Annotated in this window: 107 protein-coding genes, 1 other RNA gene and 2 pseudogenes (2 of these 110 running past the window's edge); 41 read left to right on the top strand and 69 right to left on the bottom strand. The window is 62.8% G+C overall.

Annotated elements, in window-relative coordinates; translation table 11 throughout:
• Positions 1-2,018, top strand: the 3' portion of a protein-coding gene (locus tag ACQ4WO_RS19600; protein WP_436482871.1) for a TonB-dependent receptor domain-containing protein. The gene continues 52 nt to the left of window position 1, outside the view; 2,018 of the gene's 2,070 nt are visible here — the last part of the coding sequence; the start codon falls outside the window, past its left edge; it ends in the stop codon at positions 2,016-2,018.
• Here ACQ4WO_RS19600 and ACQ4WO_RS19595 read toward each other — a convergent pair.
• The 10 genes from ACQ4WO_RS19595 to ACQ4WO_RS19550 form a co-directional block, all read right to left on the bottom strand.
• Positions 2,015-2,512: a glycine zipper family protein gene (locus tag ACQ4WO_RS19595; protein WP_436482869.1), complete on the bottom strand. Its 498-nt coding sequence runs from the start codon at positions 2,510-2,512 to the stop codon at positions 2,015-2,017. The two genes, ACQ4WO_RS19600 and ACQ4WO_RS19595, sit on opposite strands and share 4 nt — an antisense overlap.
• Positions 2,513-2,526: 14 nt before the next feature.
• The gene (locus ACQ4WO_RS19590) at positions 2,527-2,958 is read right to left on the bottom strand and encodes a hypothetical protein (protein ID WP_436482868.1); all 432 of its coding nucleotides are present in this window, start codon (positions 2,956-2,958) and stop codon (positions 2,527-2,529) included.
• A 183-nt stretch (positions 2,959-3,141) separates the two neighbouring features.
• Positions 3,142-5,265, bottom strand: a complete 2,124-nt coding sequence (locus ACQ4WO_RS19585; protein WP_436482867.1) for a sodium-translocating pyrophosphatase — start codon at positions 5,263-5,265, stop codon at positions 3,142-3,144.
• A 179-nt stretch (positions 5,266-5,444) separates the two neighbouring features.
• Positions 5,445-6,101, bottom strand: a complete 657-nt coding sequence (gene adk / locus ACQ4WO_RS19580) for an adenylate kinase (protein WP_034751729.1) — start codon at positions 6,099-6,101, stop codon at positions 5,445-5,447.
• 244 nt (positions 6,102-6,345) lie between these two features.
• On the bottom strand, positions 6,346-7,101 hold the full coding sequence (gene kdsB / locus ACQ4WO_RS19575) for a 3-deoxy-manno-octulosonate cytidylyltransferase (protein ID WP_436482866.1): 756 nt from the start codon (positions 7,099-7,101) through the stop codon (positions 6,346-6,348).
• A gap of 2 nt (positions 7,102-7,103) precedes the next feature.
• Positions 7,104-7,280 carry a Trm112 family protein gene (locus ACQ4WO_RS19570; RefSeq protein WP_010395789.1) on the bottom strand — a complete coding sequence of 59 codons (177 nt, stop codon included), beginning with the start codon at positions 7,278-7,280 and terminating at the stop codon, positions 7,104-7,106.
• Positions 7,261-8,316 carry a tetraacyldisaccharide 4'-kinase gene (gene lpxK, locus ACQ4WO_RS19565; protein ID WP_436482864.1) on the bottom strand — a complete coding sequence of 352 codons (1,056 nt, stop codon included), beginning with the start codon at positions 8,314-8,316 and terminating at the stop codon, positions 7,261-7,263. Before lpxK ends, ACQ4WO_RS19570 begins: the two co-directional genes overlap by 20 nt.
• A gap of 128 nt (positions 8,317-8,444) precedes the next feature.
• Positions 8,445-8,885: an ExbD/TolR family protein gene (locus tag ACQ4WO_RS19560; protein WP_436482862.1), complete on the bottom strand. Its 441-nt coding sequence runs from the start codon at positions 8,883-8,885 to the stop codon at positions 8,445-8,447.
• On the bottom strand, positions 8,882-9,487 hold the full coding sequence (locus ACQ4WO_RS19555) for a MotA/TolQ/ExbB proton channel family protein (RefSeq protein ID WP_070224614.1): 606 nt from the start codon (positions 9,485-9,487) through the stop codon (positions 8,882-8,884). Before ACQ4WO_RS19555 ends, ACQ4WO_RS19560 begins: the two co-directional genes overlap by 4 nt.
• A gap of 317 nt (positions 9,488-9,804) precedes the next feature.
• Positions 9,805-10,479, bottom strand: coding sequence for a hypothetical protein (locus ACQ4WO_RS19550; protein WP_436482861.1), 675 nt, complete (start codon positions 10,477-10,479; stop codon positions 9,805-9,807).
• A 334-nt stretch (positions 10,480-10,813) separates the two neighbouring features.
• On the opposite strand from ACQ4WO_RS19550, the gene xseA reads away from it, so the two are divergent.
• Complete coding sequence (gene xseA / locus ACQ4WO_RS19545) at positions 10,814-12,175, top strand: exodeoxyribonuclease VII large subunit (protein WP_436482860.1); 1,362 nt, start codon at positions 10,814-10,816, stop codon at positions 12,173-12,175.
• Positions 12,176-12,256: 81 nt separating this feature from the next.
• Here xseA and ACQ4WO_RS19540 read toward each other — a convergent pair whose 3' ends face one another.
• The 6 genes from ACQ4WO_RS19540 to ACQ4WO_RS19515 all read right to left on the bottom strand — a co-directional run bounded on the left by ACQ4WO_RS19540 (position 12,257) and on the right by ACQ4WO_RS19515 (position 20,362).
• Complete coding sequence (locus ACQ4WO_RS19540; protein WP_436482859.1) at positions 12,257-14,707, bottom strand: TonB-dependent receptor; 2,451 nt, start codon at positions 14,705-14,707, stop codon at positions 12,257-12,259.
• A gap of 107 nt (positions 14,708-14,814) precedes the next feature.
• The gene (locus ACQ4WO_RS19535) at positions 14,815-15,855 is read right to left on the bottom strand and encodes an ABC transporter ATP-binding protein (RefSeq protein ID WP_436482858.1); all 1,041 of its coding nucleotides are present in this window, start codon (positions 15,853-15,855) and stop codon (positions 14,815-14,817) included.
• 1 nt (position 15,856) lies between these two features.
• Positions 15,857-17,224 (bottom strand): GH1 family beta-glucosidase, encoded by a 1,368-nt coding sequence (locus ACQ4WO_RS19530; protein ID WP_436482857.1) that lies wholly within the window; start codon positions 17,222-17,224, stop codon positions 15,857-15,859.
• A gap of 27 nt (positions 17,225-17,251) precedes the next feature.
• On the bottom strand, positions 17,252-18,070 hold the full coding sequence (locus ACQ4WO_RS19525) for a carbohydrate ABC transporter permease (protein ID WP_034751746.1): 819 nt from the start codon (positions 18,068-18,070) through the stop codon (positions 17,252-17,254).
• Positions 18,067-19,065: a carbohydrate ABC transporter permease gene (locus ACQ4WO_RS19520; RefSeq protein WP_436482856.1), complete on the bottom strand. Its 999-nt coding sequence runs from the start codon at positions 19,063-19,065 to the stop codon at positions 18,067-18,069. Before ACQ4WO_RS19520 ends, ACQ4WO_RS19525 begins: the two co-directional genes overlap by 4 nt.
• A gap of 7 nt (positions 19,066-19,072) precedes the next feature.
• Positions 19,073-20,362 carry an extracellular solute-binding protein gene (locus tag ACQ4WO_RS19515; protein ID WP_436482855.1) on the bottom strand — a complete coding sequence of 430 codons (1,290 nt, stop codon included), beginning with the start codon at positions 20,360-20,362 and terminating at the stop codon, positions 19,073-19,075.
• Between the two features lie 391 nt (positions 20,363-20,753).
• On the opposite strand from ACQ4WO_RS19515, the gene ACQ4WO_RS19510 reads away from it, so the two are divergent.
• The 4 genes from ACQ4WO_RS19510 (at position 20,754) to kdoO (ending at position 26,677) form a co-directional block, all read left to right on the top strand.
• Positions 20,754-21,773, top strand: coding sequence for a LacI family DNA-binding transcriptional regulator (locus ACQ4WO_RS19510; protein ID WP_128140218.1), 1,020 nt, complete (start codon positions 20,754-20,756; stop codon positions 21,771-21,773).
• 212 nt (positions 21,774-21,985) lie between these two features.
• On the top strand, positions 21,986-22,564 hold the full coding sequence (locus tag ACQ4WO_RS19505) for a superoxide dismutase (RefSeq protein WP_034751750.1): 579 nt from the start codon (positions 21,986-21,988) through the stop codon (positions 22,562-22,564).
• 129 nt (positions 22,565-22,693) lie between these two features.
• Entirely contained in the window at positions 22,694-25,666 is a 2,973-nt protein-coding gene (locus tag ACQ4WO_RS19500; RefSeq protein WP_436482853.1) for a sensor histidine kinase, read from the top strand.
• A gap of 135 nt (positions 25,667-25,801) precedes the next feature.
• On the top strand, positions 25,802-26,677 hold the full coding sequence (gene kdoO, locus ACQ4WO_RS19495; RefSeq protein WP_436482852.1) for a Kdo hydroxylase KdoO: 876 nt from the start codon (positions 25,802-25,804) through the stop codon (positions 26,675-26,677).
• Positions 26,678-26,684: 7 nt separating this feature from the next.
• Here the strand turns inward: kdoO and ACQ4WO_RS19490 are convergent, their stop codons facing one another.
• Positions 26,685-28,283 carry a CYTH and CHAD domain-containing protein gene (locus ACQ4WO_RS19490; RefSeq protein ID WP_436482851.1) on the bottom strand — a complete coding sequence of 533 codons (1,599 nt, stop codon included), beginning with the start codon at positions 28,281-28,283 and terminating at the stop codon, positions 26,685-26,687.
• A 121-nt stretch (positions 28,284-28,404) separates the two neighbouring features.
• Between ACQ4WO_RS19490 and mgrA the strand changes: the two genes are divergently transcribed.
• Together mgrA and ACQ4WO_RS19480 are read left to right on the top strand one after the other, a co-directional pair.
• On the top strand, positions 28,405-29,445 hold the full coding sequence (gene mgrA / locus ACQ4WO_RS19485) for an L-glyceraldehyde 3-phosphate reductase (protein ID WP_436482850.1): 1,041 nt from the start codon (positions 28,405-28,407) through the stop codon (positions 29,443-29,445).
• Positions 29,446-29,522: 77 nt separating this feature from the next.
• Complete coding sequence (locus ACQ4WO_RS19480; RefSeq protein ID WP_436482849.1) at positions 29,523-30,008, top strand: hypothetical protein; 486 nt, start codon at positions 29,523-29,525, stop codon at positions 30,006-30,008.
• On the opposite strand, the gene ACQ4WO_RS19475 is transcribed toward ACQ4WO_RS19480, so the two are convergent.
• The 3 genes from ACQ4WO_RS19475 to ACQ4WO_RS19465 all read right to left on the bottom strand — a co-directional run bounded on the left by ACQ4WO_RS19475 (position 29,993) and on the right by ACQ4WO_RS19465 (position 31,319).
• On the bottom strand, positions 29,993-30,469 hold the full coding sequence (locus tag ACQ4WO_RS19475; protein WP_436482848.1) for a DUF2244 domain-containing protein: 477 nt from the start codon (positions 30,467-30,469) through the stop codon (positions 29,993-29,995). The two genes, ACQ4WO_RS19480 and ACQ4WO_RS19475, sit on opposite strands and share 16 nt — an antisense overlap.
• An 87-nt stretch (positions 30,470-30,556) precedes the next feature.
• Positions 30,557-30,874: a hypothetical protein gene (locus ACQ4WO_RS19470; protein WP_034782067.1), complete on the bottom strand. Its 318-nt coding sequence runs from the start codon at positions 30,872-30,874 to the stop codon at positions 30,557-30,559.
• 115 nt (positions 30,875-30,989) lie between these two features.
• Complete coding sequence (locus ACQ4WO_RS19465; RefSeq protein ID WP_436482847.1) at positions 30,990-31,319, bottom strand: hypothetical protein; 330 nt, start codon at positions 31,317-31,319, stop codon at positions 30,990-30,992.
• 285 nt (positions 31,320-31,604) lie between these two features.
• On the opposite strand from ACQ4WO_RS19465, the gene ACQ4WO_RS19460 reads away from it, so the two are divergent.
• The 7 genes from ACQ4WO_RS19460 to ACQ4WO_RS19430 all read left to right on the top strand — a co-directional run bounded on the left by ACQ4WO_RS19460 (position 31,605) and on the right by ACQ4WO_RS19430 (position 38,226).
• Positions 31,605-31,922: a DUF4148 domain-containing protein gene (locus ACQ4WO_RS19460; RefSeq protein WP_230515429.1), complete on the top strand. Its 318-nt coding sequence runs from the start codon at positions 31,605-31,607 to the stop codon at positions 31,920-31,922.
• A 118-nt stretch (positions 31,923-32,040) separates the two neighbouring features.
• Complete coding sequence (locus ACQ4WO_RS19455) at positions 32,041-33,453, top strand: efflux transporter outer membrane subunit (RefSeq protein WP_436482846.1); 1,413 nt, start codon at positions 32,041-32,043, stop codon at positions 33,451-33,453.
• 73 nt (positions 33,454-33,526) lie between these two features.
• The gene (locus ACQ4WO_RS19450) at positions 33,527-34,033 is read left to right on the top strand and encodes a MarR family winged helix-turn-helix transcriptional regulator (protein ID WP_034751839.1); all 507 of its coding nucleotides are present in this window, start codon (positions 33,527-33,529) and stop codon (positions 34,031-34,033) included.
• A 10-nt stretch (positions 34,034-34,043) separates the two neighbouring features.
• A complete protein-coding gene (locus ACQ4WO_RS19445) occupies positions 34,044-36,188 on the top strand; it encodes an FUSC family protein (protein ID WP_436482845.1) in 2,145 nt (714 codons plus the stop codon).
• Positions 36,178-36,378, top strand: coding sequence for a DUF1656 domain-containing protein (locus ACQ4WO_RS19440; RefSeq protein ID WP_034751763.1), 201 nt, complete (start codon positions 36,178-36,180; stop codon positions 36,376-36,378). Before ACQ4WO_RS19445 ends, ACQ4WO_RS19440 begins: the two co-directional genes overlap by 11 nt.
• 37 nt (positions 36,379-36,415) lie before the next feature.
• On the top strand, positions 36,416-37,312 hold the full coding sequence (locus ACQ4WO_RS19435; protein ID WP_436482844.1) for an efflux RND transporter periplasmic adaptor subunit: 897 nt from the start codon (positions 36,416-36,418) through the stop codon (positions 37,310-37,312).
• Positions 37,309-38,226: a LysR family transcriptional regulator gene (locus ACQ4WO_RS19430; protein ID WP_436482843.1), complete on the top strand. Its 918-nt coding sequence runs from the start codon at positions 37,309-37,311 to the stop codon at positions 38,224-38,226. The genes ACQ4WO_RS19435 and ACQ4WO_RS19430 overlap by 4 nt, the downstream gene beginning before the upstream one ends.
• A gap of 10 nt (positions 38,227-38,236) precedes the next feature.
• On the opposite strand, the gene ACQ4WO_RS19425 is transcribed toward ACQ4WO_RS19430, so the two are convergent.
• From ACQ4WO_RS19425 to ACQ4WO_RS19405, 5 genes are all read right to left on the bottom strand, one after another.
• Entirely contained in the window at positions 38,237-38,785 is a 549-nt protein-coding gene (locus ACQ4WO_RS19425; protein ID WP_436482842.1) for an ester cyclase, read from the bottom strand.
• A 126-nt stretch (positions 38,786-38,911) separates the two neighbouring features.
• Entirely contained in the window at positions 38,912-39,658 is a 747-nt protein-coding gene (locus ACQ4WO_RS19420) for an SDR family oxidoreductase (protein WP_436482840.1), read from the bottom strand.
• Positions 39,659-39,739: 81 nt separating this feature from the next.
• Positions 39,740-39,964, bottom strand: coding sequence for a hypothetical protein (locus tag ACQ4WO_RS19415; RefSeq protein WP_436482838.1), 225 nt, complete (start codon positions 39,962-39,964; stop codon positions 39,740-39,742).
• A gap of 12 nt (positions 39,965-39,976) precedes the next feature.
• The gene (locus tag ACQ4WO_RS19410; RefSeq protein ID WP_034751770.1) at positions 39,977-40,648 is read right to left on the bottom strand and encodes a thiol:disulfide interchange protein DsbA/DsbL; all 672 of its coding nucleotides are present in this window, start codon (positions 40,646-40,648) and stop codon (positions 39,977-39,979) included.
• Between the two features lie 146 nt (positions 40,649-40,794).
• Complete coding sequence (locus ACQ4WO_RS19405) at positions 40,795-42,330, bottom strand: TonB-dependent receptor domain-containing protein (protein ID WP_436482836.1); 1,536 nt, start codon at positions 42,328-42,330, stop codon at positions 40,795-40,797.
• A gap of 221 nt (positions 42,331-42,551) precedes the next feature.
• Here ACQ4WO_RS19405 and ACQ4WO_RS19400 point away from each other — a divergent pair, with 221 nt between their 5' ends.
• On the top strand, positions 42,552-44,804 hold the full coding sequence (locus ACQ4WO_RS19400) for a M1 family metallopeptidase (protein WP_436482835.1): 2,253 nt from the start codon (positions 42,552-42,554) through the stop codon (positions 44,802-44,804).
• Positions 44,801-45,685: a hypothetical protein gene (locus ACQ4WO_RS19395; RefSeq protein ID WP_436482833.1), complete on the top strand. Its 885-nt coding sequence runs from the start codon at positions 44,801-44,803 to the stop codon at positions 45,683-45,685. Before ACQ4WO_RS19400 ends, ACQ4WO_RS19395 begins: the two co-directional genes overlap by 4 nt.
• Here the strand turns inward: ACQ4WO_RS19395 and ACQ4WO_RS19390 are convergent, their stop codons facing one another.
• Positions 45,686-46,576, bottom strand: a complete 891-nt coding sequence (locus ACQ4WO_RS19390; RefSeq protein WP_436482832.1) for a LysR family transcriptional regulator — start codon at positions 46,574-46,576, stop codon at positions 45,686-45,688.
• A gap of 112 nt (positions 46,577-46,688) precedes the next feature.
• On the opposite strand from ACQ4WO_RS19390, the gene ACQ4WO_RS19385 reads away from it, so the two are divergent.
• Entirely contained in the window at positions 46,689-47,507 is an 819-nt protein-coding gene (locus ACQ4WO_RS19385; protein WP_230515441.1) for a DODA-type extradiol aromatic ring-opening family dioxygenase, read from the top strand.
• Positions 47,508-47,645: 138 nt separating this feature from the next.
• On the opposite strand, the gene ylqF is transcribed toward ACQ4WO_RS19385, so the two are convergent.
• The gene (gene ylqF, locus ACQ4WO_RS19380) at positions 47,646-48,593 is read right to left on the bottom strand and encodes a ribosome biogenesis GTPase YlqF (RefSeq protein ID WP_071650173.1); all 948 of its coding nucleotides are present in this window, start codon (positions 48,591-48,593) and stop codon (positions 47,646-47,648) included.
• A gap of 201 nt (positions 48,594-48,794) precedes the next feature.
• On the opposite strand from ylqF, the gene ACQ4WO_RS19375 reads away from it, so the two are divergent.
• A complete protein-coding gene (locus tag ACQ4WO_RS19375; protein WP_436482831.1) occupies positions 48,795-49,580 on the top strand; it encodes a hypothetical protein in 786 nt (261 codons plus the stop codon).
• Positions 49,581-49,742: 162 nt separating this feature from the next.
• Positions 49,743-50,069, top strand: a complete 327-nt coding sequence (locus ACQ4WO_RS19370) for a hypothetical protein (RefSeq protein WP_436482830.1) — start codon at positions 49,743-49,745, stop codon at positions 50,067-50,069.
• A gap of 12 nt (positions 50,070-50,081) precedes the next feature.
• On the opposite strand, the gene ACQ4WO_RS19365 is transcribed toward ACQ4WO_RS19370, so the two are convergent.
• A complete protein-coding gene (locus tag ACQ4WO_RS19365) occupies positions 50,082-51,008 on the bottom strand; it encodes a histone deacetylase family protein (protein ID WP_070303957.1) in 927 nt (308 codons plus the stop codon).
• A gap of 211 nt (positions 51,009-51,219) precedes the next feature.
• Here ACQ4WO_RS19365 and ACQ4WO_RS19360 point away from each other — a divergent pair, with 211 nt between their 5' ends.
• From ACQ4WO_RS19360 to ACQ4WO_RS19340, 5 genes are all read left to right on the top strand, one after another.
• On the top strand, positions 51,220-52,128 hold the full coding sequence (locus ACQ4WO_RS19360; protein WP_436482829.1) for an AAA family ATPase: 909 nt from the start codon (positions 51,220-51,222) through the stop codon (positions 52,126-52,128).
• Positions 52,129-52,133: 5 nt separating this feature from the next.
• Positions 52,134-53,111, top strand: coding sequence for a DUF58 domain-containing protein (locus ACQ4WO_RS19355; RefSeq protein WP_436482828.1), 978 nt, complete (start codon positions 52,134-52,136; stop codon positions 53,109-53,111).
• Positions 53,108-55,129, top strand: coding sequence for a transglutaminase TgpA family protein (locus tag ACQ4WO_RS19350; protein ID WP_436482827.1), 2,022 nt, complete (start codon positions 53,108-53,110; stop codon positions 55,127-55,129). Before ACQ4WO_RS19355 ends, ACQ4WO_RS19350 begins: the two co-directional genes overlap by 4 nt.
• Positions 55,120-56,283 (top strand): lytic murein transglycosylase B, encoded by a 1,164-nt coding sequence (gene mltB, locus ACQ4WO_RS19345; RefSeq protein ID WP_411268319.1) that lies wholly within the window; start codon positions 55,120-55,122, stop codon positions 56,281-56,283. Before ACQ4WO_RS19350 ends, mltB begins: the two co-directional genes overlap by 10 nt.
• A gap of 438 nt (positions 56,284-56,721) precedes the next feature.
• Positions 56,722-57,054 carry a hypothetical protein gene (locus tag ACQ4WO_RS19340; protein ID WP_034751784.1) on the top strand — a complete coding sequence of 111 codons (333 nt, stop codon included), beginning with the start codon at positions 56,722-56,724 and terminating at the stop codon, positions 57,052-57,054.
• Between the two features lie 88 nt (positions 57,055-57,142).
• On the opposite strand, the gene cysM is transcribed toward ACQ4WO_RS19340, so the two are convergent.
• Positions 57,143-58,045, bottom strand: a complete 903-nt coding sequence (gene cysM, locus ACQ4WO_RS19335) for a cysteine synthase CysM (RefSeq protein WP_128140242.1) — start codon at positions 58,043-58,045, stop codon at positions 57,143-57,145.
• Positions 58,046-58,297: 252 nt separating this feature from the next.
• Between cysM and ACQ4WO_RS19330 the strand changes: the two genes are divergently transcribed.
• Positions 58,298-60,055, top strand: coding sequence for an FAD-dependent oxidoreductase (locus ACQ4WO_RS19330; RefSeq protein ID WP_436482826.1), 1,758 nt, complete (start codon positions 58,298-58,300; stop codon positions 60,053-60,055).
• On the opposite strand, the gene ACQ4WO_RS19325 is transcribed toward ACQ4WO_RS19330, so the two are convergent.
• On the bottom strand, positions 60,052-61,386 hold the full coding sequence (locus tag ACQ4WO_RS19325) for a M20/M25/M40 family metallo-hydrolase (protein ID WP_436482825.1): 1,335 nt from the start codon (positions 61,384-61,386) through the stop codon (positions 60,052-60,054). The two genes, ACQ4WO_RS19330 and ACQ4WO_RS19325, sit on opposite strands and share 4 nt — an antisense overlap.
• A gap of 221 nt (positions 61,387-61,607) precedes the next feature.
• Between ACQ4WO_RS19325 and ACQ4WO_RS19320 the strand changes: the two genes are divergently transcribed.
• A complete protein-coding gene (locus tag ACQ4WO_RS19320) occupies positions 61,608-63,173 on the top strand; it encodes a phospholipase D family protein (protein WP_436482824.1) in 1,566 nt (521 codons plus the stop codon).
• Between the two features lie 94 nt (positions 63,174-63,267).
• Here the strand turns inward: ACQ4WO_RS19320 and ACQ4WO_RS19315 are convergent, their stop codons facing one another.
• The 15 genes from ACQ4WO_RS19315 to gyrA form a co-directional block, all read right to left on the bottom strand.
• Positions 63,268-63,972 (bottom strand): ComEA family DNA-binding protein, encoded by a 705-nt coding sequence (locus ACQ4WO_RS19315; protein WP_436482822.1) that lies wholly within the window; start codon positions 63,970-63,972, stop codon positions 63,268-63,270.
• 166 nt (positions 63,973-64,138) lie between these two features.
• Complete coding sequence (gene rfaE1, locus ACQ4WO_RS19310; protein WP_436482821.1) at positions 64,139-65,092, bottom strand: D-glycero-beta-D-manno-heptose-7-phosphate kinase; 954 nt, start codon at positions 65,090-65,092, stop codon at positions 64,139-64,141.
• Positions 65,089-66,456 (bottom strand): UDP-glucose dehydrogenase family protein, encoded by a 1,368-nt coding sequence (locus ACQ4WO_RS19305; RefSeq protein ID WP_436482820.1) that lies wholly within the window; start codon positions 66,454-66,456, stop codon positions 65,089-65,091. Before ACQ4WO_RS19305 ends, rfaE1 begins: the two co-directional genes overlap by 4 nt.
• A 79-nt stretch (positions 66,457-66,535) precedes the next feature.
• Positions 66,536-67,711: a lipopolysaccharide assembly protein LapB gene (gene lapB, locus ACQ4WO_RS19300; protein ID WP_128140247.1), complete on the bottom strand. Its 1,176-nt coding sequence runs from the start codon at positions 67,709-67,711 to the stop codon at positions 66,536-66,538.
• A 46-nt stretch (positions 67,712-67,757) separates the two neighbouring features.
• Positions 67,758-68,060 carry a LapA family protein gene (locus tag ACQ4WO_RS19295; RefSeq protein WP_034751796.1) on the bottom strand — a complete coding sequence of 101 codons (303 nt, stop codon included), beginning with the start codon at positions 68,058-68,060 and terminating at the stop codon, positions 67,758-67,760.
• A gap of 242 nt (positions 68,061-68,302) precedes the next feature.
• On the bottom strand, positions 68,303-68,608 hold the full coding sequence (locus ACQ4WO_RS19290) for an integration host factor subunit beta (RefSeq protein WP_008446215.1): 306 nt from the start codon (positions 68,606-68,608) through the stop codon (positions 68,303-68,305).
• 17 nt (positions 68,609-68,625) lie between these two features.
• A complete protein-coding gene (gene rpsA / locus ACQ4WO_RS19285; RefSeq protein ID WP_071650172.1) occupies positions 68,626-70,338 on the bottom strand; it encodes a 30S ribosomal protein S1 in 1,713 nt (570 codons plus the stop codon).
• A gap of 118 nt (positions 70,339-70,456) precedes the next feature.
• A complete protein-coding gene (cmk, locus tag ACQ4WO_RS19280; RefSeq protein WP_046682679.1) occupies positions 70,457-71,125 on the bottom strand; it encodes a (d)CMP kinase in 669 nt (222 codons plus the stop codon).
• A 15-nt stretch (positions 71,126-71,140) separates the two neighbouring features.
• Positions 71,141-72,496, bottom strand: coding sequence for a 3-phosphoshikimate 1-carboxyvinyltransferase (gene aroA / locus ACQ4WO_RS19275; RefSeq protein WP_034751802.1), 1,356 nt, complete (start codon positions 72,494-72,496; stop codon positions 71,141-71,143).
• Between the two features lie 18 nt (positions 72,497-72,514).
• Complete coding sequence (locus ACQ4WO_RS19270) at positions 72,515-73,423, bottom strand: prephenate dehydrogenase (RefSeq protein WP_436482819.1); 909 nt, start codon at positions 73,421-73,423, stop codon at positions 72,515-72,517.
• A 4-nt stretch (positions 73,424-73,427) separates the two neighbouring features.
• Positions 73,428-74,534 carry a histidinol-phosphate transaminase gene (gene hisC, locus ACQ4WO_RS19265; RefSeq protein WP_436482818.1) on the bottom strand — a complete coding sequence of 369 codons (1,107 nt, stop codon included), beginning with the start codon at positions 74,532-74,534 and terminating at the stop codon, positions 73,428-73,430.
• A 143-nt stretch (positions 74,535-74,677) separates the two neighbouring features.
• A complete protein-coding gene (pheA, locus tag ACQ4WO_RS19260) occupies positions 74,678-75,748 on the bottom strand; it encodes a prephenate dehydratase (RefSeq protein WP_436482955.1) in 1,071 nt (356 codons plus the stop codon).
• 179 nt (positions 75,749-75,927) lie between these two features.
• The gene (gene serC / locus ACQ4WO_RS19255) at positions 75,928-77,034 is read right to left on the bottom strand and encodes a 3-phosphoserine/phosphohydroxythreonine transaminase (protein WP_436482817.1); all 1,107 of its coding nucleotides are present in this window, start codon (positions 77,032-77,034) and stop codon (positions 75,928-75,930) included.
• Between the two features lie 24 nt (positions 77,035-77,058).
• The gene (locus ACQ4WO_RS19250; RefSeq protein WP_331777441.1) at positions 77,059-77,643 is read right to left on the bottom strand and encodes a DUF2059 domain-containing protein; all 585 of its coding nucleotides are present in this window, start codon (positions 77,641-77,643) and stop codon (positions 77,059-77,061) included.
• A gap of 161 nt (positions 77,644-77,804) precedes the next feature.
• Entirely contained in the window at positions 77,805-80,483 is a 2,679-nt protein-coding gene (gene gyrA / locus ACQ4WO_RS19245) for a DNA gyrase subunit A (protein ID WP_436482816.1), read from the bottom strand.
• A gap of 138 nt (positions 80,484-80,621) precedes the next feature.
• On the opposite strand from gyrA, the gene ACQ4WO_RS19240 reads away from it, so the two are divergent.
• The 5 genes from ACQ4WO_RS19240 (at position 80,622) to ssrA (ending at position 84,118) form a co-directional block, all read left to right on the top strand.
• A complete protein-coding gene (locus ACQ4WO_RS19240; protein ID WP_436482815.1) occupies positions 80,622-80,975 on the top strand; it encodes a hypothetical protein in 354 nt (117 codons plus the stop codon).
• 164 nt (positions 80,976-81,139) lie between these two features.
• Positions 81,140-81,850, top strand: a complete 711-nt coding sequence (gene ompA / locus ACQ4WO_RS19235) for an outer membrane protein OmpA (RefSeq protein ID WP_035825645.1) — start codon at positions 81,140-81,142, stop codon at positions 81,848-81,850.
• Between the two features lie 127 nt (positions 81,851-81,977).
• On the top strand, positions 81,978-82,673 hold the full coding sequence (gene ubiG, locus ACQ4WO_RS19230; RefSeq protein WP_436482814.1) for a bifunctional 2-polyprenyl-6-hydroxyphenol methylase/3-demethylubiquinol 3-O-methyltransferase UbiG: 696 nt from the start codon (positions 81,978-81,980) through the stop codon (positions 82,671-82,673).
• Between the two features lie 68 nt (positions 82,674-82,741).
• A complete protein-coding gene (locus tag ACQ4WO_RS19225; RefSeq protein WP_436482813.1) occupies positions 82,742-83,446 on the top strand; it encodes an HAD family hydrolase in 705 nt (234 codons plus the stop codon).
• A gap of 311 nt (positions 83,447-83,757) precedes the next feature.
• Positions 83,758-84,118, top strand: a transfer-messenger RNA (tmRNA) gene (ssrA, locus tag ACQ4WO_RS19220).
• 424 nt (positions 84,119-84,542) lie between these two features.
• On the opposite strand, the gene ACQ4WO_RS19215 is transcribed toward ssrA, so the two are convergent.
• The 3 genes and pseudogenes from ACQ4WO_RS19215 to ACQ4WO_RS19205 form a co-directional block, all read right to left on the bottom strand.
• Entirely contained in the window at positions 84,543-86,147 is a 1,605-nt protein-coding gene (locus ACQ4WO_RS19215) for a sensor domain-containing diguanylate cyclase (RefSeq protein WP_436482812.1), read from the bottom strand.
• A 544-nt stretch (positions 86,148-86,691) separates the two neighbouring features.
• On the bottom strand, positions 86,692-86,907 hold the full coding sequence (locus ACQ4WO_RS19210; protein ID WP_436482811.1) for a hypothetical protein: 216 nt from the start codon (positions 86,905-86,907) through the stop codon (positions 86,692-86,694).
• A pseudogene (locus ACQ4WO_RS19205) lies at positions 86,904-87,791 on the bottom strand (phage portal protein); the annotation flags it as partial. The pseudogene ACQ4WO_RS19205 and the gene ACQ4WO_RS19210, both read right to left, overlap by 4 nt.
• Before the next feature lie 233 nt (positions 87,792-88,024).
• On the opposite strand from ACQ4WO_RS19205, the gene ACQ4WO_RS19200 reads away from it, so the two are divergent.
• On the top strand, positions 88,025-89,092 hold the full coding sequence (locus ACQ4WO_RS19200; protein WP_436482810.1) for a helix-turn-helix domain-containing protein: 1,068 nt from the start codon (positions 88,025-88,027) through the stop codon (positions 89,090-89,092).
• Complete coding sequence (locus ACQ4WO_RS19195; RefSeq protein ID WP_495542771.1) at positions 89,089-89,577, top strand: PIN domain-containing protein; 489 nt, start codon at positions 89,089-89,091, stop codon at positions 89,575-89,577. Before ACQ4WO_RS19200 ends, ACQ4WO_RS19195 begins: the two co-directional genes overlap by 4 nt.
• Before the next feature lie 511 nt (positions 89,578-90,088).
• Here ACQ4WO_RS19195 and ACQ4WO_RS19190 read toward each other — a convergent pair.
• From ACQ4WO_RS19190 to ACQ4WO_RS19170, 5 genes and pseudogenes are all read right to left on the bottom strand, one after another.
• Complete coding sequence (locus ACQ4WO_RS19190) at positions 90,089-90,922, bottom strand: NmrA family NAD(P)-binding protein (protein ID WP_436482808.1); 834 nt, start codon at positions 90,920-90,922, stop codon at positions 90,089-90,091.
• Positions 90,915-91,505 (bottom strand): TetR/AcrR family transcriptional regulator, encoded by a 591-nt coding sequence (locus tag ACQ4WO_RS19185; protein WP_436482806.1) that lies wholly within the window; start codon positions 91,503-91,505, stop codon positions 90,915-90,917. The genes ACQ4WO_RS19190 and ACQ4WO_RS19185 overlap by 8 nt, the downstream gene beginning before the upstream one ends.
• A 1-nt stretch (position 91,506) precedes the next feature.
• A complete protein-coding gene (locus ACQ4WO_RS19180; protein ID WP_436482805.1) occupies positions 91,507-91,896 on the bottom strand; it encodes a DMT family transporter in 390 nt (129 codons plus the stop codon).
• Between the two features lie 444 nt (positions 91,897-92,340).
• On the bottom strand, positions 92,341-92,556 hold the full coding sequence (locus tag ACQ4WO_RS19175; RefSeq protein WP_436482804.1) for a hypothetical protein: 216 nt from the start codon (positions 92,554-92,556) through the stop codon (positions 92,341-92,343).
• Between the two features lie 42 nt (positions 92,557-92,598).
• Positions 92,599-92,940, bottom strand: a pseudogene (locus ACQ4WO_RS19170) (phage portal protein); the annotation flags it as partial.
• Between ACQ4WO_RS19170 and ACQ4WO_RS19165 the strand changes: the two are divergent.
• Positions 92,902-93,627 (top strand): hypothetical protein, encoded by a 726-nt coding sequence (locus ACQ4WO_RS19165; protein ID WP_436482803.1) that lies wholly within the window; start codon positions 92,902-92,904, stop codon positions 93,625-93,627. The pseudogene ACQ4WO_RS19170 and the gene ACQ4WO_RS19165 sit on opposite strands and share 39 nt — an antisense overlap.
• Positions 93,624-94,043, top strand: coding sequence for a hypothetical protein (locus tag ACQ4WO_RS19160; RefSeq protein ID WP_436482802.1), 420 nt, complete (start codon positions 93,624-93,626; stop codon positions 94,041-94,043). The genes ACQ4WO_RS19165 and ACQ4WO_RS19160 overlap by 4 nt, the downstream gene beginning before the upstream one ends.
• Positions 94,044-94,085: 42 nt before the next feature.
• On the opposite strand, the gene ACQ4WO_RS19155 is transcribed toward ACQ4WO_RS19160, so the two are convergent.
• On the bottom strand, positions 94,086-94,535 hold the full coding sequence (locus ACQ4WO_RS19155; protein ID WP_436482801.1) for a GTP pyrophosphokinase: 450 nt from the start codon (positions 94,533-94,535) through the stop codon (positions 94,086-94,088).
• Positions 94,536-94,548: 13 nt separating this feature from the next.
• Positions 94,549-95,388: a hypothetical protein gene (locus ACQ4WO_RS19150; protein ID WP_436482800.1), complete on the bottom strand. Its 840-nt coding sequence runs from the start codon at positions 95,386-95,388 to the stop codon at positions 94,549-94,551.
• Positions 95,389-95,709: 321 nt separating this feature from the next.
• Between ACQ4WO_RS19150 and ACQ4WO_RS19145 the strand changes: the two genes are divergently transcribed.
• Positions 95,710-96,867 (top strand): sensor histidine kinase, encoded by a 1,158-nt coding sequence (locus ACQ4WO_RS19145; protein WP_436482799.1) that lies wholly within the window; start codon positions 95,710-95,712, stop codon positions 96,865-96,867.
• A 48-nt stretch (positions 96,868-96,915) separates the two neighbouring features.
• Here ACQ4WO_RS19145 and ACQ4WO_RS19140 read toward each other — a convergent pair whose 3' ends face one another.
• The 5 genes from ACQ4WO_RS19140 to ACQ4WO_RS19120 form a co-directional block, all read right to left on the bottom strand.
• On the bottom strand, positions 96,916-97,158 hold the full coding sequence (locus ACQ4WO_RS19140) for a hypothetical protein (RefSeq protein ID WP_436482798.1): 243 nt from the start codon (positions 97,156-97,158) through the stop codon (positions 96,916-96,918).
• 110 nt (positions 97,159-97,268) lie between these two features.
• Complete coding sequence (locus tag ACQ4WO_RS19135) at positions 97,269-98,714, bottom strand: ATPase domain-containing protein (protein ID WP_436482797.1); 1,446 nt, start codon at positions 98,712-98,714, stop codon at positions 97,269-97,271.
• Entirely contained in the window at positions 98,711-99,127 is a 417-nt protein-coding gene (locus ACQ4WO_RS19130) for a hypothetical protein (RefSeq protein WP_436482796.1), read from the bottom strand. The genes ACQ4WO_RS19135 and ACQ4WO_RS19130 overlap by 4 nt, the downstream gene beginning before the upstream one ends.
• 72 nt (positions 99,128-99,199) lie before the next feature.
• Positions 99,200-100,492 carry a hybrid sensor histidine kinase/response regulator gene (locus ACQ4WO_RS19125; protein WP_436482795.1) on the bottom strand — a complete coding sequence of 431 codons (1,293 nt, stop codon included), beginning with the start codon at positions 100,490-100,492 and terminating at the stop codon, positions 99,200-99,202.
• Between the two features lie 245 nt (positions 100,493-100,737).
• The gene (locus ACQ4WO_RS19120; protein ID WP_282406083.1) at positions 100,738-100,974 is read right to left on the bottom strand and encodes a hypothetical protein; all 237 of its coding nucleotides are present in this window, start codon (positions 100,972-100,974) and stop codon (positions 100,738-100,740) included.
• Between the two features lie 252 nt (positions 100,975-101,226).
• Between ACQ4WO_RS19120 and ACQ4WO_RS19115 the strand changes: the two genes are divergently transcribed.
• The 3 genes from ACQ4WO_RS19115 (at position 101,227) to ACQ4WO_RS19105 (ending at position 103,289) form a co-directional block, all read left to right on the top strand.
• Complete coding sequence (locus ACQ4WO_RS19115; protein WP_436482794.1) at positions 101,227-101,976, top strand: hypothetical protein; 750 nt, start codon at positions 101,227-101,229, stop codon at positions 101,974-101,976.
• Between the two features lie 5 nt (positions 101,977-101,981).
• Positions 101,982-102,224 (top strand): Imm32 family immunity protein, encoded by a 243-nt coding sequence (locus ACQ4WO_RS19110; RefSeq protein ID WP_436482793.1) that lies wholly within the window; start codon positions 101,982-101,984, stop codon positions 102,222-102,224.
• A 102-nt stretch (positions 102,225-102,326) separates the two neighbouring features.
• Positions 102,327-103,289, top strand: coding sequence for an SMP-30/gluconolactonase/LRE family protein (locus ACQ4WO_RS19105; protein ID WP_436482792.1), 963 nt, complete (start codon positions 102,327-102,329; stop codon positions 103,287-103,289).
• Positions 103,290-103,377: 88 nt separating this feature from the next.
• Here the strand turns inward: ACQ4WO_RS19105 and ACQ4WO_RS19100 are convergent, their stop codons facing one another.
• On the bottom strand, positions 103,378-104,445 hold the full coding sequence (locus tag ACQ4WO_RS19100; RefSeq protein WP_436482791.1) for an SDR family oxidoreductase: 1,068 nt from the start codon (positions 104,443-104,445) through the stop codon (positions 103,378-103,380).
• Between the two features lie 98 nt (positions 104,446-104,543).
• On the opposite strand from ACQ4WO_RS19100, the gene ACQ4WO_RS19095 reads away from it, so the two are divergent.
• A complete protein-coding gene (locus ACQ4WO_RS19095; protein WP_436482790.1) occupies positions 104,544-105,443 on the top strand; it encodes a LysR substrate-binding domain-containing protein in 900 nt (299 codons plus the stop codon).
• Positions 105,444-105,458: 15 nt separating this feature from the next.
• Here the strand turns inward: ACQ4WO_RS19095 and ACQ4WO_RS19090 are convergent, their stop codons facing one another.
• The 8 genes from ACQ4WO_RS19090 to ACQ4WO_RS19055 all read right to left on the bottom strand — a co-directional run.
• Positions 105,459-106,394: an ABC transporter substrate-binding protein gene (locus ACQ4WO_RS19090; protein ID WP_436482954.1), complete on the bottom strand. Its 936-nt coding sequence runs from the start codon at positions 106,392-106,394 to the stop codon at positions 105,459-105,461.
• A gap of 77 nt (positions 106,395-106,471) precedes the next feature.
• The gene (locus ACQ4WO_RS19085; protein WP_034759656.1) at positions 106,472-107,446 is read right to left on the bottom strand and encodes an ABC transporter permease; all 975 of its coding nucleotides are present in this window, start codon (positions 107,444-107,446) and stop codon (positions 106,472-106,474) included.
• A 20-nt stretch (positions 107,447-107,466) separates the two neighbouring features.
• A complete protein-coding gene (locus tag ACQ4WO_RS19080; RefSeq protein ID WP_436482789.1) occupies positions 107,467-109,005 on the bottom strand; it encodes a sugar ABC transporter ATP-binding protein in 1,539 nt (512 codons plus the stop codon).
• 54 nt (positions 109,006-109,059) lie between these two features.
• Positions 109,060-109,926: a fumarylacetoacetate hydrolase family protein gene (locus ACQ4WO_RS19075; RefSeq protein WP_436482787.1), complete on the bottom strand. Its 867-nt coding sequence runs from the start codon at positions 109,924-109,926 to the stop codon at positions 109,060-109,062.
• 21 nt (positions 109,927-109,947) lie between these two features.
• The gene (locus tag ACQ4WO_RS19070) at positions 109,948-110,703 is read right to left on the bottom strand and encodes an SDR family oxidoreductase (RefSeq protein WP_046685268.1); all 756 of its coding nucleotides are present in this window, start codon (positions 110,701-110,703) and stop codon (positions 109,948-109,950) included.
• A 76-nt stretch (positions 110,704-110,779) separates the two neighbouring features.
• Entirely contained in the window at positions 110,780-111,109 is a 330-nt protein-coding gene (locus ACQ4WO_RS19065) for an L-rhamnose mutarotase (protein ID WP_436482786.1), read from the bottom strand.
• Between the two features lie 100 nt (positions 111,110-111,209).
• Complete coding sequence (locus ACQ4WO_RS19060) at positions 111,210-112,040, bottom strand: amidohydrolase family protein (RefSeq protein ID WP_436482785.1); 831 nt, start codon at positions 112,038-112,040, stop codon at positions 111,210-111,212.
• Positions 112,037-112,468, bottom strand: the end of a protein-coding gene (locus tag ACQ4WO_RS19055) for an aldo/keto reductase (RefSeq protein ID WP_436482784.1). It continues 588 nt past the right edge of the window; 432 of the gene's 1,020 nt are visible here — the last part of the coding sequence; its start codon lies beyond the right edge, outside the window — the gene reads right to left on this strand; it ends in the stop codon at positions 112,037-112,039. Before ACQ4WO_RS19055 ends, ACQ4WO_RS19060 begins: the two co-directional genes overlap by 4 nt.

The following is a 112,468-nucleotide window of genomic DNA, read 5'->3' as shown; positions in this document are numbered from 1 at the left end:
CCGCCCGCCCCCGCCATTGCGCCACCCTGCTCCTGCCCTGCCTGCTGTCCTTGGCCGTCAGCAGCGCCTGGGCCGAAGGCAATGTGGCCGCCGATCCCACCATGAACACGGTGGTCGTCACCGCGTCGGGCACGGCCATCGACATCAAGGATGCGCCGGCCAGCATCAGCGTCATCACGCGCGAGGAAATCGAGCGCCAGCCCGTGTACGACCTCAACACCCTGCTGCGCCGCATCCCCGGCGTGACGGGCGGCACCAGCCCGGTAGGCGAAGAATCGAAGATCAAGCTGCGCGGCCTGCCCGACAAATACACGCTGATCCTCGTCGACGGCAAGCGCGTGGGCAGCTCGGCCGACACGGCTTACCGTCCCGACCTGGGCCGCCAGGACTTGAACTGGATCTCGCCCGACATGATCGAGCGCATCGAAGTGGTGCGCGGCCCCATGTCCTCGCTGTACGGCTCGGACGCCATGGGCGGCGTGATCAACATCATCACGCGCAAGGTGCCGGGCAAGTGGAACGGTTCGGCCACGGCCAACTACACGCAGCCGCAGGACAGCGGCCGCGGCACGGCGCACCAGCTGGGCGTGAACCTGGCCGGCCCGCTGTCGGACACGGTCGGCATGCGCCTGGGCGTGGGCCAGACGCGCCAGAATCCCGATGAAAAAGCCATCGGCAAATCGGGCGGCATCGGCGGCGAACGCAACCAGACTGTCACGGGCCAGCTGAGCTGGGCGCTGGACAAAAAGCAGAACCTGACGCTGGACGCCAGCTACGGCAAGCAGCAATCGACGGATTCGACCACGCTCGACGCCGACGGCTACCCGCTGTTCGGCGCCTGGGGCGCGAGCAAGCTGATACGCAAGAGCGTCAGCATCGGCTATGAAGGCCGCTGGGACTTCGGCAAGGCCATGGTCAACCTGTACCACAACGATTTCGACAACGAAGTCGTCGGCACGGTGGCGAAATCCAAGGACAGCACGCTCGACGCCAGCCTGGAAAAACGCGTCGGCTGGGGCGGCATCGAGCAGATGCTGGTGATGGGCGGCCAGTGGAAGCACCAGGAACTGACGAACACGGACACCATCGGCACCATCCCTACCGACTATCTGGGCAACCCCGTGAGCGGCGCCACCCTGTCCGGCACCACGTCGGCCCTGTTTGCGGAAGACCAGCTGTTCCTGCGCGACAACCTGACGGCCACGGCCGGCCTGCGCCTCGACCACCACAGCAAGTTCGGCAACCATTACAGCCCGCGCCTGTACCTGGTGTACCACCCTGCCCCCGCCTGGACCATCAAGGGCGGCGTGTCGCAAGGCTTCCGCGCCCCGAGCCTGAAGGAAAACTCGCCGGCGGCGGCCACGCAGTCGGGCGGACGCGGTTGCGGCAGCCTGAAACCGCTGGGCTACATCACGGGCGGCTGCTACATGGCCGGCAATGCGGACTTGAAGCCGGAAACGAGCACGGCCGGCGAGATCGGCGTGGCGTGGGAACAGAATGGCTGGGACGTGGGCGTGACGTACTTCCACACGGATTTCAAGAACAAGATCGACTACGCGCCGCTGGGCTTTTACCAGAAGCAGTGGTGGACCAAGATGACGAATATCCAGAAAGCGCGCACCAGCGGCGTGGAAGCGACGGCCACCATCCCGCTGACGAAAAACCTGAACTGGCGTAACAACGTCACCTACATGGCGGAAGCGAAAAACCTGACGACGGGCGCCAACCTGCTGTCGACGCCAAAACTGTCGTGGTACTCGGCGCTGGGCTGGCAAGTCAACGACCAGCTGTTCGGCGAAGTATCGGCCCAGTACACAGGCAAGGAACTCGATGCGGGCCAGGCGGCCAACAAGGCCTACACCATCGTCGACACGGTCGTGTCGTACAAGGTCACGCCACAATGGACCGTGCGCGGCGGCGTGGAAAACCTGTTCAAGAAAGGCCCGCTGGCCGATGGACTGGTCGACTATTATGTGCCGGGACGGCGCATGTTCGTCGGTTTGACGTCGCGCTTCTAATAGCGGGGCGGCGGCGTACCGGGCGGCGGCGTGGCGGCGTTGGCCGGCACGCCGCTCAGCATCTGCCCGGCCACGGGCACCTTGTGGCCGCTCGCATACATGCATTGCTGGTAGGCATAGTCATAGCGGCGTTGCATGCCATACGCCGAACTGTCGGCCGCGCCCGTGCCAGCCAGCGCGCCAAAGACCAGCCCAGTACCGGCACCCACGCCGGCGCCATGGCCGCCATCGATGGCGGCGCCAGCCACCGCACCGAGCAAAGTGCCCAGGGCCGCACTGCGCACGCCGCTGTCGGCCACGGCCTGCTGCGCCGAACTGCCGCCCAGCTGCGCCTGCGCATATCCGCGGCAATGGGTGTCATCGCCCTGGAATTGCGCGAAACTCTTGCCCGTGCCGGGCAACACCATGGCCGACGGCCCTTGCGGCATCACCGTGCATGCCGCCAGCACAAGGGGCGCCAGCACGCCCCCCACTGCGCCTGTTTTTCCATTCATGTCGCACCTCGCCTTCAGCGCACGCTGCCCGGCGCCACAGCGCGCCACGGCAGCGTGCAACTTGTCACGTAGGGATAATAACCTTGCGGCTGACGGCAGTAGTACCACATCGGCGCCGTCGGCACCCCTCCCTGCTCGACATACACGGGCGGCGCGACGGGCAGCGGCTGCACCACGACCGTGCGTCCGTACGGATGGCGGTACCACGGGTCGCCGTACCACCCAGGCCCATAGCCCCAGCTCGAGCCCAGCCACACACCGACATGCGAACGGCCATGGAAATGCCTGTGCCCGTGATGGCCGTGATGGCCGTGATGACCATGAAAGCCGTGTCCACCGTGCCGGCCATGCCTGCCCGGATCGGCCCAGGCGCTGCCGGCCAGCGCCAGCCCCACCGCCACGGCCAGCCCCCGCATCAGCCAGCGCCGTTTGTTTTGCTTGTCCATGATGCCTCCTGCCTCCTGCCTTCTGCTGCCTGAAGTGACTCCCTCATTATTGGCAGGTGGCTGGCGCAGGCAAGGCGCTGTAACATTTGCTCACTTTTGATACGCGCGAGATATGGAAATCAGGAAATTTTGACATGCCGACGTAAAAACAGCCCCTGAGAACGGGGCTGTTTGACGTGGGGTTTATTGCGCCGGCAAGCTTTGCACCGGTGTGGCCGGCGCCAGGATGGGCGGCACGGGTGCGTGGATGGGTGCCGGCGCCTTGACCGCCAGCCAGCCCGTGGCCGGCAGCAGCGGCACCAGCAGCAGGGCCACGATATTGATGATCTTGATCAAGGGGTTCACTGCCGGACCGGCCGTGTCCTTGTACGGGTCGCCCACCGTGTCGCCCGTGACGGCCGCCTTGTGCGCGTCCGAACCCTTGCCGCCGAAGTGGCCATCCTCGATGTACTTCTTCGCATTGTCCCAGGCGCCGCCGCCCGTGGTCATCGAAATGGCCACGAACAGGCCCGTCACGATCGTCCCCATCAAGAGGCCGCCCAGCGCCGCTGGCCCCAGCAGCATGCCCACGACGATGGGCACGACCACGGGCAGCAAGGAGGGCACGATCATTTCGCGGATGGCCGACGCCGTCAGCATGTCGACGGCCTTGTCGTATTCGGGCCGCGCCGTGCCTTCCATGATGCCCTTGATGTCGCGGAACTGCCGGCGCACCTCCACCACCACGGCGCCGGCCGCGCGGCCCACGGCTTCCATCGCCATGGCGCCGAACAGATACGGTATCAGGCCGCCGATGAAGAGGCCGACGATGACCATGGGGTTCGACAAGTCAAACGTGATGTGCTGGCCCACGGATTCGAGCGCATGCGTGTAGTCGGCAAACAGCACCAGCGCGGCCAGGCCGGCCGAACCGATGGCATAGCCCTTGGTGACGGCCTTGGTCGTATTGCCGACGGCATCCAGAGGATCGGTGATGGCGCGCACGGAGTCGGGCAGGCCCGACATTTCCGCGATGCCGCCCGCGTTATCGGTGATGGGACCATACGCGTCGAGCGCGACGATGATGCCGGCCATCGACAGCATCGACGTGGCCGCAATGGCGATGCCGTACAGGCCCGCCAGTTGATACGAGACGAGGATGGCGATGCAGACGGCCAGCACCGGATACGCGGTGGACTTCATCGATACGCCCAGGCCGGCGATGATGTTGGTGCCGTGGCCCGTCGTCGACGCTTCGGCGATGTGGCGCACGGGCTTGAAGTCCGTGCCCGTGTAGTACTCGGTGATGTACACCATCAGGCCAGTAAGCACGATGCCGACGACGGTGGCGCCCAGCATCTTGTAGCGCATGGCGTCGTCGGGCCACAGCAGCCACGTGACGACGGCAAAGCCGACCAGGGACAGGCCGGCCGCCCACCACAAGCCCGTGTACAGGGCCGACATGATCTTCGCACCCGGCTTGGTCTTGACCATCGAGCAGCCGACGATGGAAGCGAGGATGGAAACGGCGCCCAGCAGCAGCGGGTAGATGATGGCCGTGCTGCTCGCCTCGGCCATCAGCAAGGCGCCCAGCAGCATGGTGGCGATCAGGGTCACGACATAGGTTTCGAACAGGTCGGCCGCCATGCCGGCGCAGTCGCCCACGTTGTCGCCCACGTTGTCGGCGATGACGGCAGGGTTGCGCGGATCGTCTTCGGGTATGCCCGCCTCGACCTTGCCCACCAGGTCCGCGCCCACGTCGGCGCCTTTGGTGAAGATGCCGCCGCCCAGCCGCGCGAAGATGGAAATGAGCGAGGCGCCGAAAGCCAGGCCGATCAAAGGCTTGATCAGGTCATGCTGGGTCAGGCCGGGCGCGCCCGTCGTCACCAGCAGCCAGTAGAACAGGGTCACGCCCAGCAAGCCCAGTCCCACGACCAGCATGCCCGTGATCGCCCCTCCCTTGAAAGCCACGTTCAGCGCCTGGTTGATGCCATGCGTGGCCGCCTGCGCCGTGCGCACATTGGCCCGCACCGAGACATTCATGCCGATGAAGCCGCAGGCGCCCGACAGCACGGCGCCGATCAGGAAGCCCAGCGCCGTGTGCAGGCCGAGCAGCAGATAGATGGCGATCAGGAGCACCACGCCGACGATGGCGATGGTGCGGTACTGGCGCGCCAGATAGGCGGCCGCGCCCTGCTGGATGGCCAGCGCGATTTCCTGCATGCGCGCGTTGCCCGGATCCTGCCTCAGAATCCAGCTACGCGACACCAAACCGTAAATGACTGCGACCACGCCGCAGGCTACCGCAAACCACAAACTGGCTGCCATATCGTCCCCTTCTGTTTTTATCCGACGTCATTGCCAACAGCTGCAGACCGCACCGGGTAGGCACGCGCAGCCAGGAAAACACGACCTGCAAAAAAACTGAACCACGAAAACGATACGGCGCCCGCCTGAAGCGCGGGCACAAAAAAAGCGGACACTGAGGTCCGCTTTTCAAACACTGCTTATTCCGCCAGGGCGGCAAATGCGCTGTCGCGGATTTGCTCGACCGGACCGACGCCGGCGATGCGGCGGTATTTCGGCGCGCCTGGCAGGCCGGACTTGGCCCAGTCATTGTAGTAGTTGAGCAAAACCTTGGTCTGGTTGTGGTACACATCCAGACGCTTCTTGACGGTTTCCGCCTTGTCGTCGTCGCGCTGGATCAGGGGCTCGCCCGTGATGTCGTCGACGCCGTCGACTTTTGGCGGATTGAATTTGACGTGGTACACGCGGCCCGAACCCGGGTGGCTGCGGCGGCCATCCATGCGCTCGATGATCGAAGCGTCAGGCACGTCGATTTCCAGCACGTAGTCGACATTGATGCCGGCATCTTTCATGGCGTCCGCTTGCGCGATGGTGCGCGGGAAGCCGTCGAACAGATAGCCATTGGCGCAATCGGCTTCCTGCAGGCGGTTCTTGACCAGGCCGATCATGATGTCGTCCGACACGAGGCCGCCCGCATCCATGACTTTTTTCGCTGCCAGGCCCAGTTCAGTGCCTTCCTTGATCGCCGCGCGCAGCATGTCGCCCGTGGAGATTTGTGGAATATTGTATTTTTCTTTGATGAAGTTAGCTTGGGTGCCCTTGCCGGCACCGGGTGCTCCTAAAAGTATCAGACGCATTGAAAAGTTCCTAAAAAACAGATTTTGGATGGTGGTATGTGTAATTATTTTTAGATGGTGTTGCCAAGGCTATCTTTCCGTACGAAACTTACCACAAAAAATCCCCGGAACGCCAGTTTGCTATCGAATTGCTATGCCCTGATTGATCAAAGCCAGCAATTCGCGCGGCAGACGTTTCAAAATGTGGTTTTTACTGCAGGCGCACAAAACTTTATTTGCACGCCTGCCGTTTTACGGGTAGCGCTTACAGGGCACCGTAGTGGGCTTGCACCCTGGCAAGATCTTCCGGCGTGTCGACACCGGCGGCCGGGGCCGAGTCCGTGACATGCACGGCGATGGCAACGCCATGCCACAGCACGCGCAACTGCTCCAGCGCCTCGATCGCTTCCAGCGGCGACGCGGACAATTGCGGATATTCTTGCAAGAATGCATTGCTGTATGCATACAGGCCGATATGGCGCAGCGGCACATAGCCGGCCGGCAGGCGGTCTTTCGACTGCGCGAAGCCGTCGCGGTGCCACGGAATCGTCGCGCGCGAGAAATACAAGGCGCGGCCATTCTTGTCCAGCACGACCTTGACCACGTTCGGGTTGAACGCATCGGCCACATCGTGCAACGGATGGGCGCACGTGGCCATGGGGACGGCGGCGCTGATCTGCGCCGCGCAGGCGGCCAGCAGGGCCGGATCGATCAGCGGTTCGTCGCCCTGCAGGTTGACGACGACGGCATCCGGCGGCAGCTCGAGCGTGCGCGCCACTTCGGCGATGCGGTCCGTGCCCGACGGATGGTCGCTGCGCGTCATGCACACTTCCACGCCATGCGCGGCGCAGGCGGCGCGAATGGATTCATGGTCGGTGGCGACGATGACGCGCGCGGCGCCCGACAGGGCTGCCTGCTCGGCCACGCGCACCACCATGGGCTTGCCGCCCAGGTCAGCCAGCGGCTTGCCCGGCAGGCGCGTCGAGGCCAGGCGGGCCGGGATGATGACGATGAACGCCATCGTTATTCCACTGCGTCTTGCAGGGTGCGCGCTTCGTCCGCCCACATGATGGGGATGCCATCGCGGATCGGATAGGCCAGGCGGTCGGCGCGGCAAATCAGTTCCTGCGCCTTCTTATCGTGTTCAAGCGGACCCTTGCAAACAGGGCAGACCAGGATATCAAGCAGTCGAGCGTCCACGACATTTCTCCACAATTTGTTGGGCCAGCGCGCTATCGATGCGCGCACTGACGGGGACGACCCACAGTCTCGGGTCATCTTTGAGATATTCAATTTGCGCACATTTTACTGCATCCTTCTCGGTGATCAAGATCACATCCGTGTCGAGCGCCGCAAATGGCTGGTCGAGGAAGTCGTGATGGTCGGGCAAGGGCAGTTCCATGAAGTCCAATCCGGCGCCGCGCAGCATGGCAAAGAAACGCTGGGGGTTGCCGATGCCGGCCGCCGCCACGATGCGCCGGCCGCTGGCCGCCAGGGTTGCAAGCGCCACGCTTTCGCCGCGGTTCACCATGCGTTCGGCCACGCCGCCGGCCAGCAGCATCTGTACCACCAGTCCGCCCTGCGGCGCGACCCTGGCCACCAGTGCCGGCGCCAGCTCGGGCACATTGATCACCGTCACGTCGCGCCGGCGGCGTGGCGATTCGCGCAAAGGCCCCGCTGGCAGCAGCCAGCCGTTGCCCGCGCCGCGGCCGTCGAACAGCACGATTTCCACGTCGCGCTGCAAGGCGTAATGCTGCAAGCCGTCGTCCGTGACCAGCACGTCGACGTCCGGGTGCGCGGCCAGCAGCGCCCTGCCCGCTTGCGCGCGGTCGCGTCCCACCATCACGGGGCAGCCGCCGCGCTGGAAGATCAGCAGCGGCTCGTCGCCCACCTGCTGCGGCGTGGAAGCAGCGCTGACGGCGCGCGGCGAACGGTCGGCGCTGCCATGGCCGCGCGAAATGACGCCCGGACGCATGCCCGCGTCGCGCAAGGCTTGCACCAGCCAGATCGTCAGCGGCGTCTTGCCCGTGCCGCCGATAAAAATATTGCCGACGACGATAACGGGCACGGACAGGCGCGCGGATGTCAGGAGGTTTGCCCGGTACAGGCCTCGCCGCACGGCGCTCAGGGCGCCGAACAGCAGGGAGACGGGCCACAGCGCGCACGCCAGCGGGCCGCGGCGCAGCCAGGCGCGGGTCAATGTGGTTTCAAGCTTGGCGGGGGAGGATGTGGGCATGGAGGAAGACGTAAAAATGGTGTAGGTCGGATTAGCTGCGCCACCAGGCGCAGCTAATCCGACATGCTCGGCGGCGGCTTTGTCGGCTTACGCCGTTCCGGCTAAGCCGGCCTACGGGTCTGCTTAGCTTACTTGCCACCCGCCTGCGCCGCGAACGTCAGCTTTTCATAGCCGGCCAGGCGGGCCGCTTCCATGACGTGGATGACCATCTGGTGCATGGCGAACTGGTCGGCGTTAACCACGACCACGGGCGTCTGCGCGGGCGCCTTGCCGCCGTTGGCCGCCTTCGCCGCGTTCTGCAGGGCGTCGGCCAGGCCGGCCACGTCGCGGAACGAGATCGGCTCGCGGTTGACCGTGTAGTTGCCCTTGGCGTCGATGGTGACGTCGATCTGCTGCGGCTGCTCTTTCGCCTGCTCGGCGTCGGCCGTCGGCAAGGTGATCTGCAGCTCCGTAAACTTGCTGTAGGTGGTGCTGACCATGAGGAAGATCAGGATCACCAGCAGCACGTCGATGAACGGGATGAGGTTGATTTCGGGGTCTTCACGCCCCTTGCCTTTGCGGAAGTTCATTTGCGGCCGCTGTGGACGATGTCGACGAACTTGACCGCTTGCTGCTCCATGTCAATGACGAAGCTGTCGACGAGGGCGCGGAAGTGGCGGTAGAAGACGAGGGTCGGCATGGCGATGGCCAGGCCGAAACCCGTGTTATACAGGGCTACCGAAATGCCGTGAGCCAGCTGGGCCGGATTCGAGCCGCTGGCGTTTTGCGAGCCGAAGATTTCGATCATGCCCACCACCGTGCCGAACAGGCCCATCAGCGGCGCCAGGGTGGCGATGGTACCCAGGGTCGTCAGGAAACGTTCCAGCGTGTGGGCCACGCCGCTGCCCGCCTCTTCGATCGATTCCTTCATCACCTCGCGCGGCGCGTCGACATTGCGCAGGGCGGCGGCCAGCACGACGCCCAGCGGCGAATTGTCTTCCAGCTTGGCCACCGTGTCCGGCGTGATCTTGCCGCTGCGATACACCTGCACCACTTCATCGAACAGCTTGCGGGGCAGGATCTTGGCGCGGCGCAAATACAGCAGGCGCTCGATGATCAGGGCCAGGGCGACGATGGAAGCGATCAACAACAGCCAGATGGGCCAGCCAGCGGCTTGAAATATAGCGAGCAAAAGAAACTCCTGGTAAAGGGAAGGCGATGGAGCGCCCGAACAACCTGTATTGTACCGAGCGCAAAAAACCGATTGTACGTGCGCAGGAATGGCGCAATGTAGCGCGTTGCCGCGCCGGCGGCAAGTGGCGCCTGCATGCACTTGTCCCCACCGCGCAGTGAGCACCTGCCGCTGCGGCCCAGTTTTGCACACTTTGTGTGGATAAGATTGTGAGCAAGCATGAAGTCCAGGATACAAGTCATTGATTTACATGGGAATTATCGTACTGCGCAAAATACAGGCATAGCAGATTATCGACAGTAGTCAATGTCAATAAGTTAATACTTAAAAAGTTCTGCACATTTACTGTGGACAAGATTGTGCGCAAAGCGGAGGAATGCAATCAAGTCATTGATTTTAAAGGAGATTAAATCAATGCGCAAAAAAGTGGCAGCAGGCGCGCAATCGGCGCCAGACAGGCCGTCAAAGTTCTGCACACAATCTGTGGACAAGATTGTGCGCAAGCGTACGGATACACGCCAAGTACATTGATTTATATCGTTTTTATTGCCATGCATAAAAATGTGGCATTGGCTGAAAAGCGTGTTTTTCACGACCCGATTCCACGTCAAAACGGCAGTTTTCCACCGCCAGTGCAGTTCCACACATAAAGTGTGGATAAGATTGTGAGCAAGCCGATTGACTCCATGCAAGAGCATTGATTCTAAAGGGATTTTTTTCTCTGCTGAAAAATAAGGCAGCAATTCGGCATGATCACACGGAGGAAAACCCGGACAAACCACGAAACGGTTTATGCAGTTTTGCACACATTCTGTGGATAAGATTGTGAGCAAGGCGTACGGTGCGATGCTATACCCTTGATTTATATGGCTATTTTTATTCTGCGCAAAATTAAGGCAAGCCATGCCATAGGCCTTCCAGTGGATAAATCCGGTGCCGCACCAGAGTTCTGCACATTTTTTGTGGATAAGATTGTGCGCAAGGCCATGCATGGCATACTAAGCGCTTGATTCATAGGCACTTTATTTCTGTGCGCAAAAATGTAGCAAGACACTTTTATCGCTCGATCAGGGCCAGCCCGGTCCTGTTTGTCCAAGGCAAAAAGTTCCGCACACTTTCTGTGGATAACTTTGTGCGTAAGTGGCAGGGGCTACACTGATGTGCTTGATATTAAAGGATTTTTTCCCTGTGCACGCAAATCAGGCATACGGGAATTCGTCATGAAATCAATTACTTAGAAATAGAACTTGTTGTTTTGCGTGATATATGACATAAGCATGACCTCGCCGATAATATGTGGACAGTTCCCTTCCCGCTCCCAGCTTTATGATGACCGACAACCCGACTGACAGCGGCTTTGCCGCCCCACCCGTGCTGACCGTCAGCGCCCTGAACCAGGCCGTCGCGCGCCTGCTCGAGCGCTCGTTCCCCCTGACCTGGATCGCCGGCGAGATTTCCAACTTCACGCGCGCCGCTTCCGGCCACTGGTACTTCACTTTGAAGGACGATGGCGCCCAGGTCCGCGCCGTGATGTTCCGCGGCCGCGCCCAGTATGCGGGCTTCACGCCGCGCGAAGGCGACAAGGTCGAAGTGCGCGCGCTCGTCACCCTGTACGGTGCGCGCGGCGATTACCAGATCAACGTGGAAGCCATCCGCCGCGCCGGCGTGGGCGCACTGTACGAAGCATTCCAGCGCCTGAAGGAAAAGCTGGCCGCACAAGGCCTGTTCGACCAGGAACGCAAGCGCGCCCTCCCCATGTTCGCGCGCAGCATCGGCATCGTCACCAGCCCGCAGGCGGCCGCCCTGCGCGACGTGCTGATCGCGCTCAAGCGCCGCGCGCCGCACGTCAACATCATCCTCTACCCGACACCCGTGCAGGGACAGCAGGCGCCGGAAAAAATCGCGCACGCCATCCGCACGGCATCGACAAGGGCCGAGTGCGACGTGCTGCTCGTGTGCCGTGGCGGCGGCAGCATCGAGGATCTGTGGTCGTTCAACGATGAAGCCGTGGCCCATGCGATTGCCGACTGTGCCATGCCCGTCATCAGCGGCGTGGGACACGAGACGGATTTCACCATCGCCGACTTCGCGGCCGACCTGCGCGCGGCCACGCCGACGGCGGCGGCCGAACTGGCGGCCACGCCGCGCGCCGACTGGATGGCTTCCCTGCGCGCCGATGCGGCCGACCTGCGCCGCGCCATGCGCCGCAGCCTCGACGACGCGGCGCAAACCCTGGACCGCCACAGCCGCCGCCTGCTCAACCCGAAGGCGCAGCTGCAGCAGCAGCGCTTGCAGCTGCTGGCCCTGTCGACGGCCATGACGCATGCGGCGCGCGCGCCCGTGAACCAGTCGCAATACGCGCTCGAACGCCTGCGCTCGCGCTGGGCCAACCTGCGGCCCGACGTCACGGCATCGCGCACGCGGCTGGTGGAAGCCCAACGCCGCAGCGGCGCGGCCATGGCGCAGCAGCTGGGCCAGCGGCGCCACCGCCTCGACGGCCTGGCGGCGCAGCTGGAACTGCTGAATCCCCAGCGCACCCTGGAGCGCGGCTACGCGATACTGCGCGATGAAAAAGGCGCCATCGTGCGCTCGCCGGCGCAGCTGCAGGCGCGCCGGAACATCAACGTGCGCCTGGCCGAAGGCAGCGCGCAGGTCGGCATCGCCAGCGTGCAGGCGACGTTAGAATAAAAAAGGCCGGGGAAGAACCCCGGCCCAACACCTTCCCTACTGAGTGGACTGCTACCGCAACTGCTCTTTCACCCTACCTGATCAAAACTTCATCGACACGCGCGCGCCAAACGTGCGCGGCGCGTTGTAGAAGGCGCCGTAGATCTGCTGCGTAGGCTGGCAAGGCATGCCCACGTCCGTGCAGATTTCGTTGACGTCGAGCTTGACCGCCTTGTCGGTGGCGTTCTGCACGAACGCTTCCACCGTGTAGGCCTTGTTCGCCGGCTGGAAGCGCAGACTCAGGTCCAGGGTCGTGTAGGCTTCCTGGCGCTTGACGCCGGCGTGGCCCGGCACGTCGCCGTTGAACGCGCCCGCCCCCACGTACGACATGGTTTCATAGTGCACCGAAGCGCGCGGCGTGATCTGGCCGCCGGCAACATTGAAATCATGCTCGTACTGCACGGTCGTGGAAAACTTCGGCGCATGCTTCATGGTGCTGCCGCCCACGTTCACCAATGGCGCCGTCGAACCGCAAGACTGACCATTCGCGCGCGCCGCATCGACGTCGCAGGACATGAAGTCGTCGTACACGGCTTTGAGCCAGGTGGCGTTGCCCGTCAGGCGGTCGACTTTCGTTGGCCGCCACACCCACTCCGCTTCCAGGCCCTTGACGGTGGCGCCGGCCGCGTTGAAGTTGGCCAGCACGCTGTTGACCACCTGCGATTCGAGCTTGTCCTTGTACTTCATCAGGAAAGCATCGAGGTTCAGGGTCAGTTCGCGGTTCAGCAAGTCCGACTTGAAGCCGATTTCATAGCTGGTCAGCTTTTCAGGCTTGGTGGTGGCGCCGCCGTCGCCGATGGCCGGCGAATGGAAGCCCGTCGTCACGGAACCGAACAGCAAAATATCCGGGCGCAGCTTGTACTCGATGCGGCCCAGCCAGGTGGCCTGGCCGTATTTCAGGTCGGCCGTATTGTCGCCTGGCGCACTGCCGCAGGTGGCCGCCGTGATGGCGCCGCCCGGGCCGATATTGTGCGTGTTGGCCAGGCCCGTGCCCGGCGTGACGAGCTGGCGCAACTGGTCGGCAGTGAGGACCGTGGTGCCCAGCGGGGTGTTGGCGGGCCAGTTCGGGCATGCCCAGTTCTTGCCGCCGACGTCGAATTTATGGTCTTTCGTGTAGCGCGCGCCGGCTGTCAGCTTGATCTGGTCCGTCACTTGCTGGCTGACCTGGCCGAACACGGCTTTCGATTTGAGCTGGCGGTCGCCCTGGATGAAGGACATCGACGACGCATACTGGCCCACGGTCGGCTGCACGAAGATCACGGCGCCGTTGGCGATATCCTGCTGCACGGCCGCCTGCGAAATCTGGCTGCGGTCGATATCGAAGCGCACCTTGTTCTTTTCATTGAACAGGAACAGGCCGGCCACCCACTGGAACGGCGCGTCGTCGTCCGAGCGCGCCTGCAGCTCGTGCGAATAGCTGTCGAACTGCGCCCAGTCCGTGCGGTTTTCCGACTTGAAGCCGGGGAACAGGCCCGCATCGGAATCGTTGCTGTTCTGGCGCTTGTAGCGGCTCCAGCTGCCCAGGTACGTGAAGTCCAGCGCGTCCGTCGGCTTGTAATTGAGCTTGCCCTTGTAGGTCAAAATCGACTGGTCCAGGGTGCCCGGCGTGTCGATCAGAGCCGAGCGCAGCTTCTCGCCCCGTTTCGGTTCGGCCGCCAGGTAGACGTTGCCGGCGCCCTGGTCGAGGAAGTAATCGGCGATGAAGGTGCCGCGCAGCTGCGGCGTGAACTTCCACAGCAAGGAGGCGCGCACGCCCATCTGGTCGCCGGCGCCATACTTGGCCGTGCCCGGCATGACGTTCGAGCCGCGGCGGAAGTCCACCGTGCCGTCGTGGCTATCCTTGATGGCGGCGATGCGCAGCGCCACGTCGTCGGAAAACGGGATATTGATCATGCCCTGCGTCTGCAGGTGGCGCTTGTCGCCCACGGTGATGCCGGCCGAGCCCATGAACTTGGCCGTGCTAGGCGCGGCCGACACGAGGTTGACGGCACCGGCCGTGGAATTGCGGCCGTTCAGGGTGCCCTGCGGTCCGCGAGCCACCTCGACGTGCGACAGGTCATACATCAGCGCCGTGGCGCCCTGCGGACGCGGCGAATACACGCCATCGACATAAAATGCGACGGCAGGGTCGCCCAGCTCCGTGTGGTTGGCCGAACCGACGCCGCGCATGTAGACGTGCACGCCACCCGAGTCGCCATGCTGTTCGACGACGAGGCTCGGCACCATGGTGGCCAGCGATGCCAGATCCTTGACCTGGTTGTTTTGCAGGGTGTCCTGATTGAAGGCGGTGACGGCCAGCGGCGTCTCCTGCACGAAGGTATTGCGGCGCGTGGCCGTGACGACGATGCGGTCCATCTGTTCGGCGGCCGGTTTTGCTGCGTCCGTGGCTTGAGTGTCCTGTGCCAGCGCGGCGCCGCTGCCCAGCAAGATGAACTGGGCGAATGTCGCATGCGCCAGGCTGAGGGCGATGGTATTGCGTTTGAGCTGTTGCATTGTTGTTGTCTCCTGTACCGCTGGTTGATTGATGATCACATAGCTCTTTGGCTATTGCTGCACATTTTTTGGGTGTCAATCTGAAGTCATGTCGCCTCCGTGCGGGGTCAATGGGTAGCCACGGCACGCCCGGCCGTGTCGAATAGAAAGGCATGGCCCTCTTCCGGTGCAAAGCCGATGGCGCTGCCCTGCGCCAGACTGTGGCGCGCCTCGCCGTGCAGCTTGATGGCCACCGCGTGCGGGCTGCCGTCCAGCATCGCGTGAATGATCTGCGCGTCGCCCAACTGCTCGATCAGGGTGACCGTGGCGCCGTAGCCCTCGTGGCGCGGCACCAGGCGCAGGTGTTCCGGGCGTATGCCGACCAGCATGCCCGCCTCGCCGCCAAGCTGGCTGGCCAGCGCGGGGACGGCGGCGCACGGCAAGAAGTTCATGCGCAGCGCACCGATGAAGCCGGCCACGAACTGGCTGGCCGGATGGCGGTACAGGTCCAGCGGTGCACCCACCTGCTCCAGGTGGCCGCCGTGGAAGACGGCGACCCGGTCACCGAGGGTCATGGCTTCGACCTGGTCGTGCGTCACGTAGATCATCGTCGTGCCCAGTTCCTGGTGCAGCTTGGCCAGCTCGATGCGCGTCTGCACGCGCAAGGACGCGTCGAGATTGGACAGCGGCTCGTCAAACAAAAACACCTTGGGCTGGCGCACGATCGAGCGGCCGATGGCCACGCGCTGGCGCTCGCCGCCCGACAAGGCCTTGGGCTTGCGGTCGAGCAGGTGCGTGATCTGCAAAATCTCGGCCACCTTGCCCACGGCCGCGCGCACTTCCGCTTCCGGCTTGCCCGCCAGTTTCAAGGCAAAGCCCATGTTGTCGCGCGCCGTCATGTGCGGGTACAGCGCGTAGCTCTGGAAGACCATGGCGATGCCCCGCTCGGCCGGCGCCACGTCGTTGGCCAGCAGGTCGCCGATGCGCAGCTGGCCCGCGCTGATATCTTCCAGTCCCGCGATCATGCGCAACAGGGTCGACTTGCCGCAGCCGGACGGGCCGACGAAGACCATGAATTCGCCGTCATGGATATCGAGATCCAGGCCCTTGACGATTTCCGGGCCGTCGCCGTAGGTCTTGCGGATGCCGCGCAGGGAAATGGCGGCCATGTCAGTGTTCCTCGACCAACGCTGCGGCGTGGGACGCGCGCTGCGCGGCGATGAAATCGCGGTACCACAGGGCGCTGTCCTTGAAGCTGCGCTGCTGCGTGGCGTAATCGACGTACACCATGCCGAAGCGCTTGGCATAGCCCGAGTTCCACTCGAAGTTATCCATCAGGCTCCAGTAGAAATAGCCGCGCACGTCGATGCCCTGCGCGATCACGGCGCGCAAGGCGTCCAGATGCAGCTGTACGTACTCGATGCGCGGCGCGTCGTGGATCTTGCCGTCGACGGGCTTGTCTGCCACGGCCATGCCGTTTTCCGTGATGTAGACGGGCGGCAATCGGTATTCGCGGTGCAGGCCGACCAGCAGTTCCGTCAAGCCTTGCGGATAGGTTTCCCAGCCCATGTCGTTGACACCGAGCTTGCATTCGGGCTTGCGCGGCGGCGTCTCGGCGCTCATGAAAGCGCGCGTGTAATAGTTCACGCCGAGAAAATCGATGGGCTGCTTGATATCCATGAAATCGTTTTCAAAGATGGATAAAGCAGAAGCGTCGACGTGTTTCAGGGCCAAAGCCGGGTAGCGGCCCTTGAAGATCGCGTCCATATACCACTGCACCGAGCGCGCATATTCGAGTTCGGCCAGCTCGCGGTCCTGGGCGCTGTCGGTGGCCGGCGTGGCCGTCCATTGATTGAGCACGATGCCCAGTTTCGCGGGCGGATTGACGGCGCGCATCGCCTGCATGGCCAGGCCGTGCGACAGCAGCAGATGGTGCGACACTTGCACGGCGGCGGCCGGGTCGGCCATGCCGGGGGCGAACTGGCCCGTGCCGTGGCCCAGCACGGCCGTGCACCACGGTTCGTTATGGGTGGCGATGCTGGCGACCTTGTGGCCGAAGCGGCGCGCCACTTCGGCAGCGTAGGCGGCGAAGTGATAGCAGGTGGCGCGATTGAGCCAGCCGCCCTCGTCCTGCAAGGCTTGCGGCAAGTCCCAGTGATACAGGGTCAGGTGCGCGTCGAGCCCCTTGGCGGCCAGGGCGTCGAGCAGGCGTCCATAAAAATCGAAGCCGGCCTCGTTCCAGGCGCCGGAACCCGTGGGCTGGACGCGCGACCAGGACATGGAAAAGCGGTAGGCGTTCACACCCAGGCTGGCGATCAGCTCCACGTCATCAAAGTAGCGGTGATAGTGGTCGCAGGCCACGTCGCCATTGCTGCCGTCGATGATCTTGCCATCCGTATGGCTGAAGGTATCCCAGATGGATGGGCCGCGGCCGTCGATGGCGGCGGCGCCCTCGATCTGGTAGGCGCTGGTGGCCACGCCCCAGGTGAAGGTGGCGGGAAAGTTGGTGTCAATATCGTCGTTATGCATGGTGGTCATGTCAGTGTGAGTGGATGAAAAAAAGTGCTAGCCTTTGACGGCGCCCTGGGTCAGTCCTTCAATTAAACGCTTCGAGGCGACAAAAAACATCAGCAGCAGCGGCAGCACGGCAATCGCGGCGCCCGTCATCAGCGCGCCCCATTCCGTGTTGTTCGGCGCCTGCATGCTGCGCAGGGCCAGCGGGATCGTGTAGTTCTCGACCGAGCGCATGACGACCAGCGGCGTGATGAAATTGTTCCACGAGTTGATGAAGGTGATCAGGCCCAGGGTGCCCATGGCGGGGCCGATCAGCGGCAGCACGACGCGCCAGTAGATGGCGAATTCGCCGCAGCCGTCGATGCGCGCCGCCTCGATCAGATCCTTCGGGATCGCCGTGCCGATGTACTGGCGCATCAGGAAAATCCCCAGCGCGCCGGCCGCTCCCGGCACGTACAGGGCGCGCGGCTGGTCCAGCCATCCGAGGAAATCCATCAGCATGAAGGTCGGAATCATGTTCATGAAAGACGGGATGATCATCGACGCCATCACCAGGGTAAACAAGGGCCGCTTGAAGCGGAACTCGTACATGGCGAAGGCATAGCCGCCCAGCGAGCAAAAGAACAAGGTCAGCGCCGTCGTCATCAGGGCCACGTACAGGCTGATGCCGATATTGCGCCAGAACGGCAGGCGCTCCTGCAGCAACTCCAGGTTGTTGAGCAGGGCAGTGCCGAACCAGCGCGGCGGCGGCAGGCTGTAGATCTCGGCGCTCGTGTGCGTGGCGAAGACGAACATGAAGTAAAACGGCGCGACCATGATCAGGGCGCCGATGGCCACCATGGCGTAGGCCGTCCAGCGGGTGGTTTTCATCGGACCTCCTTGCGCTCATTGCGTTCATTGCGGCTGAAAATGCGGTTATTGACCCAGGTGGTGCTGGCGATGATCAAAAACAGCAGCCAGGAAATGGCCGACGCCGTGCCGAAGTCGCCCGAGGAAAATGCCGTCTTGTAGACGAAGATGGCCGTCGTCATCACGGACTGGCTCACGCCGCTCGATTCGGCCACCAGCACGAACGGTTCCTCGAACAGCTGCAGGTTGCCCATGATGGTGAGTGTCACGGCCAGATAGATCATCGGGCGCAGCTGCGGCAAGGTGATGTACCAGAATTGCTGGCGTTTCGACGCGCCGTCGATGGTGGCCGCCTCATACAGATCCTTGGGGATCACCTGCAGCGCGGACAGATACAGCACCAGGTTCCAGCCCAGATAGCGCCAGAAAATCACGAAGGCGACGGCCGGCTTGATGAACAGCGAGCTGCCCAGCCAGTCGATCGATTCCGCCGGAAACAGACCGCCGACGAGCGGCAGGCTGGCGCACCATTGGATCAGCACATTGATCTGGCCATAGTCGCGCGAGAACAGGGTATTGAAGACCATGGCGATGGCCACGCTGGACGTGATGAACGGTAAAAAGTAAATGCCGATCACCAGGTTGCGCGAGCGCTTGAAGCTGTTGTGGATGAAGGCTGCCAGCGGAATGGCCACCAGGTGCTGCGGCACGCCCGAGGCCAGCGCCAGCCAGACGGTATTGCCCAGCGAGCGCAAGAACCACGGGTCGCTCAAGGCATACTTGTAGTTGTCCAGGCCCACCCACTGCATGGCTTCCACGCCGCTGGCCGCTTCCCACTGGTTGAACGACAGATAGATGGAAAACAGCAGCGGAAACAGGCTGAAGACGGCGAACAGGATGAAGAAGGGGCTGATGAAAATATACGGCGCCCACTTCTTCATGTTGAAGCGTTTCCTGGCGGGCCTCACTGCAGCTGCAGCGGGCGCGCCATCGGTACAAGGCATGGAGGTAGTCATGCTGCTCCTAGCGCCGCGCGCGGTGGGTGATCAGGGCCTTGGCGTCGGCCAGGGCCGTCTTGATATCCTTGTTTTGCGCCAGCACGCTTTCCAGTTCCATGTTGACGATGTCGCGCGCCACGGCGTCGAACTTGTCGACGCGGATGACGGGGATTTTCGCCGCCGTGTCGCGCGCCAGCAGGCGCGTCTTCTGGCCGCCGAAATACGGCTGCGGTTCGTCCATCATCGGGTCCGCATACGCGGCCTTGAGGGCCGGGAAGGCGCCGATCTCTTTGAGCGAGTGCAGCTGGATATCCTTGTTGACGGTCATGAACTTGATGAACTCCCAGGCCTGGGTTTTATTCGCCGCCTTTTTCGGAATGCCGTAGAAGGAGCCGCCGTAGGACGCCAGCGCGCCGGCCGGCAGGTTCGCCGCGCGCCACTGGCCTTTGGAATCGGGCGCCAGCCACTTGGCCAGGTGGCCGCTGAGCCACGAACCCATCATCTGGCTGGCCACCTTGTCGCGTTTGAAGCCTTCGGCCCACTCGCCCGTCCAGGCCACGGTGCGCGCATCGATGCCGGCGACCCGCGCCGCCTTGGCCAGTTCGAAGGCTTTGACGAAACGGGGCGAGTCGACCAGCACCTGGCCCTTGTCGCCAAAATAGATGCCTTCGCCATCTTTCAAATTGGCGCGGATGACGATGTCGGCCAGGTCGCTGGCACCGGCCAGCAGATAGGTGCCGGTGGCGGCCTTGAGCTTCTTGCCGGCGGCGATATACGATTCCCACGATTGCGTCAGATCGGTTTCCTTGATGCCCGCCTTGTCCATCAAGTCCTTGCGGTAGAACAGCGTGCCCGGTCCCAGGTCGGCCGGCATAGCGCCCAGGGTGCCGCGCGAACTGGTCGCCTGCACGAAGGTGAACGGCACGAACTGGGCGCGGTACCGCCCTGCCCCGTATGGCGGCTGCAGCAAGTCTTCCATGCCCTTCGATTCGGCGAAGCTGCCGACATAGCGGAAATCGATGGCCATCACGTCGGGCAGACGCGCGCCGGCCGCCAGCGCCGTCGTCATCGAGTTATGGTGGTCGTCGATCTGCAGGCTGACCAGCTTGACCTTCACTTGCGGATACAGTTTTTCCCACAGGGGCAAGGCCGTTTTCACGGCGCGGTCCAGGTCGGGGAACGAGGCGACGGTAATCGTGGCCGGGGCCAGCGCCGGCAGGGCGGCGGCCGGCGGGACGGCTGCGGGCGCGGCGGCCACACTGGCGGCCAGGGTCAGCGCTGCCAAAGGGGCGACGCCAAGAATGCTTGACTTCATTATTTCATCTCCGTTTATTGAGCGTCTTCTATCTTGAAAACGTTTTCACAACATGTGTCCATTTAACACCGCAAAGAAAATCAAGTCAACCGAAAAAGTTGTCATTTTTATTGAGGGCGGTGTGGCGAGATGCACGCCATGACGCGCGTTCTCCTATGAAAGAGGCGAAAATACAGGTTGCCGGGCTTGCTGTTGTTTTTTGTGAAAACGTTTTCAAGCGTAGGTCGGATTAGCGCTACGCGCGTAATCCGACGTGCACAGCCAACAATATGTCGGGTTACGCCCGCAGGGCTAACCCGACCTACGGGCCCTGTGGGCATTTATGGTAATCTTTCGATGAAAAGGTTTTCAGAGCACTGAGAACCAGTCATCTTGATACCCAGGAATCACCTTGAACGATAGCGCCCGCCTTGCTCCCCCTTCCACCCTGCTCGACGTGGCCCGCCAGGCCGGCGTGTCGCCCAGCACCGTTTCGCGCATCCTCAACGGCACGGCCAGGGTCTCCGACGACAAGCGCGATGCCGTGCTGGCGGCCATCGCGCACATGAAATTCGCGCCGAACCAGATGGCGCAGGGGCTGAAGAAGGGCCGCTCGATGACCATCGGCATCGTGGTGCAGGATATTTCCAGCCCCTTCTTCGACGAAAGCCTGCGCGGCGTGGACGACGGCTTGAAGGACACGGGCTACGCGTCCGTCATCGTCAGCGGGCACTGGAATGCGCAGGAAGAGGCTGACCGCATCCGCTTGCTGCTGGCGAGGAAGGTCGACGGCATCATCCTGCTGTCGGGGCGCATCTCGGACGAGAGCGTGCTCGATTTCTCGCAGCAGCGGCCCATCGTTTCGACGGGCCGCCTGCTGGCCACGAAAAGCGCCATCGGCTTCAAGCTCGACAACGAATACGGCGCCTACCTGGCCGTGCGCCACCTGGTGGAGCTGGGCCACCGCCGCATCGCCTTCGTGGCCGGCCCCGCCAACAACACGGATGCGGCCGAGCGCCTGACGGGCTACCAGCGCGCGCTGCGCGAAGCGGACATCGCCATCGACCCGAAGCTGATGGTGGAAGGTGATTTCCATGAGGCAAGCGGGATGCTGGCCATGAACCATCTGTTCGATACCCAGCAGCAATTCAGCGCCGTCTTCGCCGCCAATGACCTGTCCGCCTACGGCGTGCGCCTGTGCCTGTACCGCAAGGGCATCCGCGTGCCCGACGATATCTCGCTCGTCGGCTTCGATGACTTGCCCGGCTCGTCCTACACGACGCCGCCGCTGACGACCATCCACCAGCCCCTGTACGACATCGGCCGCATCGCCACGGAAGCGCTGCTGGGACTGATCAATGGCGAAGCCGTGCAGGCGGCCATTCCACCGCTGGAACTGATCGTCAGGGAAACCACCCGGCGCATCCGTTGAGGCTTGCGGCTGGGAACTTTTCTGCCCGATTCGGGCTGAACGAGAATCACTACGTCACCGGCATCCGCAACTCTTGCCGGAATCTGCAGCAATGGCGCATCCGCTTTACAATAGTGGCTCGTTCAGCAAGAATGCCTGCTTCAAGCAAGCTTGGCTCAACCCTCCGGCCACAGGCTGGAAGACTCCGAACACTCACCATAAAGGGACATCACATGGAACATACTCTGCCACCACTGCCATATGAAATGGACGCTCTGGCGCCGCATATTTCGAAAGAAACCTTGGAATACCACTATGCCAAGCATCACCAGGCGTATGTCACCAATTTGAACAACCTGATCAAGGGTACCGAGTTCGAGAACCTGTCGCTGGAAGAGATCATCAAGAAATCGTCGGGCGGCATCTTCAACAATGCAGCCCAGGTATGGAACCACACCTTCTACTGGAACGGCATGAAGCCGGCCGGCGGCGGCGCGCCTGCGGGTGCCGTGGCTGACGCGATCAACGCCAAATGGTCGTCGTTCGACAAGTTCAAGGAAGAATTCACCAAGTCGTGCGTGGGCAACTTCGGTTCGGGCTGGACCTGGCTGGTGCAAAAAGCCGACGGTTCCGTCGACATCGTCAACACCTCGAACGCCGGCTGCCCTTTGACCACCGGCGACAAGCCGCTGCTGACCTGCGACGTCTGGGAACACGCCTACTACATCGACTACCGCAACCTGCGCGCCAAGTACGTGGAAACGTTCTGGGGCCTGGTCAACTGGGACTTCGTTGCCAAGAACTTCGCGTAAGCGCGGAACCTTGTCAACGTAGGGCGAAAAGAAGCCTGCGCCACCCCGCGCAGGCTTTTTTTTGCCTGCTGAAAGGCACGGCGCTGCGCTACAATCACTGCCCCGCCACCGCTATCTCCCTCTGCCACGATGTCCGCTCGCCTGCTGCGCCGCCTGTTGATCCTGCCTCTGCTGGCGTGCCGCCTGCACGCGTGCGCGGCCGCCCCATCGCCCCTGCTGTCCGACTATACCCACAATGCCTGGGGCGCCCTGCAAGGCGCGCCCGTCGATGTGCTGAAATTCGCCCAGGGCAAGGATGGCTGGCTGTGGATCGCCACGGCCACCGGCTTGTACCGCTACGACGGCGTGCGCTTCGACAGGGTCGACAGCGTGTACGGCCACCGCCTGCCGTCGAGCAATGTGCTGGGCCTGGCCACGCCGGCGGACGGCGCCGTGTGGGTCGGCTACCGCCTCGGCGGCGTCAGCGTCTTTCGCAAGAATGGCACACGCACCTACCGCGAGGCGGACGGCTTGCCGCCGGGCGCCGTGTTCCATATCGAGGTAGCACCCGACGGCGCCATCTGGGTCGGCACGCGCGATGGCGCGGCACGCCTGGCGCCGGGCGCCGACCGTTTCGTTGCGCAAGCGGCCAACGTGGGACTGCCCGACAAACGCGTCTACCAGATCCTGTTCGCGCGCGATGGCACGCAGTGGATGGGCACCATGCATGGCGCCTATTTCCGCAGGCCGGGCGAGACACGCTTTTCCCATGCCTGGCCGCGCACCATCCTCACCGGCATGGATGAAGCGCCCGATGGCGCCATCTGGGCCGTCGATGCGCAAAGCAATTACTACCGCGTGCGCACCAGCGCGCCGCGCGGCGATGCGCCCATCCGGCCCGACGCCAGGGGCAACAGCATCCGCTTCGACCGCGCCGGCACCATGTGGCTGATGCAGCCCGACGGCATCGAACGCAAGTTCGACCCTTCCGGCCCCAGCCTGCCGGCCCAGCGCCTGACGCGCCAGAACGGCATCAGCGGCCCATTGCCGCAAACCTCGTTCCAGGACCGCGAAGGCAATCTGTGGTTCGGCACCTCGACGGGCCTGGACCGGCTGCGGCCGAACCGCCTGAAAACCCTGGCCGTTGCCGTGCCCTTCGACCATCCCGGCATGCTGCCGGGGCCCGATGGCGACGTGTGGATCGGCGACTACGTCAGCGACGTGCGCAGCTTTACGGCCGACGGGATGAAAAAAGTGATCTTGAAGGGGGCGCTGGCGGCCAGCCACTGGGCGCCCGACGGCACGCTGTGGCTGGGCAACGAGCAGGCACTCCACCATCGCGCGGGCAACGGCGCCATGACGCGCGTGGCGACGCCCGTGCAGGGACTCGATCCGCAGGCGCTGCAGCAAGACCGCTCGGGCGCCCTGTGGGCCTCGTTTTCCGGCGGCGGCCTGTTTCGCCTGAACGAAGGAAAATGGAGTGCGAACGGGGGCCTCTCGGGCTTGCCGACGGTGCTGACGACGGCCATGGCGATGGATGGCGCCGGCACCGTCTGGCTGGGTCATGCCGACAATACCATCAGCCTGGTGGCCGACGGCCAGCGCGCGGGCGCCGTCAGGCGGCTCGGCGCCGCCGAGGGCCTGCAAGTGGGCACCGTGCTGCAGCTGTACCGCGATGGCGACGCGATGTGGGCCGGCGGCGAAAACGGCGTGGCCCTGTACCGCGCCGGCCGCTTCCACACCTTGCGCGGCGCGCGCGGCGCGGCGTTTCGCGGCGTGTCGGGCATCGTGCGCCTGCCGGACGGCGACCTGTGGCTGCATGGCGCGGACGGCATCGACCATATCGGCGCCGCCAGCCTGGCCGCGTGGATGCGCGATGGCAGCGCCGTCACCTCGGAGCGCTTCGACGCGCTCGACGGCTTGCAGGGCCATGCCTCGCAGCTGCGCCCCGTGCCATCGCTGATCCATGCGCCCGATGGCAAGCTGTGGTTCTCCACCTCGGCCACCATCGGCATGCTCGACCCGCTGCATATCCGCCGCAACGCCCTGGCGCCGCCCGTGCAGATCCACAGCTTGCTGGCCAATGGCGTGCGTTACGCGCTGGACGATGGCAAGCCGCAGCACCTGCCGCAAGGCAGCAAGACCCTGCAGATCGGCTTCACGGCCCTGAGCCTGTCGATGCCGGAACGCGTGCGCCTGCGCTACAAGCTGGCGGGCGTGGACGCCGGCTGGCAAGAAGCGGTCGGACGCCGCGAAGCCTACTACACCAACCTCGCGCCCGGCAGCTACCGCTTCGAGGTCACGGCCGCCAACGAAGACGGCGTGTGGAACACGCAAGGGACAGGGCTAGCCATCGTCATCGCACCCGCCTTCGTGCAAACGCCGTGGTTCATCGTGCTGCTGGCGCTGGGCGCCGCGCTGCTGCTGTATGGCGGCTATGTGCTGCGCATCCGCCACCTGACGCGCAACATGCAGGAGCGGCTGCAGGAACGCTTGCAGGAACGCCTGGCCGAACGCTCGCGCATCGCCCGTTCGCTGCACGACACCCTGCTGCAAAGCGTGCAGGGCCTGATCCTGTCGTTCCATGCGCATGCGGACATGCTGCCCAAGGGCACGCGCGAACGGGCGCGCCTCGACGGTACCCTCAACCTGGCCGACCAGCTGCTGATCGAAGGCCGCGACCAGATCATGGACTTGCGCGCCTCGGCCGAACCGGACGAACTGCGCCTCGCGCTGCAGCAATTCGGCAAGGGCCTGGCCGAGCACCGCGCGCACGCGTTCACCGTGCATGTGAGCGGCACCTGCCGGCGCCTGCAGCCGCGCGTGCATGACGAAATCTATGCGATCGCGCGCGAAGCGCTGTTCAATGCCTCGCGTTATGCCGAGGCGGCCAACATCGTGCTGGAACTCGACTATGCGGAGCAGGCATTCACCCTGCGCGTGCGCGACGACGGCTGCGGCCTCGATGACGCCGTGGCGCAAACGGGCCAGCGGCCCGGCCACTGGGGCCTGGTCGGCATGCGCGAGCGTGCCGCCGGCATCGCGGCCAGCCTGCGCATCGACAGCCGGCCCGGCGCCGGCACGCAGATCGAAGTGAGCGTGCCGGGCCGCCTCGCTTACTGAGGGCGCGCTGGCCGCCGGGCTTGTTCTATGTGAACCGCGATCGCGCCGCACCGTGAACTGGATCTGCGCCAGCGCAAACGGGAGCGGACGGCAAGCGCCCATACTGGCCGCTCCGATGTTTTCCCCGTTTGTGCCATGAACAAACTCATCGATATTTCCCTGGACCGGTGGGACGCCTGCGGCAGCGCCGCGCAGCAGGTGGCGGCGCAGCAGGCACTTGAAGATGGGCAGGTGCTGCTGCTGCCCGCGCTGGGCTTTCCCCTGCGGCAGGAAGAGCATGCGCTGCTGAACGGTGCCGTGGGTAGCGCCGGCAGCGCCAAGAACATCAGCTGGGAACCGGCGCGCGGCGTGCGCGGCCATGGCGACGCCTACGATGCGACCCTGCTGGCCGCGCTGATGCAGCGCTATGCGCGGCACACGCAGCGCCTGCTGGCCGGCTTGCTGCCTGCCTATTCGGCCCACCTGCAGCAAGGCAAGGGCAGCTTTCGCCCCGTGGAAATTGCCGGCAGGGTGACCTCATGGCGCAAGGACGATACGCGCCTGCATGTCGACAGCTTTCCCTCCTCGCCCACGCAGGGCCGGCGCATCCTGCGCGTGTTCACCAACATCCACCCGCGCGACGCACCCCGCGTGTGGAAACTGGGCGCGCCATTCGAGCAGGTGGCGCAGCATTTCCTGCCCATCGCGAAACGTCCGCAACCGGTGCTGGCGGCCCTGCTGCAATGGCTGCGCGTCACCAAGTCGCGGCGCACGGCCTACGACCACTACATGCTGCAGCTGCACGACGCCATGAAGGCAGACCTCGGCTACCAGGCGCAGGTGGAACAGCACACGCATGCGTTCGCGCCGGGCCAGACGTGGATCGTCTTCAGCGACACGGTATCGCACGCTGTCCTGCGGGGACAGCATGCGCTGGAGCAAACCTGGCTGCTGCCCGTGCGCGCCATGGCGGCCCCGCACAAGTCGCCGCTGGCCATCCTCGAGCGCCAGTTGCAACGTCCGCTGGCCTAGCCGGGGCTCAGGCCGGCAAGCGGACCGCCTTGAAGCGCCGCCAGGCCTTGTGCATGCGGCCATCGCTGCCCTGCGCCTGCGCGCGCGCCGCCAGATAGCCGCGCACGAAGGCCGCGTGCAGCCGCAACCGGTCCTGGGCAGACGGGTCAGCCTGGTCGGCCTGGCCAGCCTGAACTTCGGGCAATTCCTGCAGCAGCCGGTCGGCCACCTGCACATCGTTGAGCCAGCCCAGTTCATCCTGCAAGGCCGACAGCCGCCCCACGTACGGTTTCACGGCCCTGCCCGCAAACAGCGAGGCAAAAAATTCCGTCGCATAGCGCGTCTTCTTGGCCGCGATGCGCACCCGGTGGCGCTGCTGCGGCGTGGCATGCAGCAAACACTTGCCACGCTTTATCAGGCGGCGCTGGTCCTTGCGCAGGGTGGCGCGGGCAAACGGCGAAACGCGCGCATCCAGGCGCCGCAACTGGCGCACGGAACAACTGTCGCGCCAGGCGCGCGCCTGCAGCCAGCGCTGCAAGCCCAGCATGCAGGCCGTGTAGCGCGCCGAGGTGACGGCCTGGGCCGCTTGTTCGTGCTTGAGGCGCGCCTGCGCGTGGGCCGCCTCCGCCAGCGCCGCCGCATCCGTGGCCGCCACACCGTCCAGCTGTGCCAGGGTATTGTCAGCCAACACATCCCAGTCGCGCGCCTCGCCCAGCGCGCCGCCCAGCCACTCGAGTTCGCCCTTCAAGGCATCGGGCAGCGCCAGCAGGGACTTGAACATGCCCAGCGCCGAGCGCAAACGGCGCAGGCCCACGCGCATCTGGTGCACGCTTTCCACGTCTTCGCCCCCCGCCACGCCATCCTGGTTGCCGCTCACTTGTTCGAGGCAATTGCTGCAGATAGCGATGAAGGCTTGCTGCACCGTCATGCCGTCATCGAGCCACAAAGGCTGCGCCTTGACGGCTTGCAAGGGATGCGATGCGGCCAGCCGGTAACCGCGCTCCGCCTTGCTCATGTGGCCCAGCTGCAGCGGCACCTCCTGCAGCAGGGCCAGCGCCACGTCGAACAGGCTGGCGGCTTGCCCCTGCTTCAATTCCAGTTCGATCTCGCTGACAGGCACGCTGTATACAGCACCATCAGCACCATCGGCGCCATCCGCACCGCGTTCAATGACACCCTGGTCCAGCACGCATTCGATCTCGTCGCCCTGCGGCGTGCGCAGCTGCCATACGGTGCGCTCCATGCGCGTGGTAAACACGGGCTGCAAGGTATCGCGGATGGCGTCCTGGCGCAACAGCGCGCGGATGGGCTGCTTGCGGCCGATGGCCGCATCGAGCGCGGCCAGATCCGGTTGCGGCCCCGGCACCTCGCCTTCCCATTCCTGGCGGCTGTGCAAACCGCCGCTCACGCTACCGCCCGCCTTCAGGGTTTGCACCCAGCGCCCGTCCACCTGGCGCACGCGCAAGCCCGCCTGGTGGCGGCACAGCTGCAAATCGGGCGTATCGACATAGATATCGTGCATCCGCAGCAGTTGCGGCTCACCTTGCGTGGATTGCGCCAGCAGCGGGTGCGCGCGCAAACGCGGTACATCTTGCTGCGCCAGCAACAATTTCAATTCGATTTCCATGACCGCTCCTTGCGAGACTCCTGATCGCCCATTGTAAGGCGCGTGCGGCCGCGCGTACGGCGCACGCACACGGACCTTGATTTTGCGCGAAAATAAGCGCTTCATTCAACCAGGAGATGCCATGACCTACCACGCCGCCGAGAACCGCTACGACAGCATGCAATACCGCACCTGCGGGCGCAGCGGGCTGAAACTGCCGCTGCTGTCGCTGGGACTGTGGCACAACTTTGGCGACAGCAACAATCTGGCATCGCAGCGCGACATGCTGCGCACCGCGTTCGACCTGGGCATCACGCATTTCGACCTGGCCAATAACTACGGCCCGCCGTATGGCAGCGCGGAAAGCAATTTCGGCAAGCTGCTGCGCGACGATTTTCTGCCCTACCGCGATGAGCTGATCATTTCCACCAAGGCGGGCTGGGACATGTGGCCGGGGCCGTACGGCCAGGGCGGCGGATCGCGCAAATATGTGCTGGCCAGCCTGGACCAGAGCTTGCGTCGCCTGGGCCTCGACTATGTCGACATCTTTTACTCGCACCGCTACGACGCCGACACGCCGCTGGAAGAAACCATGGGCGCGCTGGCCACCGCCGTGCAGCAGGGCAAGGCGCTGTACGTGGGCTTGTCGTCGTATTCGCCGCAAAAAACGGCCGAGGCGGCCGCCCTGCTGAAGGAATGGAAAGTGCCGTGCCTGATCCACCAGCCCGCCTACAACATGCTCAACCGCTGGATCGAGGAAGACGGCTTGCTCGACACCCTGCAGCAGGAAGGCATCGGTTGCATCACGTTCACGGCGCTGGCGCAAGGGCTGCTCAGCGACAAGTACCTCGATGGCGTGCCGCAGGATGCGCGCGTCAACCGGCCCGGCGGCGGCTCGCTGCTGCAACAGCACCTGAGCGCGGAAAACCTGGCCCGCGTGCGCGCCCTGAACCAGATCGCCGCGCAGCGGGGGCAAACCCTGGCGCAGATGGCGCTGGCCTGGGTGTTGCGCGATCCCCGCGTCACCTCGACCCTGATCGGCGCGAGCAGCAGCGCGCAAATCCGCGAAAACGTGGCCGCGCTGCAGCAACTGTCGTTCACGGCCGACGAGCTGGCCGCCATCGACGTGCAGGCGCGCGAAGGCCATATCAATTTGTGGGAAGGTCCGTCGCGGGCCACCTGATCACCCGTCCTGCGCTTGTGGCGGCGGCAGCGGGCAGGTAAACTGCCGCCGCCGTCCCCCATCCACTACAAGGTTCCATGCACGCCATCACCGCCATCACCGCTTGCCTGCTGCTGTCCTGCGCGGCCAACGTCCACGCGGCCAATTATTGCGACTCGCCGCAATGGTCTATCGTGCACAACAAGAGCTACGACGAGGTGATGAAGATCGCCACGAAGCGCGACAAGATCCGCGACGCCGAATGCAGTTTTACCGACGTGATCCTGAGAATCCAGAACGAGGAAGCGGGCATCGGGCGCTATCCGGGCATCCTGCTCATCGCCGACGCGCAGGATGAACGCTTCGTCGTCACCAGCCGCGTCGGCGCCTACACCATCTTCAGCTACCGCTATAACGACAAGCACCTGCTGCAGTTTGCCATGAAGGATCACAGCTGGGCGGAAGGAGAAGAGTTCCAGGCCGGCGCCTACAAGATCACGGGCGTGAAGGAATTCAAGACCATCACGGGCTTCCCCACCACCTTGCTGGTAGTACAGTCATTCCAGTTTTACGGGCCCAAATAGGGCGGCAGCAACGCGCCCAGTTCCTGCGCCACTTGCCGGCGCCGTTCGGGCGTGGCGAAGACACCCACCGCCACGTGCCGGGTAACATCACAGATATCGTTGATGTGTATCAATTGGCGCGGCCATTGCGGCACGGCGATGCGCGTGCGCCACGGGGAAAAGTGGTGGCGCCGGCAATGCCCGCCGCTGACCTGTTCGATGATCAGCTCGCCGTCGCGCAGGACGATATGTTCATAGTCGCGCGCATGGCGCAGGTAATGCAGCAGGGCGGCGGCCACCAGGATCAATTCGGCGAAGGAAAAAACGGGAATGTACCAGAGGCCGCGCAGCGCAAAGGCGGCAGCAATGACGAGGGAAAACAGGCATAGCAAGCCATAGGCGCGCAGCAACTGGCGCGCCGTCAAGGCACTGTGGCGCGCCAGCAGCCATTGCGGCTGCTCGCGCGAGTGATCGCGTGGCATGGCGCCTCCCGCACTATCGCTCCATCACCGCAGCGGTCCTCGCCGCCGCCAGGTTCAGCCAGATCGTTCAGCCAGCTTGCGCCAGGGTCAGGCGCCCATCCGCACCAGCGCATGGCCCACGTGCTGCCACCAGTGATCGCGCGACTTGACCTGTTTCAGGCAAGACGTGTCGATTTCCGTAGGAAACACGTGATCCTGGCACGCCTTCGTTTCCAGTGCATAGCGCTGATTTTCCGCCGCCGCCAGGGCCACGACGAGCCAGAACGCCAGCGCCAGCAAGACCACCAGCAAACTCCAGGCCAAGTGGTTGGTATTACTTTTTTCGCCAAAAAACTCGCGTGGCCGCGTCTCGCGGTACATCGACATCAAGTCTTTTTCTTTCTCTTCCGACATCTGCGTTTGCATCCTCTGACATCCTATCCTGTACCGGCCGGCTGGCCATGGCGGCGCGCACGCCGCCTTGCCTCCATTTTACGCTGATGGCGCCACAGCGGCGACAATTTGCGGCCTGCCGCTGGCATCAGGGGCGCGGCGCTGGCGCCCGGGGAGCGCCGGACTCGGCATCGCCCTCCTCTGCAGGCCGCACGGGCGCCAGGCTTTCCACATGGTCGACGTCGATGTCGCCGCCATCGGGCGCCGTATTGCGCGGCTCCACGCCGGCCCGCTCGCCCGTGCCGGCAGCATCGCTGTCGCTATCGAGCTCTTCCGGGTCCTGGCCCGGCACGCCCTGCATGTCGCTGCCGCTGTCGGAACTGTCGCTGGGGCCCAGCGCCCCCTTGCCATGGCCGCTGCCCAGGACGCGGTCGGGGATGACGGGCAAATTGTCCGGATCGAGTGAACTGCTGCTCATGGCGGCCTCCCGTTAACAAAAAAACCAGCTTACTCCCCTGGCCCGGCCAGCGGCGCACGCCTGCACGGCATTTCCCAGTGGAAAATGCGGCGGCGCACAATTATTTTCATAAATTACTTCACAAATGTAATATTCATTGCTATAGTTAATTCAAGTAAGCATCTTCTCATCCAGAAACTGCTTCATCGTCGGCACGGCGCCCACCGGCGCCATGCCGACGAACCGACCGGTACGTGGCGATCCGGCCCATCCACCCAGCCATCACGCACATTTTGGAGTCTTATCATGCAAGCCAAATCCCTCATCGCAGCATTGTTTGCCATCACCGCCGCCACCTCGGCTTTCGCCCAAAGCGCCGCGCCTGCCGCCACGGGCCAGCAATTGTCGCGCGAACAAGTCACGGCCGAATACATCCGTGCCCGCAACGCCGGCGAAATCGCCACCAGCGAAGTCGACTACCCGAAAACGCCGGCCACCGCCGCCAGCCAGGTGACGCGCGAGCAAGTCATGGCCGAGTTCTACGCCGCCCGCAAAGCCGGCCTGATCCCGCAAACGGAAGCGGACTTTGACGTCGCGCAAACGGCAAAACACGTCGTGCAATAAGAAACCAGTCAGCCGGTTTCAGTAACAACTCAGTTGCGGCGCAGCACCCGGGCCACTCCCGGCGCTCACCGCGGCGAGCTGTCAGCATCGCCCCAACACCACCTTCCGGAGTTCCTGCATGTCCCTGCACCGCCGTTTGCTTGCCTCCAGCCTGATCCTTGCCTTGAGCGCGTGCGCCGACATGGGCCATATCGCGCCGCAATCGGCCATGCTCGACGCCAACAAGCTGCAAGCGAGCCAGGCCATGGATGCCGCCGCCAGCGCAGCGATCGCCTGGCCCCGCACGCAATGGTGGCAAGACTTGCACGACCCCCAATTGAACCGTTTGATGGACCAGGCCCTGGCCGACAGCCCCACCCTGCGCGGCGCCCAGGCGCGCGTGCGCCAGGCCGAGGCGCTGGCCGGCGCGTTTGAGGACAAGACCCGCCCGCAGGCGGACGCAAATGTTTCCATCAACCGCGAACTGTATTCGCAGCACGGCAGCACGCCGGCGCCGCTGGCCGGCAATTACGCATGGCGCAACCAGGCCACCGTCACGGCTTCATACGACCTGGACCTGTGGGGCCGCAACCGCGCCGCCCTGTCCGCCGCTCTGGGCGACGTGCAGATGGCCTCGGCCGAATCGCAGATGGCCCGCCTGGCACTGGAAACGGCGCTGGTGCGCACCTACATCCAGCTGTCGTATGAATTCCAGCTGCAGGACGTGATCGAACGCAGCCTTGCGCAGCGCGCCCGCATCCTCGACATCACGCGCCAGCGCAAGGCGGCCGGCATCGGCACGGATATCGACGTGGCGCAGATCGAAACCACCTTGCCGGCCGGACGCCGCCAGCTGGAACAGTCGGCCGAATCGCTGGCGCTGCTGCGCAACCAGCTGGCGGCCCTGGCGGGCAAGGGCCCGGCAGCGGGCGCGGCGTTCACGCGTCCCGTGCTGCGCCTGGACCAGCCGCTGGCCATTCCCGCCGCCCTGCCCGCCGACCTGATCGGCCGCCGTCCCGACATCGCCGCCCAGCGCTGGCGGGTGGAAGCGGCGGCGCAGCGCATCGACGCGGCCAAGGCCGAGTTCTACCCGAACGTCAACCTGGTGGCGTTTGCCGGCTTCCAGGCCTTCGGCTTCAGTCATTTTCTTGACGCCAACTCGCAGATCCGCGGCGCTTCGCCCGCGCTGAGCCTGCCCATCTTTGCCGGCGCGCGTCTGCGCGCCCAGCTGGGCAGCCAGACAGCCGTGTACGACGGTGCCGTCGAGCAGTACAACGCCACCGTCATCAACGCCATGTCGGACGTGGCCAACGCCGTCACCAAGGCGCAATCGCTGGCCAGACAACACGAACTGACCGCGCAGGCGCTGGCTACGGCGCAGCGCGCACGCGACCTGGCGGAAAAGGCGTACAAGGCGGGCATGAGCGACGCCATCGCCATGCTCAACACGCAAGTGGCGCTGCTGGCGGAAGAACAGCAGCAGGCGCAAAATGGGGCGCGCGAGCTCGATCTGTACGTTTCCTTGATGAATGCACTGGGAGGCGGCATATAAGCTTGCAATCCTGGCATTGCCCTAGCCCAACAAGATACAATCGGAACTTTATTCACACATGAAGGAATATGACATGACCGCTTTTGACGCCACCGCCAAGCGGCTGCAAAACATCCGCACGCGCATGCCAGGCTTCCCCATGGAACTGATGCGCCTGTTGCGCATGACGTACCACATTCAAAAAGGCATGAAGGACCTGACCAACGCCGCGCTGAAAAAGCACGACCTGGTCGATGCCAGCTACATGGTGCTGGCCGTGCTGTACGGCACGGACGACGAAACGTCGAACGCCTGCACCCTGGGCATGGCCTGCCATGAAAAACCGGCCAACCTGACGCGCGTATGCAACGACCTGGAAACACGCGGCCTGATCCACCGCGGCACGCGCCCCGGCGACCGCCGCTCCGTGATGATCTCGCTGACCGACAAGGGCCGCGCGCTGATCGAAACGGCGCTGCCCGACGTGTACCAGGAAACCTCGGCCCTGTACGAAGGGTTCACGGAAGAAGAGCTGCAAGTGCTCGACAAGCTGTACATGCGCCAGCTGCGCAACCTGAACAATCTCAACAACCAGAACTGATAGCCTATCGATGACGCCAGCCACAGCAACAACACCTATAGACGGCCCCCTGACCCGGGCGGCCCGCTGGCTGGCGCTGGCGCTGCAGGACTGGCGCGCGACGGAAGGCGAACGCTGGATCTACGTCGGCAAGACCCTCATCGCCGCATTCTGCGCCCTGTGGCTGGCCTACCGCCTGGGCCTCGATTCGCCGAGCACGGCAATGACCACCACCATCATCCTGGCCCTGCCCAGCAGTGGCATGGTGCTGGAAAAAAGCTTTTACCGCCTGTGCGGCACCCTGCTCGGCTGCACGGCCGCGCTGACCCTGATCGGCCTGTTCCCGCAGCAGCCCGTACTGCTGTTCGCCGGCCTGGCCCTGTGGGTGGGTCTGTGCACGAGCGGCTCGGCCCTGCACCGCAATGCCCAGTCGTATGTGTATGTGCTGGCCGGCTACACGGCTTGCATGATCGTGCTGCCCGCCATCGAGCAACCGATGCAGGTCTTTTCGCTGGCCGTCACGCGCGTGGCTGAAGTGAGCCTGGGCATCATCTGCTCGGCCGCCGTCTCCAGCGTGCTGCTGCCGCGCCACCAGGGCACGCAGGTGATGCGCACGGTGCAGGCGCGCTACGGCAAATTCCTCACCTTTTGCCAGGACGTGCTGCAGCAAAAGCTCACGCCGGCGCAGGTGGAACTGACGCATCTGCAGTTTGCCGCCGACGTGGCGGCGCTGGAGCTGGGCCGCTCGGCCGCCCTGTTCGAAGTCACCAGCAAGGTCAGTCACGTGCGCGCGCAAAACCGCAAGCTGCACGCCTTCAACGCCACCTTCATGACGGCGCTGACCACCTTCTATACTTTCCACCGCCTGTTCGACCGCCTGCGGCGCGATGGCGAGACGCAGGTCATGCAGGCCTGTGCGCCTTTATATGCCATCGTCGCCGAAGCGCTGCAAGCGACGCCGTCGCAAGACTCGCTCGACACCATGCAGCGGCATCTGCAAACGGCGCTGGGCCAGGCGCGCGCGGACATCGATGGCGCGGCCATCGCGCATGCGCAGCGCATCGACTTCGACACCGTGTGCGAGCTGCTCGAGCGCTTCGCGCGCGACATGAGCCGCTTTCACGAAGTGTATTTCAGCCTCGTGCACGACACGCCGCTGGACGTGAGCACGCCGCAGGCGTATGCGCCGAAGACGCCGCCCGCGCTGGTGCTCGCCAGCGGCGCGCGCGCCGGCATCAGCCTGGCCCTGCTGGCGCTGGGCGCCTACTTCCTCGCCTGGCCCTACGCCAGCACGGCGATGCTGATGGCGGCCGTGTTCTGCGCGCTGGCCTCATCCTCGCCGCGCCCCATCATGATGATCCGCCAGGTGCTGGCGGGCTTCCTCATCGCCATGCCGCTGTCGCTCGTCTGCGTGTACTTCGTGCTGGTGCACGGCGACGGCTTCCCCATGCTGGTACTGAGCTTTGCGCCGTTTCTCGCCGTCGGCCTGTACCTGATGACGAATCCGGCCAAGCTGGGCGTGGGCCTGGGCGTGTCGACCTTCATCACGCAGATGGCGCCGACGAATGTGATGCACGTCGATGGCGCGGCTTTCCTCAACACGGGCATGGCGCTGATCGTGGGCCTGATGCTGGCCGCCCTCGTGTTTGCCGTGCTGCTGCCCGAGCACACGATGGGCCACAAGGACCACATCGGCCGGGCCCTGTGGCGCGAAGCGCTGCATGCGTGCACGGCGCCCGCACGCCGTGTCAAACACCGTTTCGACAACCGCGTGCGCGACCTGCTCAGCCAGCTCAATGCGGCGGCCGGCCCGGCGCCGGGCGAGGCCACGCGCGCCGTCGTGCGCCAGGCCTTGACCCTGCTGGAAATCGGCCACTCCGTGATCGAACTGCGCGAACTGATCGCCACCGCCAGGCCAGGCGCCACGCGCCACGCGCTGCAGCAATGCGTGGACCACATCGCCAGCTGGCTGCGCACGCGCAGCGATACGGCACTGCAGGCGGCGCTGGCCGCCACCCTGCAGGCGGGCGCCGTGGTGCGCGCGGCCCAGACGGAAGCCGATGCGACCGCCGAGCGCAGCGCGCGCCTGCAGACGGCGCTGGCCGACCTGCATTCGATCTATACCTCATTGCTCGACCACATGGCGCCTGGCGCCGGAGACCACCATGCCGCGTGAATTCGCCCTGTTCGGAATTCTGATTCCTACCCTGCTGCCCCTGTTCCTCCTCAGCATTGCCCTGCAAACCCTGCTCGACCGCGTGCTGGGCTGGCTGGGCGTGTACCGCATGGTGTGGCACCCGTCGCTGGCGCGGCTGTGCATCTTCATCGCCATCTTCGGCGCGCTGGCGCTATCGCTTTACAAATAAAAAAACTGTTCAACCCGATCAAGGAAAGGCTGCCGACATGGTAAGCAAACTGACCCGCTATGCAATCACCGTGCTGCTATTGGCAGCCGCCCTGTGGATAGGCAAGACCGTCTGGGACCGCTACATGGAGTCGCCGTGGACGCGCGACGGCCGCATCAAGGCCGACATCGTCAACATCAGCGCCGACGTGGCCGGCACCGTCACGGACGTGCTGGTACGCGATAACCAGGTGGTGCAAAAGGGCGACATCCTGTTCGTCGTCGACAAGGAGCGCTATGCGAGCGCGCTGGCGCAGGCCGACGCCGTGCTGGCCGCGCAAAAAACGGAACAGGGCCGCCGCGGCAAGGAAGCGCAGCGCCGCGCAGGCCTTGACGCCAGCATCATCTCGACGGAAAGCCGCGAAAGCGCGGCGTTCGCCGCCAGCTCGGCCACGTCGCAAGTGCAGGCCGCCGTGGCCGCCCGCGCGCTGGCCCAATTGAACCTCGAGCGCACCACCGTGCGCGCCCCCGTCAGCGGCTACGTGACGAACCTGAACGTGCACAAGGGCGATTTCGCCGCCGTCGGCGCGGCCAAGCTGGCCGTCATCGACAGCGCCTCGTACTACGTCGTCGGCTACTTCGAAGAGACCAAGCTGGGCATGCTGGCGCAGGACGACAAGGCGGAAATGAATCTGATGAGCGGCGGCACCCTGCACGGCCACATCGAGAGCATCGCGCGCGGCATCACCGACCGCGACGCCGCCACGGGCCGCGAACTGCTGGCCGACGTCAACCCAACGTTCAACTGGGTGCGCCTGGCGCAGCGCGTGCCCGTGCGCATCCACATCGACGAGCAGCCGAAGGGACAATTGCTGGTGGCCGGCACCACGTGCACCGTGGTGGTGACACCCCATTCGGCGCCGGCGCCGAAACCAGCGGCCGCGCACCCGGCATGATACGCGGCGGCGCCGGGCGTCTGGCGGAAATCGCCCTGTTCCTCGACGCCGCGGCGCTGGGCAGCTTTTCCGCGGCCGGCCGCAAGCAGGGCCTGTCGCCGGCCGCCGCCAGCGCCGCCATCGCGCGCCTGGAAACGGCGCTGGGCGCCACCCTGTTCGAGCGCACCACGCGCCAGCTGCGCCTGACGGAAGAAGGCGTGCACTACCGCCACTACAGCGAACAGGCGCTGGACTTGCTGGCGCAGGCCGAAGACGGCTTGCACGCGGGCGGCGGCGCCGTGCGCGGCGTGGTGCGCATCTCGGCGCCATCCGACATCGGCCGCCAATTGCTGCTGCCCATGCTCGACCGCTTTGCCGCGCTGCACCCGCAGGTGCGCCATGCGCTGACCCTGACGGACGTCACGGCCAACCTGGTGCAGGACGACGTCGACCTTGCCATCCGCTACGGCGAGCTGCCCGACAGCGACATGGTGGCGCGCCTGCTGCACCCGGGCCGGCGCGTCGTTTGCGTGGCGCCCGCGCTGGCCGCCAGGGTCGGCGTGCCGGCCGCGCCGCGCGACCTGGCATCGCTGCCGACGCTCGTGCTCACGGCCGGCGACGGCGCGCCGCAGGAGTGGCGCTACCGCGAAAACGGCAAGCGCCACGGCCTGCGCCTGCAGGGTGACTGGCACAGCAACGATGGCGAAATCATCCGCCGCTGGGCAGTGGCCGGCCATGGCTATGCCTACAAATCGCTGCTCGACATCGGCGACGACCTGCGCGCGGGGCGCTTGCAGACGGTGCTAGACGATTACTTTGCCGATAGCGTCCCCCTGAACCTGCTGTACCGGCGCAGCCGCTTCCAGCCGCCGCGCGTCGCCCTGCTGGCCGGCTTCCTGCTGCAGCAATTCGCCGCCCTGCCGGCGCACGGCTAGCCAGCCATCCTCACGGCGCCAGCACGCCCATCTGGCGCAGCAGGGTCAAATTATCTTCCAGATGCCAGTTGTCGCTGATGCGTCCCTGCGCATTGACCCTGTACAGATCAAACGCATGGAAATCGATGGCTTGGCCCTGTCCCTGCAAGGGGCCCTGCGGCGTGGGGAAGACGCCCGTGAAGCGGCCCGTGAAATGCAGGCGCAAGGTAACCCGGTCGCCCGCCACCAGCATCTCCTCGATGGCGACTTTCAAATCCGGTACGGCGGCATGGAATACTTGCGACGCCTGCAGCGGGCCGGCCAAGCCCTGCGGGCGGCCGGCGGGCAAGGTGCGGTCGGTGAAACCGTCGGCCAGCGCCAGCCGCGCCATGGCCGGATCGCCGCTTTGCCAGAACGCGGCATAGCGGCGTGCGGCCAGCGCCGCGGCGGCATCGGCTTTCGCGCCGGACAGGTGGGCCGGCATCGGCAAATCCGTGGCGGCATGGGCTGGCGCGGCGGCCAGCAGCGACAGGGTCAGAATGGCGGAGGCAAAAATGGAGGCAGAAGCAGATACGGGCATGATGAATCCAGGTTGGTTGATCGGCGTGCACATGACACCCCCGCCATTCTGGACTCGCTTGCCTTGCTTGATAATTGGCCCCGCGCTTGAATCAGTCGCTTGCCAAATTTGAAAATGAGCTGAAAATCAGCGTCCGCCCGCCACGTCGAGGATGCCGCCCGTCACATAGCTGGCGCCCGGCCCCAGCAGGTACAGGATGGCGTCGGCGATTTCTTCCGGCTGGCCGCCCCGCTGCATCGGCACGCCGGGCGCCAGGCGCGCCACCCGTCCCGGTTCGCCGCCCGAAGCGTGGATCTCCGTATAGATGATACCGGGCCGTACGCCGTTGACGCGGATGCCCTCGGCCGCCACTTCCTTCGCCAGGCCCAGGGTCAGGGTATCGACGGCGCCTTTCGAGGCCGCATAGTCGATGTATTCGTCCGGAGAGCCGAGGCGGGCCGCCGCCGACGACACGTTCACGATGCGTCCGCCCTGCCCGCCATGGGCCGTCGACATGCGCCGCACGGCTTGCTGGCAGCACAGGAAATAACTGATCACATTGGTGCGCAGCACGCGTTCGAGGCGCTGCGCGGACATGTCGACGAGCCGGCATTTCTGCTCCAGCACGCCCACATTGTTGACCAGCGCCGTCAAGGTTCCCAGGCGCGCGTCGATTTCGCCGAACAGGCGCGCCACATCCGCTTCATCGCTGGCATCGGCCTGCACGGCGATGGCCTCGCCCCCGTCGGCCACGATGCGCGCGCACAGCGCGTCGGCCGCCTGCGCGTCGCGCACATAGTTGATGCACACGGCATAGCCCTGGCGCGCCGCCAGCAGTGCCGTCGCCGCGCCGATGCCGCGGCTGCTGCCGGTAATCAAGATCACTTCCTTCATTGTCCCTCCTGAATAGTTGTGGCTTCATCATACGCGGACGAAAAAAAACCCGCGCGCGGCGGGTTTTTCGTACTGGCACATTCAATTTCGGAAATGCGTCATGGCGTAAGTGAGGTGCTGCCACCAGTGTTCGCGCGACTGCACGGACGCCAGGCATTTCGCATCGACCTCGTTCTTGAACGCGGGGTCCACGCAAGCCTTGATGGCCAGCGCATTGCGCTGGTTTTCCACGTTGACGATGGCAATCGCCAGCCACGCCACGAGGGCGAGGGCCAGTACGCACAGGGTCCAGGGCAGCTGTTTCATGAGGCGCTCCGCTTACTTCTTCGCTGGCGCCGGTGCGCGCTCTTTCAGCACGCGCGCCACCAGTTCATCCATCACGCGCAGGGTCGCGGCCTGGGTTTGCGGTTCGGACTGGCCAGGACGCGACAGCTGCGCCGGCGACGTGACGAAGCGGCCATCGATGACGATGGTCGGCGCGCTCTCGATCTTGCTGGCGGTGATCAGCTGCTCGTTGCGTTTCAGCTTGGTCTGCACGCCGAACGAGTTGAACATGTCCAGGTATTTCGCCTTGTCGATGCCGTTCTTCACCAGCAGGTCGAGGATGGCGTCATCGCGGTTCAGGCGGTTGCGCTCGACGTGGATGGCGCGGAAGATCTTGTCGTGGAACTGGTCCAGCTGGCCCATCGCTTCCAGCGTGGCATAGGCGTGCGCCTGCGGGTCTTTCGGGCCGGTGGCGGCCAGGTGGACGCGGCGGAAGGCGATCTTGTCGCCCTGCTTCTTGACCCAGTCGTGCATCAGCGGATCGAGCACGTAGCAGTGAGGGCACGAATACATGAAGTACTCGACCACTTCCACCTTCTTGCCCGTGTCCGTGCGCACTGGCGTCGTGAGCGTGGTAAAGCCGGTATCGGCCGCCATGGCGCCGCCGGTGGCCGCCACCAGGGTGACGGCGGCAAGCAGGGGACGCAAGAAACGCAGAAAACGCATATAAATCCTTCATCATAAGTGGTCGTGAACGGGGCGAGATTACCACTTTTTGCGCCGGACGATGTCGCCCGGCCGGAAAAAAAGCGCTTTTATCCGCTCCGTGTGCGCCCGCTTAAGCCGCATTTAAGCCCCGCCGCGCCCCTGCCTCAGAAATGGTAGCGCGCCGACACGCGCAACTGGCGCGTGTCATTGAGGTAAATGCTGGAGCGGCAGCCCGGCGCATCGCCGTAATGGCGGCGGTTGGCCAGGTTGCTGCCGGCCAGTTCCAGCTCCCAGGCGCCCAGCTTGCGCACATAGCGCCCGTCCACGGTGGCGAACGCGGGCACTTGCGCCAGGCAGCTGTTGGCGAAATCGGGACCATAGCGCAGGGCGCGCAGCCATTGCACGCCGGCGTCGGCACTGGCACCGCCCTGCCCCGTCCAGTACAGGCGCAGGCTGGCCAGGGTCTTGGGCACGAGGGCGATGTCCGGGCCGTCGTAGGCGTAATCGTCATAGCGCGCATGCACCTGGCGCAACTGCCCGTCGAGGCGCCAGTCGCGCGCCAGCGCCATGCTGGCCTCGATGGCGACGCCGTCGCGGCGCGAGGGGTCGAGGTTGCCCGCAAAGCCCAGCTGGCCCAGGTTATGGTCGAAGACGATCTGGTTGCTCAGGCGCTCGCTGAACACGCGCACGGAAGCGCTGCGCGCCGCGTCGCCGAAGGTGGCGCCCACTTCCATCTCGCGCCGCAGCTGCCCCGCCAGCGGGCGGTAGCCGGCGCGGGTATAGCCATCGTCGTCGATGCGGTAGCTGCGCGCGGCCTTGGCATATACGCTCAGTTGCGGGCGCAACTGCAGGCTGCCCTGCACGTCCCACGCATTCTGGTTTTCCCAGTCGCTGCCGCCGGCGGGCATGTCGGCCGGGTCGAGCTGGAACTGTTCATGCCGCAGTCCCAGCAGCAGGCGCGGCGCATACGGGCCGCCGAAGGCCAGCTCTTCGCGCAGCAGCAGCGCGCGCGAATACTGGCGGCGCTGCGCATCGCCCGCGCGGCCCGAGCGCCGCTGCCACTGCATCAGGTCCAGGCCCACTTCGGTATCCGTGCCCACGCCGCCCACCTTGCCGTAATGGCGCAGGCGTGGCGCCAGCTGCCGGCGGCGGCTGCTGTACGTCGATTCGCTGCTGCCGTCCTCGCCCGCATAATGGGCCGTGGCGCGCTTTTCCCGCTGCGACAGTTCCACGCCCAGCTCGAAACTGCCCACATAGCGCTGCACGAAGGCGCTGGCGCGCCGCACCTCATAACGGTACAGGTCTTCCGGACGGGCCGTCAGCAAGGCCAGGAACGGCGCCTCGGGCGCGGGATAGCGGGTGTCTTGGTTCAGCTGGTCGGCGCTGAAGCCGAAGCGGCCCTGGCGCAGCTTCCATTCCGCGCCGCCGTTGAAGCCGCGCTGGTGAAACACGCTGCCATCGCGGTAATTGCCATTGCGCAGGCCGTCGATGGCCACGTCGAGCACCATGCCGCCCTGGTCGCGCGACAGGGCGCCGCGCACGCTGTGCTGGCCGCCCTGCGCCAGTTCGGCGGACAAGTCGCCATGCGTGACGCCGGCCGCGCCGCCTTCCACGCCTTCCTGCGCGCACGCCGGCATGGCCAGGGCGCACAACAGCAAGGTGCGCATGGCGATGGTCAGGGCGGAAGGGGCAGGCATCATGGCGGAAAGCTGGGTGCGCCACCGGGCACGGCAGCAGGAGGGATGGCAAAAGCGAATCATTATACGCACGGCGCGCGGCGCCGCAACAGCCGGCAAAGCTGCCAGCACAATTTATTGCTTATTTGTAATTTTTACGGGTATATTAAGGAACGCCCGGCGATCCTGGGCGCAGCCGACTGCATTTGAAGATCATCAATCAGAAGTCACTGTGGGAGTCACGCATGGAAAGTCGTAGCACAACGCGCCGCCGCATTTCCCTCATCCCGGGCAAGTTCAAAGCCCTTTCCATCGCCGCCCTGCTGCTGGCCGGCCTGGCCCTGCAAGCCGACCTGTTCGCCCAGCCGGAACAGGGCAAGCCCGCCAACGCGCCCCTGCCGCTGGCGCCATCGGCCGACGGCATCGCCCTGGCTTCGCCGCATGCGTCGGCCGTCACCACGCCCAGCGCCAGCAACGCCTGGGGCGGCGCGCGCACGGGCGCGCAAGCGACCCTGTCGGACCGCGTGGTCGACTACCAGATCGAAGCGACGCTCGATCCCGTCAAGCACACGATAGACGGCCAGCAGAAACTGCGCTGGCGCAACCGCAGCGCGCAAGCCGTCAGCAGCGTCTACCTGCACCTGTACCTGAACGCCTTCGAAGGCGAGCATTCGACTTTCTTCACCGAGAAGCGCAAGCTCGATACGGGTTTCCGCTCGGGCGTCGATACGCGCGACGGCGAGTGGGGCTACATCGAACTGCGCAGCATGACGCAGAACGGCGCCAGGGCGCCCTGGCATTTCGTCCAGCCCGACAACGGCCCGGCCACCGACCGCACGGTGGTACGCGTCGACTTGCCGCAGGCCGTCGCGCCGGGCGCCGAGACGACGCTCGACATCCGCTTCTTCGACCAGCTGCCGCGCGTCATCGCGCGCACCGGCTATTTCGGCAGCTTCCACCTGGTGGGCCAGTGGTTTCCCAAGATCGCCGTGCTGGAACTGCCCGGCGAACGGGGCGCCACGGCGCCGCGCTGGAACGCGCATGAATTCCACCTGAACTCGGAGTTCTACGCCGACTTCGGCCACTACGACGTGAAGCTGACCGTGCCCAAGGAATACACGGTGGGCGCCACGGGCGAACTGCAGGGTGCGCCGCAGGAAAAGAACGGCATGCTCACGCATCACTATGTGCAGGGCGACGTGCACGATTTCGCCTGGACGGCCGACAAGCGCAGCGCGCAGCCGCTGCTGGGCAGCTGGAGCGGCCCTGGCAGCCCGCCCGTGGCCATCAAGGTGCTGTACCCGCCCGAGTACGCGTCGAACGCGGCGCCCGCGCTGCAGGCGGCCAAGGATACACTCACGTATTTTTCGCGTACCCTGGGCCCGTATCCGTACAAGACCCTGACGGTGGTGATTCCGCCGTTTAACGCGGCCGAAGCGGGCGGCATGGAATACCCGACCTTCTTCACGGCCTCGGGCTACGCCGGCCTGCAGCCGAAGACGGCGGCCGAATTCGGCCTCGATTTCGTCACCATCCATGAATTCGGCCATGGCTATTTCTACGGCATCCTGGCTTCGAACGAGTTCGAAGAACCGATCCTCGACGAAGGCTTGAACGAGTACTGGGACCAGCGCATGCTGCGCGCGCGCGGCCAGGATATCCACGCCACCACGCCCCTGCTCAAGCGCCTGGGCTTCGCTCCCGCCTTCAAGGTCTTCGAGTTCGAGCGCACGGCCGCACCGCGCCAGGATGCGGCCGACCCGCTGGGCCAGAACGCGTGGGACCGCCTGCAGGGCGTGGGCCCCGTGTACAGCCGCACGGCCACCACCCTGCGCGACCTGGAAGCGCGCATCGGCAGCGAGGCCATGGAACGGGGTTTCAAGGCCTACTATGAACAGTGGAAATTCCGCCACCCGAGCGTGGCCGACTTGCGCGAAGCGCTGGCCGAAGCGACGGGCCAGCGGCGCATCGTGGAACAGGTCTTCGCGCAGCAAGTGTATGCCAGCGCGAATATCGACGACCGCATCGGCAGCTTTACCAGCGACGAGCAGACGCCGCTGGCCGGCATGGCGCTGGTGAACGGCAAGCGCGTGGAACATACGTCCGAGGCGCTGGAAAAAGAAGAGGACAAGGTGCGCGAGGCGTGGGACAAGGCGCACCCGGATGCCAAGCCCGGCACGGGTCCCTATCCGTATCTGACCAGCGTGGTGCTGCGCCGCCGCGGCGCGCCCGTGCCGCAAGTGCTGCTGGTGAAGTTCGCCGACGGCACCTCCGAACGCGTGGTGTGGGACAACGACCAGCTGTGGCAGCGCTACACCTGGAGCAAGCCCGTGAAGGCCGTCTCGGCCGAACTGGACCCCGACCGCGTGCACTACCTCGACGTCAACAAGCTCGATGACAGCCGCACCCTGAAAGCCGACAAGTCCGCCGCGCGGCGCTGGGGCGTCGACCTCGCCGCCGCCTTCCAATACCTCTTTTCCCTGATCGCCACCGTATGAGCGCCACTTCCACGACACGGGCCGGCGGCCTGGCCCTGACCACGCGCGCCAGCCGCGCCGCCCTGCAATGGCGCTTGCTGCTGCTGTGGGCCGGCCTGCTGCTGCTCCCCACCATCGTTGCCGTCATCCCCCTCTGGCGCACCTTGAGCGCCAGCCTCGATCAGGCCGTGCATGCGGCGGCCCTGGCGCAGCAGCTCGACCTGATGACCCTGGCCGACCTGGCAGCCAATGCCAGCCGCAATGGCGCCGCCATCAGCCAGGCCGCCATCGCCGGCGTCGTCCTGACCCTGCTGTTGTCGCCGCTGCTGAGCGGCCTGGTGGTGACGGCCGCGCGCGCGCCCGCGCCACTGGGCTTCGGCGCGCTGCTGACGGGCGCCTTCAGCGCATACGGCCGCATGCTGCGCATGCTGTTGTGGAGCATCGTGCCGCTGGGCCTGGCGCTGATAATCGGCGCCGGTGCGCTGAAACTGGCCGACAAGCACGCGGCGACAACCATCCTGGAAGCGGACGCCGACCTGGCCCGTCACCTGGCCTTGCTGTTCGCGGGCGTGCTGTTCCTGCTGGCCTGCGCCACGCTCGATGCGGGCCGCGCGGCGCTGGCCGTCGACCGGCGCCGCACGTCGGCCGTCAAGGCGTGGTGGCGGGGACTCGGCATGCTGCGCCGCCGTCCGCTGGCCTGCCTGGCCATCTACCTCGCCATCACCGTGCTGGGACTGGCCCTGTATGCGCTGCTGGGCGTGGCGCGCCTGAATCTGGCCGGCCCGGGTCCGCTGGCCATCGTGGCCGGCTTGCTGGCGACGCAGCTGGCGGTGCTGGTGCTGGCGTGGATGCGCAGCGCGCGCCTGTTCGCGCTGATCGGCGTCAAACGCTCGCTCGCGTGATCAAGCTCCCAGGCGCCCTTCATCGGCAAGGAAGTCGATGAAGGTGCGCACTTTCGAGGACAGGTAGCGGCGGCTCGTGTAGACGGCATGCACCTTGCCGCCCGCCAGCTGGTAAGCGTCGAAAAGGCGCACCAGCCGCCCCGCAGCCAGGTCCGCATCCGTCTGCCACGATGGCAGCAGCGCGATGCCCATGCCGTCGAGCGCGGCCGCGTGCAGCAGGCTTTCGTTATTGCATTGCAGGACGGGCGAAAACTTCACCGTCTCGCGTCCCTGCGGCCCGTCGAACGTCAATTCGTTGCCGTTCGATAGCAGCGAATAACTGATCATCGCGTGCTGCGCCAGGTCTTGCGGCACGTGCGGCTGGCCCGCGCGCGCCAGGTAGGCGGGCGCGGCCACCAGGTGAAAGGCGATGCTGCCGATGGGCCGCGCGATCAGGGCCGGCGATGGCGCCTGGCTCACGCGCAGGGCCAGGTCGAAACCCTCTTCCACCAAGTTGACGACTCTTCCGCTCAAGTCGATGTCGAACGTCACTTCCGGAAAGCGCTCGCGGTAGGCCACCAGGGTGCGCGTAAAGATGGCGTTGGCGAACCAGACGGGGGCGCTCAGGCGCAGCATGCCGCGCGGCACCACGGTCGTGCGGCCCACCGTCGCTTCCACCTCGTCGAGGTTGTCGAGCATGTCGCGGCACTGTTCAAAATACACCTTGCCGATTTCCGTCAGGCTCAGGTGGCGGCTGCTGCGGTTCAGCAGGCGCGCGCCCAGGTGGCGTTCCAGGTGCATCACGTGCTTGCTGACCATGGCCGGCGACAGATCGAGGCGCTCGCTGGCGCGCACGAAACTGTCCAGCTCCACCACGGCGCGAAACACGCGCATGCTGCGCAAGGTATCCATGACTGCCCGATCATCAACAAAATGGAAATGATATATCAATAATGGCGATCTTGATCAACTAGCTAGGTATGACTATCATCGATAGCATCAGCCATTCCACTGCGGAGCCGCCATGCAAGAACACACTTTCCCTACCTACTTTCTGTCGCACGGCGGCGGCCCGTGGCCGTTCATGAAAGACCAGTTCGGCGGCCGCTACGATGTGCTCGAAGCGTCGTTGCAGGATATCCCGCGCCAGATCGGCGCGCGTCCGGAAGCCGTGCTGGTCGTCACGGCGCACTGGGAAGGACCGCAATTTCTCGTCTCTGCCAGCCCCCGGCCGGGCATGATCTACGATTACTCGGGCTTTCCGCCGCACACCTATCAAATCCAGTACCCGGCGCCCGGCGCGCCGGAACTGGCGGCGCAGGTGAAACAGTTGCTGGACGCTGCCGGCCATCCGGCGCGCCTCGACCACGAGCGCGGTTTCGACCATGGCACCTTCAGCGCCCTGTTTCCCATCTACCCGCAGGCGGACGTGCCGCTGGTGCAGCTGTCGCTCAAACACGGCTACGACCCGCTCACCCACGTCGAGGTGGGCCGCGCGCTGGCCAGCCTGCGCCGGCAAGGCGTGCTGATACTGGGCAGCGGCCTGTCTTACCATAATCTGCGCCAGTTCGGCCAGGCGGGCGCCGTCGCCTCGCACCAGTTCGACGCCTGGCTGCGCCAGACGATGGCCTTGCCGCCGGAACAGAGATTGGCGCAGCTGCTGGCCTGGGATCAGGCACCGGGCGCGCGCCAGGCCCATCCGCAGGAGGATCATTTGCTGCCGCTGATGGTGGCGCTCGGCGCGGCCGAGCAGGAAGCGGCGCACGTGGCGTATCACGAGGAGGATTTTTTTGGAGCGCTGGCGGTGACCAGTTTCCGGTTTGGAGCGACTGGCGGAAATTAGCAACGAGCCGGGGTCAGACGGGGATGCCGAAAGCCCGGGTCAGACCCTCAACACCGCTAACGGCTGGTTCAGCGCCAACGTCACCGGGGGCCTGACCCAAGAATTTTAAAAGCCGCTAACAAGCGGCTTTTTAGTTCATTACGTCCCGCGCTTGCCCCGCGCCGCATTCTTCGCCTTCTCGGCAGCAATCTCCGCCGCCTTGGCCGCTTTTTCCGCCATCTCGGCCGCATGCTGGGCCATCAGGGCGGCGCGCGTGTCCGGCGTTTCCAGCGAGATGCGTCCCAGAATGCCGCTGCGGTAATCGAGCAGCAGGGTGTGCGACGCTTTCTCGAAATCGTAGTCGCCACCCTTGATGCGGAAGCCGCGCTTGGCGGCGATGCCTTCGACCACGCCGATGGCGTCGACTTCACCGATCTTGGTACCGTAGCGGGTTGCCAGCAAGTCCGGGTAGCGCTTGAGCAACTCCTCGGCCAGGAATACGGCCACTTCCTCTTCGATCAGCGCGTTCGAGCCGATGGCGTGGCTGGCGGCCAGCATCAGGCCATCGCTGGGGATGGCGATCTTCGGCCACAGCATGCCGGGCGTGTCGACGAGAATGGTGTTCTTGTCCAGGTACAGCTTTTGCTGCATTTTCGTCACGGCCGGCTCGTCGCCCACCTTGGCCACGCGCTTTTTCAGCAGCGCGTTCATCAGGGTCGACTTGCCCACGTTGGGGATGCCCATGATCATGATGCGCAGCGGCTTCGTCGGCACGCCGCGGTGCGGCGCCAGCGACTTGGCCAGGTCCGGAATGCGCGCCACGTCGCCCGGCTTCTTGGTCGTCATCGCATACGCGGTCACGCCTTCCTGGGCATTGAAATACGCGACCCAGGCGGCTGTCGCGGCAGGATCGGCCAGGTCGGTCTTGTTGAGGATTTTCAGGCAAGGGCGCTGGCGGAACAGGCGCAGCTCGTCCACCATGGGATTGCAGCTGGCTGCCGGCAGGCGCGCGTCCACCACTTCAATCACCAGATCGGTGTTTTCCATGGTTTCGGCCGCTTTCTTGCGGGCCGCGTTCATGTGTCCTGGGTACCATTGTATCGCCATGCTCTTGCTTTCAAAATCGTTCAGTCAATCCGCTATTTTACGTGGTTGCCGCCACGACGTCCCATTTTCCGCCGCCAGCGCCAGCCGTGCGACGCGAACGAGACAATTGGTGATAATTTAGCAGTTACTCGAATGATAAGATCCGCAGTCCGTCCAGCCTGGCCGGTTTCCCCATTGCAAGTTCTACCTGGCACGCATTCCATGCATCTTCCCCGTTTTTTCCTCCTCGGCCCCCTTTGCGCCTGCCTCTTGCCCGCCATGGCCCAGGAACAAGCGGCGGCGCCGGGCGATGCAGTGCATCAGGAAATGCAGCAGATTGTCGATGTGCAAGGCACACGCGATCCCGACCTGCGCCCCTACCGCACCATGCTCAAGGGACTTGACGCGTATGCCGACCACCAGCGCCTGGCGCCGGGCGCGCCGCTGCGCTTCATGCTGATCCCCGCCGCGCCGAAGGCCAGGCTCGATGGCGTGACCCTGCACCTGTCGGCCGACAATCTGTCGATCCCCGTGCCGCTGGCGGCGGACGGCGGCTTCACCTTGACGCGCGACAAGACCGCCTACGACGCGAATGCCGATCTGATCAGTAACAAGAAGCGCGACACCCTGCGCTGGCGCGCCGACATCCACACGCCGGGTCTGCCCGCGAACGTGCGCCGCCTGGGCGACTTGCGCCTGGAATGCGAAATACGCTGGGCCGTCGAGCAGGACCAGCTGTCCTTCGTCCGGCGCAACCTGTTCCGCATGGCCGGCGGACCGTGCCACTCGCCGCTGATCCACGTGCCGTATCCCGTGTTCCGCAAGCTGCTTGCCGTGCAGGCGCGCTCGGGCGAGCGCACGCTGGACATCCGCATCACGGAAGACCGCCAGCGCTATGTGCCGCCGCTGCACGACCAGAGCTGGGACGACAACACCCTGCTGACCCTCACGTATGGCGATGACGGCAACATGGCGCAAGCCACCCCGGCGGCGGCGCTGCGCCAGTGATACCCACGCTGGAAGTCAGGTTAAGTATTTCCACAGGGATTTTTTTATTTACTGAGAGTAATAAAAAAGTGTGCTCTAATATCGTCTCTTAAATGAAAAGCAATAATTTTCCAGGCTGGCTCCCGCCAGATGCAGGGAGATAGGCGATCGGGATAGTTTGATATGATGACGGAACACACTGGCAAGGCGCCCAAGCGCGCGCCGCGCAATAACTGGAAGAAAGAATGCCGGCAGTTGCAGCAGCAAGTGGCGCAACTGGAAGAGCGCTTGAAACGCCAGAGCGCCGACAGCTATGGCTTGCAAATGCTGTATAACCAACTGGTCAATGAAATCAAGCACCACCGCGACATGTTGCAGCTCGACAGTTTTGATGCGGATAAATCGTCGCTCGTCTACACGCAAGCCTGGCACCGCTTCATGGCTGGCGACGCGCTCGACTACCAGACGCACCGTCACACGAATTCCAGCAGCCGCCCCACCTTGCTGTAGTGCGCGGGGCTCTTACAGTTCCGCCAGCGCCTTCACGTGCGCCGCCACGCTGCGGCCCAAGGACGACAGGTTGTAGCCCCCTTCGAGGCAGCTGACGATACGGCCTTTGCCATACTGACTGGCCACGGCCATCATCTGCTGCGTCATCCACGTGTAGTCGGCCTCGACCAGGCCCATGCCGCCCACGTCGTCTTCGCGGTGGGCGTCGAAACCAGCGGAAATGAAAATCATCTGCGGCTGCTGGCGGTGCAGCGCGGGCAGCCAGTGATCGAGCACCAGCTGGCGCACGGCGTCGCCCTTCGAGCGGGCCGGCACGGGCACGTTGACGCGCGTGTCGGTGTACGATTCCACGTCGCTGTACGGATAAAACGGGTGCTGGAAAAAGCTCACCATCAGGATGCGCGGATCATTTGCCACGGACTCGGCCGTGCCATTGCCATGGTGCACGTCGAAGTCGACGATGGCGACCCGTTCGAGCCCCCGCACGTCGAGCGCATGCTTGGCGGCGATGGCGACATTATTGAACAGGCAAAAACCCATCGGTTCGCTGGGCCGTGCATGGTGGCCGGGCGGGCGGATCGCGCAAAAGGCGTTGCTGATCTCGCCATCGATGACGGCGTCCGTGGCTGCCACGGCCGAGCCGGCGGCGGCCAGCGCCGCCTCGTAGCTGTGCGCGTTGAGCAGGGTGTCGCCGTCGAGCGGATAGTAGTCGCCCTCCTGCGGCACATTGTCGCGCACGAGGCCGATGGCCGTGGCGCTGTGGTTGCGCTCGATATCGGACAATTGGGCACGCACGCCGTCGCGGTGCTCGACCAGGTCGCTGATGTGCGCGAGTATCAATTGGTCATTGATGGCCTGCAAGCGGGCCGGCGATTCTGGGTGCCAGTCGCCCATTTCATGGCGCTGGCAATCGGGATGGGTATAAATGGCTGTGCTCATGCGCTGTACTGGTTACCTCTGTCTCTGTCCATTCTCCGGGAACACTGCATGGCATTCCTGTTCGCCCTGCGCGTTCTCGCATAAAATCACTGGCCGGTCTGTGCCGCTACTGCACTAATCTACCACGTGCACGGCACGGGCGGGCGGCACGGCTTGACCTGGCCAAAGCGATTGTAAATTAAATAATCCGTCTTACTGTGATAGAAATAGCATGTTTTCGAAAATACACCAGGCCGCACAGCAGATCGGCGAAGTTCTCGTCGGCAAACACTTGCAGATCCGCCAGACCCTCGCCTGCGTGCTGGCCGGCGGCCACCTGCTGATCGAAGACCTGCCCGGCGTAGGCAAGACGACCCTGGCCCACGCGCTGGCCATCTCGCTGGGACTGCAATGGAAGCGCCAGCAATTCACGAGCGACCTGCTGCCCGCCGACGTGGCCGGCATGAGCGTGTATGACAGGGGCAGTGGCAGCTTCGTGTTTCATCCTGGTCCCCTGTTCACGCAAGTGTTGCTGGCCGACGAGATCAACCGCGCCACGCCGAAGACGCAATCGGGCTTGCTCGAAGCGATGGAAGAGCGGCAAGTGACGCTCGATGGCGTCACGCACGCGCTGCCGCAGCCGTTTTTCGTCATCGCCACGCAGAACTGCGCGCACCAGCTGGGCACCTTCCCCTTGCCCGAATCGCAGCTCGACCGTTTTCTCATGTGCGTGACCCTCGGCTATCCCGATGCGGCCGCGGAACGGGCGCTGCTGCTGGGCGCCGACCGCCGCGCCATGCTGCAAACCTTGCCGGCAGTAATGAACGCGGAAGAATTGCTGCAGGCGCAAGCGGGCCTGCGCGCCATCCACGCGTCACCTGCCGTCGTCGACTACGTGCTGGCCCTCGTGCACGCCACGCGCGCGCCGGGCGTGTTTGCCGATGGCCTGAGCCCGCGCGCCGCGCTGGCCCTGCTGCAGGCGGCGCGCGCCTGGGCAGCGTTGGCCGGACGCGACCACGTCACGCCCGACGATGTGCAAGCCGTGCTGTTGCCCGTCTGCGCCCACCGCCTGCATGCCGCGCAAGGGTCCGCCGATAGCCGCGCGCTGCTGCAGCACATGCTGTTGAGTATTCCCGTCTGACCGGCATGCGCTGGCGCACTATCCAATGGCTGCCGCCGCGCCCCTGGCTGGGCGCGCAGCGCGTGCACATCCGTCCCTCGGGCGCGGGCCTGGCGTTTGCCGCGCTGCTGCTGGCGCTGTGGATCGCCGCCGTCAATTACCGTCTGGGCCTGGGCTATGCGCTCACGTATTTCGCGGCCGCCTGCGCCATCGCCGATATGCTGTTTGCCAGCCGCAACCTGGCAGGCCTGGCGCTGGCCGCCACGCCGGGCAAGCCCGTGTTCGCAGGCAGTCACGCCACGTTCACCTTGCGCCTGATCAACCGCAGTGCGCGCCCGCGCCATGCGATCCACGTGGCCATCAGCGGTTCGGCGGCAGCGCCCAGCCTGGCCGACATCGCCGCCCACGGTGAAACGGCCGCCAACATCGTCGTGGCCGCTCCGCAGCGGGGATGGCTGATTACCCCGGCCGTGCGCCTGTCCGGCAGTTTTCCGCTCGGCCTGTTCCTTGCCTGGTGCCACTGGCAACCCGAAACGCGCGTGCTCGTGTATCCGCAGCCCGAACACAATGCACCGCCGCTACCCTTGCCTGCCGGCACGGCACAGCAGGCACGGCAGCCAGACTTGCCCGATGGCGCCCTGGAACTGGCAGGCGTGCGCGCCTACCAGCCCGGCGATCCCTTGCACCGCCTGGCCTGGCGCCAGATCGCCCGCCATGACGGCGAGCATGTATTCAGCAAGCAGTTCCAGCCTGCCGCCGACACGCCAAAGGACGCAGCCCATGGCAGCATCGTGCTCGAGCATGCCGCCCTGCACGCACTGGCGCCGGAAGCGCGTTTGTCGCGCCTGGCCGCCTGGGTGCTGCAGGCGGAACACTCAGGCTTGCCGTACGGCCTGCGCCTGGGCGCGCTGACTGTCGCGCCGGCCTTGGGCGCCACCCACCGCGACGCCTGCCTGCGCGCGCTGGCCCTGCATGGCTTGTCACAGACTGAGGCCATGGCATGAGGCAATGGCTAGCCAACTTGCCGCGCGAAAAGGCCGACATTGTGCTGCTGTTGCTGGCCGCCGCCATGGTGCTCGCGCCGCATGTGCTGCACCTGCCCCCGTGGCTGTCGGCCGCCGCTGCCGCGCTCCTGCTGTGGCGCGCCGTCATCACCATGCGGGGCAGCCGCCAGCCGCAGCTGATCCTGCTCGCGCCGCTGGCCTTGCTCGGTATCGCCGGCGTCTACGCCAGCTATGGCACCGTGCTGGGACGCGATCCCGGCGTGGCCATGCTGGCCCTGCTGCTGTCCTTGAAATCGCTGGAAATGCATGGCCGGCGCGACATTTTCGTTTTCGTTTTCCTCAGTTTTTTCCTCCTGCTGGCTAACTTCTTCCATGCGCAAGACATCCTCAGCGCCGCCTGGATGCTGGCCACCGTCATCGTCCTGCTGGCCGCCCTGCTGTCGGCCCAGTATGGTGCCATGCAGCCGCGCCTGACACAAAGGCTGGGCTTGCTGGGACGCATGCTGGCGCTGGCCATCCCTCTGTCGGCCCTGATGTTTCTTGCCGTGCCGCGCGTGGACGGCCCCTTGTGGGGCACGGCACCGGACGGCGCGCAGGCGCGCACGGGCTTGTCCGACAGCATGCAGCCGGGCGCCATCGCCTCGCTGGCCCTGTCAAGCGAACCCGTCTTCACGGCCAGATTTTCCACACCGCTCCCGCCGCAAGACCAGCTGTATTGGCGCGGTGTCGTGCTGGGCGACTTCGACGGCGCTACCTGGACGCGCCGGGGCGCGAAGGGGCACACGCCTGCCAGCGACAGCCGGATAGACATCGCGCTGGAAGGGCAGCCCAGCCGCTACGAAGTCAGCTTGCAAGCGAGCGGCCAGCGGCGCATCTTTGCCCTCGACGTGCCGCGCAGCATCGAACGCTTGCCCGGCAACCCGTACGTCGTGTCGTCCGCGCTGGAAGTGCTGACCATACAGCCTATTACTTCGACCGTGCGTTACCGCGTCAGTTCCCAGCTCCGCTACCGGCTGCAGGCAAACCTGTCGCCAGAACAGCAGCAGCCATGGCTGGCCTTGCCCGCTGGCAGCAACCCGCGCAGCGTGGCCTGGGCCCGCGCATTGCGCGGCCATGGCGCGCAAGCGCTGGCGCCCGCCGGCGCCATCGCCGCCGTGCTCGGGCACTTTCGCCGCGCACCGTTCCGCTACACCCTGCAGCCACCGCTGCTGGGCAAGCATGGCGTCGACGACTTCCTGTTTGGCACGCAGGCGGGTTTTTGCGAACATTACGCGGGCAGCTTTGTCGTGCTGATGCGCGCCATGGGCATACCCGCGCGCGTCGTCACCGGTTACCAGGGCGGTCTGCGCAACGGTACGGTCAACAGCCTGGCCGTGCGCCAGTCCGACGCCCATGCCTGGAGCGAAGTGTGGCTGGCTGGCCGGGGCTGGGTGCGCATCGATCCCACCAGCGCCGTCGCGCCCCTGCGCACACAGCGCAACCTCGATGCCGCCTTGCCGTCAGCCCCGTCGCCGCTGACGGCGTGGCGCGCCCTGGCCGGCCTCGATGGCGGCGCGCAAGGGGCGGTTGCCGCGTGGCGCCAGCAATGGCAGCAGGCCGAGCACGCCTGGAGCAGCTGGGTGCTCGACACCACGCCGCAGCGCCAGCGCGCCATGCTCGATGGCTTGAAAAACCTGCCGGCGAAAAAGCTGGCACTCGCGTGCGCCGTGCTGGCCCTGCTGTCCGCCGTGGCAGGCGCACTGGTCTGGTGGCGGCAGTCGCGGCAAGGCGATCCGCTCGATGTCCTGTACGCGCAATTTTGCCGACAGCAGGCGCGGCGCGGCTACAGCCGTGCGCCGCATGAAGGCCCGCACGGTTATGCTGCCCGGTTGGCATCGGGCAAGACTACGCCCGAGATGCATGCCGCCATCGCACAGTTTCTGGCAATCTATGCCGCGATGAAGTATGGTAATGCCAGCCCAGACGAACAACTCCGCGCGCGGCGCCACTTGCGCCGCCTGTTAACCCAATGCCGATGAGACGCTCCTTGCTACCGATCAAATACCCCGCCCTGTCCCTGCTCCTCTCCCTTCCCCTGTGCCTGGCCACCGCGCACGCCGGCGAAAACAGCAATATTTCCGCTGCCGACCGCGCCCGCGCCGTGCGCGCGGCCAAGGCGCCGCCCGCCAAGGCCGCAGCCAAAAAGGCACCGGCGAAATTCGACTTCGAAGGCGAATTTGTCGACTATGCCAACTGGAAAGAAGTCCGCGCCTTCCTCGACGACATGTCCGCCAAACACGGCTTTGACCGCGCCGAACTCAACACCCTGATCGGCAAGGTCCGCTATGTCGAGTCGACCGTGCAACTGATGAAGCCCGCGCCGCCCGGCAAGCCGAAGAACTGGCAAGCGTACAGCGCCCGCTTCATCGAACCGGTGCGCATCAATGCGGGCGTGAAATTCTGGGAAGAGAACGCGGAAGCGCTGGCACGCGCCGAACGCGAATATGGCGTGCCGGCCGAGATCATCGTCGGCATCATCGGCGTGGAAACCGTGTACGGACGCAATACGGGCCGTTTCCGCGTGCTCGACGCGCTGACGACCCTGGCGTTTTCCTATCCGGAAAGCCCGACCCGCGCCGCGCGCATGGAATTTTTCAAGGGAGAACTGGAAAACGCGCTGCTGTATGCGCGCAAGGATGGCATCGATCCCTTGACCCTGCTCGGCTCGTATGCGGGCGCCATCGGCCTGCCACAGTTCATGCCGAGCAGCATCATGAAATATGCGGTGGACTTCGATGGCGATAGCCATATCGACCTGCGCAATTCCACATCCGACGCCATCGGCAGCGTCGCGCACTTCCTCGTCGAGCACGGCTGGCGCCGCGATGACCCGGCCGTCAGCACCTATCCCGTCACCGTCTCGGCCAGCCGCGCGTGGGAAAAATTCATCGGCCAGGGCTTGCAAGCCAAGTACCGGCTGGGGGAATTACAGGAAGCCGGCGTGACAGCCGCCCCGTCCACGCCTCAGAACATGTTGTTCGGCCTGATCGACTTGCAAAATGGTTCAGAAGCAACTGAGTATCACTTGGCAACCAATAACTTCTTTGCTATAACTCAGTACAACAGAAGTTATTTTTATGCCATGTCCGTGATTGATTTGGGCAAAGCCATCAGTCAAGTGCGCGCACGCTAACCGAAAGTCAGTGTAAAGTTATAATATTACTTGTAAGAAAGCGTAAGGGATATTGAATCGACCAGCAAACAGGTCTATGGTAGGGCCGATAACATGTGCCAGCCTCGCTCGCCAGCCTTTGTGCGGCACGGAATGCAGTAATGGTTTTATACTTAACTTTTGTCAAAGTACAATTTTTGTTCTATCATAGAGCATAATAAAGAATAAATAGGTGTTGCAGCTAGACAACAGCCATTCTGTACCACGCAAGATTACCGGGCTTTCCAGCCTGAAACTGAATCCTGTTGTACAATTGTGTATATATCATGAAAAACTGTATCCCGGATCGTACCGTGTGTGAATTCGTTCCTTTTAGTAAAGAATGAACATGAACGCAGCAAGAGCGAGCTCCGAGTGTTTTTTACTTTGCAGTGCAACTACAGAAGGAACAATACCATCATGACAAACCAAGTCGGCATTGATATGAACAGCGATTCGGACTCCGACGATCTGCTTCAGTACAACCCAAACAGACTGCTCGATACCCTGATTGAAAACCTGCGCCTGAAAAACGACGCAGCCTTGTCCCGCGCGCTGGAAGTGGCGCCACCGGTCATCAGCAAAATCCGCCACCATCGCCTGCCGGTCGGCGCATCGCTGCTAATCCGCATGCACGAAGTCAGCGACCTGAGCATCCGCGACCTGCGTTACCTGATGGGTGACCGTCGTAACAAATTCCGTATCAGCGACAAGCAATTCAAGCCAAAAGAAGGCGAAACGCCACAAGGCTGATCCTGCCAGTTTTGCAGGTTTTCCCTCCCCGCCATGGGGAGGGGGTATTTCCAGCAGTTCTCAGGCCGTTCTGGCCGACATTAAATTATCAAGCAGGAAACACGCCGGTCGAGAGATAGCGGTCGCCACGGTCGCAAACGACGAACACGATCGTCGCGTTTTCCACCGTTTGCGAGATGCGCAGTGCGATTTCGCACGCGCCGGCTGCCGAGATGCCGCAGAACAAGCCCTCTTCCGCCGCCAGGCTGCGCGCCATGCGCTCGGCCACGCCCTGGCTCACGTATTCCACCTGGTCCACGCGCGACTTGTCGTAGATTTTCGGCAAGTACGCTTCCGGCCACTTGCGGATGCCGGGAATCTGCGAACCTTCCTCGGGCTGGGCGCCGATGATCTGGATGGCGGGATTCTGTTCCTTCAAGTAGCGCGACACACCCATGATGGTGCCCGTCGTGCCCATGGCGCTGACGAAATGCGTGACCCGGCCTTCCGTGTCGCGCCAGATTTCCGGGCCCGTGCTTTCATAGTGGGCGCGCGAATTGTCTTCGTTGGCGAACTGGTCAAGGATCACGCCGCGGCCATCCTTCTGCATCTGTTCGGCCAGGTCGCGCGCATATTCCATGCCGCCTGTCCTCGGCGTCAATAAGATATCGGCGCCGTAGGCGGCCATGCTCTGGCGGCGCTCCACGCTCAGGTTGTCGGGCATCAAGAGCAGCATCTTGTAGCCGCGCAAGGCAGCGGCCATGGCCAGCGCAATGCCCGTATTGCCGCTGGTCGCCTCGATCAGGGTATCGCCAGGCTTGATGACGCCGCGCTCTTCAGCGCGCTTGAGCATGGACATGGCCGCGCGGTCCTTCACGGAACCTGCCGGATTATTACCCTCCAGCTTGCCCAGGATGACGTTGTTGCGCGCAAGCGCATCGGCGCCCGGCAAGCGCGTCAGCTGCACCAGCGGGGTATTGCCTATCGTATCTTCAAGTGTCTTGTAAGCCATCGTGTCTGTTTGAGTGGAGTCAACAAAGACCCATTCTAATATGAGATGCTGGCCCGCGTATCGCTGATCGGTGGCCGTAGCCGGGCCCGTTTGCGCGTCCGGCTGCGCCGCCACCGGCCGCATGGCGCCTGCCGCGCTGCCATTTCCGGGCGTGCACAAGGGATATTGCGGCAGGCGCGCGCCGCATGCGCTAGACTCGTCACTATTAGTTATTTTTGTTATTTGCTTATTCAGTCTTCGAACGGACTCGCCATGGCCAGCAGCACACCCGAATTCATTCCCGAAACGACGCAGGACGATCCCGTCCAGTTCCCCACGCTCGACTTGCACGGCCGCAGCCACCAGATTTCGCCCGTCTTCAATGCGCTCGAACTGCAGCGTTTGCAGCGCTATGGCACGCGCCATCACTTTGCCGATGGCGAGACGCTGTTCGAAGCAGGCAGCAGCAGCTTCGGCATGCTGGTCATACTGTCCGGACGGGTCAGCATCAAGCGCCATGAAGTGCTGGGACAGGCGTCCGTGCTGCGCGAAGTGGGCGTCGGTCACTTCATTGCCGAGGTAGCGCAATTGTCGGGCCGCCCCACCCTCGTCAACGGCAGCGCCGTCGGTGACGTGGAATTGCTCGACATCAGTTCGGAATCTCTGCGCGCACTGATCGTCGCGGAAGCGGAAATGGGCGAACGCATCGTGCGCGCCCTGATCCTGCGCCGCGTGGCGCTGATCGAATCGAATTCAGGCGGCCCCGTGCTGGTGGGACCGCGCGGCAATGGCAATCTGTTCCACCTGCAAAGTTTTCTATCGAGCAATGGCCACCCGCACACGGTGCTCGATCCAGCCACGGATGCGGCCGCCGCCGCGCTGGCCGAGCGCTATCAACCCACGCCGCAGGAATGGCCGCTGGTGGTCTGTCCTGACGGCAAGATCATGAAAAATCCCGGCAATGCGGAACTGGGGCGCTGCCTGGGCATGCTGCCCGATTTGTCCGGCGACAAGATTTTCGACGTGCTGGTGGTCGGCGCCGGACCCGCCGGCCTGGCCACGGCCGTGTATGCGGCGTCCGAAGGTTTATCGGTCCTGGCGCTCGAGCAGCGCGCGTACGGCGGCCAGGCAGGCGCCAGTGCGCGCATCGAAAATTACCTGGGTTTTCCCACCGGCATCTCCGGCCGCGCGCTGGCGGGACGCGCCTATGTGCAGGCGCAAAAGTTCGGCGTCGAAATCGCCACGCCGGCCAGCGCCGCCAACTTGCTGTGCGACACCTGGCCCCTGCGCGTCAATCTGTGCGACGGTACGCAGGTGCGCGCCCGCACGGTGGTGCTGTCGTGCGGCGCGCGCTATCGCCGCCCTTCGCTGGCCAACCTGAAAACGTATGAAGGACGGGGCGTGTATTACTGGGCCTCGCCCATCGAAGCCAAGCTGTGCCGGCAAGAAGAAATCATCCTCGTTGGCGGCGGCAATTCGGCCGGCCAGGCGGCCGTGTTTCTCTCCGGCCACGCCGCCAAAGTCCACATGGTGATCCGCGGCGAAGGTCTGGCGGCCAGCATGTCGAGCTACCTGATCGAGCGCATCGCCGCCACGCCCAACATCATCTTGCACACGCACACGGAAATCATCGCCCTCGAAGGCGACGACGATGGCTTGACGGAGGTGCGCTGGCGCAACAACCAGACGGGCGAGGAAGCCGTTTGCGCCGTGTGCCGCGTCTTCCTGTTTGTTGGCGCCGACCCGAACACGGACTGGCTGCACGACTGCGCCGTGGCCGTCGACGAACAGGGCTTTATCCGCACGGGCTTCGACGTCACGCGCGCCGAATGCCGCGCCCATGACCACACTGTGTATCCACCTGACTTGCCGGACCGAGCCGCACTGGAAACGAGCGTGCCGGGCGTATTCGCCATCGGCGACGTGCGGGCCGGCTCCACCAAGCGCGTGGCCGCCGCCGTCGGTGAAGGCGCGGCGGTCGTTTCCCAGATTCACGGTTTTCTTGCGCGCCTGCCCATCAACAGCGCCTAACGCAAGGGCATCGGATACGTAGCCACGCTGACATTGCCATCGCGGTCGATGGCCTGGACGCCAAAGAAATAGTTGTCTTTCGACAGCTTCACCCTGGCCTCGGTAACATTGCCCACGTCCTGCGCGCCCTGCCACTGGTCGGCCGTCGTGGCGCGCCAGACGATGCGGTAGCCGGCCACGTCCGGTTCCGTATTCGGCTGCCATACCAGCGAGGTGGCGTTTTCAAGCTGGGCCGTGCGCACCTGCACGCCGGCGGGCGCGGCCGGCGCCAGGGCCAGTGACGCGAGCGCCGCCGCATTCACGCGCGCCACTTTCGTCACATACTCATAATCGACGAATTGCGGCAAGTCGCCGTACTGCACGCCGTTTTCCACGCGCACATCCTGATGCTGATGTGCAAAATCCTCGTGCGGTTCCGTGAAGCGCAGCGCCGCATAGCCTTGCGCGAGGAAGGGCATATGGTCGCCGCCGCGCAGGTAGCGGTCGGCGCGCTGGATGACGTTGACCGTAAAGCCGGGCACATAGCGCTCGCCCACCTGTTTCACATGGCGCGCCAGCTGGCGTGAAATAGAATCGTTTTCGCCGCCCGTCGCCACCAGGGCGCGCGCGCCGTCGCTCATCTCCTTCACGGCCGGGATGCCTTCGGCAAACAGGCGCACTTGGCCGCCATCGACCGTGCCGTCTTCCGCGCGCGAACTGCCGATGATGTCGTTGTTGAGCATGCCGGCGATGTTGAGATTTTTCAATTTTGCCTGCTGCGCCCAATGGCCGGAACCCAGCAACCCCTGTTCCTCGGCCGCCACGGCCATGAAGACGATGGTGGCGTCGAAGCGGTAGCGCGCCATCGCGCAAGCCATCTCGATCACGGCCGCCGTACCGGATGCGTCATCGTTGGCGCCGGGTGCGTCGCTCTGCGCATCCATCACGTCGGTGGCGCGCGAGTCGTAATGACCGCTGACGACATAGATGCGTCCGGCCGACTGCGGCTGGCTGCCGGGCAAGGTCGCGACCACGTTGACGATTTCCGTCGGCCGCGCAATGCGCTTTGACACGGGCGCGATATGACTGTCGAACGCCACCTGCAACCGTCCGCCCGCCTGCGCGCCACAGCGCTCGAGCTCGGCCTTGATCCAGCGCCGGGCCGCGCCGATGCCACGCGTGTCGGACACGGTATCGGACATCGTGTGGCGCGTCTGGAAGCCCACGAGCTTGCGCACATGCGCCTCGATGCGCTGTGGCGAAATGTCGGCCACCACCTGCCGTATCTGCTGCTGGGCCGGTTCGGCGCCCGGCGCCGCCACCGCGCCCGCCGACAGCAGGGCTGCCGTCATTGCCGTCAAAATCCTTACCATGCGTGCCTCCCCCGATGATTGATTGAGCTGGCCATTCTCGCATTTTTGACGACGGGCAAGGATGTTCCTGGATGAAAATCGTGCGTTATAGAAACTGCTACAATCCGCTGTTGCCCCGCTCACGAAAGACACCGCATGCGCCTGCCCACCCTTCACTCCGCACGCCGCAGCCTGCGCGCGGTCCGCTGACGGTGCGCCGCATGCTCGTCAAATTGCTGCTGCTGGCCACCTTGTTTGCCGTGCTCAGCATCGCCGCCCTGTACAGCTACGGGCGCTTCGCCGAACGCTCGCTGGGGGCGCCGGGCACAGCCTTGCCCGTGGCGATCGATGCCACCCTGCTCGACCGCGTGCTGGCGCCGCAGCTGGCGCAACGCCCGGGCCACAGCGGCACGGCCCTGATCGACGACAATCTGGAAGCGTTCGCCCTGCGCGCCCTGAGTGCGCGCGAAGCGGGCCGCAGCCTCGACCTGCAATACTACATCTGGCATAACGACGTCACGGGACGCCTGCTGGTGCGCGAACTGCTGCGCGCGGCCGACCGCGGCGTGCGCGTGCGCGTATTGCTCGACGATATCAACGCACGCGGCCAGGACGCAGCCATCCTCGCGCTCGACAGCCACCCGCTGATCGACGTGCGCATCTTCAATCCGGGCCGCAACCGCGACGGCATCTGGATGCGCGCCGTGGAAATGGCCTTGCGCGCCGTCAGCCTGAACCGGCGCATGCACAACAAGGCCTGGATCGTCGACGGCCGGGTCACCCTCGTCGGCGGACGCAATATCGGCGATGAATACTTCGATGCGGCCGAGCAAGTCAATTTCCAGGATGCCGACCTGCTGCTGGTGGGACCCGCCGTGCGGCAGACGAGCGACATCTTCGACCGCTTCTGGAACAGCCGCGCCGTCATCCCCATCGGCGCCTTACACGAGGGCAAGGACGCGGGCGCGGCTGAACTGCAGGCTGTGCGCGCCCGCCTCGACGCGCTCACGGGCGAACTGGGCGCCTCGCCCTACCTGCGGCAGTTGACCGATGCGGGCCAACTGCAGGCCCACCTCGATGGCCGCGTGCGCCTGCACTGGAGTACCCAAGTGCAAGTATTGTCGGATCCGCCGGAAAAAGCCGCGCCCATAGCCAGTTTGCAGCGCAGCGAGCACTGGCTCATGCACAGCTTGCTGCCCCTGCTGACGGACGCACGCGAGGAAGCACTGCTGACCTCGCCCTATTTCGTGCCCGGCACGGAACTGACGCAGACCCTGGCCGACAAGGTCGCCGCTGGCGTCAAGATCCAGGTACTCACCAACTCGCTGGCCGCCACCGACGTGGCCCTCGTGCATGCGGGCTATGCGCGCTACCGTCAGATGCTGCTGGGCGGCGGCGTCGAGCTGTTTGAATTGAAGACCCAGCACCGCACGCGCATCAGCCTGATGGGCTCGAGCCGCGCCAGCCTGCATACCAAGGCCGTGGTGGTGGACGGTCAGCGGGGCTTCGTCGGCTCCTTCAACCTCGACCCGCGCTCGGCCCAGCTGAACACGGAAATGGGCGTGCTGTTCGACGATGCCGCGCTGGCGGCGAACATGCGCACACTGTTCCTGCACTCGACCGCGAGCGACACCAGCTACCGCTTATTCCTCGACAACGGCGCCCTGCGCTGGTCCGACGCCACCGAAGAGCCCGCCAAAGTGTGGACGCAGGATCCGGAAACGGGCTTCTGGCGCCGCGTGCTGGTGTCCGTGATGCGCTGGCTGCCGATCGAGTCGCAGCTGTAGCCACATAAAAAAAACCCCGCGCGGCCGGTACCACGCGGGGTTTTCTTCTCGTGCTGCGCGGCACCACCACGCAACACGCCTTACAGCAACACGCTTACTTTTTCTCGGCTTCTGCCTTCTTCGCATCGGCCGCAGCCAGCTTGGCTTCCTTCTTCGCAGCCGCTTCCGCAGCCTTGGCTTCTTTCTTGGCGGCAGTAGCCGCCTTCTTCTCGGCAGCAGCTTCCTTCTTCATTTCGGCAGCCGTTTTCACGGGGGTGGCATCGGCGGCGGCTGGCGCAGTGGCGGCGGCAGGGACGACCTTGGCGGCGGCTGCTTCTTTTTTCGCGGCGGCAGCGGCGGCCTTGGCTTCTTTCTTCGCAGCAGCAGCTTCTTTCTTCGTTTCAGCGGCTGTCTTGGCTGGCGCCGCAGCGGTGTCGGTCGCAGCAGCTGGCTTCGGTGCGGCTTCTTTCGCTGCAACTTCCTTCACAGCAGCGTCCTTTTTTGCCGGGGCAGCTTTCGCCGCCGGAGCGGGCGCCGCTGGCGCGCCGGACATGGACTGGCCATTCACCTGCAAGCCCGCTTCCGACAACTTCACGGAACTTTTCGGGCCGATGCCCTTCACGCGGCTTTCGAAATCGGCCCAATCCTTGAAGGCGCCGCCCTTGGCACGTTCATCGATGATGGCTTTCGACGTGACGGGGCCGATGCCCTTGACGCTGTCGAGTGCCGCCTGGTCCGCCTTGTTGACATCAACCTGGGCAAAGGCAAAGCCCATCGTCGCAATCAAGGTGGCGATGGCCAGCAGTATTTTTTTGAACATGGGTATCTCTCCGTGGTGTGGTTTCAAGATGACTCGAACGCAAGGGAAGAGCAGCGCCTTAACGGCTTTAACGGCTGTGGCGTGATACGGTTGACAAGACTGGACAGCGGAAGGAGGGGAAAACCTGCGCCAGATCAAACGGCCTGGCGCAGGTGATACAACATAGTTACTGCGGGAACAACTCGTCGCGGGTGACGGTGGCCGTGCCCAGCTTGCCGACGACGATGCCGCCGGCCCGGTTGGCCGTGCGCACGGCCTCGCCCAGGCCCATGCCGGCGCCCAGCATGGCCGCCATGGTGGCGATCACCGTGTCGCCGGCGCCCGAGACGTCGAACACTTCGCGCGCATCGGTGGGCATGTGCAGCACCTCATCGGCCGTGTACAAGCTCATGCCCTCTTCGGAACGGGTCAGCAGCAAGGCATCGAGGCCCAGCTGCGCGCGCATCTGCTGCGCGCGTTCCGTCAATTGCTCTTCCGTGCTCCAGTTGCCGACCACGCGGCGCAGTTCGGACTTGTTCGGAGTGAGCACTGACGCTCCCGTATAGCGGCTGAAATCATCGCCTTTCGGGTCGACCATGACGATCTTGCCGGCGGCACGGGCCGCCTTGATCATCTCGGCCACGTTCACCAGGCTGCCCTTGGCGTAGTCCGACAGGATCACCACATCGTAGTGCGGCAAGAGGGCATTGAACTGCGCCAGCTTGTCGCGCAGCACCGTATCGCTGGGCGCATCCTCGAAATCGATGCGCAGCATCTGCTGCTGGCGGCCGATCACGCGCAGCTTGATGATGGTGGAAATGGCCGCATCGCGCTGCAGATAGCTGTGGATGCCGCCGCCCTCGAGCAGGCGTTCGACCTGGCTGCCGGCCTCGTCGTCGCCGACCACACCCAGCAAGCTCGTCTTCGCTCCCAGCGCGGCCGCGTTGCGCGCCACGTTGGCAGCACCGCCCAGGCGCTCTTCGCGCTTCTCGATGCGCACGATGGGCACGGGCGCTTCCGGCGAAATACGGCTGACGTCGCCGAACCAGTAGCGGTCCAGCATCACATCGCCCACCACCAGCAGGCGTACCTGGGCCAATGCGGCCGGCGCCGTCAAGGCGACCACCTCTTGGGCGCTCATGCGCGCGTCAGGATCGAGCGACCGATCCCGTGGTATTCGATGCCATTCTCGGCCATGACGGCCGGCTCGAACAGGTTGCGTCCGTCAAAGATCACGGCCTGCTTCAGGCGCGCCTTGACCTGCTCGAAGTCTGGGCTGCGGAAGGCTTTCCATTCGGTCACGATGACCAGCGCATCGGCGTCCTGCAGCGCATCCTTCGAACTGTCGGCAAAACGCACCTTCGCCCATTGCTCCGGCGTCAAGTCCAGTTGCAGCACGCGGCGCGCCTCGGCCATGGCGACGGGGTCGTACACGGCCACCGTGGCGCCGCGCGCCAGCAAGTCGGCCAGCAGCACGCGGGCCGACGCTTCGCGCATGTCATCCGTATTCGGCTTGAAAGCCAGTCCCCACACGGCGAAATGCCGGCCTGTCAGATTTTCGCCGAAGCGAGTGACCACTTTGCGTCCCAGCACCTGCTTCTGCTGGTCGTTGACGGCTTCGACGGCGCGCAGGATCAGCAATTCCTGGCCGTGGCCGCGCGCCGTGCGCTCGAGCGCCTGCACGTCTTTCGGGAAGCACGAACCGCCATAGCCACAGCCGGCGTACAGGAAGCTGTAGCCGATGCGCGGGTCGGAACCGATGCCGTGGCGCACGGCTTCGATGTCGACGCCGACCTTGTCGGCCAGGTTCGCCAGTTCATTCATGAACGAGATGCGCGTGGCCAGCATGGCGTTGGCCGCATACTTCGTGAATTCGGCCGAGCGCACGTCCATCCAGTAGGTGCGTTCGTGGTTGCGGTTGAACGGCGCGTACAGGCTTTTCAGCAGTTCGCGCGCGCGCTCGCCTTCCGGCGTGGCGTCGACGCCGATGACGATGCGGTCCGGGCGCATGAAGTCTTCGACAGCCGCGCCTTCCTTGAGGAATTCCGGGTTCGACGCGACCGAGAACGTGGCGGCCACGCCGCGCGCATCGAGTTCGCCCTGGATGGCGGCGCGCACTTTTTCGGCCGTGCCGACGGGCACGGTGGACTTGTCGACGATGACCTTGAAGTCCGTCATGTACTTGCCGATGCCGCGCGCGGCGGCCAGCACGTATTGCAGGTCGGCCGAGCCGTCTTCATCGGGCGGCGTGCCGACGGCGATGAATTGCATCACGCCGTGTGCGGCCGCCGCTTCAATGTCGGTGGAAAAGGTCATGCGCCCGGCGGCGCGGTTGCGTGCCACGACTTCTTCCAGGCCCGGTTCATGGATGGGAATGCCGCCGCTGTTGAGCAAGGCGACCTTCTGTGCGTCCAGGTCGAGGCAAAAGACGTCGTTGCCCAGCTCCGCCAGGCAGGCGCCGGTCACGAGGCCAACATAGCCGGTGCCGATAATAGTGATTTTCATGGATGTACCGTATGGATAAAAAGCAGGTCTTACATAGAAGTACACGTCACATTGCTCAGGGCAAGGTGACGTGTACGAATCAGTTCATGACATTGAGTTCTTCGGTGCGGCGCGGTGGATAGGTTTCCCACTTGTTGCAGCCAGGGCAGTGCCAGTAGAACTGGCGCGCCTTGAAACCGCAGTGGCTGCACTGGTAGCGGGCCAGCTTCTGCGTGTAGCCGTGCACGAGGTTTTTCACCATCGACAGCTCGGACCAGATCGCGGCCGGCGCGTCCATCATGCGCGCTTCCAGCAGTTTATCGAGGCCCAGCAAGGTCGGTGTGCGGCGCAGCTCGGCGCTGACCAGCTGCTTCGCCGCTTCCACGCCGTCGAGCTCGATGACGGCCTTGAAGACGACTTCGATCAGGTCGATCGACGACGCCTCTTCCAGGTAGGAACGCAGCAGGTTGACGCCTTCCTGCGCACGGCCCAGCTTGGTGTAGCCATCCATCAGGCGCTGCGCCACCAGGGCCACGTGCGGCACGCTTTGCTGCTCCACGCGGCGCCAGGTGGTCAGCGCGCCTTCCACGTCGCCACGCGCCAGCAGCACATCGCCCGTCAGGATGGTGGCGCGCACGCTCTTGCGGTCCGTCTGCAGGGCTTTTTCCAGCAGCGGCATGGCGTCGTCCGGCTTCATGTGCACGAGCGCGTCATGCGCCAGTTCGCAATAGAACTGGGCGATTTCTTTCTGGCGCGCACCGGCGCCCGATTCCTGCAAGCCGACGGCCGCTTCGATGGCGCGTGGCCATTCCTTTTCGCGCTGATAGATTTCCAGCAGCGCACGGCGTGCCTGGGCCGCATATTGCGTGTCGATCAGGCTGTTGAAGGTTTCTTCGGCGCGGTCGAGCAAGCCTGCTTTCAGGTAATCCATGCCCAGCTCATAGGCGGCGTGGCCCTGCTGTTCCAGCGGCAGGTCCGGGCGCGCCAGCAAGTTCTGGTGCACGCGAATCGCGCGCTCCGTTTCGCCGCGGCGGCGGAACAAGTTGCCCAGCGCAAAGTGCATATCGGCCGATTCCGGGTCCAGCTTGACGACTTCGATGAAAGCGTCGATGGCCTTGTCATGCTGCTCGTTGAGCAGGAAATTCAAGCCCTTGAAATAATTGCGCGGCAGGCTGCGCGATTCGGACACCAGTTGATGAATGTCCACACGCGCGGCAATCCAGCCCAGCGCGAAAAACATCGGGATACCCAAGAGCCACCAGAGTTCAAAATCCATGCGATTGTTTTTATTCGAGTAAGAGAGATAGGAGCGACGGCGGCGCTTACTGCGCGCTCACGCTGTCCGGTTGCGGCTGGACATTGCTGGCCACGCCAACGGTCTGCAGCGCGGCAATGGTGGTTTTTTGCTTGGTCGCTTCGCGGCGGTGACGGAACACGGTCGGCGTCAGGGCCAGTACGCCCAGGCTCGCGCCAGCGACAAAAAAGCCCAGCAGCATCAGGACCAGGGGGCCGCGAATTTCATAATTGAGGAAAACATGCAGGTCGACAACCTGCGCATTCTTCAGCGCAAAACTGAAGAACAGGACGAAAAGAACACAGCCAACGATGGTGGAGATGATTTTCATCGATAGGTCCAGAAAGAACAAAAAAATGCCAGTGCCCGGATGGCACGAACAGGGAACGCCTGACAAAACCGTAGCGAGCGGCAGTGATTTGTGGCCAAGAAGCGCAACCGTACTGTAGTACGGTGAGCATCGCAGGCCGCAAAGCGCGCCGCGCAGCAGATTTGAGCAGTGCTCTACAGCATATTAACAAAAAAAAGCGGCATCCAAGGACGCCGCTCTTTATGTCGCCTTCCAGCAGACGATTAATCCTCGATGATCGGTTGCCCGACCATCGCGTCCACGCGCTCGCGCAACTGTTTGCCCGGTTTGAAGTGCGGCACCCGTTTTTCGGGAACCATCACCTTGTCGCCGGATTTCGGGTTGCGGCCGATGCGCGGGGGCCTGCTGTTCAGGGCAAAACTGCCAAAACCGCGGATCTCGATACGCTGACCGGTCGCCAGGGCGTTGGTCATCGCATCGAGAATGGTCTTGACGGCATACTCCGCATCTTTCGCCACCAGCTGAGAATAACGCTCAGCGAGGCGGTTGATCAGCTCGGACTTTGTCATCTGCCGTATCCGCAGTCTTAGTTCTTGTTATCGAACTTAGCTTTCAACAAGGCGCCCAGGCTGGTGGTGCCCGAAGCTGCGTTGTTGTCGGTAGCTGCCATCTTCTGCATTGCTTCCTGGGTTTCAACGTTGTCTTTCGCTTTGATCGACAGTTGGATACCACGGGCTTTGCGGTCGATGTTCAACACCATAGCTTCGACGGTATCGCCGACTTTCAGGTGCGTACCAGCATCTTCAACGCGGTCGCGCGAGATTTCGGAGGCGCGCAGGTAGCCTTCAACTTCTTCGGACAGTTGGATCACGGCGCCTTTAGGCTCAACCGATTTAACGGTACCGGTTACCAGCGAGCCTTTGTCGTTCATGGCTGCGAAGTTGTTGAATGGGTCACCTTCCAGTTGCTTGACGCCCAGGGAAACGCGCTCGCGCTCAACGTCGATGGCCAGAACGATGGCTTCCAGTTCGTCACCTTTCTTGAAGCGACGCACGGCTTCTTCGCCGGTTTCGGTCCAGGACAGGTCGGACAGGTGCACCAGACCGTCGATGTTGCCGGCCAGGCCGATGAACACGCCGAAGTCGGTGATCGATTTGATCGCGCCGCGGACTTTATCGCCCTTCTTGTGGGTTACGCCAAAGTCATCCCAAGGGTTGGCTTTGCACTGTTTCATACCCAGCGAGATACGACGACGCTCTTCGTCGATTTCCAGAACCATGACTTCTACTTCGTCGCCCAGTTGGACAACTTTGTTAGGAGCAACGTTTTTGTTCGTCCAGTCCATTTCGGAAACGTGTACCAGACCTTCGATACCCTGTTCCACTTCAACGAACGCGCCGTAGTCGGTCAGGTTCGTTACTTTACCGAACAGACGGGTGCTTTGCGGGTAACGACGGGACAGACCGGTCCAAGGATCGTCGCCCAGTTGTTTCACGCCCAGGGAAACACGGTTTTTCTCTTGATCGTATTTCAGGACTTTGGCGGTGATTTCCTGGCCAACCGTCAGTACTTCCGACGGATGACGTACACGGCGCCATGCCAGGTCGGTGATGTGCAGCAGGCCATCGATACCGCCCAGATCCACGAACGCGCCGTAGTCGGTGATATTTTTGACGACGCCGGTCACGACCGTGCCTTCTTTCAGCGTTTCCATCAGTTTCTGACGCTCTTCGCCCATCGAAGCTTCGATGACGGCGCGGCGGGACAGAACCACGTTGTTACGCTTGCGATCCAGCTTGATCACTTTGAATTCGAGGGTTTTACCTTCGAATGGGGTCGTGTCTTTGACAGGACGGGTATCAACCAGCGAACCCGGCAGGAATGCGCGGATGCCGTTGGTCAACACGGTCAGACCGCCTTTGACTTTACCATTGACGGTACCGACGACGATTTCGCCCGATTCCATCGCTTTTTCCAGAGCCAGCCACGAAGCCAGACGCTTGGCTTTATCGCGCGACAGGATGGTATCGCCGAAACCGTTTTCCAGCGATTCGATCGCCACGGAAACGAAGTCACCAACTTTGACTTCCAGTTCGCCGTGGTCGTTCTTGAATTCTTCGACAGGGATGAATGCTTCGGATTTGAGGCCAGCGTTCACGATCACGAAATTGTGGTCGAGGCGCACGACTTCAGCGGAAATAACTTCGCCGGAGCGCATATCTTGACGCGACAACGATTCCTCGAAGAGCGCAGCAAAACTTTCCATACCGGTAGATTCGTTAGTTGTAACAGTAGACATAGGGTTCACACAGGTTATCCAGCAGAGATCGCACGATGCGACTTAAACTGGGTTAGGTTTTTGACACACCCGGACAGGCCAGGAGCCATCAACGGGCACCACATAGCACAACAACACGCTATTTTGCTGCGGCGGCATACCATTTCAACACGGTTTCGACGGCAACATCTGCCGTCATTTCCGACGTATCGAGGACATGCGCCCCTTCCGCAGGGACCAGCGGCGCAATCGCACGGTGAGTATCACGTTCGTCCCGCGCCTGCAAATCCATCAGAAGGTCTTCCATATTAGCAGAAAAACCCTTGTCTATCAATTGCTTGTAGCGCCGTTGCGCGCGCGCCTCGACGCTGGCCGTCAGGAACACCTTCAATTGGGCGTGCGGGAAGATCACCGTGCCCATGTCGCGCCCGTCGGCCACCAGGCCCGGCGTCTTGCGAAAGCCCAGCTGCAAGCTGACCAGGGCCTGGCGCACCGTTGGCAACACGGCAATCTTCGACGCCGTATTGCCCACTTCTTCGGCACGGATCTGCTCGGTGACGTTTTCCTGCGCCAGCAGGATCTCGCCATTGGCAAAGTGGCAAGGCAAGTGCTCGGCCAGCTTGGCCAGCGCGTGCTCGTCGCGCAAGTCCGTGCCGCGGCGCAGCGCGCTCAAGGCCGTCAGGCGGTACAGCGCGCCCGAGTCCAGGTAATGAAAGCCCAGCTTGTCGGCCACGCGGTGCGCCACCGTGCCCTTGCCGGAAGCGGTGGGGCCGTCGATGGCGATGACTGGGATGTGGGAGGTCGGCATAGTATGAGCAATCAATTAAATCAGGGTGTCTTTGGCAATCCCCGCAAACGCGGCGAAATACTCGGGGAAGGTCTTGGCCACGCATTTCGGGTCGTTGATGCGCATCTCGTTGCCGCGGCGCGCGGCGCCGTCCAGCGAGGCCAGCGAGAAGCACATGGCCATGCGGTGGTCGTCATACGTGTCGATGGTGGCAGCCTGGATCTCGGCCGGCGGCGTCACGCGCAGGTAGTCGGCGCCCTCTTCCACTTCGGCGCCGAGTTTGCGCAGCTCCGTGGCCATGGCAGCCAGGCGGTCCGTTTCCTTCACCCGCCAGCTGGCGATGTTGCGCAAGGTCGAGGTGCCGTCCGCGTACAGGGCCGCCACGGCGATCGTCATGGCCGCGTCGGGAATGTGGTTGAAGTCCATGTCGACGGCTTTCAATACACCGTTCGAGCGTGCCTCGATCCAGTTCTCGCCCATGGTGATGGTCGCACCCATCTGCTGCAAGGCTTCGACGAAACGCACGTCGCCCTGGATGCTGTCGCGTCCCACGCCTTCCACGCGCACGGGACCGCCGCCGATGGCGCCGGCCGCCAGGAAGTACGATGCCGACGAGGCGTCGCCTTCCACGTGGATCGTGCCCGGGCTCTGGTATTGCTGGCCCGGCTGCACGGTGAACGACTGCCAGCCGTCATGCTCGACCGTCACGCCGAAACGGCGCATCAGGTTCAGGGTGATCTCGATGTACGGCTTCGAAATCAGCTCGCCCGTCACGTCGATGGTCACCGCATGGTCGCGCGCCATCAGCGGCGCCACCATCAGCAAGGCCGTCAAAAACTGGCTCGATACGTTGCCGCGCACGGCGATGCGTTGCGCGTGGATGTGGCCGCGGCGGATGCGCAGCGGCGGGAAGCCCTGCTCGCCCGTGTATTCGATCTGCGTGCCGACGGCGTTCAGCGCGTCGACCAGGTCGCCGATGGGGCGCTCGTGCATGCGCGACACGCCATGCAGGGTGTAGTCGCCGCCGATGACGGCCAGGGCCGCCGTCAGCGGGCGGATCGCCGTGCCGGCGTTGCCCATGAACAGATCCGCCTCGTGGTGCGGGAACACGCCGCCGCAGCCCTCCACGTGGTGCACCTGGTGGGCGGTGGCCGGGTCGCCCGTCAATTCATCCTGCGTCCATTTGACGCCCAGCGACGTCAATGCCGTCAGCATGACGAAGGTGTCGTCTGAGGCGAGCAGGTCGATGATCTTCGTCGTGCCCTTGGCCAGCGCGGCCAGCAGCAGCACGCGGTTGGAAATGCTTTTCGAGCCGGGCAGGCGCACCGTGCCTTCGGCGTGCATCACCGGTTTCAGATCGATATGGTGGGGGTAGTGCTTGGTCTGGGTCATGCTGGAATCCTTGAGTATTTATCGTGTGGGCGCGGCCGGCACTTCCGCCGTTTCAATCGCCTCGATCCATTGCTGCCGCGCGTGCTGGGCGTTCGCATACACGCCCTCGATGGCGGCGCCGTCGTTCGCGGCCAGGTGGGCGCGCAAAGTCGTCAACTGCGCCAGGTAGGCGTCCAGTTCGTGCAGCAGCGCCGGCTGGTTGGCCAGGCTGATGTCGCGCCACATTTCCGGCGATGAGCCGGCGATGCGCGTAAAGTCGCGAAAGCCGCTGGCCGCGTATTGGAACAGCAGGCCCGCGTGCGGTTTGTTGGCGATGTCGTCGACCAGCGCAAAAGCCAGCAAATGCGGCAGATGGCTGACGGCGGCAAACACCTTGTCATGTTCTTCGGGGCTCAAGGTGTGCAGGATGGCGCCGCAGGCGCGCCACGCGGCCGCCACCCGCTCCACATCAAACGCGGCGTTTTCCGCCAGCGGCGTGAGCACCACCTTCTTGCCTTGATACAGATCGATGATGGCGGCATCGGGACCGTTCGTCTCGCGGCCCGCGATCGGGTGGCCGGGCACGAATTGCCCCACCTTGCCACCGAGGGCCGCACGCGCGGCCGCCACCACGTCGCTCTTCGTGCTGCCCGCATCGGTGACGATGGTGCCCGGCTGCAGGTGCGGCGCGATGGATGCCAGGATGGCGCCCGTCTGCGCCACGGGCGCGGCCAGCAGCACCAGGTCGGCGCCATGCAAGGCTTGCGCCATGTCGCCGCCGATGGCGTCGATGATGCCAAGTTCGAGCGCGCGCGCCATCGACGCCGGCGAGCGGCCCATGCCGACAACCTTGGTCACCGCGCCCGCGTGTTTCAGGGCGCGCGCGAACGAGCCCCCGATCAGGCCTACGCCAAAGATAACTACCTTGTTCAGTGCAGGCGTCGTCATATCGTCAGGCCAGCGCTTTCGTCAGCGCGGCGATGAAGATGGCGTTTTCCTGCGGCAGGCCGATGGAAATGCGCAGCCATTGCGGCAAGCCGTAGCTGCCGACGGGACGCACGATCACGCCCTGTTTCAGCAGCGCCAGGTTCACGCGCGCGCCCGCTTCATCATCGTCGCCCACCTTGACCAGCACGAAATTGCCGTGCGATGGCACGTATTCCAGGCCCAGCTGCGCAAACGCTTCCGTGAACTGCTGGTAGCCGGCCGCGTTGTTGCGCGCGCTTTGCTCGAGGAATGCCTTGTCGTTCAGGGCGGCAATCGCCGCCGCCTGCGCCAGCGAGTTGACGTTGAACGGCTGGCGGATGCGGTTCATCAGGTCCGTCAGCACTGGCTGGGCGATGGCAAAGCCGATGCGCAGACCGGCCAGGCCGTAGGCCTTCGACAAGGTGCGCGACACCACCAGGTTCGGATACTGGCGTACCCACGCCGTCGACTCGTACTGGTCGTCGGCCGACAGGAATTCGTTGTAGGCCTCGTCCAGCACGACGACGACGTGCGCCGGCACTTTTTGCAGGAACGCTTCCAGCTGCGCGGCCGTCAGGAAGGTGCCGGTCGGGTTGTTCGGGTTGGCGATGAAGACCAGTCGCGTGTCGGCGGCAATCGCCGCCGCCATCGCGTCCAGGTCATGGCCATAGGCTTGCGCCGGCACGACGATGTGGCGCGCGCCCAGGCCTTGCGTGGCCAGCGCGTACACGGCGAACGAGTACTGCGAGTACACGACGGATTGGCCATGCTGCACGAACGCGTGCGCGGCGATTTCCAGGATGTCGTTGCTGCCGTTGCCCAGGGTGATCCAGTCGGTAGGCACGTCGTAGCGCTTGGACAGCACGGCTTTCAAGTCGAAGCCGTTGGCGTCCGGATAGCGGCCCAGGTCGTCGATGGCGGCGATCATCGCCTGCTTCGCCGACTCCGGCATGCCGTACGGGTTTTCATTCGACGCCAGCTTGACGATGGCTGCCTCGTCGAGGCCGAATTCGCGCGCAACTTCCGCGATCGGCTTGCCGCTCTGGTAAGGGGCGATGGCGCGGACGTATTCTGGACCGATATTTTTAGACATGGTGTTCTTTAAAAGTTGGTGAATGATTAGGCTGGTGGCTGTTGTTGGGTTACGCTGCGCTAACCCAACCTACAGCTTACCGTATGTCGGGTAGGTCGGATTAGCGAAGCGTAATCCGACACCACCACCGGCATCAATCGAAGTCACAGACTGACCGGATACGACCCCAGCACCTTGAAAAACGCCGCATTGCTCTGCAGCTCGGCCAGCGCCTGGGCGACGGCGGCATCGTGCACGTGGCCCTCCACGTCGACATAGAAATAATACTCCCAGCTGCCCATGCGCGCCGGGCGCGACTCGAAGCGCGTCATCGACACGCCGTGCTTGGCCAGGGGCGCCAGCAACTGGTACACGGCGCCCGCCTTGTTCGGCACGGCCAATACCAGCGACGTCTGGTCCTTGCCCGACGGCGCCGTCTGCAAGGTGCCCACGATGGCAAAGCGCGTGCGGTTGTGCGGGTCGTCCTGGATATGGCCCTTGACCACGCCCAGCTTGTACTGCGCGCCCGCCAGTTCGCTGGCAATCGCCGCCACCGTGGCATCTTCGCCAGCCATGCGGGCAGCCTCGGCGTTCGAGGCCACGGCGCGGCGCTCGATGTGCGGATAATTCTGGTTCAGCCACACCTGGCACTGCGCCAGCGCCTGCGAATGGGCGCAGATGGCGGTGACGCCATCCATGTTGCCGCTCTTCGTCATCAGGCTGTGGTGCACGGCGATCGCCACTTCTCCGCTGATGATGAGGCTAGTCTGCAGCATCATGTCCAGCGTGCGGTTGACGGCGCCTTCCGAGGAATTCTCGATCGGCACGACGCCGAAGTCCGCCGTCCCCGCCTCGGCGGAACGGAATACTTCATCGATGGACGCGCACGGCAAGCCTTCGACGGCGCTGCCGAACTGCTGATACACGGCCTGTTCGCTGAAGGTGCCGGCGGGGCCAAGGTACGCCACGGTCACGCGCTTTTCCAGCGAACGGCAGGACGACATGATTTCACGGAAGATGGTCTGCACTTCGCGGTCGCCCATGGGACCGGGATTGCGCTCGGCCACGCCGCGCAGCACCTGCGCTTCGCGCTCGGGACGGAACACGGGCGCCTGCGTCTCGGCCTTCACGTGGCCAACCTGCTGGGCGATTTGCGCGCGGCGGTTCAGCAGCTCGAGGATTTGCGCGTCGATCGCATCGATCTGTTCGCGCAGCGGTTTCAATTTATCGGTCATGGTGGTTTGTTTCGTCAGCTGTACTTCAATCATGGCCACGCGGCCTGCGCCGGCGGCGGGCCGGCGCGCTTATTCATGAGAATGCCGGACAAAATGATCAGGGCTAGGCGCGTTGCCGCTGGCAGTACAAATGTACGACAAGGCAATGCAACAACGCCCTGGACTTTTTGGCAGGCATTCTAGCGTCCGGCAAACTCGTTCAGATAATTCACTAAGGCTTGCACGCCTTCGATCGGCATCGCGTTATAGATCGATGCACGCATGCCGCCGACGGACTTGTGGCCCTTCAGTTGCAGCAGGCCGCGCTGCTTGGCGCCGGCCAGGAATGCGTCGTTCAGACTTTCATCGCGCAGATAGAACGGGATGGTCATGCGCGAGCGGTATGCGGGCTCGACCCGGTTCTGGTAGAAGTCGTCCGCATCGAGCGCTGCGTACAGCAGAGCCGCTTTCTCAATATTACGCTGTTCCATGGCCGCAACGCCACCCTGGCGTTTGAGCCACTGGAAAACCAGGCCGGCAATATAGATGCCGTAGGTGGGCGGCGTGTTGTACATCGACTCATGTTCGGCCACGATGGTCCAGTCGAAGGCCGACGGGCAGATCGGCAGCGCCTTGCCCAGCAAGTCTTCGCGCACGATGACCAGGGTCAGGCCGGCCGGGCCGATATTTTTCTGCGCGCCGCCGAAGATCACGCCATATTGCGACACGTCGATCACGCGCGACAGAATGTGCGAGGACATGTCGGCCACGATGGTGGTCCCTGCCGGCACGTTCGGCGCCTGCTGGAATTCCACGCCGTCGATGGTTTCATTGGTGCAGATGTGCAGGTAGGCGGCCCCCGGCGTCAGCTTCCATTCGGAGACGGGCGGCACGCCCGTGAAACGGGCGGCCTTGGACGACGCGGCCACGTTGACGTTCGCATACTTGGCCGCTTCCTGGATCGACTTGCCCGACCACGAACCCGTATGCACGAAGTCGACGGTGGCCGGCTGCTGCGCGGCCAGGCCCGCCAGGTTCATCGGGATGATGGCGTTCTCGCCCAGGCCACCGCCCTGCAGGAACAGGATCTTGTAGTTGTCGGGCACGGCCAGCAGCTCGCGCAGATCGGCCACGGCCTGCTTGTAGATGGAGATGAATTCGGGACCACGGTGGCTCATTTCCATCACCGACATGCCACTGCCATGCCAGTCCTGCATCTCGGCGGCCGCTTGCGCCAGCACTTCCTTGGGCAGGACGGCGGGGCCGGCGGAGAAGTTGTAGATAGGGCTTACGGCTCGATGGGTCACGATACGGTCCTTAGTAAAATGAAATTATTGGGGCGACTGCGTGGCCGCCCGCATGACCTGGTCAAGCACGGCATTCACGCGGGGGATCAGCACGCGCTGGCTGATGGCCATCGATTCGGCGGACAGTTGCGGCATGGTGGCCAGCATCTTGCGGCCCAGCGGCGTCTTGTAGAAGGCCGTCAGCTGCTCGACTTCCTGCACCGTGTAAAAGCGCGCATACAGGGGCACCATTTCGTCGCCCAGCTCGTCGATCAGGGTCGGGTCGGCCAGTACCTGCGTCAGGGTGGCGATGGCCAGGGGGATTTCTTCCTCGGCGCTGGCCAGCGCCCGCGCCTTGCGCTGCTCGTCCAGTTTCGGATTGCTGTTGATTTGCTGCTGCGCCGACTGGCGGATCATGGCGGGCACCGATTGCAGCATCTGATCGAAGATGCTGCGCGTCAGTTGCGGGAACTGCATCGCGTCGAGCATGCGCCGCACGGCCACTTTCATGGCGGGGCTGGGCGCCGCCTGGCGGGCAGGCGTGGCTTGCGTGCTCTGGGCCAGGGCCGGCAGGGTCGCGAGGAAGGCCAGCGAAAACGCGGCGAAGAAGGTGGCGACGATTTTTCTCATGGCATGCGGGATGTTGAGTGACTTGTAAATAGACATTGTCGGCGATGCATGTCGGGTTACGCCCGACGGGCTAACCCGACCTACGAAACGCTACGCAATTCTGCTGGCGGCATAAGCACGCGCCAATAGCAATTGGGGCTCCCGAAAGAGCCCCAATCATCTTACTCCGGCTGGGCCGGATCGACAGGATCGGCTGGTTCGGCCGCCGCCGGCGCAGGCGCGGCGTCCGCCTCCGTCGTCAGCTCGACTTCGTCGATATCCGTTTCCACCACGCGCTGCAGGCCAGACAGCTTGGTGCCGTCTTCCACGGCGATCAGGGTCACGCCCTGCGTCGCGCGGCCCATCTCGCGGATTTCCGACACGCGGGTGCGGATCAATACGCCACCGGTAGTGATCAGCATGATTTCATCGCTGGCATCGACCAGGGTCGCGGCAACCACTTTACCGTTGCGCTCGCTGGTCTGGATGGCGATCATGCCTTTCGTGCCGCGGCCATGGCGCGTGTACTCGGTGATCGGCGTACGCTTGCCGTAACCGTTTTCCGTTGCCGTCAGCACCGACTGCTGCTCGTTCTCGGCCACCAGCAGGGCGATCACATGCTGGCCTTCTTCCAGGTTCATGCCGCGCACGCCGCGCGCCGTACGGCCCATCGGACGCACATCGTTTTCGTCGAAGCGCACTGCCTTGCCCGAATCGGAGAACAGCATCACGTCGTGCTGGCCGTCGGTCAGCGCCGCGCCGATCAGGAAGTCGCCGTCGTCCAGGTCGACCGCGATGATGCCGGCCTTGCGTGGATTGCTGAAGTCCTTCAGCGGCGTCTTCTTGACGGTGCCCAGGCTGGTCGACATGAACACGTAATGGTCTTCCGGGAACGTGCGGTTCTCGCCCGACAGCGGCAGGATCACGGTGATCTTTTCGTTGTCCTGCAGCGGGAACATGTTGACGATCGGCTTGCCGCGCGAATTGCGCGAGCCTTGCGGCACTTCCCACACCTTCAGCCAGTACATGCGGCCACGATCCGAGAAGCACAGGATGTAGTCGTGCGTATTGGCGATGAACAGCTGGTCGATCCAGTCTTCCTCTTTCGTCGCCATCGCCTGCTTGCCGCGACCGCCGCGCTTCTGCGCGCGGTATTCGGTGATCGGCTGGGCCTTCATGTAGCCGGTGTGCGACAGGGTCACGACCATGTCTTGCGGCGTGATCAGGTCTTCCGTTTCCAGGTCGGTCGCATTCAACTCGATCTGCGAGCGGCGCACGTCCTTGTTGCCTGCGCCGTATTCGTTCTTCGCCGCCGTCATTTCATCGGTGATGATGACGGTGACGCGTTCCGGCTTGGCCAGGATGTCGAGCAAGTCGGCGATATGTTCCATCACGTCCTTGTACTCGTTGACGATCTTGTCCTGCTCCAGGCCGGTCAGGCGCTGCAAGCGCATCTGCAGAATTTCCTGCGCCTGGTCGTCCGACAGCTTGTACAGGCCATCCGTCTGCATGCCGTAGTGCTTCGGCAGGTTTTCCGGACGGTAGGCATCCACGCCGCCCGGCGTCGTGCCGTCGCCCGTGCGGGCCAGCATTTCGCGCACGACGGACGAATCCCAGGCCTTGGCCATCAGCTCGACCTTGGCGATCGGCGGCGTCGGCGCGGCCTTGATGATGGCGATGAAGTCATCGATGTTGGCCAGCGCGACCGCCAGGCCTTCGAGCACGTGGCCGCGTTCGCGCGCCTTGCGCAGTTCGAACACGGTACGGCGCGTCACCACTTCGCGGCGGTGCGACAGGAAGCATTGCAGCATCTGCTTGAGGTTCAGCAGCTTAGGCTGGCCATCGACCAGGGCCACCATGTTCATGCCGAAGGTGTCTTGCAACTGGGTCTGCTTGTACAGATTGTTCAGCACCACTTCCGGCACTTCGCCCCGTTTCAGCTCGATCACCACGCGCATGCCCGACTTGTCGGATTCGTCGCGGATGTCGGAAATGCCGTCGAGCTTCTTGTCGCGCACGTTTTCAGCGATGCGTTCCAGCAAGGATTTCTTGTTGACCTGGAATGGCAGCTCGTCGACGATGATGGCGATGCGGCCGCCATCCTTGCCGTATTCTTCGAAGTGGGTCTTGGCGCGCATGACGACGCGGCCGCGGCCCGTGCGGTAGCCGTCGCGCACGCCGGACACGCCATAGATGATGCCGGCCGTCGGGAAGTCCGGCGCCGGGATCAGCTCGATCAATTCATCGATCGTGCACTCGGGATTGCGCAGCACGTGCAGCGCGCCGTCGATGACTTCGGTGATGTTATGTGGCGGAATGTTCGTCGCCATGCCGACGGCGATACCGGACGAGCCATTGATCAGCAGGTTCGGGATACGCGTCGGCAAGACCGTCGGTTCCTTTTCCTTGCCATCGTAGTTGGGCTGGAAGTCGACGGTATCCTTGTCGATATCGGCCAGCAGCTCGCTGGCGATCTTGTCCAGGCGGCACTCGGTGTAACGCATTGCCGCGGCGCCATCGCCGTCGACGGAACCGAAGTTGCCCTGGCCATCGACGAGCATGTAGCGCAGCGAAAAATCTTGCGCCATGCGCACCAGTGTGTCGTAGATCGAGGCGTCGCCGTGGGGATGGTATTTACCCATGGTTTCGCCGACCACGCGGGCGCACTTGACGTAAGGGCGGTTCCACACGTTATTCATTTCATGCATCGCGAACAAGACGCGGCGGTGCACTGGCTTCAAGCCATCGCGCGCATCGGGCAAGGCGCGACCGACGATCACGCTCATGGCGTAATCGAGGTAGCTCTTGCGCATCTCTTCTTCGAGGGAAATAGGAATTGTTTCTTTTGCGAATTGATCCATTGGCGGTTCGACTGATCTCAGGCTGTGGTTAACTTATCTGTTACGCAATGTATGACGCAATACTGCATATCCTGGGTGGCTGTCGTCGTGGACGCCGCGCCGTGCGCTGCTGGCGTGGCCCGGCTTCCATGTCGCAGAGTGCCTGAACAAATCGGCGGGCTGGCGGCGCGGCCAGTACGGGTACCGCAAGGGTACGTGCTGGCCATGCAGTGCCGCCGTGGGCATTTGCTCGACACTCTTAACAGTCAAGCGCACGATTTTAGCATGCGCGCCCAGCTACCTGTACAAATTGGCCATACCGGCAAGATTGGCAGTTTGCACCAGGGCCGTGCATGTTGCCCTGTCGATAATGCACAATGGCAATGTCAGTTCAAGATACCTGCCCTTAAAAGTGGCAAGAAAAGCGATCAATTGTTACAGATGCGTTACAAATGGGCATTTTCGTTGCGCAAAAACAACGCACGGTCTAAAATCGGGCAAGCTTTGATTTAACCACGGTCGTGTGCCCCTGATGCGTGTGGCAAAATGACTGGGAAGTTAATTGCTAGTTTCGCAATCTGAAACGAGCGCATATGGTCTACATGATAAAATCTTGGCACGTAGCACCAGTAGCGCAGTGTTGTTCTGCGGATATCACCCCCCGAAAGGAAAAAAGAATGAATAAATTTGTAACGCTGTTTTTCGCTGCATCCGCAGTGATTGCTGGCTCGGCTTCGGCCCAAACCCCAACCTCCCCACCATTCGCGCCAGTTACCACTGACATCAAAGCACCAAGCCCAAAAAGCGCTTACGTGCAAGATGCCCGCGGCGTCATCGTGCGTGACCCATTCGGCCTGTGCTGGCGTACCGGCTACTGGACACCTGCTGACGCAGTGCCAGGTTGCGACGTACCACTGTGCGTAGAGCCAGAAACCCTGCAAGACGGCAAATGCGTGGCTCCTCCAGCGCCAGTCGTACCTGCTCCAGCACCAGCACCAGTCGTGCCAGTGCCAGTCGTAGTTGCTCCTACCTCGGAAAAAGTCAGCTTCGCTGCTGATGCATTCTTCGATTTCGACAAAGCTACGCTGAAGCCAGAAGGCAAAGCCAAGCTGGACGAGCTGTCCGCACAACTGGGTGGCATCAACCTGGAAGTCATCATCGCTGTGGGTCACACCGACTCCGTCGGCACCGATGCTTACAACCAAAAACTGTCGGTACGTCGTGCTGATGCTGTCAAAGCCTACCTGGTCACCAAAGGCGTTGAAAGCAACCGCGTGTACACCGAAGGCAAAGGCGAGAAACAACCTGTTGCTGATAACAAAACTGCCGAAGGCCGTGCGAAAAACCGTCGCGTGGAAATCGAAGTTGTTGGTACCCGCAACAAGTAATTGCTGAACCCCTGGACTTGCCGCAAGTCATCGCGCAAGTCAAGAACAGCATGAAAAACCCCGCCACGGCGGGGTTTTTTTTCGTCCGCGGCTGCCCAATTGTAAAATTGCCGCTATTATTCGACCTATGAACGCCGACCCTCTCGAAATCCAAAAATTCAGTGAGCTGGCCCACCGCTGGTGGGACCCCACTTCCGAGTTTCGTCCCCTGCACGAAATTAATCCCCTGCGCCTGGAATGGATCAACGCGAAAGTGCCGCTGGCCGGCAAGCGCGTGATCGACATCGGCTGCGGCGGCGGCATCCTGGCCGAATCGATGGCCCGCAAGGGCGCCGACGTGACGGGCATCGACCTGTCCGACAAGGCCTTGAAAGTTGCCGACCTGCACAGCCTGGAATCGGGCGCCAAGGTACGCTACAAACTGATCGCCGCCGAAGCCATGGCCGAGGAAGAGCCGGGCCAGTACGATGTCGTGACGTGCATGGAAATGCTCGAGCACGTGCCGGACCCCGCCGCCATCGTCAAGGCCTGCGCCACGCTGGTCAAACCGGGCGGCCACGTGTTCCTGTCGACCCTGAACCGCAACCCGAAAGCGTATCTGTTCGCCATCCTGGGCGCCGAATACCTGCTGCGCCTGTTGCCGAAAGGCACGCACGACTATGACAAATTCATCACCCCGGCCGAACTGTCGCAATATCTGCGCAGCGCCGGCCTGAACGCCAACAGCATGCGCGGCATGGGCTACAATCCGCTGACCAAGATTTACTCACTTAATAGCGATACGAGCGTCAATTACCTGGTGGCCTGCACCCGGCCGCTGTAACCATCACGCACAATACAAGGCGGCTGCGGCCGCCATTTTTCATTCCCACTTGACACACTTTGCCCGCCATGATCACTGACCATCTGCCAGCACCGCGCGCCATTCTGTTCGACCTCGACGGCACCCTGGCCGACACCGCGCCCGACCTGGCGGCGGCCATCAACCTGTTGCGCGCGCGCGCCGGCCTGGCGCCGACCCCGTATGACATCCTGCGCCCCACGGCCTCGGCCGGCGCGCGCGGCATGATAGGCGCATCGTATGGGGTAGCTCCTGGCGAAAGCGGCTACGAAGCCCTGAAAGACGGTTTCCTGAACAATTACGAAGCGGCCCTGGCCGTGGAAAGCCGCTTGTTCGACGGCATTCCCGCCATGCTGGAAGGCCTGCAAGCTCTGGGCCTGGCCTGGGGCGTGGTCACCAACAAGGCCGCCCGCTTCACCGACCCGCTGGTCGGCCAGATCGGCCTGGGCGCCGCCGGCTGCGTGATCTCGGGCGACACCATGCCCCACCCGAAACCGCACCCTGCCCCCCTCTTGGAAGCGGCCCGCCGGCTGGACCTGGCGCCGGAAGACTGCTGGTACGTGGGCGACGACCTGCGCGACATTCAGGCCGGCCGCGCCGCCGGCATGCGCACGGTCGCCTGCGCCTGGGGCTACTGCGGCCCCGTCGAGCCGCAGCACTGGAACGCCGACCATTTGCTCGATACGCCGCTGGCCTTGCTCGAGCTGGTGACTGGCGTGGTGAAGGCGGCGCAGGAGCGGCAGTTGGCGGCTTGAGACGCATTACTTTTCGCTGCGGAAACCCGGGGTCAGACCCGCAGGCTCTGACCCAGAAACTTGCATTTTAGGCAAGAACTTACGCTAATCTCTAAAATTAAATATCACTCCGAACTGTCTGTAGAGTGCTCGCAGACGCGGGGGTTGTACGGGGGACGAGCACTGCTCGTCCGATAACTGCACAACCGGCTTGCGCCTGCCAACGCAAGCCTCTCCGATTCGTCTGACTCAAGCGATGCGAGGTTGCCTCGTTCCTTACCGCGAATGCATTATGCAAGAGTGGGCAGATTGCGCTACAATGAAGGTTCTGTGGGGACGACCTGGTTTCGACGTGGGTTGCAAAGCAGCGCAGGGCATACCGAGGGCTGGTTACCTCGTAAATACACCCAGAAAAAACTTAACTGCAAACGATAACTCGTACGCACTGGCAGCTTAATCGCTGTTAGCTCTAGAACACCTCGTCCCTGGGGTGGGCCGTCAAAAGCTCTAGAGTCATTTACAGGGACTCGTCGTATGCTGGGTTACTTAGCGTCCGACTAAATAATAGGTAACTCGCTTGCCCATAACGTGCACATCCGTGCTGGCTGAGTTAAATTAAATGATAGTGCTAAGTATGTAGAACTGTCTGTAGAGTGCTTGCGGACGCGGGTTCGATTCCCGCCGTCTCCACCACTGAATTGTTTAGAATCAAGTAGTTAGCAAGAAGAAGACTGTCATTATTTGGGTTGTTTTTGGGCTGTTTTAGCCTAGGAATGACAACAAAATGACAGCTTTTTTTTCGTACGTCAGCGACTCAACAACAGCCATACCCTCATTTCATTTCATTGCCTTGCGGTGGACTTGGGTCAATACCCGGAGGGCAACGTGCATAGGGACTTTGTTTTTTGCCAAGTAAGCGGCCGCGGTCGCTGTGCCCAACATTTCTTGAAAAATGACTCCAACTTCGACTTTTTGAGCTGTAAGATCGTCATGCCTTAAACAGTCATAATTTTGGTTAGCTGCAGTAGTTAGTATGGGTACATCGAGGTCATTAGAATACATTTTTAGCCTCATTAACAACGATAAAAATGTCCCTTTTCTTTATTCTAAATATAAATTAAAGTTCTATGCTGGAGGAATATTTTTGCGTGTCGCCTTCCGTATATCTAGACGCAAAGCAAACCTGATTTCGCCCTGATGCCTTGGCTTTATACAATGCTTTATCGGCAGCCTCAACCAATTGAACTGGTTTGCTCTCTAATCGGATTGGTGCAAACGATTCCACACCAATACTAACCGTCACAACGCCAAATGGATTTCCAGAATGAACAATTTCCAGCGATTGAACAGCGCTTCGGATACTCTCTGCGACAGCCAATGCACCAGATAGATCCGTTCCAGGCAATAAGACGACCATCTCCTCGCCACCATAACGAGCGGCTAGATCACCGGGTCTGCGTATGCTGTAGCCCACCATCTTACCAATTTTTCTAAGACATTCGTCTCCAGCTACATGGCCATAGATATCGTTGTACTGTTTAAAAAAATCAACATCTATCATGACCAAACCAATAGAAGTTTCACCGCGTTGTGCACGATTAAACTCTCCCATTAACGATTCGTCAAAATGACGCCGGTTCGCCAATCCAGTCAGCCCATCCTGATTGGCAAGTCGTGACAAAGTTTCATTAATCAACTCCAACTCAATGCTAGCCAACATTAGCTTTTTTTCAGCTTGCGATCGTAGATTTATTTGTTTCACCATACGATAGCCAAGGATGGAAATGAGCAATACAAGCGTTCCACCAACCATAAACTGAATATAAACATCACTGCGCCAATTTTGCAATATTTCATCTTGCGACAATGCGGCAGATACTACCAAAGGATACTCCTCTATCCTTCTATAGCTATTAATTCGTGTAACACCATCCAATTTTGATTTTATTGATGCTGTACCTACAGGGCCTTTAGGAAGATAATCTTTAAAAACTGGAAACTTTGATATATCTCGCCCAAGCATTTCCTCATCAAATGGCCTTCTTAACAAAAGTATTCCTTTTCCGTTCGCTATGAAAATTGCTCCTCTTCCACCTATCGAAAACTTATCATAAAAAACCTTAAAATATTTCATATCAATTGTAGCAAGAGCAACGCCGCCAAAACTTCCATCTGGAAGGTTAATACGACGTGATACAGTAATGATCCAATCGCCAGTTGATTTGCTGCGTACTGGGGGTCCTACGTAAGGGCCGCGCTCGCTACTATTTTTATGGTATTTAAAATACTCTCGATCAGAATTATTCAAATTCTTTAACAGTACTTTTTGAGAATTGACCAGCCAGCTACCATCTTTTGCATAGACGAAAATCCCATGTAACTGGGGCAGTTCTGCCACACGCATAACAAGCAGATTATGAATACGGGACAACTCAAGGTCTGAGATTCCATCCTGCTCTATACGTTCTACCAATCCAACCAATGCAGTATCAGTTTCTTTGATCGTGTCGTAGGCATGCTGGGCAACCGACTGCGCCAGATTAGCACTTGCCGAAGCGGCCTCGCTTAGCCGTACCTCTCTTGCACGCCAGGTCATCCATAGTTGGGTTACTAGAAGTGAAAAACAAACCACGACTACAAATGTGCTCGCCAGCGATAGCAAGGAAAAATGCTTAAAGCCCGATCCCATCAAACGCGGTGGCAAACTATTTGAATCAGCCATGGAATAACTCCCTGTTTTACGTGTATAAGAGTGTGCGCCGAATAGCGCCCAAAATACTCACGCATCGTAACAAATTGATGCAAAAAAGTTAAAGAATCCACTCCCACGTCACAAATACAGACGTATACACTTCTGCAGCATCGCAAGGTTGTATCAAATAAGCATGGGCCGTAGGACTGCAGTGCAGTCCTACCAGCGCACGAAAACCACATCTCCCACACCACTCACCACCCGCACGAAAAACCGCTCAAAGTGCGTCAAAATGCGTCAAATCGCATACCCTCTCTTCGCCCCGCCGCGCCAGTCCTCATGCGCCTTTGGCCATGGCGCAAATTTGAGTCAAAAGAGCCCTATATAGCGGGCAGGTGTGGAGGGGGGACAACTGCGCGCGCCGGGCCGAAATGGGCCTTTTTCTTGCCTCAAGAGCAACACCATTCATCAGGACGTGAAAAAGCCGCCTCATGGGCGGCTTGTGCGGTGGCTGGGCGCTTCGGTGCGGCCGGGCTATCGCAGCCCCGCCCTGCCAGCTATCGCGGCGTGGCGGTCATCCTGGGCGGCCGGCGCGCGCCTTGGCCGCCTGCTCCTTCTCGTAGTCGTCGCGGCAATCGACGTTGCAGAACGGCAGGCCGGGCGTCAGCGGCTCGTCGCAGTAGTGGCAGCAGCCATGCGCCATCAGGGCGGTGCGCCGCCGTACAGCGGCCAGGCCGCGCGCCACTTTGGCAAAGATGATCTTGTCGGTGTTGTCGACGTGGTCGCTCATTGCGCGCCCTCCTTGCCCAGGCCCAGGTCATATGGGGCGAACTTCACCACTTCCACGCCGGCCCACTCGTTGATCGCCATGAACTGCGCCTGCAGCGGCACCAGCTCGTTGCGCGCGAAGACGCGCGCGGCTGGTTCGACGGCGCCGAAGCCGCCGGCATTGTTAGGCAAGATGCCCATCAGCTGCGGCGGCACACGGTGCGCGGCCAGCTGGTCGTCGCGCGTCACGCTCTTGATGTTGAAAAACTCGTCCTTGGCGGCCACGTCGGACACGGGCAGAATCTGGATGCCGTCCTTCTTGCCGTTTGGCGCGTACATGAACAGGTTGCGGAAGTTGCCCGGCCCCTTGCTGTCGCGCATGGCCTGGCGCAGGTTGTCCACGTCCTGGGTGTTGGCCGCCGCGTCCGTCATGTAGAACACGAAACCGGCGTGCGAGCCGTTCTTGTAATACTTGCGGCGGAACAGGGTGGCCGCCTCGTTGAGCCAGGCCGATTGCAGCGCGCTCAGGTACTGCGGCACGCCGTACAGCTCCTGATTCACGTCCGGCTCCATCAAATGGAACACGCGGCCCGTTTCGAACTGGTGCGCCGTGCCGTGATTGGTCACGAAAAAATACGTGTCCCAGTCGATGCCGCGCCGCATGTACTTGGCCAGCGCGTGCGCGAACGTCAGCGGGCGCCCGCTGCGGCTGGGCCGGTCTTCCAGATAGCAGTTGCCAAACGTCAGGAAGTCGAGCGCCAGGCGTTTAAAGGCGTCGCGCGACAGGTATTTGCTGGGCATCAGCGTGGACGCCAGCACGTTGGCCTTGAAGTGGATCGCGCTGGAGTGATGCACGCCGGCATTGAAGGACTTGGCCAGGCCGGCCAGGTTGATGGGCGGCTCGTATGGGCGTTGGATGCCGGATGCAGATACATTAGCAGGGAGCCGTGCTGAAATACTATTTGGGAATGTTGCCAAAATTTAACTCCCCTTATTTTGATCAGATCGCATCCGGGAAGTTGGCGTAATGAAATATTGCAATAAACGCACGGCGACATGCAATTTTCTTTCTTTTTCGCAATGTGCAAACACTATGATTTAGGTTGACAAATCATGAATAAATACGTATTTTGTCAACCATGGAAAAGTCAAAAATCAATGAGAGAATTCGACGGGCACGCGTTTCGCGAGGCCTGTCGTTAGATGACGTCGCCCAAAAAATGGGCGATATCACCAAGCAAGCACTGAGCAAATTTGAGAGCGGGAAGATGGCCCCAAACTCCGCAAGAATCCTCAAGTTGGCAAGAGCTTTAGAGGTAAAGCCGGAGTATTTTTTCCGAAAAGAAACCGTATCGCTTGCGCCGCTTGAGTTTAGAAAACTTGCCAAAATGCCACTCTATCGGCAGGCGCAAGTTAGCGAACTCATGCACGACCACTTGGAGCGATACCTTTCACTGGAAATGTGTTTTGACGAATCAGTACGAGCAGCTGTACTTCCTCCAAGGTCATTAAAAGTTAGTTCGGTTGAGGAAGCCGAAGAGGCCGCGAACACTTTACGTGCCCGGTGGGCAATCGGCGGAGACGCAATTGCCAACCTTACTGATCTCCTGGAGTTCCACGGCATCAAAATAATCTTATTGAGTGTATCTGAGGACTTTGATGGCGCGTGCGCCGCGTCCCATGACGAAACCAATGTTCTCATTTCACTCAACAAAGATCGTCCAGGTGAGCGAATGCGCTTCACTGCAGCACATGAACTAGGTCACTGGGTCATGGAACTTCCAGAGTCAATGGATGACAAGATCAAAGAAATATGCTGTCATCGTTTTGCCGGCGCATTTCTGTTCCCCGCAGCACAGGTGAAGGTCGAGTTCGGTGGGCATACTCGTTCAAGAGTTCACCCCCAAGAGCTGCTAAATGCAAAAGAGCTCTACGGTATTTCAATGCAAGCGATTGTTCGACGCCTCAAGGATCTTGGTCTGCTAAGTCCAGCCGGATACCAAGCGATAACCATTACTATGTCTGGGAACGGGTGGAGAAGGATGGAACCGGGGGCTTTGCCTAGCGAACGCCCTCGTCGCTTTGAGTCCTTAGTATTTCGGGCTCTGGCCGAAGGGATGATTACGGTTTCACGAGCAGCCGAATTCCTTCAAATTCCGATCAGTCAACTTGATGCTGGGGTATGTGGCGCACTGGTGCATGAATGAACTTAGTTTACATTAGTGACACAAACATACTAATTGACTTCAGACACGCGGGAATGTTGGAAGTGCTGTTTCAACTTCCATTCACGCTTTGCTGTACTGACTTTGTTCTGTTCGAGCTCAATGACTTTGATCATGATGAGTTAACTGAAATGGGTTTGTGCGTTGTGGAACTGGATGAAGATTCAGTCGAGAGCCTATCTGAACTTACCGACGCCCATAACAATAGTTCACTCGCTGATGTATCATGTTACTTTTTAGCCAAGTCTACTGGGCGTCCTCTTTTGACGGGTGATGGACAACTCAGAAAACAAGCGGCAAAAGATGGTTTACAAGTCCACGGAGCACTATGGCTGCTCGACAGACTCGTGGAAGTAAATATTGTGACAAAAATACAAGCCGCCATGGGCTTGCAAGCCATGCTTGCTGCCGGCGCAAGACTGCCCCGACAAGAGTGCGCATTACGCATTGCTAACTGGCAAATTTGACGTGCTGCATTAATGGGGGCGATGCTTAGACCGACATCTACTTCGTGACGATTTTTTGTAATGTCTGCAAAATGCCAGCTAATCAAGCGCATCGCTATAGAACACTGCATTTGCGGTGGGTTCGATTCCCGCCGTCTCCACCACTGAATAAATAAAAAGGGCTTCCCCGTTTTGGCGAGGAGGCCCTTTTTATTTATTCCATGCATGCAGAACGCGAGCATCAATCCGCGTCCGGTACGGGCGCGGGGGTTTTGCGGGGGACGAGCACTGCTCGTCCGATAGCCGCAAAACCGGGTTGCGCTTGCAAGCGCAACCCTCTCCGATTCCTCTGGCTAGCTCTTGCGCCGCAGGCGGTTTCCTACCAACAACACCAGCTGCTCAGGCCGTGTGCGAATGACGGACCTGACCCTCGTTTCTTTTCTAGTGGCGCGGGTGTACTGCGCATGAAACGCAGCGCACGGGTGAGCCACAACGGAATAGCATAGGCGTTAAAGCTATGACGCAAGCCGGATTACTTCCAGACCCCGGCTTTCCCCATTGCCGAAACAAAATTGGAAAAATCGCGCGCCGGCTTGCCAAGCACAGCCTCGATGTCGCCCGAGACTTGCGCCAACTTGTTGTTAGCGATGTCCTGGTAAAGAACGCTGAAAGAGTAAGCCCATTCCTCCGGCACCTGTTGCGCGACTTGCTCGGCAACGTAGGTAGCGGGATCGAGCGGCACATACGAGAGAGGGTGTTGCGCCCCCGACGTAATTTCCTGCGCCACCTCTGCAAAGCTCAGCAGGCCAGGGCCAGTCAGGTCGTACTTGCGGCCATTGTGGCGATCACCCGTCAACGCGGCAACCGCCACCTCGGCGATGTCATCCGCGTCGACAAACGCTTCCTTTCCGGACCCTGCGGGCAGACGTAGCTCGCCCGAGCGTACGGGCTGGAGCAGGAAATCTTCGCTAAAATTCTGGAAAAACCAGCGCAGGCGCAGACTGGTCAGGTCCAAGCCGGCGCTGACGATATGATATTCTGCCGCGCGCATGGCTTGTGAAAACTCACTACCGTCGTCCGGAGTCGAAGCCAGCACAGCCTTTTTCACACCGGCAGCTGCAGCTGCACGGGCGAAATCACCCACTTGCTCAGTCGCACCGTCAAAGCCCAAACCGGGGTGTACGATGTACACAGCGCGTACACCCTGCAGCGCAGCTTGCCAGGTCGATGCATCGTCCCAGTCGAAGCGCACCGCCGATTTGCGCGAAACGGCGCGGACGGCGAACCCTTGTTGCGTGAGATTGGCGGCGACGCGGCTGCCGGTCTTGCCGGTGGCGCCGGTGACGAGAATTGGACTGTCAGACATGATGCTCTCCTAAGGGTATTGCGGTGGTTAAAAAAGTCATGGCTATCAAGCGCGCTCTGATCGCTGGAAGGTCCAGATCCCTTGCCGAAGCGCCAGCGCTTAGCGAAGTAAACCAGGCGCCATCGGCCGCCAGCCTGACGACCTCTAGAAGTTCTCCTGCGTCGGTGTCAGCATGGCGGCGCAATCGTTGCGCCAGCCAGGCGTGCCATTGAGCTGCCATCAGGGTCTCCGCAGTCAGCGAACTAATAAGAGCAGACCAAATGCGTGTGGTGTCGTCATCCATAGACAGTGCGGCGCGGACATAGGCGCGGGTAAAGCTACCGCGCGGCATCGGGTCGGCGGCGATCAAGTCGTCGAGTGCCGCGTCCAGCTCCTGCATCAACCCGTCGACCATCGCATCGACCATCGCTTGTTTATTTGCGAAATGGTGGAAGAGCGCCCCCTTGGTCACGCCTGCAGCTGCCGACACACCTGCGACTGTCACGGCGGCGAGACCCTCGCGACCAGCGATCAACGCGGCACAATTGAGCAAGGCACGACGCACCGCTTCAGGATCCTTTCGACGTTCGTAAGCAGATGCCATGTCAATGCCCGCTTGCTTTAGAGAAGCCGTTCACGATAATCACCCCGACCACGATGAAGCCGATGCCGACCATGGCAATCCAGTCGAGCCGCTGCTTGAACACCACGATGTTGACAATCGCGGTGAGTACGATGCCCAGGCCGCCCCATATCGCATACGCGACGCCAATCGGCAAAGTCCTGAGTGCCTGGGCAAGTAAATAGAATGAGACGCCATACAGCCCGAGGGAGATCAAGGTCGGCGCCAATTTGCTGAATTGCTCGGACTTGTTGAGGAACGCGGTGCCGGCCACCTCGCACGCAATGGCGCCGCCCAAAGCCGCCCACGATAATAAATTTGGATTCATTTGAATAAAACTGTTCACGATTGAAGATGTGTGCAAAGGTAACATACCGTCTGGTATCTTTCAATTGAAAGTGTGTACTATCACCATTATCAAAGCCCTTCACTACAGCCCCTATCCGGCTGCGATACAGCCCCGTCAAGACAAAAACATCATCCGTTTCACGCCATTCATTACCTGCGCGAAAAACCGCTCAAAGTGCGTCAAAATGCGTCAAATCGCATGCCCCCTCTTCGCCCCGCCGCGCCAGTCCCCATGCGCCTTCGGCCATGGCGCAAATTTGAGTCAAAAGAGCCCTAACTAGCGGGCAGGTGTGGAGGGGGGACAACTGCGCGCGCCGGGCCGAAACGGGCCTTTTTCTTACCTCCAGGGCAACATCATTCCTCGGGACGTGAAAAAGCCGCCTCATGGGCGGCTTGTGCGGTGGCTGGGGCGCTCTGGCACGGCTAGGCTATCAGCGGCCCTGCCCCGCCCGCTATCGCGGCGTGGCGGTCATCCAGGGCGACCGGCGCGGATCATCGCCGCCTGCTCCTTGTCGTAGTCGTCGCGGCAGTCCACATCGCAGAACAGCAGCGCGGGCGCCAGCGCCTCGTCGCAGTAGTGGCAGCAGCCATGCGCCACCAAGGCGGGCCGACCACGATCGGCGGCCAGGCCGCGCGCCACCTCGGCAAAGATAATCTTGTCCGTGTTGTCGATGTGGTCGCTCATGCTGTGCCCTCCCCACCCGTTGCCAGATCATACGGGGCGAAGCGCGGCAGGCTCCACGGCGCCGAAGCCGCCGGCATTGTTCGGCAGGATGCCCATCAGCTGGGGCGGCACGCGGTGCGCGGCCAGCTGGTCGTCGCGCGTGACGCTCTTGATGTTGAAAAACTCGTCCTTGGCGGCCACGTCCGACACCGGCAGAATCTGGATACCGTCCTTCTTGCCGTTCGGCGCGTACATGAACAGGTTGCGGAAGTTGCCCGGCCCCTTGCTGTCGCGCATGGCCTGGCGCAGGTTGTCCTCGTCCTGCGTGTTGGCGGCGGCGTCCGTCATGTAGAACACGAAACCGGCGTGCGAGCCGTTCTTGTAGTACTTGCGGCGGAACAGCGTAAAGTTCGCTTACTTTTATGGGGTGGCGCAGCGACACCAGGCGACAATAGCGCCTTCGAATGGGTAACTCTCAATGTCATGAAAGATTACAAAGCAAACGACAAGTCCAGCACTATTGAACGGCACCAGATCCGGGTGGCCCAAGACATTATCAAGCATATCAACGGGCAAGAAGATGGCAGCATCAGGTCGGTGGACCTCTTCACGCATGGCGGCATGCAGGCGCTGTACCTGACCACGGCGGCTCCACCGACAAACGCGGCGCTCCGCTATGTATTACACAATTCAAGTCTCTACCGCTCGCGCACGAGGATGATTTTCAATGCCGCTGGCTGGACGAAGGGATCTGCGCTCGTTGGCGAGATTACATTTGCGAAGTTCGCCACCAACGCGAAGATTGAATTACATGGGTGCAAGACGGCCGGAACCGAGTCCGACGACGACAACATCACGGCGGACTTCTCAACGCAACTTGCCAAAGCGGGCAAGTCTGCCTCCGTAGTTATCGGTCACGCCGACCAGGCCAACCCGAACATCAATGGCGGCGGCGAGAAAAATAATGAGCAGGATTACAGGCATGGCCAGCGAGTTATATTCAGCAAAGGCAAGCTCATCAAAGTAACCAAGCAGAAGCTCCACCTGGTCGAGCGCGATTCAGAAGCATTGGCAAAGAAATCCCAACCATGAAAATTGCTCGCCTGCTTTCCTCCAGTTTCCTCGTGCTCGCTGCGGCCCTCGTCGCTTATGGTCTTTTCGGCTTCTCCCATTTTTCGTGGTGCACCGGCGCATACTACGATGAACGCATGATCTTGTTCGACCACGGCTTCTATCCTTTTGCGTGGGGTATCGCGCTGCTGCTGATGGGGCAAATCGCCCGCTTGCATCAGCGTCGAGCGGCCATGCTGCTCGCCGCTGGCGCCGCTCTGGTGCTCCTACTCTGGAAGCGTGCAACAGTGCCCGCTGCTATCGCCAATCTGCAACTTTTCCCGGATCCGGATTTACTGGAGGGGCTCATTATTACCGCTGTCGTGGTTATCGTCCTGGCGCTGATAGACCGCCCCGTCGAACAGGCTATCCGCAAGGCTCTGGGTCGTACCCGGTGACCCCGGGGGCAGATCACCCGGTACGATCTCGGCATTCAAGAATCATTGCTGCGACATAAGTTGCTGAATAGCCTTCCGATACTTCTCCCCCCGTTCCAAATCCTTCTGCGTCGGCTCCCCTATCCTCGACAGATCGCTATTCTCAGCCAGATCAGCCAGCTTGACGGCCTTGCCCACCGGGTTCAACGCTGCGCGGGCGATGAAATCCTCATACGACTCGCCTTCGACCTTGGTCACGGCGCGCACGCCGTCGATGACTTCCTGGGAAAATCCTTCACGTGCCAGGTCGTCGAAGGTGACGTTGCCGTCGCTGTCTTCCACCACGTCATGCAGCACGGCGACTATCTGCTGGGCGCCGGGGGCGACGCGCAGCATGACGCGCAAGGGGTGGAGTATGTAGGGCGCGCCGCCCTTGTCCGTCTGGCCGGCATGGGTGGTGGCGGCAATTTCAATCGCGCGCTCCAGGGTGCCGCGACTTGCGTGTTCACTCATGTTCACTCCTTGTTCACTCCACTTTGGTTGACGTTCGCGTTGCGCGCCAGCCGCGGCGCTGCAAATGGCATACGCTGGTGCACAGCAAGGCTGGCAGCAGTAAATTAAGGACCGGTACGAGCATCAGCAAACACAGCAGCAGCCCCAGGGCAAAAATCGCCGGGCGCTGTTCGCGGCGCAAGGCCGCTTGCTGTTCCGCGCCGAGCACCTCTTCAGCCGCCGCGCCGTAGATCATCTGGACATTCCAGGCCAGCAAATACGAGATCAGCACGCACATGGCCCACACCGGGATCAGCAGGGAAAGCAGCAGCAACAGGCGACGCCGCCAGGCGTCGCGCGCGGCAGACAACTCCACACCGGCTGGCGGTTGCCACTCGACATAGCGGCGCGCCGCCACCGCTTTGGCGCGCTCCAGCAACAGCCAGCGCAGCGGCACTCGCGCCGTGCCGATGGCGCCGACGATAAAGACCATCACATAGAAAAAAGCAGCCAGCGCCAGCAGTGCCAGGGCGATCTGGCCGATCGACAGCATGGCCTTGGCGGCGCTGCCCAGGCCGCCGGCGATATTGCCCATCTGAGACACCGTGGCAGGCCCGTTGGCCAGTGTCCCGACGCCATCCATCACGCCCAGGCCCAGCAAGCCGGTGACGGACACCAGCGCCAGCATGGCGCTCAGCTCGACAAAAAAACGGCCGAAGTAGTTATACAGTCCCAGCCACAGCGCCACGACCGCCATGCACCACAGCGCGGAGCGCCACCACAGCCCCGCATGGCGCGCATCGCGCAGTCCCAGGCCCATGCACGTGAAGGCTTCCCGCCAGGCCAGCAGCCAGGTTTGCAATGTTTGTGTCAAGCTTGGGCGTACTCCGCAATAAAGGGGTGGATGCGTCGATCCGTATGTTGCCGATTGTACATGAATCAGACTGGCGCACGCGCAGCCGAAAGCAAGGGGCAAACGCGCCATGCAGGCACGCTGATCAGGGCCTTCAAGGAATCCGCTTCCAGCTTGTCATTGTTTGCAATACCGCCATTCCAGATGGAACGGAATACGAAACAATTCAACTCCCCACCCGTTCCAGCAATAGTCTTCGCAACGTCCTGCGCATGCGCAATACCCCATTCCTCGCCCCAACGGCGTACACTGGCTCCTCTTACATCAACGCATTGGTCTACCGTGAAACTATCACGCTTTATTACCGGAAATTTGGAGCCTATCCTGGAAGAGTGGGAACTCTTCGCCAGGTCGCTTCCCATTCCTGGAGCCGCCATCTCGAAAGCAGAATTACGCGATCATGCAAAGCAGATGCTGGAAACCATCGTGCACGACATGGACGTCATCGAGAACGCGGCGCAACGAAAAAAGAAATCGACCACGGGCGTCTCGGAGATAGCGGGCAAGGAAACCGCAGCCGCAACACATGGCTCCCTGCGCCAACAGATCGGATTCACGCTGCCTCAGCTGACGGCGGAATTTCGCGCGATGCGGGCCAGCGTCCTGCGACTGTGGATGGCACAGGTGTCGGTGGCGTCGAAAACGGCAACGGACGACATCTTGCGCTTCAATGAAGCGATAGACCAGGCGCTGCAGGAATCGGCCATACGCTACTCGCAACAGAGCGACCGCACCCGCAATACCTTTCTCGCCATCCTCAGCCACGATCTGCGCAGTCCGCTGAGCACGATGACGATGGCAGGTGCGCTGCTGAGCAGGCCGAGCGCGAGCTCTTCTTCCACGACGGTGCAGATCGGTGCACGGGTTGCACGCAGCGCAGCCACCATGACAACCATGGTGAACGACCTGCTGGAATTCGCCAGGACGCAGCTGGGTGGAAACATGCCCGTTTCGCCCACCCTGGGCGATATCGGGGAAATCTGCAAGACAGCCGTCGAAGATGCCTCGGCCGCTCACCCGGAATGCAAGTTTGAACTGAGCGCCACGGGCGAGATGATCGGCGACTTCGATGCGCCTCGCCTGGCCCAGCTGTTTTCCAACTTGCTCAACAATGCTGCGCAATATCGCACCGACGACCAGCCGGTGACCATCACGGCCCGCGGCGATGCCGATAGAGCCGTAGTGCAAGTCAAGAATTTCGGCCGCCAGATCCCGGAAGCCTCGCTGAAGACCATTTTCGATCCCTTGGTGCAACTGGCCATTTCCGACGAACACAAAGCGCCCAATGCCACCAGTATCGGATTGGGTCTGTTTATCGCGCGTGAAATCGCCAGTGCGCACGGCGGCACCATCGGCGCCGAGTCCAGCCTGGAATGCGGCACGGTATTTACCGTGCGCCTGCCCAGGGTGTCGCTGAACGACAGAGGGAACGGCGGCTAGGGACTGGTCCCGGCAGAGGTCAACATCCCCTGCCGGGACAGGCTCGCCCTACCTGCGGCTGAGCGGCACATACTCGCCCGGCAAGCTGGCCGCTTCCAGCGCATCGGCAAAGGCGAACAGGAACTTCGCCGGGCCATGCTCGGAAACAAGCAAGGACGCGCCCTTGTGGCGCAGCAACTTCAGCACTTCCTGCTGGTGCGCCTGGTATTCGCTGGAGTGGCCGTAAAACGTTTGATACATCTCAAGCGTTTCCATGGCCTTGGCGGCCAGGATGAATTCGGGTTTGTCCATCATATCTCCTCTTGATCAGCTCTGAAACACAGAAGACGCAGCATTCGTCTCCTCTGCGTGTACAGCCATCACCGCCGGCATGGCCGCACTTCCATCATACGCCTCATCGCCTAGGCCCGGTAAGGCTCGCCCGACAGGATGCCCTGGTATTGGCTGAGGGCGCTACCTATCTTCATGCCCCCGGAATCGATATCGTAGAAACGGATATCCTTGCTGTGACCGCTACCGCGCACCTTCACCACCGATACCACGCGCTTGAACTGGCCTTCTAGCTCGATGTAGCGCTGCATGATGATGGCGTCGGACAGGAAGGCGTTGCCATAGGAACTGAAGCGCAGCACGGTGTACTGGTCTTCCAGCTCGGCCGTCATCAGCACCGAGACACCCATTTCCGTCAAGGCCGCCACCAGGCGGTACAGCGATTCGCGGAAATCCTCGCGGAACATGGATGCCAGCGCCATTTCAAAGCCGGACAGCGAATCGATGACCACGCGCTTGGCCTTCATGCGCGTGATCATGCCCACCAGGTCATGCAGGATTTCATCGAGCGACAAATCCAGGGTGCGCGTATTGATCACGCCGATCTGACCGGAACTGACGAGGGTATTCATATGATGGCTGAGCAGCTGGTTCGGACTTTTCTCGAAGGCGGCGATCACGCCCGGCTCGCCGCAGCGCACGCCTTCAGCGAGAAATTGTGTGGCCAACACGGTCTTGCCGGAACCGGACGGCCCCACCAGCAGCAGCGAATAACCGGCCGGCAAGCCGCCGCCCATCATGGCATCGAGTTCCGGCACGCCCAGCGACAGGCGTTCATTGCCGGAAATGCTGACCTCTTGCATGCCGCTGGTCTTCAGCACGGCACGGGAAAAGATTTCGATGCCATTGTCGTCGATGCGGAAGGTATGCGCACCCAGGCTTTGCGCCTGGCCGCGCATCTTGACCACCTGTATCTTGCGCACCATGGCATCGCGGTGCACGAGCTGCGACAGCCACAGGATGCCGTCAGCGACCGTGAACACGGCGCTGGACTCGGCCTCGGGGGCCAGGTATTCGCCGATCAGGAAGGTCGTGGCGAGCCAGCTGGTCATTTGCGCGCCCAGCTGCTGCACAAAATTCTGCAGGCCGGCGGCGCCCGTGTCCATGGCCTTGGCCGACTGCACCACGGAGCGGAAGGAATCGACGAAGACCAAGCTGGGCGAGAACGCTTCCACCTCTTCGGCAATGCGCGCCAGCACGCGGTCGAAATCGCCTTCCAGCAAGTCGGCCGACAGATTGACGAACTTGATCGACTGGTTGATCTTTTCCACATCAAAGAAGGGAAACTGCTGCTGATAGCGCAGCATCTTCAGCGGTGGCTCGCCCAGGACCGTGAAAAACAGCGCCTTGCGCTCCGGTGTGGCGAGGGAAAACATGATCTGGTGGGCCAGCGTCGTCTTGCCGCTACCGGGCGTGCCCGCCACCAGGTTAAAGGAAAATTCCGGTATTCCGCCGCCCAGTAATTCGTCCAACCCCGGCACGCCAGTGGCCAGGCGGTGGATGGTGACTTTTTTCATTCGTTCGACTCCGTTCCAGCATTATTCACAACGTCATCACCCCAGGCTTTGAGGAGGATGCTATTCGTTAAGAGTTCGCCAATTAATAAAATAAGGGTATCGATGAAGTGCATCAACATCGCCGTGCTTGCCGTGCAGGCGACGGTGTCCGCCTGGCTTGCCAAGCTGGTGCGCAAGGCAGCCATGGCCGCCGCCAGCGCCTGCGGCGAATGGGGCGTCAACCAGCTGAACTGCTTCTGGCTCTGATGCAGGCTGCGGGCATACATCGATTCCACACCCCGCTCGCCAATAATCTGACTCAGCTCTGTGGACAGTTGCTCCCAAAGACGAATACTGACGTCTACCACCGCGCCTGGTTCGCGTCGCAGCGCGTGCTCTATCCTGCGCTGCCGCTGTTCATGGACTGTGGCCATAATGGGATCTTTTCTCTGCGGTTTTCGGTGCATTGACCATGTTAAACAAAAGCATCTGGATTTCCTCGCCCATCAGCGCGGAACCGTTGCCGTGATTATCTTCGACAAAGCGTCGATATTGATGGGTTTTACCAGGTAATGGTCAAACCCTGCCTCGCTGGCGCGGTCGAACTCGCCAAGCTGGCTGTATCCCGACGTAGCGATAAAGCACGGCAGCGGCGCCGCCAGGGCCGCGCGTGCAGAACTGATGACCTGGAAGCCATCCATGCCCGGCAAGCCGATATCGCACACGATGACATCATAGGTCGCATCGAGCGCCGCGCGCAAGCCGCTGGGGCCGTCGTTGCGCACGTCGACATGGTGGCCGTCCTGCGTCAGCAGCAGCGCCAGCACTTCCGCCGCATCGATATTATCCTCGACCAGCAATATGCGCCGTGGCAAAGGATGGGTTTCCCGTTCCATGTCAATGCCGGGAGACGGCGGCGCCAGCGACGACAAAGGCAACTGCAAGACGAACTGGCTGCCAAAGCCGACCCCGGCACTGAACACATCCACGGTTCCGCCATGCAACTGGGTAATAATGCGCACCAGAGACAAGCCTATGCCCAAGCCGCCCTGCGCCCGTTCCAGCGAACGGAAACCCTGGGTAAACAGGTCGAAGATGAAGGGCTGGATATCGAGGGCGATGCCGGCGCCATCATCACTGACTGCAATTTCCACCATATCATCGCGGCGTTTGACGACGATGTCGATGTGGCCAAACTCGTGCGTAAATTTGCTGGCATTGATGAGCAGGTTGGCAAACACTTGCGTCAGGCGTACCAAGTCCCCTTCGATGACCAAGGGTTCGTCCGGCAGGCTGACGCTCAGCACTTGCTGGCGTTGGCTGATACTGGCCTGGCCAACTTCCACGGCACTGGCGACGATGTCGCTCAGCAGGATGGGCGCCAGCTGCAAGGTGATCTTCCCGCTGCTGACACGCGAGGCATCGAGCAAGTCGTCGATCAGGCGCACCATGTGCGCCACTTGGCGGCCAATCACGCCATGCACGTGCGCCAACTGGGGATCAAGGTCGATCTTCTTGGCCAGCAAGTCATTGGCCATCGCCAGAGGCTGCAGGGGATTGCGCAACTCATGCGCGAGCATGGCCAGGAATTCCGTCTGGCGCAGGGTAGTCGCTTCGGCGGACGCCTGCATATCCTGCGCGCCAAACGTCGCCAGCACCAGATTCTGATTCGCTTCACGCAACTGCATGATTAGCAGGCCGAAGGCGTCGGATTTATCCTTTTCCTGCACCTGCGTCTTGGCCATGATCAGCAGTTGGTTGATCGTCTCGCGCAGGAGCTTGACTTCGCGGCTATGCAAGGCGTGCAGATTTTGCTCTGAGGGTAACTGCTGGGCGAGCGCATCCTCAGGATCCGGCAAAGGTGCTGTGTGGTGCATGGTAACGGTGTACGGCCTGTGGGGGCCGGCCTCAAGGACAACTCTTCGTGTAGCGGCGTTCACTCAGGCATCGCCGCGCACGCCAGCTCTATTGCTGCATACGGTGTATTGCTTTCCAACTGAGTGAACACGATACTCTATTTACCTTACGAAATGAAAGAATTAGATTACTTATCGTCAACAGTGCGCAGGGGTAGCACGTAATTGGCCAGCTGCCACCCCATGGCCAGGGCCGATTGCTCCGCTTCATGCTGCGTGCTGCGATTTTCCAGATTGGCTTGCCGGACATCTTCAAAGCCGCATTTGCTCAGCACCAGCTGTCCCTGCCAGCACCCCTCGGGCAGTTCGCAGGCGTAGGCTGAAATAAGGAAACCATTGTGGGTGGTGGGGTTCGCATAAGACATGAGGCCTCCGTGGGATTGCCTGCGCAGTGGTGGCAGCAATGATGGGCGAGCATTTTAGCAGCGCTGCCGTGAACAAGAACCACTGCTGTCAGTATAGTCAGACTTATAGTAACCGCAATGCGGCTTGAATTGCATTTAAATCAAACACATACGTATCAGGACGCTGGAAGGAGGGGGCCGCACGTACGCATTGGCAGCATTGCGTATCCCGTGCAAAAATGCGCCTGTCGCAACCCTCCCCCGCATTGCCCTATGGACCAATACCATTTCCTCGTCGGCGAATTCAGCAAGAATAGGCCTCTCCTTCTCGCCACGGCCAGCGCTCAGCTGTTTGCCTGGTTTGAGCACGTGGGCGAGCGCGTCGAGCGCTACAGCAGCAAGAGCGGCAAGGTCGTCAAGTTCTCGCAGAAAAACTACGAGAAAACCCTGAACGCACCCGATGCCGAAAGCATCGAACTATTTTCACCGCGCATCGTGCCGTCCGACGAGGCCGACGAGATCACGAACTGCGACGCGCTCGCCGTGTATGCGCCCAAGTTTTCCCTACTGCTGGCGATGCGCGCCAGTAAGCTTACCTTGCAACAGCTGTTCGATGGCGCAGCAAGCATACCCGGCCTACTCGAGCATTGCGATTATGTGTACGGCTACAGCGAAACCTTGGGCTATGGCAGCGGCTACGCACGCGGCTATCGGCAGATTGATGCGGCCCATCCGCTGACCTTTGGCCGCTGCGACCCCGGCAATAACTGGGGCGCCATCAAACGCAAAGGGCTGCAGTATGAGCACATACGCGACGTATATCCGATCAATACCTTCAGCCAGTCCAGGCTCGATGCGCTGCCGCCGGCGCGACTGCTGGCATTGCGCACGGCGATGCAGGCCCATGGCCACTGCGAAGCACGCGACGGCAAGACACTCTGGTTTTTAAGCGGCGAAGAACAAGCAGCCGCCCGCGCCGACCTGCTGGCGCACGCCATGCTGGGCTCTCACATCGACAATTGACACCTATGACTCCACATTTATCGCTGCACTGCTATCTGCAAGACCAGGCCACCGAACGGCCCCTGCCTTGCTCCGACGTGACCATCCACGCTGACCCGGCCACCTTGCGCTCCATCGCCCATTTTCTGCTGGCCAGCGCCGACGAGTTTGATCTGGCGCAAGAGTGCGTCGGCATGCACGCCCATTTGCAAGATGCATGGCCTGGCTGGCAGGATGACTTCCCCGACCTGGTCGTGGTGGCGGCCTAGGGTGGCGGCCTGGGGTTGTGGCCTGGGGTAAGGCTTAGACTGGCGCCCCGGTAAACGCGCGTCGGGTAACATACGCCACCGCTGCTACACAGAGATCGCTCCATGCATCAATCCTCCTCCATGCCCCATTCCCGAAACGCCCTGCCCTGGCTGCGCACCGCTGTGCTGGCCACCGCGCTGGCCAACCTGTCCGCCTGCGCCAGCCCGCCCGCGCACGAAGCACTGTTCCTCACCACCACCTTCACACCCGCGCATTCCTTTACCAAGGGCATCGAAGGCCCGGCCGTGGATGCGGATGGCAATATCTATGCCGTTAACTTTGCGCGCCAGCAAACCATCGGCAAGGTCAGCCCCGGCGGCACTGGCGAGGTGTACCTCACCCTGCCAGGCAACAGCATCGCCAACGGCATCCGCTTCGGCAGCCGTGGCCAGATGTACCTGGCCGATTACATGGAACACACGATTTACCTGGTCGACCCGGCCACGCGCGCGCTCACCATCCACGCGCGCGAGCCGCGCATGACGCAGCCGAACGACATCGCCATCACGCAAGACGACGTGCTGTATGCAAGCGATCCGAACTGGAAGGAAAACACGGGCCGCGTATGGCGCATCGCTGCCGACGGCACGGTAACCCTGGCGCTCGACACCATGGGCACGGCCAACGGCATCGAGGTCAGTCCCGATGGCAAGATTTTGTATGTGAATGAAAGCGTACAGCGCAATATCTGGATGTACGACATCGCCGCAGATGGCAGCCTGAGCGGCAAGCGCCTGCTGATCAAGTTCGACGATTTCGGCATGGATGGCATGCGCGTGGATGTCGACGGCAACCTGTACGTGACGCGCTACGGCAAGGGCAGCGTCGTGAAATTGTCGCCGCAGGGACGCATCTTGCGCGAGATCAGCGTGCCCGGCGCCAAGCCCAGCAACATCACCTTCGGCGGCCCCGATGGCCGTACGGCCTACGTGACGGAAGTGGTGCAGGGGCGGCTGCTGCAATTCCGCGTCGACCGCCCGGGGCTGGAGTGGCAGCGGGCGCAGGAGCGGCGCAAGCCCGAATAGCATATAGGGATGTCGGCTTACCACGATGGCCCGTAGGTCGGCTTAGCCGGAACGGCGTAAGCCGACGACATGGTTGGCCGCGACCAGGTCAGCGGGGAATGACGCGCTCCGCCTTCAGGCGCTCGAACAGGGCGATGAAGGCATCCTGCGTATCCTGGTAAGCAAGAAAGCCCGCCTTGCGACTCTTGCCCATGTCCGTCATCACTTCCATCGGCCGCCCCAGGTCGGCATCCGTATGCCACCAGGAAGCGAGGCGGCTGACATCAGCCTCCACCAGGCCGTGCTGCTCGGCGATGGCGCGCCACTGCGCGGGCGCGTCCTGCATGCGGTCGGCCAGCGGTGCCATAACCTCTGGCAGATCGGCCGCCTCGACGCCGAAGTAGGCGGCCAGGCGCGGCCACAGCCACTTCCAGCGGAACACATCGCCATTGACGATATTGAAGTCTTCGTTGCGCGCAGCGGGACTCTCGGCCGCCCACGCCAGGTGGCGCGCGATCTGCCCCGCGTCCGTCATGTCGGACAAGCCATGCCATTGCGCGGGCGAACCCGGAAAGACGAAGGGCTGGCCGCCGGCCTTGCACAGATTCGCATACACGGCCAGGGTCAGGCCCATGTTCATGGCATTGCCCAGCGCGTAGCCGATGATGGTGTGCGGGCGGTGCACGCTCCACGTAAAACCATACCGCGCGGCCGCGTCGAACAGCCGGTCTTCCTGCTCATAGTAAAAATTCTCGACCGCTTGCCGGCCCTGCTCTTCGCGGAACGGCGTGACGGGCACGCTGCCCTTGCCATAGGCGTCGAACGGTCCCAGGTAGTGCTTGAGGCCAGTCACCAGCGCCGCATGGCGCAAGTGGCCGGCGGGTCCCAGCGCGGCCAGCACATTGGCGACCATGGCGCCATTGACGCGGATGTTTTCATGCTCGTTGGCCTGGCGCGCCCAGGCCGTGAAAAAGACGTGGCTGGCGTCCAGGCCCGCCAGGGCGGCGCTGACCGCCGCGCCATCCGTGGCATCCAGTTGCAGCGATACGCACCCGGCTGGCACGGGCGTGCGGCCACGCGAGACGCCCGTCACCTGCCAGCCCTGCGCCAGCAAATGCGTGGCCAGATTGCTGCCGATAACGCCGCTGGCGCCGATAATCAATGCGTGCTTGTTCATGGATGCTCCAGTGCCTGTGTAAAAAGCCATGATATAGCGGACAGAAATTCTTATCCGCGATAGTATTTCACCTTATTCGTGAAAAATATTCTGCAATCATGTCCGAACACTTGAAAGGCATCGCGCCTTTTCTTGCCACCGCCGATGCCGGCAGTTTCACCAGGGCGGCCGCACGGCTGCACCTGAGCAGCTCGGCCGTGAGCAAGAGCGTGGCGCGCCTGGAAGCGCGCCTGGGCGTGCTCCTGTTCGAGCGCAGCACGCGGCGTTTGCAGTTGAGCAGCGCGGGGCATGCCTATTACGCCACCTGCAAGCGCGTGCTGCAGGAACTGGTCGAGGCGGAAAACGTGCTGGCCGAGCAGGATGGGGAACTGGCAGGCAAGGTGCGCATCGGCGTGCCCGCGTCGTATGGCCGCATGCGCGTGATGCCGGCGCTGATTGATCTGTGCGAAAAGTATCCGCAGCTGCAGCCGTCCATCAGCTTCAGCGACCGCTTTGCCGACCTGTTCGAAGAGCGCATCGATATCGCCGTGCGCATCGGCGCACCGGGCAGCTGGCCGCCAACGCTGGGGCAGATGCCCTTGGGCGAAGAGCGCCTGATCTTTTGCGCGGCGCCCGCCTACCTGGCGCGACGCGGCACGCCGCTCGCCATCGCGGATCTCGATGGCCACGACTGCATCGCCTACGGCCGCGGCGACGGCACGGCGGCGCCGTGGCTGTTTGCTGGCGAAGATGGGGTGGAACGGCGGACGGTCAGTCCGCGCCTGACGGTGGGGGACGCCGAGGCACAAACGGCCGCCGTGCTGGCGGGCCTGGGCATCGCGCAGCAGGCGACCTGGCTGGTGCACGAGCACCTGGCCAGCGGCGCCATCGTCGAATTACTGCCGGCCTGCGCCACGCCAGGCTTGCCGCTCTCCCTCGCGTGGCCGCTGGCGCGCCAGCTGACCACCAAGACCGGCACGCTGCTCAATGAATTGAAGCAGCGCCTGACGATCAGCTGATACGCAATATGAAACTCAATACAAAACGTTCTTCGCTTCCGGCAGTTCCACATTGGCCTTGGTAACGATCACCACGCCCGTGTTGACGAACGGTGCGACCTTCTTGCCTTCGATCAGGCTGACGAGGGTTTTCACGCCCAGCGCGCCCATCGAGTACGAACCCTGCACGGCGGTCGCATACAGGGTGCCGTCCTTGACGAAGTTTTTCAGGTCTTCATTGCCATCGAAGCCCACGGCGATCACCTTGCCGGCCTTGCCCGCCTGCGCGATGGCGCGGCCCATGCCCACGGCCGTCGGCTCATTGGCACCGAAGATGCCCTTCAAGTCCGGATTCGAGGCCAGCACGTCGGTCGTCTGGTTCAGCGCCGTGGCCATTTGCGACTGCGAGTAGTACGTGCCGACGATCTGCAGCTGCGAATTCTTTTCGATATAGCGCTTGAAGCCGCCCACCCTGCCCGTCTCGGAACCGGCGCCCGCCACGTACGACATCACGGCGATCTTGCCCGTCTTGCCGACCTGCGAAATGAGGGCCTTGGCGCTTTGCTCGCCGGCCGCTTCATTGTCGGTCGACAGGAAGGACTGGTAATAGCGCTTGCCGCTGTCGGCCACCAGCGAATCGATCAGCACGACGGGAATCTTCGCTTCCCATGCCTTCTTCAGGGCCGGCACCAGCGCGTCCGGGTCCGACGCGGCCAACACGATGCCGGCCACCTTGCGCGTGACGGCGTTTTCCACCATGCTGACCTGGTCGGCGATCGCCGATTCCGAGGCCGGTCCCTGGAAGGTCAGGCTGTAGCCCTTGGCGTCTGCCGCGCTGGCCGTGGCGCCCTTCTTGACGTTTTGCCAGTAGTTGGAATTGGTCGTCTTGACGATCACGGCGATCTCGCCCGGCGCGGCGAAGGCGGCGCTGGCGCTCAGGGAAAATGCTGCGGTCAACAGACCCAGCGACATGGCTTTGATGGTTTTCATTGTCGTCCTCATGTAATTATAGATTTAGTAGATTGACTTCATGCGTGCTGCTTGCTGCTTCAGGCGCGGTTGCGCTTCTGATCGATCCAGACGGTCAGCAAAATGACCAGTCCGATAATGATTTGCTGGATAAAGCTCGATACCCCGTTCATGTTCAAGCCGTTGCGCAGGATGCCGATGACGAAGGAACCGATGACGGTGCCGGAAATGGTGCCGATGCCGCCGATCAGCGAGGCGCCGCCGATCACGGCGCTGGCGATCGCATCGAGTTCGTACATCACGCCCTCGTTCGGCTGCGCCGTCACCAGGCGCGACATCAGGACGCAACCCGTCAGGCCCGACAAGGCGCCGGACAGGGTGTACACGAGCAGGGTCACGCGGCCCACCTTCACACCCGACAGGCGCGCCGCCTCCGCATTCGAGCCGACGGCATAGATATGCCGGCCAAAGGTGGTGCGGCTGAGCATGATGGACACGGCCACGGCGATCACCACCATCAGCACCACCGGATACGGAATACCGGGAAACACGACTTCGGGAAAGGTGCCGCCCGTGTCCCGCTCGATGCGCCACAGCACGCCGTTACCGAGTTCGCCGAACGACTCGCCCAGGCCGGAAATGGCGCGTGCACCCGTCACCTGCAGCGCCAGGCCGCGTGCGATCAGCATCATGCCCAGGGTAGCGATAAAAGGAGGCAGCTTCAGTTGCGTGATGCAAAAGCCGTTGACGGCGCCACACATGGCGCCCACCACGACGCCGCCCAGCATGGCGACGGGCACGGGCACGCCGCTCTTGACCAGCAGCGCGGCGGCCACGCCAGCCAGCGCCAGCACGGAGCCGGAACTGAGGTCGATGCCGCCCGTGATGATGACGCAGGTGGCGGCGATGCCCAGGTAGGCGATCGACGTCACTTGCAAGGCCACGCTCATGCCGTTGCTGACGGAGAAAAAGGCGTTGCTGGTCAGGGAAAACACCAGCAACAGCAAGGACAGGCTGCCCAGCGCGGCGAATTTTTGTATCAGTTCTTTGTTCATTTTCTTGTGGCTTTCTGATGTTAATGCATTGCTGCCTGGCGGCCCGATGCGAGATGCATGATCTCTTCCTGCGACGACTCGCGCGTGTTGACGATGCCGCTGATGCGCCCTTCATGGAACACGGCCACCCGGTCCGTCATGCCCATGATCTCGGGCAGCTCGGACGTGATCAGCACCACGCCGATGCCTTCCGACGCGAGCTTGTCGAGCAGCTGATAGATGGCGAACTTGGCGCCCACGTCGATGCCGCGCGTGGGTTCGTCGAAGAAGATGATTTTCGATTCGCGGTACAGCCATTTGCTGATGACGATCTTTTGCTGGTTGCCGCCGGAGAGGTTGCGCGCGATCTGTTTCGAGGTCGGCGTCTTGATGCCCAGCGCCGCGATGTACTGCTGCGCCACCGCCTCTTCCCTGGCGAAATCGATGAAGCCGAAACGGTTCGCCAGCCCCGACACATTCGTCAAGGTCAGGTTGGCCGCCACCGACATGCGGATCGCCAGGCCGTGGCTCTTGCGGTCTTCCGACAGGTAGGCGATGCCGTGGCCGATGGCGTCGATGGGACTGTCGATAGTCACCGCCACGTCGCCCAGGTGGATCGCGCCGCTGGTGAGGGGATCGGCGCCGAAGATGGCGCGCGCCACTTCCGTGCGCCCTGCCCCCATCAGGCCGGAAAAGCCGAGGATCTCGCCGCGCCGCAAGTCAAAACTCAGCGGGCCGAAGACGTCCTTGCGGTGCAAATCGGTCACGCGCAGCAGCACTTCAGCCGTCGGCGTCGAGACGCGGTCGGGAAATTTTTCATCGAGGGTGCGGCCCACCATCTTCGCCACGATGGCGTCCAGGCTGGTGGCGGCAAAATCGTCGGTGCAGACGAACTTGCCGTCGCGCAGCACCGTCACCCTGTCGATGATGTGCTGCATTTCTTCGAGCCGGTGCGAGATGTAAACCACGCTCACGCCATTGCGCTTGAGTTCATTGATGATGTCGAACAGCTGACCCGTCTCGCTTTCCGTCAGCGACGACGTGGGCTCGTCCATGATCAGCACTTCCGTATTGAGCGACAGCGCCTTGGCGATTTCCACCATCTGCTGCTGCGCACAGGACAGGTTTTTCACCAGCTGGCGCGGGTCGATGCGCAGCTTCAACCGGTCCAGCAGCGCCTGTGCATCAAAGCGCATCTTCTTGCGGTCGATGAAGATGCCGCGCACCGGTTCACGCGCCAGAAAAATATTCTCCGCCACGCTCAGGTGCGGGATCAGGTTCAGTTCCTGGTGGATGATGGCGATGCCGGCCGCCTCCGCATCCACGCTGCAGGAAAAACTGCACACCTTGCCCTTGTAGACCAGTTCTCCCTCGTCGGCCTGGTACACGCCGCTCATCACCTTCATCAGGGTGGACTTGCCGGCGCCGTTTTCGCCGCACAGCGCATGCGCCTCGCCCTTGCGCAGGCTGAAACTGACGTTGTCCAACGCCAGCACGCCGGGAAAGCGCTTGCTGACCTTGTTCAGGGCCAGTATCTCTTCGGATTCATTCATGGTGTGTCTCCTCCACTCCACTGCCATAGGCCGGCGCGCCGATGTCTGAGCATCTTGGCGGCGCGCCGGTCTGCTACTCGTTTAACTGTCGATCAGTTCGGGATTCCAGGCATGCACGGTCTGCTTCTGTTCACCGAGGCCGCTGATCCCCAGACGCATGGTGTCGCCCGGCTTCAGGTACACGGCCGACGGCTTCTGGCCCATGCCCACGCCCGGCGGCGTGCCGGTGCTGATGATGTCGCCCGGGTACAAGGTCATGAAGCGGCTGATGTAGCTGACCAGATTGGCCACGCCGAAGACCATGGTTCTGGTATTGCCATCCTGGACGCGCTTGCCGTTCACTTCCAGCCACAGGCCCAGGTTTTGCGGATCCGTCACTTCGTCGCTCGTCACCAGCCAGGGACCGATCGGGCCGAAGGTGTCGCAGCCCTTGCCCTTATCCCACTGGCCGCCGCGCTCCAATTGGTACTCGCGTTCGGACAAATCGTTCACCACGCAATAGCCGGCCACGTGCGACAGCGCATCGGCTTCGCTCACATAGCGCGCGGTGGTGCCGATCACCACGCCCAGTTCCACTTCCCAGTCGCTTTTCTTCGAGTCCTGCGGCATCACCACGGCATCGTTGGCGCCGATGATGGCACTGGCGGCTTTCATGAACAGCACCGGTTCAGCCGGCACAGCCATGCCCGATTCGGCCGCATGGTCGGCATAGTTCAGCCCCACGCACAAGAACTTGCCCACGCCCTTCCAAGGCGGCGCGATGCGGCCAGGATTCGCCACCACCGGCAGGCTGGCGATATCGAGTGCGGCCAAAGTCGCCAGGCCATCCTTGCCCAGGGTCGCGCCCGTGATATCGGACAGCACGCCGGACAGGTCGCGCACGACGCCATCGGCATCGATCAGTGCAGGTTTTTCAGCGCCCTTGGCGCCATATCGCATCAGTTTCATGTGTGTCTCTCGTTGTTGTAATTAATTGGACCAACCGCCATCGATCACATGGACCATGCCGGTGGTAAAGGCGGATTCGTCGGAAGCCAGGTAGACGGCCAGGGCGGCGATTTCCTCTGCCCTGCCCACTCTGCCCATCGGCTGGCGGGCGACAAACGCCGCCTGCACTTCATCGATGCTCACGCCCGTCGCTGCCGCCTGCGCCGCAATGCGTTCCTTCAGCGACGGCGACTCGATGGTGCCGGGGCAGATCGCGTTGCAGCGGATGCCGCGCGTGACAAAGTCCGCCGCCACCGATTTCGTCATGCCCACCACGGCCGCCTTCGAGGTGCCGTAGATAAAGCGGTTCGGCGCGCCCTTCACGCTCGACGCCACGGACGACATGTTGACGATGGAGCCAGCGCCCCTGGCCAGCATGCCGGGCAGCACGGCGCGCATCAGCCGGTACATGGAGCGCGCATTGATGTCGAACGAACGGTCCCAGGCCGCATCGTCGCAGTCGAGGATGGTGCCGCCGTCGACGAAGCCGGCGCAGTTGAACAGGATGTCGACGGGGCCGATCTCGTCGGCCAGCGCGGTGATCGCCGCGCCATCGGTCACGTCGAGCCGGCGGATGGCGCAGCCCGTTGCCTCTTTCAGCGCGTCGAGCTGGGCCTGGTTGATATCGGTGGCGATCACGGTGGCGCCTTCGCGCACGAACGCTTCAGCCGTGGCGCGGCCGATGCCCTGGCCGGCGGCGGTGAGCAGGGCGATTTTGCCTTGTAGTCTGGCGGTCATGTTGTCTCCTTTTATTTTTTAACCCAACACCTTAACGGCTGGGGTCAGACCCGGCGGGTCTGACCCCGGATTTTTGCTAACTGACGTGGAATACCTGTTCCATCAGCGCCCAGTGCTCGCCCTCGGCACGCGAAGCCAGCGGCTCCTGGCACGGGGCGCAAAAGGTCCACCAGCGCTGCGTTTCCAGGTCGGCGGCGATGGCCGCCATGTCGGCCTCAAAATCCTCGCCGTGGTACTCCCAGTAACCGAACAGCAGGTTTTCCGGCTCGCGCAGGAAGATCGAGTAATTGCCGACATGCGCGGCTGCCAGTCTGGCCAGCACCTGCGGCCAGACGGCGGCGTGCAGGGTTTTGTATTCGGCGATGCGCTCCGGCGCGATGCCGATGACCATGCCCATTCTTTGCATTGCGACTCCTTTTTGCTGGCTTACGCCGGCCTCCCAATACCGTTGACGATAACCGTAGGTCGGCTTAGCCGGAACGGCGTAAGCCGACACGCCCACCACCTCATTCAAGACCATAAAACCGGCACGCATTGCGTCCGAAAATATCGTCCCTGTCTTCTTGTCCCAGGTGTGCCAGCAGCGCCTCGCTGGCGGCCAGCCACGCCGCATAGCCACCGGCCAGGTCGACCACGGGCCAGTCGCTGCCCCAGATCACGCGCCGGGAGCCGAACACGTCCAGCACATGGGCGGCATAGGGGCGCAGGTCGTCCACGTTCCAGCCGGGCCGCGCTTCCGTCACCAGCCCGGACAGCTTGCAGTGCACGTTCGGCAGCGCGGCCAGCAGCGCCATGTCTGCACGCCAGGTGCCGAAGCCGGCATCGGCGATCGGCGGCTTGGCCGCATGGTCGATCACGATGGCCAGCTGCGGATAAGCGCGGGCACATTGCAGCAACGCGGGCAAGTGGCGCGGCAGCACCAGCGCGTCCAGCCGCAAGCCGTGTTCCACCATGGCGGCCAGGGCCGGCGCCAGCGCGGGATTGGCAATCCACTGATCGTCGTCGAGATCCTGCAGCATGGGGCGCAGGCCTTTGAGCTTCGCCTGGGACGCCAGGCGGGCGATATTGGCCGGCGCATCAGGCGCCAGCCAATCGGTCCAGCCCACGACGGCGCGAATAAAGCTGGTCTTTGCCGCCAGCGCCAGCAGGTAATCGGTATCGGCAGCCGTCGGCAGCGACTGCACCAGCACCGTGCCGGCGATGCCGTGCGCGGCCAGCAGCGGCGCCAGGTGGGCCGGCGCAAAGTCGCGGTGGATGGCGGCCAACGATGGCGGCGGCCAGCTGCCGGCACGCGCGGCCAGCTGCCAGAAGTGCTGGTGGGCGTCGATGCGCATCATGCGGCCACTCCCGCAGGCAGCGGCGCGCGCGCATCGAGCAATTCCGCGTCCCGCAGCGCCAGCCACAGGGCGTCGGGCAGCGGCGTGGCGAACCAGTCCAGGTTTTGCCGCAGCTGCGCCAGGTCCTGGCCGCCCGGGATGCAGGAAGCGACGGCAGGATGGGCGAGCGGAAACTGCAGCGCGGCCGCTTGCAAGGGCACGCCGAACTCACGGCAGACGGCGTCCAGGCGCGCCACGCGCTTGAGTATGGCGGCCGGCGCATCGGCGTAGTTGAATTTGCCGTTCCCGGCCAGCACGCCCGAGTTGAACGGGCCGCCGATCACGATGGCGTTACCACGCTCCACGCAGGCGTCCAGCAATGGCGACAGCGAGGCTTGTTCCAGCAAGGTGTAGCGGCCGGCCAGCAAGGTGCAATCGAGGTCGAATTC

It is taken from the genome of Janthinobacterium aestuarii, from assembly GCF_051380835.1.
Taxonomy (GTDB): domain Bacteria; phylum Pseudomonadota; class Gammaproteobacteria; order Burkholderiales; family Burkholderiaceae_D; genus Janthinobacterium; species Janthinobacterium aestuarii.
Note: the sequence above shows the minus strand (reverse complement) of the source record. Positions and strands in the feature narration are given on the sequence as shown.

Excerpts from the sequence above, each read along its gene's own strand:
- ACQ4WO_RS19520 (WP_436482856.1), bottom strand. The coding sequence starts at position 19,065 with ATGACTACCTCCATGCCTTGTACCGATGGCGCGCCCGCTGCAGCTGCA.
- ACQ4WO_RS19440 (WP_034751763.1), top strand. The coding sequence starts at position 36,178 with ATGCCGCGTGAATTCGCCCTGTTCGGAATTCTGATTCCTACCCTGCTG.
- ACQ4WO_RS19075 (WP_436482787.1), bottom strand. The coding sequence starts at position 109,926 with ATGAAACTGATGCGATATGGCGCCAAGGGCGCTGAAAAACCTGCACTG.
- ACQ4WO_RS19190 (WP_436482808.1), bottom strand. The coding sequence starts at position 90,922 with ATGTCTGACAGTCCAATTCTCGTCACCGGCGCCACCGGCAAGACCGGC.
- ACQ4WO_RS19140 (WP_436482798.1), bottom strand. The coding sequence starts at position 97,158 with ATGGACAAACCCGAATTCATCCTGGCCGCCAAGGCCATGGAAACGCTT.
- ACQ4WO_RS19425 (WP_436482842.1), bottom strand. The coding sequence starts at position 38,785 with ATGCCCGTATCTGCTTCTGCCTCCATTTTTGCCTCCGCCATTCTGACC.
- ACQ4WO_RS19110 (WP_436482793.1), top strand. The coding sequence starts at position 101,982 with ATGACTCCACATTTATCGCTGCACTGCTATCTGCAAGACCAGGCCACC.
- ACQ4WO_RS19340 (WP_034751784.1), top strand. The coding sequence starts at position 56,722 with ATGACAAACCAAGTCGGCATTGATATGAACAGCGATTCGGACTCCGAC.
- ACQ4WO_RS19445 (WP_436482845.1), top strand. The coding sequence starts at position 34,044 with ATGACGCCAGCCACAGCAACAACACCTATAGACGGCCCCCTGACCCGG.
- ACQ4WO_RS19525 (WP_034751746.1), bottom strand. The coding sequence starts at position 18,070 with ATGAAAACCACCCGCTGGACGGCCTACGCCATGGTGGCCATCGGCGCC.
- ACQ4WO_RS19430 (WP_436482843.1), top strand. The coding sequence starts at position 37,309 with ATGATACGCGGCGGCGCCGGGCGTCTGGCGGAAATCGCCCTGTTCCTC.
- ACQ4WO_RS19385 (WP_230515441.1), top strand. The coding sequence starts at position 46,689 with ATGCAAGAACACACTTTCCCTACCTACTTTCTGTCGCACGGCGGCGGC.
- ACQ4WO_RS19490 (WP_436482851.1), bottom strand. The coding sequence starts at position 28,283 with ATGGAAATCGAATTGAAATTGTTGCTGGCGCAGCAAGATGTACCGCGT.
- ACQ4WO_RS19450 (WP_034751839.1), top strand. The coding sequence starts at position 33,527 with ATGACCGCTTTTGACGCCACCGCCAAGCGGCTGCAAAACATCCGCACG.
- ACQ4WO_RS19130 (WP_436482796.1), bottom strand. The coding sequence starts at position 99,127 with ATGGCCACAGTCCATGAACAGCGGCAGCGCAGGATAGAGCACGCGCTG.
- xseA (WP_436482860.1), top strand. The coding sequence starts at position 10,814 with ATGATGACCGACAACCCGACTGACAGCGGCTTTGCCGCCCCACCCGTG.
- ACQ4WO_RS19200 (WP_436482810.1), top strand. The coding sequence starts at position 88,025 with ATGGAAAAGTCAAAAATCAATGAGAGAATTCGACGGGCACGCGTTTCG.
- ACQ4WO_RS19155 (WP_436482801.1), bottom strand. The coding sequence starts at position 94,535 with ATGAGTGAACACGCAAGTCGCGGCACCCTGGAGCGCGCGATTGAAATT.
- ACQ4WO_RS19505 (WP_034751750.1), top strand. The coding sequence starts at position 21,986 with ATGGAACATACTCTGCCACCACTGCCATATGAAATGGACGCTCTGGCG.
- ACQ4WO_RS19475 (WP_436482848.1), bottom strand. The coding sequence starts at position 30,469 with ATGCCACGCGATCACTCGCGCGAGCAGCCGCAATGGCTGCTGGCGCGC.
- ACQ4WO_RS19470 (WP_034782067.1), bottom strand. The coding sequence starts at position 30,874 with ATGCAAACGCAGATGTCGGAAGAGAAAGAAAAAGACTTGATGTCGATG.
- ACQ4WO_RS19095 (WP_436482790.1), top strand. The coding sequence starts at position 104,544 with ATGTCCGAACACTTGAAAGGCATCGCGCCTTTTCTTGCCACCGCCGAT.
- ACQ4WO_RS19060 (WP_436482785.1), bottom strand. The coding sequence starts at position 112,040 with ATGATGCGCATCGACGCCCACCAGCACTTCTGGCAGCTGGCCGCGCGT.
- ACQ4WO_RS19540 (WP_436482859.1), bottom strand. The coding sequence starts at position 14,707 with ATGCAACAGCTCAAACGCAATACCATCGCCCTCAGCCTGGCGCATGCG.
- ACQ4WO_RS19355 (WP_436482828.1), top strand. The coding sequence starts at position 52,134 with ATGCGCTGGCGCACTATCCAATGGCTGCCGCCGCGCCCCTGGCTGGGC.
- ACQ4WO_RS19175 (WP_436482804.1), bottom strand. The coding sequence starts at position 92,556 with ATGAGCGACCACATCGACAACACGGACAAGATTATCTTTGCCGAGGTG.
- ACQ4WO_RS19400 (WP_436482835.1), top strand. The coding sequence starts at position 42,552 with ATGGAAAGTCGTAGCACAACGCGCCGCCGCATTTCCCTCATCCCGGGC.
- ACQ4WO_RS19360 (WP_436482829.1), top strand. The coding sequence starts at position 51,220 with ATGTTTTCGAAAATACACCAGGCCGCACAGCAGATCGGCGAAGTTCTC.
- ACQ4WO_RS19305 (WP_436482820.1), bottom strand. The coding sequence starts at position 66,456 with ATGAAAATCACTATTATCGGCACCGGCTATGTTGGCCTCGTGACCGGC.
- ACQ4WO_RS19185 (WP_436482806.1), bottom strand. The coding sequence starts at position 91,505 with ATGGCATCTGCTTACGAACGTCGAAAGGATCCTGAAGCGGTGCGTCGT.
- ACQ4WO_RS19390 (WP_436482832.1), bottom strand. The coding sequence starts at position 46,576 with ATGGATACCTTGCGCAGCATGCGCGTGTTTCGCGCCGTGGTGGAGCTG.
- ACQ4WO_RS19100 (WP_436482791.1), bottom strand. The coding sequence starts at position 104,445 with ATGAACAAGCACGCATTGATTATCGGCGCCAGCGGCGTTATCGGCAGC.
- ACQ4WO_RS19595 (WP_436482869.1), bottom strand. The coding sequence starts at position 2,512 with ATGAATGGAAAAACAGGCGCAGTGGGGGGCGTGCTGGCGCCCCTTGTG.
- ACQ4WO_RS19115 (WP_436482794.1), top strand. The coding sequence starts at position 101,227 with ATGGACCAATACCATTTCCTCGTCGGCGAATTCAGCAAGAATAGGCCT.
- ylqF (WP_071650173.1), bottom strand. The coding sequence starts at position 48,593 with ATGGCGATACAATGGTACCCAGGACACATGAACGCGGCCCGCAAGAAA.
- ACQ4WO_RS19370 (WP_436482830.1), top strand. The coding sequence starts at position 49,743 with ATGATGACGGAACACACTGGCAAGGCGCCCAAGCGCGCGCCGCGCAAT.
- ACQ4WO_RS19515 (WP_436482855.1), bottom strand. The coding sequence starts at position 20,362 with ATGAAGTCAAGCATTCTTGGCGTCGCCCCTTTGGCAGCGCTGACCCTG.
- ACQ4WO_RS19395 (WP_436482833.1), top strand. The coding sequence starts at position 44,801 with ATGAGCGCCACTTCCACGACACGGGCCGGCGGCCTGGCCCTGACCACG.
- ACQ4WO_RS19375 (WP_436482831.1), top strand. The coding sequence starts at position 48,795 with ATGCATCTTCCCCGTTTTTTCCTCCTCGGCCCCCTTTGCGCCTGCCTC.
- pheA (WP_436482955.1), bottom strand. The coding sequence starts at position 75,748 with ATGACCGATAAATTGAAACCGCTGCGCGAACAGATCGATGCGATCGAC.
- ubiG (WP_436482814.1), top strand. The coding sequence starts at position 81,978 with ATGAACGCCGACCCTCTCGAAATCCAAAAATTCAGTGAGCTGGCCCAC.
- ACQ4WO_RS19080 (WP_436482789.1), bottom strand. The coding sequence starts at position 109,005 with ATGGCAGTGGAGTGGAGGAGACACACCATGAATGAATCCGAAGAGATA.
- ACQ4WO_RS19195 (WP_495542771.1), top strand. The coding sequence starts at position 89,089 with ATGAACTTAGTTTACATTAGTGACACAAACATACTAATTGACTTCAGA.
- cysM (WP_128140242.1), bottom strand. The coding sequence starts at position 58,045 with ATGGCTTACAAGACACTTGAAGATACGATAGGCAATACCCCGCTGGTG.
- ACQ4WO_RS19350 (WP_436482827.1), top strand. The coding sequence starts at position 53,108 with ATGAGGCAATGGCTAGCCAACTTGCCGCGCGAAAAGGCCGACATTGTG.
- kdsB (WP_436482866.1), bottom strand. The coding sequence starts at position 7,101 with ATGGCGTTCATCGTCATCATCCCGGCCCGCCTGGCCTCGACGCGCCTG.
- ACQ4WO_RS19585 (WP_436482867.1), bottom strand. The coding sequence starts at position 5,265 with ATGGCAGCCAGTTTGTGGTTTGCGGTAGCCTGCGGCGTGGTCGCAGTC.
- ACQ4WO_RS19550 (WP_436482861.1), bottom strand. The coding sequence starts at position 10,479 with ATGCATGGCCTTGCGCACAATCTTATCCACAAAAAATGTGCAGAACTC.
- ACQ4WO_RS19225 (WP_436482813.1), top strand. The coding sequence starts at position 82,742 with ATGATCACTGACCATCTGCCAGCACCGCGCGCCATTCTGTTCGACCTC.
- ACQ4WO_RS19500 (WP_436482853.1), top strand. The coding sequence starts at position 22,694 with ATGTCCGCTCGCCTGCTGCGCCGCCTGTTGATCCTGCCTCTGCTGGCG.
- rpsA (WP_071650172.1), bottom strand. The coding sequence starts at position 70,338 with ATGTCTACTGTTACAACTAACGAATCTACCGGTATGGAAAGTTTTGCT.
- ACQ4WO_RS19535 (WP_436482858.1), bottom strand. The coding sequence starts at position 15,855 with ATGGCCGCCATTTCCCTGCGCGGCATCCGCAAGACCTACGGCGACGGC.
- ACQ4WO_RS19085 (WP_034759656.1), bottom strand. The coding sequence starts at position 107,446 with ATGAACAAAGAACTGATACAAAAATTCGCCGCGCTGGGCAGCCTGTCC.
- ACQ4WO_RS19270 (WP_436482819.1), bottom strand. The coding sequence starts at position 73,423 with ATGACGACGCCTGCACTGAACAAGGTAGTTATCTTTGGCGTAGGCCTG.
- ACQ4WO_RS19455 (WP_436482846.1), top strand. The coding sequence starts at position 32,041 with ATGTCCCTGCACCGCCGTTTGCTTGCCTCCAGCCTGATCCTTGCCTTG.
- kdoO (WP_436482852.1), top strand. The coding sequence starts at position 25,802 with ATGAACAAACTCATCGATATTTCCCTGGACCGGTGGGACGCCTGCGGC.
- ACQ4WO_RS19120 (WP_282406083.1), bottom strand. The coding sequence starts at position 100,974 with ATGTCTTATGCGAACCCCACCACCCACAATGGTTTCCTTATTTCAGCC.
- ACQ4WO_RS19160 (WP_436482802.1), top strand. The coding sequence starts at position 93,624 with ATGAAAATTGCTCGCCTGCTTTCCTCCAGTTTCCTCGTGCTCGCTGCG.
- ACQ4WO_RS19330 (WP_436482826.1), top strand. The coding sequence starts at position 58,298 with ATGGCCAGCAGCACACCCGAATTCATTCCCGAAACGACGCAGGACGAT.
- adk (WP_034751729.1), bottom strand. The coding sequence starts at position 6,101 with ATGCGTCTGATACTTTTAGGAGCACCCGGTGCCGGCAAGGGCACCCAA.
- ACQ4WO_RS19180 (WP_436482805.1), bottom strand. The coding sequence starts at position 91,896 with ATGTTACCTTTGCACACATCTTCAATCGTGAACAGTTTTATTCAAATG.
- ACQ4WO_RS19105 (WP_436482792.1), top strand. The coding sequence starts at position 102,327 with ATGCATCAATCCTCCTCCATGCCCCATTCCCGAAACGCCCTGCCCTGG.
- ACQ4WO_RS19090 (WP_436482954.1), bottom strand. The coding sequence starts at position 106,394 with ATGTCGCTGGGTCTGTTGACCGCAGCATTTTCCCTGAGCGCCAGCGCC.
- ACQ4WO_RS19295 (WP_034751796.1), bottom strand. The coding sequence starts at position 68,060 with ATGAAAATCATCTCCACCATCGTTGGCTGTGTTCTTTTCGTCCTGTTC.
- lapB (WP_128140247.1), bottom strand. The coding sequence starts at position 67,711 with ATGGATTTTGAACTCTGGTGGCTCTTGGGTATCCCGATGTTTTTCGCG.
- ACQ4WO_RS19290 (WP_008446215.1), bottom strand. The coding sequence starts at position 68,608 with ATGACAAAGTCCGAGCTGATCAACCGCCTCGCTGAGCGTTATTCTCAG.
- ACQ4WO_RS19560 (WP_436482862.1), bottom strand. The coding sequence starts at position 8,885 with ATGAACTTCCGCAAAGGCAAGGGGCGTGAAGACCCCGAAATCAACCTC.
- ACQ4WO_RS19325 (WP_436482825.1), bottom strand. The coding sequence starts at position 61,386 with ATGACGGCAGCCCTGCTGTCGGCGGGCGCGGTGGCGGCGCCGGGCGCC.
- ACQ4WO_RS19065 (WP_436482786.1), bottom strand. The coding sequence starts at position 111,109 with ATGCAAAGAATGGGCATGGTCATCGGCATCGCGCCGGAGCGCATCGCC.
- ACQ4WO_RS19365 (WP_070303957.1), bottom strand. The coding sequence starts at position 51,008 with ATGAGCACAGCCATTTATACCCATCCCGATTGCCAGCGCCATGAAATG.
- ACQ4WO_RS19070 (WP_046685268.1), bottom strand. The coding sequence starts at position 110,703 with ATGACCGCCAGACTACAAGGCAAAATCGCCCTGCTCACCGCCGCCGGC.
- mltB (WP_411268319.1), top strand. The coding sequence starts at position 55,120 with ATGCCGATGAGACGCTCCTTGCTACCGATCAAATACCCCGCCCTGTCC.
- ACQ4WO_RS19435 (WP_436482844.1), top strand. The coding sequence starts at position 36,416 with ATGGTAAGCAAACTGACCCGCTATGCAATCACCGTGCTGCTATTGGCA.
- ACQ4WO_RS19460 (WP_230515429.1), top strand. The coding sequence starts at position 31,605 with ATGCAAGCCAAATCCCTCATCGCAGCATTGTTTGCCATCACCGCCGCC.
- ACQ4WO_RS19480 (WP_436482849.1), top strand. The coding sequence starts at position 29,523 with ATGCACGCCATCACCGCCATCACCGCTTGCCTGCTGCTGTCCTGCGCG.
- ACQ4WO_RS19135 (WP_436482797.1), bottom strand. The coding sequence starts at position 98,714 with ATGAAAAAAGTCACCATCCACCGCCTGGCCACTGGCGTGCCGGGGTTG.
- ACQ4WO_RS19465 (WP_436482847.1), bottom strand. The coding sequence starts at position 31,319 with ATGAGCAGCAGTTCACTCGATCCGGACAATTTGCCCGTCATCCCCGAC.
- ACQ4WO_RS19210 (WP_436482811.1), bottom strand. The coding sequence starts at position 86,907 with ATGAGCGACCACGTCGACAACACCGACAAGATCATCTTTGCCAAAGTG.
- ACQ4WO_RS19590 (WP_436482868.1), bottom strand. The coding sequence starts at position 2,958 with ATGGACAAGCAAAACAAACGGCGCTGGCTGATGCGGGGGCTGGCCGTG.
- ACQ4WO_RS19410 (WP_034751770.1), bottom strand. The coding sequence starts at position 40,648 with ATGCGTTTTCTGCGTTTCTTGCGTCCCCTGCTTGCCGCCGTCACCCTG.
- ompA (WP_035825645.1), top strand. The coding sequence starts at position 81,140 with ATGAATAAATTTGTAACGCTGTTTTTCGCTGCATCCGCAGTGATTGCT.
- ACQ4WO_RS19530 (WP_436482857.1), bottom strand. The coding sequence starts at position 17,224 with ATGACCACCATGCATAACGACGATATTGACACCAACTTTCCCGCCACC.
- ACQ4WO_RS19250 (WP_331777441.1), bottom strand. The coding sequence starts at position 77,643 with ATGAGAAAAATCGTCGCCACCTTCTTCGCCGCGTTTTCGCTGGCCTTC.
- hisC (WP_436482818.1), bottom strand. The coding sequence starts at position 74,534 with ATGTCTAAAAATATCGGTCCAGAATACGTCCGCGCCATCGCCCCTTAC.
- mgrA (WP_436482850.1), top strand. The coding sequence starts at position 28,405 with ATGACCTACCACGCCGCCGAGAACCGCTACGACAGCATGCAATACCGC.
- aroA (WP_034751802.1), bottom strand. The coding sequence starts at position 72,496 with ATGACCCAGACCAAGCACTACCCCCACCATATCGATCTGAAACCGGTG.
- rfaE1 (WP_436482821.1), bottom strand. The coding sequence starts at position 65,092 with ATGAGCGCCCAAGAGGTGGTCGCCTTGACGGCGCCGGCCGCATTGGCC.
- gyrA (WP_436482816.1), bottom strand. The coding sequence starts at position 80,483 with ATGGATCAATTCGCAAAAGAAACAATTCCTATTTCCCTCGAAGAAGAG.
- ACQ4WO_RS19420 (WP_436482840.1), bottom strand. The coding sequence starts at position 39,658 with ATGAAGGAAGTGATCTTGATTACCGGCAGCAGCCGCGGCATCGGCGCG.
- ACQ4WO_RS19405 (WP_436482836.1), bottom strand. The coding sequence starts at position 42,330 with ATGATGCCTGCCCCTTCCGCCCTGACCATCGCCATGCGCACCTTGCTG.
- ACQ4WO_RS19320 (WP_436482824.1), top strand. The coding sequence starts at position 61,608 with ATGCTCGTCAAATTGCTGCTGCTGGCCACCTTGTTTGCCGTGCTCAGC.
- ACQ4WO_RS19415 (WP_436482838.1), bottom strand. The coding sequence starts at position 39,964 with ATGAAACAGCTGCCCTGGACCCTGTGCGTACTGGCCCTCGCCCTCGTG.
- cmk (WP_046682679.1), bottom strand. The coding sequence starts at position 71,125 with ATGCCGACCTCCCACATCCCAGTCATCGCCATCGACGGCCCCACCGCT.
- ACQ4WO_RS19315 (WP_436482822.1), bottom strand. The coding sequence starts at position 63,972 with ATGTTCAAAAAAATACTGCTGGCCATCGCCACCTTGATTGCGACGATG.
- lpxK (WP_436482864.1), bottom strand. The coding sequence starts at position 8,316 with ATGCCCACATCCTCCCCCGCCAAGCTTGAAACCACATTGACCCGCGCC.
- ACQ4WO_RS19215 (WP_436482812.1), bottom strand. The coding sequence starts at position 86,147 with ATGGCTGATTCAAATAGTTTGCCACCGCGTTTGATGGGATCGGGCTTT.